General features: G+C 51.8%; 114 protein-coding genes, 1 other RNA gene, 1 pseudogene and 1 riboswitch (2 of these 117 cut by a window edge). Of the genes and pseudogenes, 47 read left to right on the top strand and 69 right to left on the bottom strand.

The genetic code is table 11. The annotated features are described in order from the left end of the window. The 4 genes in view from EKM84_RS00815 to EKM84_RS00800 are tightly spaced (at most 32 nt apart) and all read left to right on the top strand, a layout consistent with a single transcriptional unit that may run on beyond the window. On the top strand, positions 1-1,045 hold the 3' portion of the coding sequence (locus tag EKM84_RS00815) for a CCA tRNA nucleotidyltransferase (protein WP_125762680.1). 149 nt of this gene lie to the left of the window's left edge; 1,045 of the gene's 1,194 nt are visible here — the last part of the coding sequence; the start codon falls outside the window, past its left edge; it ends in the stop codon at positions 1,043-1,045. Between the two features lie 32 nt (positions 1,046-1,077). After that, positions 1,078-2,973, top strand: coding sequence for an ABC-F family ATP-binding cassette domain-containing protein (locus tag EKM84_RS00810; protein ID WP_125762678.1), 1,896 nt, complete (start codon positions 1,078-1,080; stop codon positions 2,971-2,973). A gap of 11 nt (positions 2,974-2,984) precedes the next feature. Beyond that, on the top strand, positions 2,985-3,935 hold the full coding sequence (locus tag EKM84_RS00805) for a thymidylate synthase (protein WP_125762676.1): 951 nt from the start codon (positions 2,985-2,987) through the stop codon (positions 3,933-3,935). Between the two features lie 17 nt (positions 3,936-3,952). Further along, entirely contained in the window at positions 3,953-4,447 is a 495-nt protein-coding gene (locus EKM84_RS00800) for a dihydrofolate reductase (protein ID WP_125762674.1), read from the top strand. 397 nt (positions 4,448-4,844) lie between these two features. Here EKM84_RS00800 and trhA read toward each other — a convergent pair whose 3' ends face one another. Next, on the bottom strand, positions 4,845-5,486 hold the full coding sequence (gene trhA / locus EKM84_RS00795) for a PAQR family membrane homeostasis protein TrhA (protein ID WP_125762661.1): 642 nt from the start codon (positions 5,484-5,486) through the stop codon (positions 4,845-4,847). Between the two features lie 169 nt (positions 5,487-5,655). Here trhA and EKM84_RS00790 point away from each other — a divergent pair, with 169 nt between their 5' ends. From EKM84_RS00790 to EKM84_RS00725, 14 genes are all read left to right on the top strand, one after another. Then, entirely contained in the window at positions 5,656-6,507 is an 852-nt protein-coding gene (locus EKM84_RS00790) for a DegV family protein (protein ID WP_125762659.1), read from the top strand. 67 nt (positions 6,508-6,574) lie between these two features. After that, positions 6,575-7,501, top strand: coding sequence for an SGNH/GDSL hydrolase family protein (locus tag EKM84_RS00785; protein ID WP_125762657.1), 927 nt, complete (start codon positions 6,575-6,577; stop codon positions 7,499-7,501). A gap of 13 nt (positions 7,502-7,514) precedes the next feature. Beyond that, complete coding sequence (locus EKM84_RS00780) at positions 7,515-8,114, top strand: YpmS family protein (RefSeq protein ID WP_125762655.1); 600 nt, start codon at positions 7,515-7,517, stop codon at positions 8,112-8,114. 11 nt (positions 8,115-8,125) lie between these two features. Continuing rightward, positions 8,126-8,347 carry a YozE family protein gene (locus EKM84_RS00775; RefSeq protein WP_125762653.1) on the top strand — a complete coding sequence of 74 codons (222 nt, stop codon included), beginning with the start codon at positions 8,126-8,128 and terminating at the stop codon, positions 8,345-8,347. A gap of 296 nt (positions 8,348-8,643) precedes the next feature. Beyond that, positions 8,644-8,859, top strand: a complete 216-nt coding sequence (locus EKM84_RS14095) for a hypothetical protein (RefSeq protein WP_164511263.1) — start codon at positions 8,644-8,646, stop codon at positions 8,857-8,859. After that, entirely contained in the window at positions 8,843-9,532 is a 690-nt protein-coding gene (locus EKM84_RS00765; protein ID WP_125762651.1) for a GNAT family N-acetyltransferase, read from the top strand. Before EKM84_RS14095 ends, EKM84_RS00765 begins: the two co-directional genes overlap by 17 nt. A gap of 518 nt (positions 9,533-10,050) precedes the next feature. Further along, positions 10,051-10,914 carry a ribosome biogenesis GTPase YlqF gene (ylqF, locus tag EKM84_RS00760; RefSeq protein ID WP_125762649.1) on the top strand — a complete coding sequence of 288 codons (864 nt, stop codon included), beginning with the start codon at positions 10,051-10,053 and terminating at the stop codon, positions 10,912-10,914. Beyond that, positions 10,907-11,692, top strand: coding sequence for a ribonuclease HII (locus EKM84_RS00755; protein ID WP_125762646.1), 786 nt, complete (start codon positions 10,907-10,909; stop codon positions 11,690-11,692). Before ylqF ends, EKM84_RS00755 begins: the two co-directional genes overlap by 8 nt. Before the next feature lie 29 nt (positions 11,693-11,721). After that, positions 11,722-12,615, top strand: coding sequence for a DNA-processing protein DprA (gene dprA, locus EKM84_RS00750; RefSeq protein ID WP_125762644.1), 894 nt, complete (start codon positions 11,722-11,724; stop codon positions 12,613-12,615). A gap of 133 nt (positions 12,616-12,748) precedes the next feature. Further along, positions 12,749-14,860, top strand: coding sequence for a type I DNA topoisomerase (gene topA, locus EKM84_RS00745; protein ID WP_125762642.1), 2,112 nt, complete (start codon positions 12,749-12,751; stop codon positions 14,858-14,860). A 740-nt stretch (positions 14,861-15,600) separates the two neighbouring features. Then, a complete protein-coding gene (gene xerC / locus EKM84_RS00740; RefSeq protein WP_125762640.1) occupies positions 15,601-16,533 on the top strand; it encodes a tyrosine recombinase XerC in 933 nt (310 codons plus the stop codon). Between the two features lie 19 nt (positions 16,534-16,552). Further along, on the top strand, positions 16,553-17,095 hold the full coding sequence (gene hslV, locus EKM84_RS00735) for an HslVU peptidase proteolytic subunit (protein ID WP_125762638.1): 543 nt from the start codon (positions 16,553-16,555) through the stop codon (positions 17,093-17,095). An 18-nt stretch (positions 17,096-17,113) separates the two neighbouring features. After that, positions 17,114-18,526 carry an ATP-dependent protease ATPase subunit HslU gene (gene hslU, locus EKM84_RS00730; protein WP_125762636.1) on the top strand — a complete coding sequence of 471 codons (1,413 nt, stop codon included), beginning with the start codon at positions 17,114-17,116 and terminating at the stop codon, positions 18,524-18,526. A gap of 160 nt (positions 18,527-18,686) precedes the next feature. Continuing rightward, on the top strand, positions 18,687-19,562 hold the full coding sequence (locus EKM84_RS00725; protein WP_125762634.1) for an aldose 1-epimerase family protein: 876 nt from the start codon (positions 18,687-18,689) through the stop codon (positions 19,560-19,562). Between the two features lie 69 nt (positions 19,563-19,631). On the opposite strand, the gene plsY is transcribed toward EKM84_RS00725, so the two are convergent. Next, positions 19,632-20,258 carry a glycerol-3-phosphate 1-O-acyltransferase PlsY gene (gene plsY / locus EKM84_RS00720; protein WP_125762632.1) on the bottom strand — a complete coding sequence of 209 codons (627 nt, stop codon included), beginning with the start codon at positions 20,256-20,258 and terminating at the stop codon, positions 19,632-19,634. Between the two features lie 269 nt (positions 20,259-20,527). Here plsY and parE point away from each other — a divergent pair, with 269 nt between their 5' ends. The 9 genes from parE to xerS all read left to right on the top strand — a co-directional run bounded on the left by parE (position 20,528) and on the right by xerS (position 31,730). Next, positions 20,528-22,501, top strand: a complete 1,974-nt coding sequence (gene parE / locus EKM84_RS00715; RefSeq protein ID WP_125762630.1) for a DNA topoisomerase IV subunit B — start codon at positions 20,528-20,530, stop codon at positions 22,499-22,501. A gap of 26 nt (positions 22,502-22,527) precedes the next feature. Then, complete coding sequence (gene parC, locus EKM84_RS00710; RefSeq protein WP_125762628.1) at positions 22,528-24,975, top strand: DNA topoisomerase IV subunit A; 2,448 nt, start codon at positions 22,528-22,530, stop codon at positions 24,973-24,975. A 139-nt stretch (positions 24,976-25,114) separates the two neighbouring features. Beyond that, complete coding sequence (locus EKM84_RS00705) at positions 25,115-26,074, top strand: LysR family transcriptional regulator (RefSeq protein WP_125762626.1); 960 nt, start codon at positions 25,115-25,117, stop codon at positions 26,072-26,074. A gap of 34 nt (positions 26,075-26,108) precedes the next feature. Then, complete coding sequence (locus EKM84_RS00700) at positions 26,109-27,038, top strand: manganese-dependent inorganic pyrophosphatase (RefSeq protein ID WP_125762624.1); 930 nt, start codon at positions 26,109-26,111, stop codon at positions 27,036-27,038. A 147-nt stretch (positions 27,039-27,185) separates the two neighbouring features. Continuing rightward, positions 27,186-27,761: a matrixin family metalloprotease gene (locus EKM84_RS00695; RefSeq protein ID WP_125762622.1), complete on the top strand. Its 576-nt coding sequence runs from the start codon at positions 27,186-27,188 to the stop codon at positions 27,759-27,761. 180 nt (positions 27,762-27,941) lie between these two features. Beyond that, a complete protein-coding gene (gene msrB, locus EKM84_RS00690; RefSeq protein ID WP_125762620.1) occupies positions 27,942-28,388 on the top strand; it encodes a peptide-methionine (R)-S-oxide reductase MsrB in 447 nt (148 codons plus the stop codon). A 19-nt stretch (positions 28,389-28,407) separates the two neighbouring features. Then, positions 28,408-28,929 carry a peptide-methionine (S)-S-oxide reductase MsrA gene (gene msrA / locus EKM84_RS00685; protein ID WP_125762618.1) on the top strand — a complete coding sequence of 174 codons (522 nt, stop codon included), beginning with the start codon at positions 28,408-28,410 and terminating at the stop codon, positions 28,927-28,929. A 41-nt stretch (positions 28,930-28,970) separates the two neighbouring features. Then, positions 28,971-29,417 (top strand): NUDIX hydrolase, encoded by a 447-nt coding sequence (locus tag EKM84_RS00680; protein WP_125762616.1) that lies wholly within the window; start codon positions 28,971-28,973, stop codon positions 29,415-29,417. A 1,248-nt stretch (positions 29,418-30,665) separates the two neighbouring features. Further along, on the top strand, positions 30,666-31,730 hold the full coding sequence (xerS, locus tag EKM84_RS00675; RefSeq protein ID WP_125762614.1) for a tyrosine recombinase XerS: 1,065 nt from the start codon (positions 30,666-30,668) through the stop codon (positions 31,728-31,730). A gap of 175 nt (positions 31,731-31,905) precedes the next feature. Here xerS and EKM84_RS00670 read toward each other — a convergent pair whose 3' ends face one another. From EKM84_RS00670 to EKM84_RS00645, 6 genes are all read right to left on the bottom strand, one after another. Beyond that, positions 31,906-32,439, bottom strand: a complete 534-nt coding sequence (locus tag EKM84_RS00670; protein WP_125762612.1) for a hypothetical protein — start codon at positions 32,437-32,439, stop codon at positions 31,906-31,908. A gap of 115 nt (positions 32,440-32,554) precedes the next feature. Continuing rightward, positions 32,555-33,514, bottom strand: coding sequence for an alcohol dehydrogenase catalytic domain-containing protein (locus EKM84_RS00665; protein ID WP_125762611.1), 960 nt, complete (start codon positions 33,512-33,514; stop codon positions 32,555-32,557). Positions 33,515-33,574: 60 nt separating this feature from the next. After that, entirely contained in the window at positions 33,575-33,922 is a 348-nt protein-coding gene (locus tag EKM84_RS00660) for an MmcQ/YjbR family DNA-binding protein (RefSeq protein ID WP_125762609.1), read from the bottom strand. 75 nt (positions 33,923-33,997) lie between these two features. Then, positions 33,998-34,843: an alpha/beta hydrolase gene (locus EKM84_RS00655; RefSeq protein ID WP_125762607.1), complete on the bottom strand. Its 846-nt coding sequence runs from the start codon at positions 34,841-34,843 to the stop codon at positions 33,998-34,000. 183 nt (positions 34,844-35,026) lie between these two features. Then, entirely contained in the window at positions 35,027-35,299 is a 273-nt protein-coding gene (locus EKM84_RS00650; RefSeq protein WP_164511261.1) for an AbrB/MazE/SpoVT family DNA-binding domain-containing protein, read from the bottom strand. Between the two features lie 2 nt (positions 35,300-35,301). Further along, positions 35,302-35,919 carry a TetR/AcrR family transcriptional regulator gene (locus EKM84_RS00645; RefSeq protein WP_125762603.1) on the bottom strand — a complete coding sequence of 206 codons (618 nt, stop codon included), beginning with the start codon at positions 35,917-35,919 and terminating at the stop codon, positions 35,302-35,304. Positions 35,920-36,026: 107 nt separating this feature from the next. Here EKM84_RS00645 and EKM84_RS00640 point away from each other — a divergent pair, with 107 nt between their 5' ends. After that, complete coding sequence (locus EKM84_RS00640) at positions 36,027-36,278, top strand: kinase to dihydroxyacetone kinase (protein ID WP_125762601.1); 252 nt, start codon at positions 36,027-36,029, stop codon at positions 36,276-36,278. Between the two features lie 68 nt (positions 36,279-36,346). Here EKM84_RS00640 and EKM84_RS00635 read toward each other — a convergent pair whose 3' ends face one another. The 14 genes from EKM84_RS00635 to EKM84_RS14285 form a co-directional block, all read right to left on the bottom strand. After that, positions 36,347-37,639, bottom strand: a complete 1,293-nt coding sequence (locus EKM84_RS00635; protein ID WP_125762599.1) for a YhgE/Pip domain-containing protein — start codon at positions 37,637-37,639, stop codon at positions 36,347-36,349. A 132-nt stretch (positions 37,640-37,771) separates the two neighbouring features. Then, positions 37,772-38,410, bottom strand: a complete 639-nt coding sequence (locus EKM84_RS00630) for a TetR/AcrR family transcriptional regulator (RefSeq protein WP_125762597.1) — start codon at positions 38,408-38,410, stop codon at positions 37,772-37,774. Positions 38,411-38,548: 138 nt separating this feature from the next. After that, a complete protein-coding gene (locus tag EKM84_RS00625; protein WP_125762595.1) occupies positions 38,549-38,980 on the bottom strand; it encodes an NUDIX hydrolase in 432 nt (143 codons plus the stop codon). Between the two features lie 549 nt (positions 38,981-39,529). Continuing rightward, positions 39,530-39,700, bottom strand: coding sequence for a hypothetical protein (locus tag EKM84_RS14090; protein WP_164511260.1), 171 nt, complete (start codon positions 39,698-39,700; stop codon positions 39,530-39,532). Between the two features lie 180 nt (positions 39,701-39,880). Further along, positions 39,881-41,227 (bottom strand): MFS transporter, encoded by a 1,347-nt coding sequence (locus tag EKM84_RS00620; protein ID WP_125762593.1) that lies wholly within the window; start codon positions 41,225-41,227, stop codon positions 39,881-39,883. Between the two features lie 137 nt (positions 41,228-41,364). Beyond that, a complete protein-coding gene (locus EKM84_RS00615) occupies positions 41,365-41,652 on the bottom strand; it encodes an ArsR/SmtB family transcription factor (protein ID WP_125762591.1) in 288 nt (95 codons plus the stop codon). Between the two features lie 41 nt (positions 41,653-41,693). After that, positions 41,694-42,338, bottom strand: coding sequence for a Vat family streptogramin A O-acetyltransferase (locus EKM84_RS00610; protein WP_125762589.1), 645 nt, complete (start codon positions 42,336-42,338; stop codon positions 41,694-41,696). Between the two features lie 35 nt (positions 42,339-42,373). Then, a complete protein-coding gene (locus EKM84_RS00605; RefSeq protein ID WP_125762587.1) occupies positions 42,374-42,769 on the bottom strand; it encodes a DUF3021 domain-containing protein in 396 nt (131 codons plus the stop codon). Positions 42,770-42,780: 11 nt separating this feature from the next. Beyond that, entirely contained in the window at positions 42,781-43,236 is a 456-nt protein-coding gene (locus EKM84_RS00600) for a LytTR family DNA-binding domain-containing protein (protein WP_125762585.1), read from the bottom strand. Positions 43,237-43,256: 20 nt separating this feature from the next. Then, positions 43,257-44,132 carry an ABC transporter permease gene (locus tag EKM84_RS00595; protein WP_125762583.1) on the bottom strand — a complete coding sequence of 292 codons (876 nt, stop codon included), beginning with the start codon at positions 44,130-44,132 and terminating at the stop codon, positions 43,257-43,259. Between the two features lies 1 nt (position 44,133). Next, positions 44,134-44,994 carry an ABC transporter ATP-binding protein gene (locus tag EKM84_RS00590; RefSeq protein ID WP_125762581.1) on the bottom strand — a complete coding sequence of 287 codons (861 nt, stop codon included), beginning with the start codon at positions 44,992-44,994 and terminating at the stop codon, positions 44,134-44,136. A 272-nt stretch (positions 44,995-45,266) separates the two neighbouring features. Continuing rightward, the gene (locus tag EKM84_RS00585) at positions 45,267-46,487 is read right to left on the bottom strand and encodes an RNA-guided endonuclease InsQ/TnpB family protein (RefSeq protein ID WP_125762579.1); all 1,221 of its coding nucleotides are present in this window, start codon (positions 46,485-46,487) and stop codon (positions 45,267-45,269) included. 222 nt (positions 46,488-46,709) lie between these two features. Further along, positions 46,710-47,408 (bottom strand): hypothetical protein, encoded by a 699-nt coding sequence (locus EKM84_RS00580; RefSeq protein WP_125762577.1) that lies wholly within the window; start codon positions 47,406-47,408, stop codon positions 46,710-46,712. 180 nt (positions 47,409-47,588) lie between these two features. Further along, positions 47,589-47,819: a hypothetical protein gene (locus EKM84_RS14285; protein ID WP_225418105.1), complete on the bottom strand. Its 231-nt coding sequence runs from the start codon at positions 47,817-47,819 to the stop codon at positions 47,589-47,591. A 132-nt stretch (positions 47,820-47,951) separates the two neighbouring features. On the opposite strand from EKM84_RS14285, the gene EKM84_RS00570 reads away from it, so the two are divergent. The 4 genes from EKM84_RS00570 to EKM84_RS14085 all read left to right on the top strand — a co-directional run bounded on the left by EKM84_RS00570 (position 47,952) and on the right by EKM84_RS14085 (position 50,368). Then, positions 47,952-48,770 carry a helix-turn-helix transcriptional regulator gene (locus EKM84_RS00570; protein ID WP_125762575.1) on the top strand — a complete coding sequence of 273 codons (819 nt, stop codon included), beginning with the start codon at positions 47,952-47,954 and terminating at the stop codon, positions 48,768-48,770. Between the two features lie 77 nt (positions 48,771-48,847). Continuing rightward, positions 48,848-49,279, top strand: coding sequence for an SRPBCC family protein (locus EKM84_RS00565; RefSeq protein ID WP_125762573.1), 432 nt, complete (start codon positions 48,848-48,850; stop codon positions 49,277-49,279). Then, a complete protein-coding gene (locus EKM84_RS00560) occupies positions 49,279-50,235 on the top strand; it encodes a zinc-binding dehydrogenase (RefSeq protein WP_125762571.1) in 957 nt (318 codons plus the stop codon). Before EKM84_RS00565 ends, EKM84_RS00560 begins: the two co-directional genes overlap by 1 nt. Next, a complete protein-coding gene (locus EKM84_RS14085; protein ID WP_164511259.1) occupies positions 50,213-50,368 on the top strand; it encodes a hypothetical protein in 156 nt (51 codons plus the stop codon). Before EKM84_RS00560 ends, EKM84_RS14085 begins: the two co-directional genes overlap by 23 nt. Positions 50,369-50,431: 63 nt before the next feature. Here EKM84_RS14085 and EKM84_RS00555 read toward each other — a convergent pair whose 3' ends face one another. Then, on the bottom strand, positions 50,432-50,929 hold the full coding sequence (locus tag EKM84_RS00555; protein ID WP_125762569.1) for a cysteine hydrolase family protein: 498 nt from the start codon (positions 50,927-50,929) through the stop codon (positions 50,432-50,434). Between the two features lie 244 nt (positions 50,930-51,173). Between EKM84_RS00555 and EKM84_RS00550 the strand changes: the two genes are divergently transcribed. Next, positions 51,174-51,452, top strand: coding sequence for a type II toxin-antitoxin system RelB/DinJ family antitoxin (locus EKM84_RS00550; RefSeq protein WP_125762567.1), 279 nt, complete (start codon positions 51,174-51,176; stop codon positions 51,450-51,452). Positions 51,453-51,481: 29 nt separating this feature from the next. Here the strand turns inward: EKM84_RS00550 and EKM84_RS00545 are convergent, their stop codons facing one another. The 3 genes from EKM84_RS00545 to EKM84_RS14385 form a co-directional block, all read right to left on the bottom strand. Next, positions 51,482-52,132: an endonuclease III domain-containing protein gene (locus tag EKM84_RS00545; protein WP_125762565.1), complete on the bottom strand. Its 651-nt coding sequence runs from the start codon at positions 52,130-52,132 to the stop codon at positions 51,482-51,484. 177 nt (positions 52,133-52,309) lie between these two features. Then, positions 52,310-52,672, bottom strand: a complete 363-nt coding sequence (locus EKM84_RS00540; protein WP_125762563.1) for a hypothetical protein — start codon at positions 52,670-52,672, stop codon at positions 52,310-52,312. A gap of 214 nt (positions 52,673-52,886) precedes the next feature. After that, entirely contained in the window at positions 52,887-53,012 is a 126-nt protein-coding gene (locus tag EKM84_RS14385) for a hypothetical protein (protein ID WP_263853617.1), read from the bottom strand. 201 nt (positions 53,013-53,213) lie between these two features. Between EKM84_RS14385 and EKM84_RS00535 the strand changes: the two genes are divergently transcribed. Beyond that, a complete protein-coding gene (locus EKM84_RS00535) occupies positions 53,214-53,921 on the top strand; it encodes a hypothetical protein (protein WP_125762561.1) in 708 nt (235 codons plus the stop codon). A 440-nt stretch (positions 53,922-54,361) separates the two neighbouring features. Here the strand turns inward: EKM84_RS00535 and EKM84_RS00530 are convergent, their stop codons facing one another. From EKM84_RS00530 to EKM84_RS00505, 6 genes are all read right to left on the bottom strand, one after another. Continuing rightward, positions 54,362-55,885: an endonuclease MutS2 gene (locus EKM84_RS00530; RefSeq protein WP_125762559.1), complete on the bottom strand. Its 1,524-nt coding sequence runs from the start codon at positions 55,883-55,885 to the stop codon at positions 54,362-54,364. Between the two features lie 291 nt (positions 55,886-56,176). Then, positions 56,177-56,815 (bottom strand): hypothetical protein, encoded by a 639-nt coding sequence (locus EKM84_RS00525; RefSeq protein WP_164511258.1) that lies wholly within the window; start codon positions 56,813-56,815, stop codon positions 56,177-56,179. Beyond that, positions 56,812-57,621, bottom strand: a complete 810-nt coding sequence (locus EKM84_RS00520; RefSeq protein ID WP_125762555.1) for an ImmA/IrrE family metallo-endopeptidase — start codon at positions 57,619-57,621, stop codon at positions 56,812-56,814. Before EKM84_RS00520 ends, EKM84_RS00525 begins: the two co-directional genes overlap by 4 nt. Continuing rightward, positions 57,611-57,952, bottom strand: a complete 342-nt coding sequence (locus EKM84_RS00515; RefSeq protein ID WP_125762553.1) for a helix-turn-helix domain-containing protein — start codon at positions 57,950-57,952, stop codon at positions 57,611-57,613. Before EKM84_RS00515 ends, EKM84_RS00520 begins: the two co-directional genes overlap by 11 nt. Positions 57,953-58,208: 256 nt before the next feature. Further along, positions 58,209-59,078: a hypothetical protein gene (locus tag EKM84_RS00510; RefSeq protein ID WP_125762550.1), complete on the bottom strand. Its 870-nt coding sequence runs from the start codon at positions 59,076-59,078 to the stop codon at positions 58,209-58,211. 84 nt (positions 59,079-59,162) lie between these two features. Next, the gene (locus EKM84_RS00505) at positions 59,163-59,720 is read right to left on the bottom strand and encodes a TetR/AcrR family transcriptional regulator (RefSeq protein ID WP_125762548.1); all 558 of its coding nucleotides are present in this window, start codon (positions 59,718-59,720) and stop codon (positions 59,163-59,165) included. Between the two features lie 258 nt (positions 59,721-59,978). On the opposite strand from EKM84_RS00505, the gene EKM84_RS00500 reads away from it, so the two are divergent. After that, positions 59,979-61,373 (top strand): YhgE/Pip family protein, encoded by a 1,395-nt coding sequence (locus EKM84_RS00500; RefSeq protein WP_125762546.1) that lies wholly within the window; start codon positions 59,979-59,981, stop codon positions 61,371-61,373. 282 nt (positions 61,374-61,655) lie between these two features. Here the strand turns inward: EKM84_RS00500 and EKM84_RS00495 are convergent, their stop codons facing one another. After that, a complete protein-coding gene (locus tag EKM84_RS00495) occupies positions 61,656-62,909 on the bottom strand; it encodes an RNA-guided endonuclease InsQ/TnpB family protein (RefSeq protein ID WP_125762544.1) in 1,254 nt (417 codons plus the stop codon). 96 nt (positions 62,910-63,005) lie between these two features. Here EKM84_RS00495 and tnpA point away from each other — a divergent pair, with 96 nt between their 5' ends. Further along, on the top strand, positions 63,006-63,425 hold the full coding sequence (gene tnpA / locus EKM84_RS00490) for an IS200/IS605 family transposase (protein WP_125762542.1): 420 nt from the start codon (positions 63,006-63,008) through the stop codon (positions 63,423-63,425). A 150-nt stretch (positions 63,426-63,575) separates the two neighbouring features. After that, entirely contained in the window at positions 63,576-64,088 is a 513-nt protein-coding gene (locus EKM84_RS00485; RefSeq protein WP_125762540.1) for a VanZ family protein, read from the top strand. Positions 64,089-64,168: 80 nt separating this feature from the next. Here EKM84_RS00485 and EKM84_RS00480 read toward each other — a convergent pair whose 3' ends face one another. The 7 genes from EKM84_RS00480 to EKM84_RS00450 form a co-directional block, all read right to left on the bottom strand. Further along, the gene (locus EKM84_RS00480) at positions 64,169-64,609 is read right to left on the bottom strand and encodes a GtrA family protein (RefSeq protein ID WP_125762538.1); all 441 of its coding nucleotides are present in this window, start codon (positions 64,607-64,609) and stop codon (positions 64,169-64,171) included. 285 nt (positions 64,610-64,894) lie between these two features. Further along, positions 64,895-65,419: a folate family ECF transporter S component gene (locus EKM84_RS00475; RefSeq protein WP_225418113.1), complete on the bottom strand. Its 525-nt coding sequence runs from the start codon at positions 65,417-65,419 to the stop codon at positions 64,895-64,897. Positions 65,420-65,461: 42 nt separating this feature from the next. Further along, positions 65,462-65,559: riboswitch (THF riboswitch) on the bottom strand. 50 nt (positions 65,560-65,609) lie between these two features. After that, on the bottom strand, positions 65,610-66,476 hold the full coding sequence (locus EKM84_RS00470; protein WP_125762534.1) for a DegV family protein: 867 nt from the start codon (positions 66,474-66,476) through the stop codon (positions 65,610-65,612). 288 nt (positions 66,477-66,764) lie between these two features. Continuing rightward, positions 66,765-66,995, bottom strand: coding sequence for a type II toxin-antitoxin system Phd/YefM family antitoxin (locus EKM84_RS00465; RefSeq protein ID WP_125762532.1), 231 nt, complete (start codon positions 66,993-66,995; stop codon positions 66,765-66,767). 162 nt (positions 66,996-67,157) lie between these two features. After that, complete coding sequence (locus tag EKM84_RS00460) at positions 67,158-68,411, bottom strand: MFS transporter (protein ID WP_125762530.1); 1,254 nt, start codon at positions 68,409-68,411, stop codon at positions 67,158-67,160. Beyond that, complete coding sequence (locus tag EKM84_RS00455; RefSeq protein WP_125762528.1) at positions 68,395-69,708, bottom strand: alkaline phosphatase family protein; 1,314 nt, start codon at positions 69,706-69,708, stop codon at positions 68,395-68,397. The genes EKM84_RS00460 and EKM84_RS00455 overlap by 17 nt, the downstream gene beginning before the upstream one ends. A gap of 7 nt (positions 69,709-69,715) precedes the next feature. Next, positions 69,716-70,144 (bottom strand): MarR family winged helix-turn-helix transcriptional regulator, encoded by a 429-nt coding sequence (locus EKM84_RS00450; RefSeq protein ID WP_125762526.1) that lies wholly within the window; start codon positions 70,142-70,144, stop codon positions 69,716-69,718. Positions 70,145-70,343: 199 nt separating this feature from the next. On the opposite strand from EKM84_RS00450, the gene EKM84_RS00445 reads away from it, so the two are divergent. Then, entirely contained in the window at positions 70,344-72,050 is a 1,707-nt protein-coding gene (locus EKM84_RS00445) for an NFACT RNA binding domain-containing protein (RefSeq protein ID WP_125762525.1), read from the top strand. 991 nt (positions 72,051-73,041) lie between these two features. Here EKM84_RS00445 and EKM84_RS00440 read toward each other — a convergent pair. The 5 genes from EKM84_RS00440 to lspA all read right to left on the bottom strand — a co-directional run bounded on the left by EKM84_RS00440 (position 73,042) and on the right by lspA (position 78,778). Further along, positions 73,042-75,615, bottom strand: coding sequence for a carbamoyl phosphate synthase preATP-grasp domain-containing protein (locus tag EKM84_RS00440; protein WP_125762523.1), 2,574 nt, complete (start codon positions 75,613-75,615; stop codon positions 73,042-73,044). A gap of 2 nt (positions 75,616-75,617) precedes the next feature. Further along, positions 75,618-76,697, bottom strand: a complete 1,080-nt coding sequence (locus EKM84_RS00435) for a carbamoyl phosphate synthase small subunit (RefSeq protein WP_125762521.1) — start codon at positions 76,695-76,697, stop codon at positions 75,618-75,620. Positions 76,698-76,719: 22 nt separating this feature from the next. Then, positions 76,720-77,253: a bifunctional pyr operon transcriptional regulator/uracil phosphoribosyltransferase PyrR gene (gene pyrR / locus EKM84_RS00430; protein ID WP_125762518.1), complete on the bottom strand. Its 534-nt coding sequence runs from the start codon at positions 77,251-77,253 to the stop codon at positions 76,720-76,722. Positions 77,254-77,390: 137 nt separating this feature from the next. Then, on the bottom strand, positions 77,391-78,314 hold the full coding sequence (locus tag EKM84_RS00425; RefSeq protein ID WP_125762516.1) for an RluA family pseudouridine synthase: 924 nt from the start codon (positions 78,312-78,314) through the stop codon (positions 77,391-77,393). Beyond that, a complete protein-coding gene (lspA, locus tag EKM84_RS00420; RefSeq protein WP_125762514.1) occupies positions 78,314-78,778 on the bottom strand; it encodes a signal peptidase II in 465 nt (154 codons plus the stop codon). The genes EKM84_RS00425 and lspA overlap by 1 nt, the downstream gene beginning before the upstream one ends. Before the next feature lie 610 nt (positions 78,779-79,388). Here lspA and EKM84_RS14280 point away from each other — a divergent pair. Continuing rightward, positions 79,389-79,808, top strand: a pseudogene (locus tag EKM84_RS14280) (transposase); the annotation flags it as partial. Here EKM84_RS14280 and EKM84_RS00410 read toward each other — a convergent pair. The 4 genes from EKM84_RS00410 to EKM84_RS00395 all read right to left on the bottom strand — a co-directional run bounded on the left by EKM84_RS00410 (position 79,694) and on the right by EKM84_RS00395 (position 84,569). After that, positions 79,694-80,047 carry a YrdB family protein gene (locus EKM84_RS00410; protein ID WP_125762512.1) on the bottom strand — a complete coding sequence of 118 codons (354 nt, stop codon included), beginning with the start codon at positions 80,045-80,047 and terminating at the stop codon, positions 79,694-79,696. The pseudogene EKM84_RS14280 and the gene EKM84_RS00410 overlap by 115 nt on opposite strands. Positions 80,048-80,199: 152 nt before the next feature. Next, a complete protein-coding gene (locus tag EKM84_RS00405) occupies positions 80,200-81,774 on the bottom strand; it encodes an ATP-binding cassette domain-containing protein (protein ID WP_125762510.1) in 1,575 nt (524 codons plus the stop codon). Positions 81,775-82,497: 723 nt separating this feature from the next. After that, the gene (locus EKM84_RS00400; RefSeq protein ID WP_125762507.1) at positions 82,498-84,153 is read right to left on the bottom strand and encodes a formate--tetrahydrofolate ligase; all 1,656 of its coding nucleotides are present in this window, start codon (positions 84,151-84,153) and stop codon (positions 82,498-82,500) included. Then, positions 84,153-84,569 carry an EbsA family protein gene (locus tag EKM84_RS00395; RefSeq protein WP_125762506.1) on the bottom strand — a complete coding sequence of 139 codons (417 nt, stop codon included), beginning with the start codon at positions 84,567-84,569 and terminating at the stop codon, positions 84,153-84,155. Before EKM84_RS00395 ends, EKM84_RS00400 begins: the two co-directional genes overlap by 1 nt. Positions 84,570-84,606: 37 nt before the next feature. On the opposite strand from EKM84_RS00395, the gene EKM84_RS00390 reads away from it, so the two are divergent. Continuing rightward, positions 84,607-85,011: a ribonuclease HI family protein gene (locus EKM84_RS00390; protein ID WP_125762504.1), complete on the top strand. Its 405-nt coding sequence runs from the start codon at positions 84,607-84,609 to the stop codon at positions 85,009-85,011. Here the strand turns inward: EKM84_RS00390 and EKM84_RS00385 are convergent. The 4 genes from EKM84_RS00385 to EKM84_RS00370 all read right to left on the bottom strand — a co-directional run bounded on the left by EKM84_RS00385 (position 84,987) and on the right by EKM84_RS00370 (position 89,778). After that, positions 84,987-86,111: an NAD(P)/FAD-dependent oxidoreductase gene (locus EKM84_RS00385; protein ID WP_125762503.1), complete on the bottom strand. Its 1,125-nt coding sequence runs from the start codon at positions 86,109-86,111 to the stop codon at positions 84,987-84,989. The two genes, EKM84_RS00390 and EKM84_RS00385, sit on opposite strands and share 25 nt — an antisense overlap. A 738-nt stretch (positions 86,112-86,849) precedes the next feature. After that, positions 86,850-87,452: a nitroreductase family protein gene (locus tag EKM84_RS00380; protein WP_125762502.1), complete on the bottom strand. Its 603-nt coding sequence runs from the start codon at positions 87,450-87,452 to the stop codon at positions 86,850-86,852. A 108-nt stretch (positions 87,453-87,560) separates the two neighbouring features. Next, positions 87,561-89,063: a carboxypeptidase M32 gene (locus tag EKM84_RS00375; RefSeq protein WP_125762499.1), complete on the bottom strand. Its 1,503-nt coding sequence runs from the start codon at positions 89,061-89,063 to the stop codon at positions 87,561-87,563. Positions 89,064-89,259: 196 nt separating this feature from the next. Then, entirely contained in the window at positions 89,260-89,778 is a 519-nt protein-coding gene (locus tag EKM84_RS00370; protein ID WP_125762497.1) for a TetR/AcrR family transcriptional regulator, read from the bottom strand. Between the two features lie 199 nt (positions 89,779-89,977). Here EKM84_RS00370 and EKM84_RS00365 point away from each other — a divergent pair, with 199 nt between their 5' ends. Beyond that, positions 89,978-90,649 (top strand): CPBP family intramembrane glutamic endopeptidase, encoded by a 672-nt coding sequence (locus tag EKM84_RS00365; RefSeq protein WP_125762495.1) that lies wholly within the window; start codon positions 89,978-89,980, stop codon positions 90,647-90,649. 76 nt (positions 90,650-90,725) lie between these two features. Here EKM84_RS00365 and EKM84_RS00360 read toward each other — a convergent pair whose 3' ends face one another. The 11 genes from EKM84_RS00360 to EKM84_RS00310 form a co-directional block, all read right to left on the bottom strand. Continuing rightward, on the bottom strand, positions 90,726-91,070 hold the full coding sequence (locus EKM84_RS00360) for a hypothetical protein (RefSeq protein WP_125762493.1): 345 nt from the start codon (positions 91,068-91,070) through the stop codon (positions 90,726-90,728). A 234-nt stretch (positions 91,071-91,304) separates the two neighbouring features. Continuing rightward, the gene (locus EKM84_RS00355) at positions 91,305-91,784 is read right to left on the bottom strand and encodes an 8-oxo-dGTP diphosphatase (protein ID WP_225418104.1); all 480 of its coding nucleotides are present in this window, start codon (positions 91,782-91,784) and stop codon (positions 91,305-91,307) included. Continuing rightward, positions 91,781-92,869 carry an acyltransferase family protein gene (locus EKM84_RS00350; protein WP_125762490.1) on the bottom strand — a complete coding sequence of 363 codons (1,089 nt, stop codon included), beginning with the start codon at positions 92,867-92,869 and terminating at the stop codon, positions 91,781-91,783. The genes EKM84_RS00355 and EKM84_RS00350 overlap by 4 nt, the downstream gene beginning before the upstream one ends. A gap of 134 nt (positions 92,870-93,003) precedes the next feature. Continuing rightward, on the bottom strand, positions 93,004-93,198 hold the full coding sequence (locus EKM84_RS00345; RefSeq protein ID WP_125762487.1) for a hypothetical protein: 195 nt from the start codon (positions 93,196-93,198) through the stop codon (positions 93,004-93,006). Between the two features lie 174 nt (positions 93,199-93,372). Continuing rightward, a complete protein-coding gene (locus tag EKM84_RS00340) occupies positions 93,373-94,683 on the bottom strand; it encodes an ammonium transporter (protein ID WP_125762485.1) in 1,311 nt (436 codons plus the stop codon). A gap of 311 nt (positions 94,684-94,994) precedes the next feature. Further along, positions 94,995-95,645, bottom strand: a complete 651-nt coding sequence (locus EKM84_RS00335; RefSeq protein WP_125762483.1) for a hypothetical protein — start codon at positions 95,643-95,645, stop codon at positions 94,995-94,997. A 112-nt stretch (positions 95,646-95,757) separates the two neighbouring features. Next, complete coding sequence (locus tag EKM84_RS00330; protein WP_125762481.1) at positions 95,758-96,150, bottom strand: HIT family protein; 393 nt, start codon at positions 96,148-96,150, stop codon at positions 95,758-95,760. Positions 96,151-96,153: 3 nt separating this feature from the next. Further along, entirely contained in the window at positions 96,154-97,296 is a 1,143-nt protein-coding gene (locus tag EKM84_RS00325; RefSeq protein WP_125762479.1) for a THUMP domain-containing class I SAM-dependent RNA methyltransferase, read from the bottom strand. A gap of 121 nt (positions 97,297-97,417) precedes the next feature. Further along, positions 97,418-97,797, bottom strand: an RNA gene (gene rnpB / locus EKM84_RS00320) — RNase P RNA component class B. 19 nt (positions 97,798-97,816) lie between these two features. After that, on the bottom strand, positions 97,817-98,170 hold the full coding sequence (gene gpsB / locus EKM84_RS00315; protein WP_125762477.1) for a cell division regulator GpsB: 354 nt from the start codon (positions 98,168-98,170) through the stop codon (positions 97,817-97,819). Positions 98,171-98,225: 55 nt separating this feature from the next. Then, positions 98,226-98,795: a DUF1273 domain-containing protein gene (locus EKM84_RS00310; protein WP_125762475.1), complete on the bottom strand. Its 570-nt coding sequence runs from the start codon at positions 98,793-98,795 to the stop codon at positions 98,226-98,228. Positions 98,796-100,142: 1,347 nt separating this feature from the next. On the opposite strand from EKM84_RS00310, the gene recU reads away from it, so the two are divergent. Both recU and EKM84_RS00300 read left to right on the top strand, forming a co-directional pair. After that, the gene (gene recU, locus EKM84_RS00305; protein ID WP_125762473.1) at positions 100,143-100,745 is read left to right on the top strand and encodes a Holliday junction resolvase RecU; all 603 of its coding nucleotides are present in this window, start codon (positions 100,143-100,145) and stop codon (positions 100,743-100,745) included. Positions 100,746-100,790: 45 nt separating this feature from the next. Next, positions 100,791-103,112 (top strand): transglycosylase domain-containing protein, encoded by a 2,322-nt coding sequence (locus EKM84_RS00300; RefSeq protein ID WP_125762471.1) that lies wholly within the window; start codon positions 100,791-100,793, stop codon positions 103,110-103,112. A 152-nt stretch (positions 103,113-103,264) separates the two neighbouring features. Here the strand turns inward: EKM84_RS00300 and EKM84_RS00295 are convergent, their stop codons facing one another. The 4 genes from EKM84_RS00295 to EKM84_RS00280 form a co-directional block, all read right to left on the bottom strand. Then, positions 103,265-103,969 (bottom strand): DnaD domain-containing protein, encoded by a 705-nt coding sequence (locus tag EKM84_RS00295; protein ID WP_125762469.1) that lies wholly within the window; start codon positions 103,967-103,969, stop codon positions 103,265-103,267. A 75-nt stretch (positions 103,970-104,044) separates the two neighbouring features. After that, a complete protein-coding gene (locus EKM84_RS00290) occupies positions 104,045-105,223 on the bottom strand; it encodes a pyridoxal phosphate-dependent aminotransferase (protein ID WP_125762467.1) in 1,179 nt (392 codons plus the stop codon). 24 nt (positions 105,224-105,247) lie between these two features. Then, a complete protein-coding gene (locus EKM84_RS00285; RefSeq protein ID WP_125762465.1) occupies positions 105,248-105,751 on the bottom strand; it encodes a cell wall elongation regulator TseB-like domain-containing protein in 504 nt (167 codons plus the stop codon). A gap of 49 nt (positions 105,752-105,800) precedes the next feature. Then, complete coding sequence (locus tag EKM84_RS00280) at positions 105,801-108,641, bottom strand: helicase C-terminal domain-containing protein (RefSeq protein WP_125762463.1); 2,841 nt, start codon at positions 108,639-108,641, stop codon at positions 105,801-105,803. Between the two features lie 1,040 nt (positions 108,642-109,681). On the opposite strand from EKM84_RS00280, the gene mvk reads away from it, so the two are divergent. The 4 genes from mvk to fni all read left to right on the top strand — a co-directional run bounded on the left by mvk (position 109,682) and on the right by fni (position 113,977). Next, the gene (gene mvk, locus EKM84_RS00275; RefSeq protein ID WP_125762462.1) at positions 109,682-110,629 is read left to right on the top strand and encodes a mevalonate kinase; all 948 of its coding nucleotides are present in this window, start codon (positions 109,682-109,684) and stop codon (positions 110,627-110,629) included. Beyond that, the gene (mvaD, locus tag EKM84_RS00270; RefSeq protein ID WP_125762460.1) at positions 110,626-111,597 is read left to right on the top strand and encodes a diphosphomevalonate decarboxylase; all 972 of its coding nucleotides are present in this window, start codon (positions 110,626-110,628) and stop codon (positions 111,595-111,597) included. The genes mvk and mvaD overlap by 4 nt, the downstream gene beginning before the upstream one ends. Before the next feature lie 255 nt (positions 111,598-111,852). Beyond that, entirely contained in the window at positions 111,853-112,926 is a 1,074-nt protein-coding gene (locus EKM84_RS00265; RefSeq protein ID WP_125762458.1) for a phosphomevalonate kinase, read from the top strand. Positions 112,927-112,939: 13 nt separating this feature from the next. After that, the gene (fni, locus tag EKM84_RS00260) at positions 112,940-113,977 is read left to right on the top strand and encodes a type 2 isopentenyl-diphosphate Delta-isomerase (RefSeq protein WP_125762456.1); all 1,038 of its coding nucleotides are present in this window, start codon (positions 112,940-112,942) and stop codon (positions 113,975-113,977) included. Between the two features lie 124 nt (positions 113,978-114,101). Here fni and EKM84_RS00255 read toward each other — a convergent pair whose 3' ends face one another. Next, positions 114,102-115,343: the 3' portion of an RsmF rRNA methyltransferase first C-terminal domain-containing protein gene (locus EKM84_RS00255; RefSeq protein WP_125762454.1), read on the bottom strand. Its footprint extends 123 nt past the window's final position; 1,242 of the gene's 1,365 nt are visible here — the last part of the coding sequence; its start codon lies beyond the right edge, outside the window; the stop codon is at positions 114,102-114,104.

Below are 115,343 nucleotides of genomic sequence, written 5' to 3'. Positions count from 1 at the left end.
GAGTGCCTATCCCAATGAGATCAAAGGCCTGTTTAAACGGACCGTCGACACCGGAATTGAACACGGCACCGTGATGATTCTGGATCACGGCACTGGCTACGAGACCACAACTTTCCGGTCCGAATCGACCTATACCGATTACCGGCGGCCGGACCAGGTCACCTTTGTGCGGTCACTCGCCGAGGACTTAAAGCGACGGGACTTTACCATTAATGCCTTGGCCATGAAGGAAGACGGGGAAGTCATCGACCTGTTCGACGGCCTGACAGATATGGCTAATCACCAAATTCGGGCGGTGGGCGATCCCCAAGAACGGTTCCACGAAGACGCCTTGCGAATGATGCGGGCGGTCCGGTTTGCCAGTCAATTAGACTTCAGCATCGTTGACGAGACCCTGGCAGCCATCATGGCCCACGCCCAACTGCTGGCCAAAATCGCCGTGGAACGGACCCAGGTCGAGCTGCTGAAGCTCCTGCAAGGCAAGGCGCCACAACGCGGCCTTCAGGACTTTATGACCACCGGTCTGTGGCAACACTGCCCGGACTTTGCGGACCACGGCCCCGCACTGACGGCGTTGGCCACGGAACTGACCCAAGGCGTCTCCAGCGAGGTCGCTGCCTGGACGCTGCTGGCAACTAAATTTGGGCTGGATAGTGCCGCTGTGACGCCATTCTTGAAACATTGGAAGACAGCCAATCAGACCATTACGGCCGTCCAGACCGCTAGCAGAGCTGCGCAAATTCTGGCAACCGGTGACCTGAACGCCTGGCAACTGTACCAATGTGGGGCAGACCTCACGCCAGTTGCCAACGAGGTGGCCGTGATTTTTGGGGCGCCTGACCGAGGAACCGCGCTACAGGGCCAACTAGCAGCCTTACCGATTCAGCACAAGAAAGAATTAGCCATTACGGGGAAAGAACTCATGCAGGCCGGCATTCAACCCGGACCGCAATTGGGGGCCATCCTGGGCGATTTGGAATACCAAGTCGTCACGGGTGTGCTCCCCAACGAAACAGCCGCGCTGGTGGCTCACGTCAACGCCTAACGGTAATTTGAGAATAAGAGAGTGAACAATTTATGCAAACCTTACGCGCAGAAAATCTTCACCGGACTTACGGGGAGAAAACGCTTTTTGACAATTTAAATTTTATTATTAACGAACACGACCGCATCGGCCTGATTGGGGTCAATGGGAGTGGGAAAACCTCGCTGCTGAACACGTTAGCGGGCATTAGCAATGAACAGACCGGCGCCATTGAGACGCCCAAGGACTACACCATCGGCTACCTCACGCAAAAACCCGAGCTGGACGAGAATTTAACGGTGATGGATGCCGTTTTCTCTGGTGATCAAAAGGTCTTCGTCACGATTCGGCGCTACGAGGCGGCATTAGCCGCTTACGGTGCTCATCCGGAAGATGCCAAGGCCCAACAACGGTACCTGGACGCTGAAGCCCAGATGAACGAACAGGATGCCTGGACGGCCGAGAGCGATGTCAAGACCATCCTGACGCAATTGAAGATCACGGACCTGTCACAAGCCATCAAGACGATGTCCGGGGGCCAAATCAAGCGGGTCGGCTTAGCCCAAGTTTTGATTCAGTCGCCCGATTTATTACTGCTGGACGAACCGACCAACCACTTGGACTTTGACTCCATTGCCTGGCTCCAACAATACCTGGCGTCCTACAAGGGTGCCTTACTGGTCGTGACCCATGACCGGTACTTCCTGGACCAAATTGCCAACCAAATTTGGGAACTTGATTTTGGGAAGCTGTATCAATACCCCGGCAACTACCAAGCCTACGTGCAGGAAAAGGCCGAGCGGGTCAGCCAGGAAGCCGAAGCTGATCAGAAACAGCAACAATTGTACAAGAAAGAATTGGCTTGGATGAAGGCGGGGGCTAAGGCCCGTTCCACCAAGCAGCAGGCGCGAATCAACCGCTTTAACGATATTGCCAGCAACGTCGGCACCCGGCAAGTCCAGAACAACGTCGCCATCTCCCTGGGTCAGCAACGACTCGGGAAAAAGGTGATTGAACTCAAGGACGCCAACCTGACCCTGGGCGACCACGTCATCTTAAAGGACTTTGACGACCTGATTCAAGGTGGCGAGCGTATCGGGATCAGTGGGGAAAATGGGGCCGGTAAGTCCAGTCTCTTAAACGTCATTGCCCAACGCCTGCCACTGGATTCTGGTATCGTGTCGATTGGGGAGACCGTGAAAATGGCCTACTACACCCAACAGATCGAACCCATTCCGGATGACAAACGGATGATCAACTACCTGTCCGAAGTCGGCCAAAACGTCACGGACAAGGCCGGCAATTCCGTTAGTGTCACCGAATTACTGGAACAATTCCTGTTCCCACGGTTCATGCACGGGACGCTGATTCGCAAGCTATCCGGTGGGGAAAAACGCCGGTTATACTTGTTGAAACTATTAATGGAACAACCTAACGTCCTCTTACTGGATGAACCCACAAACGACTTAGATATTGGGACGTTGACTGTTTTGGAAGACTATATTTCACAATTTGCCGGTACCGTCATCACCGTTTCCCATGACCGGTACTTCCTGGACAAGGTCGCCGACCGCCTATTGATCTTTACGGGTAACGGCGATATCGAACGGTACTCCGGTCGCTTCAGCAGTTATTTGGCGGATGAACAAGCCCAATACAAACAAGCGGCTAAAACCGAGAAGGCCAAGGCCATGCCAAAAGCCGAACAAAAACCGGCTGAACCCCGCAAAAAGGTCAAACTGACCTACGCGGAACAGAAGGAATGGGAAGGCATCGAAGGCGTCATCGATGGCCTGGAAGATCAGAAGTCTCAGGTCCAAACGGCCATGAACGCCAACGGCGACAACTATGATAAGTTGGCCGATCTTCAGTCACAATTAGACGACTTAGACAAACAGTTGGATGAAAAAATGACGCGTTGGGAATACCTCAGCGAATACGCAGAATAGGAGACGGTCACGTGTTAGAAGACGGGTATTTAGATTTGGCGAAGAAGGTTCTGAACGAGGGCCACGAGAAGACCGACCGAACGGGCACCGGGACCATCAGTCTGTTTGGTTACCAGATGCGGTTCAACCTGCAGGAAGGCTTTCCTTTGTTGACCACGAAAAAGGTCCCCTTTGGATTGATTAAATCCGAACTTTTGTGGTTCTTGCGGGGCGACACGAATATTCGTTTTCTCCTGCAACACCACAACCATATTTGGGACGAATGGGCCTTCCAACGTTATGTGGCCAGTCCCGATTACCACGGCCCGGACATGACCGACTTTGGGCGGCGGTCATTAGTCAACCCAGACTTTAACCAACAGTATCAGGCGGAGAAAAAAGCCTTTTGTGACAAGATTCTCACGGACCAAGCCTTTGGGGACCATTACGGGGACCTAGGCCTGGTCTACGGGAGTCAGTGGCGCGCTTGGCAGGGCCACAACGGCGAAACGATTGACCAGTTGGCCAACGTGATCGATACGCTGCGGACCCATCCGGATTCTCGGCGAATGATCGTGTCTGCCTGGAATCCCGCCGATGTGCCGTCCATGGCCTTACCACCTTGTCACACGCTGTACCAATTTTACGTGAACGATGGCAAGCTGAGCTGTCAGCTCTACCAACGGAGCGGGGATATTTTCCTCGGCGTGCCGTTTAACATTGCCAGCTACGCCTTACTGACCTCGCTGATTGCCAAGGAGGTTGGCCTGGAGGTCGGTGACTTCGTGCACACCCTGGGTGACGCGCACATTTACAAGAACCACATCAACCAGATTGAAACGCAGCTGGCCCGGACGCCGAAAGCCGCACCACAACTGTGGTTGAATCCGGACAAATCCAGTATTTTTGATTATGAAATGAGCGATATTAAGGTAACCGGCTACGACCCAGCGCCCGCTATCAAGGCGCCGGTGGCCGTCTAAACAAGGAGGAGACTGCGATGCTGATCTTTTTATGGGCTGAGAGCCAGGGACGCGTCATCGGGTTTCACGGAAGCCTACCGTGGCACCTGCCAGCCGACATGCACTACTTCAAGACCGTGACGACGGGCAACACCATTGTTGCCGGCGCCAAGACGTTTGCGTCATTTCCGAAAGCACTGCCTAACCGGACCAACGTGGTGGTGAGCCATCGTGACGCTAGTGAGTTTCCTTCCGGCGTGGTTGTGCTCAATTCACTAGACGCGGTGCGAGAATACGCTGCCCAACGACCGATGGAGAAAATTTTCGTGGTCGGCGGGGCGCAGATTTTCGCCGGCTTAGTCGATGACGTCGATTACCTTTACCGGACCGTGATTGATGCCGGATTTGATGGCGACACCTGGATGCCAGCGATTGATTATACGAAATTTCAGTTAATTGACCGGCAGCCAGGGGTTCGTAACGAGAAGAACACGGTCGATTACGCCTTCGAACAGTACCAACGGCGGTCATAAGCCAGTAGTAGATTGGTAAAAGAGTCCGTTCCCGACAGCGGGCTCAAGGTGCTTGGCTATGGGGCCGGCTCCAGACAAAGAACGGTCTTCCGCCTCAACTTTGAGCCTGAGATGCGGTCTCAAAGGTTGTCCCATGGGCTAAGCTGAGTGAGAAGCCTCAGCTAAGACCATCGACACAGCCGAGTACCTTGGCCCGCTTCTGGTCACTAATGTTTGGTTCGCTGGTTTATTTCACCGTTTCAACAGTCACAACTTCATCGATCTAAACTTTATAGTTACGTAATATTTGTAAAAGATAATCTCTTCCACGTTAAGTTAAGACACATCAAAAAGGCGAAGACAGCTATCCTCCATGGATAACATCTTCGCCTTATTTGATAGTCATTATCGCAAAATTCTAAGCATACAACAGGATGGAAAAGTACATCAGTCCCGTCCCCAGCATCACGAATAGGTGCCAGATGACGTGGCCGAATGGGACATTCTTGAAGCTGTAGAGGACGGCGCCCACCGTGAAGGCTACGCCACCGAAGAACAACAGTGCAAAGCCGACGGGGCCCAGGCCCACGTACAGTGGCTTGATGCCCAACAAGCACATCCAGCCCATGACCACGTAAATGATGGTCGATAATTTTTGCATTTTGCCCAACCACAGCGCCTTGTAGATGACCCCACAGACCGCCATGGCCCAGATGATGCCGAACATGGTCCAGCCGAGCGCACCACCGACCACCAAGAGACTAAATGGTGTATAGGTTCCGGCAATCAATAAGTAAATGGCACAATGGTCAAATATTTGAAAAACGTGGCGGCCACGGGTAAAGTACAAACTGTGAAACAGGGTGGACGCGAGGTAGAAGAGCACCAGGATGGCCCCGTAAATGGCAAAGGTCGTGATGCGCATGGCCCCGCCCTTAGCGTGAGCCTGTAGCAGTAACACGACGAGTCCGGCGATGCTCAAGGCGGCCCCGATTCCGTGGGTGACCGCGTTTAAGACCTCATTGACGACTTGGTAGGTGTGGCTCCGTTCTTTTATCAAACAAAATCCTCCTTAGAATTCCGGTGACTTTATTTTTCTCTAAAGCAGCCGGATAGTTCCGAACAACTTACTGAAAATTGTCACTAACTCTGCTATACTATTACCGTATGTTTCATTACGCATATTGTAGCATAAACCAAAATTTCTGGTCAGAAAGAGTGGGATACCCATGGCGAAAATTAAGATTATCACGGATTCATCTGCCGGCCTTACCGAGCAGCAGATTCAAGACTATGACATCACCATTATTCCGTTAACGGTCATGATTGATGACACGATTTACGTTGAACGGGAGACCATCACCAACAAAGAGTTTATTGAAAAAATGAAAACGGCTAAGTCATTACCTAAGACGAGTCAGCCACCACTGGGCAAGTTTGTGGAGACCTTTGACAAGCTGGGCGAAGACGGTAGCAGTGTGATTTGCTTCAGCATGTTAGCCGCCATCAGTGGCACGGTCCACACGGCCGAGCAAGCGGCCAAACTGTCCAAGACGGACGTCACCGTGGTCGACAGTCAGTATACCGATCAAGCCTTGGCCTTCCAAGTGGTCGAAGCTGCTAAGCTTGCCGCAGAAGGTGCCGACAAAGACGCCATTATCAAGCGCGCCGCAGCCGTTCGGGACCACACCAAATTATTCGTGGGGATTGTGACCCTGGAAAACATTTTGAAGGGTGGCCGCTTGAGTCGGGCCGCCGGTATGTTAACTTCCCTGCTTAACATCAAGATTGTCTTGCAGGTAACGGGTGGCGAGCTTAAAATTCGGGCTAAGGGTCGCGGTATGAAGACCATCGACCGTTACTTTGATAAAGTCTACGAACAAATTAAGCAGACACCGGACATCGTGGCCATCGGGATTTCTCACGTGGAAGCCTTCGAATCCATCGATAAGATTCAGGGCCATTTGAAAGAAATTTTGCCGGACAAAGATGTGCTGGTACGGGAAACGGTTCCCATCATTGCGACCCATGGGGGCCCCGGTGCCTTCGCCTTAATGTACTACACCGATCCAACTAAATAACGTCAACTGGAAAGGGGTGGCCGCACGCCACACCCTTTTTTCTTTTAGCTATAGGGGGAACCACGAAATGAAATTTAAGAATCTCAGTAAGATTATTGGGGTGACCTTACTCCTCGTCCTGATCGTGCTAGCGGCGCTGACGTACTGGCATCCCGGTGCGCGAACGACCCACAACACGACTACGGCCCCGCGGAGCACTAAGCGGGCCACCGTGCGCGTCGTCGCTTTGGGGGACTCGCTGACCGAGGGGGTCGGGGACCAGGAGAAGGACGGCGGCTATACCGGTCGACTCAAGGCGATGATCCACGACAAGGACCAGGTCAAGGTCGTCATGCACAACTTTGGCAAGTCCGGCGACCGGAGTGATCAGATTGAAAAACGCCTGGTCAACAGCCAGGAACAACAGACTCAGCTTAAAAAGGCCAACGCCATCGTCATGACGGTCGGTGGCAACGATTTACTCCAAACGCTGACGAAAAATGTGACCATCAACCAGCAGAATAAATTAAACGCTCACCTCGACACGGCCGAGGGCGCCTACCAGCAGAAGTTGAAGCACCTGCTGAGCACCGTGCGACAGTACAACGGCCACGCCCCCATTTTCCTGTACAGCATCTATAATCCCATCTACGTGTACTTTGCGGATATCCAGCAGGTCACGAACGCCGTGAACGACTGGAACAAGGCTACCAAGAAGACGGCCACTAGCTTCGACGACCTCTACATGGTCGATATCAACCATGCGTTGTCCGTGGGGCAGTACAAGTCGATCATCCAGCAGGCCAAACTCAAGCACGACGCGAAAAAATCAAACAACGGGAAAATTTCAACGGCTAGTCTTCAAGAGTTGATTCTGGCCAGCAATGCCAGTGACGAGCTGAACGACTACCTGTCACCGGCCGACCATTTTCACCCGAATGCCAAGGGCTACCGCCTCATGACCCGTTACGCGTTCAAACAAATGCAAGCTCACCAGCAATGGCTGATGAAGTAAGGAGGAACCATCTATGCAACGTCACGCCGCCCCACAAACTTCCCGTAACTGGTGGAAGTGGGGGTTCATCGCCCTGGTCGCCATTCTGTTAGTGACCGCTGTCACCGTGGGAGTCAAGGCCTTTTCATCGACCCAGATCGACTCCACGGCCAAGGTCACCAAGGATACGACCAACATCAACGTTGATTTAAACAAGAAACAAGTGAACGCCTTAGCCGATTACTACGTGAACAAGTCCCTGAAAAATTCGGCCGTTAAATACCGGTTCCAGGTCTCGGATCACGCTATGATTACCGGCTCCACCCAGGTTTTGGGGGCAAACGTGAATTTCGTTTTACTCTTAAAGCCAACCGTGTTATCCTCAGGAGACGTCCAACTGAAGGCGGAGAAGCTGTCGGTCGGGTCCTTACCCGTGCCGATCACCTTCGTCATGAACTACATCGCGAAGAACTACCCACTGCCGAAATGGGTGGCCATGGATACCGGAAATGAAACCATTACCCTGCATCTGACCGCCATCGGCAACGGGAAGAAATTGTCCTTTGCCGCCAAGAAGATCGACCTGTCCGGTGCCGGAAAGTTTGTCTTCCAAGCGCGGATTCCCAAGAACTAAGGAGGGGCCCTATGCCCAAAACGTTTTATCAATTTCTAATGACCCAACGTAATCCAGAGAGCTACGATCCCGTGGCCAGCTTTGCCAACAATGCCTTTCTGGATAGCTCGTTTCCCAAGCAGGAGACGGAATTTGATCCCTTGTCCAAGTATTTAGAAGAAAACGCCCCGTACCTGCCATCCATGACCATTTTTGATGATGCTTGGCAGCTGTACCTGGCGGCATTAGCTTAATCGGTTTGTCAGGAAGCCCGTTGTTGCGGGCTTTTTTGTGACACTTTTTTGCATAAAAAACATCTTATACTAAATATTGTCACAAGCTGATGTCAATAATTCAATTCTAAATTAGTATGGAAGGTCATCATCACTATGGCTTGACTAGCAGCAGAGACCTTTTATTGTAAACTGCTCAAAAGGGGGCCTGTAGCCAGCCCATTCAGCTTGAAAACCACCTATATCTATCGTATACTAACCTAGATACTAGGAGTGATACTCCTGACTTAATTTAAGAGAAGAAGGTGAGTGGTTTTATGAGTAGTTTAATAACGCGAGAAATTATTATGACAGATACTGAACATGACGCCATCACCAACCCAAACACCCCTCAAAATATTGCTGCTGCCGATAAAGCTAAACAAACTTTTTCTAATATCTCAGCTGGTGTAAATTTGAATCTTATTAAACCACGATCAAAAAAATTAAGTTTACGAGCGAGATTAGAGATCTTAAATGGAACTACACGGTAGAAGCTTTGAGATTGACAACTTACAATTGGTTAAGCAAGATGGTATCTCACGAGAGATGTGTGTCAAATTTGATTGTACCCCGGCCAGCGATAATGGTTGTCAGCTAGATCCCGGTACAATTTATAAATTGGGCATGCAGTATGAGCACCTAAACGGTCAATTGTTAGCCGCATATGAGGATAACAGTAATGATGCCGCGACGTATGTCATGTACAATGATACTGATGTTATTGGCTACTATACAATTCAAATGAGTAGTACTAAAGTGGCTAAGGGTTATCGCAAGGAACACAATTTGGTTGGGAATAGTACTAACACAGGATTCTCATGTGTAGATGTTCCCTTTGTGGCGGTGAATCGTAAGTATCAGAATAAGAAATATGGCAGGGTGCTTTTCTTACAACTGCTGCTAAATGTCTATTGGCAATTGGTACCGTTAGTTGGGGCAACTCTAATAACATTAGATGCCTTACATCCAGCAATTGGTTTCTATACGAAGTTTGGATTTATTAAATATTCGCCTACGCAGGAATCGAAAATTTTAACACCATTGGCCTTAGATACAAAACAATTGGCTAAGCAACTAAACATTAATTCAGATTCTGAATCCGAGGATGATGCTAAGTTACGTAAAATGTTGGAAGACTCATTATTATTCGATATCGAGGGATAGTAAAAGTAACTTTATCAAAGTTAAAGTGTGGATAAAAAAGACACGTCAAATGGATGTGTCTTTTAGTTTACTATTGGCACCGCTTTGCTTGGTCCGCGAATTAAATGATGTTAAAAAATTAATTTTGAAGTACCCCCCTCGAATTGGAGCAAATCCAATTCGAGGGCTTTTTAGGTAGGACCGATTAATTAGTTAGACACATCCCCAAGAATTATCGTGAACATATCCCCAGTCCCACACTCTGCCTACAAATTTCCTTATCTAAAAAATGGGTCATTTCATTATTTTATTTATCGTAAGTCACTTCCTTATCTAAAATTGAGCAGAAAAATGGTAAGATGGGGTAGCTGGTCAAAATTGGCATTCTTTTAGTGACAGATAATTCACCACGTTCTTTGCTAATAAATAATTAGTCATAGTGCTCACTAGTCAAGCATTGCCGTATGTTTTAAAGCACTTAACTCGATAATTTAATCATTAAAATCAACTACGCTTCACTAACAAAAGGAGAAAATACAATGACAGTAATACAATGGTTCCCCGGCCATATGGCGAAGGCCATTCGGCAAATGGAAGAAAATATTCACCTGGTCGACATCGTTTTCGAACTGGTCGACGCCCGGATTCCCGCCGCATCCCGGAACCCTGAAGTTGTCCGGATTGCCAAGGACAAGCCACACCTGATCATCATGACCAAAAAAGACCTGGCTGACCCCCAACAAACCGCGGCCTGGTTAAATTACTACCGTGCCCAGAAACAACCGGCCATCGCCATCGATTCCCGGGCCAACGTGACCCCTAAACAGATCACCAAGATTGCCGCCAGTATCTTGGCCGACAAGCTCGCTGCCGAAAAGGAAAAGGGCCTGAAGGAACGGCCAATGCGGGCTATGACCGTTGGGGTGCCTAACGTGGGGAAGTCCACGCTGCTCAACCACTTGGTGCAACGCAAGGCCGCCCAAGTTGGCGATACCCCCGGCGTCACCAAGGGCCAACAGTGGTTGCGTTCCAGCAAGCACCTGGAATTGCTCGACACCCCGGGGATTCTGTGGCCTAAATTTAAGGACCAGGAGACCGCCCAGAAGTTAGCATTGACCGGCGCCATCAAGGACAAGCTCTACGCCAGTGATGACGTGGCGCTCTTTGCCTTGAACTTCTTCCGTCAATACCACGAAAAGGCCTTACTTGACCGTTACCACTTGGCCGCCAGTGACCTGGAACTTAGCGATGTGGATTTACTGCTCAAGATTACGCAAAAAATTGGTATGCGCGACGACTACGACCGGGCCAGTGAACGGCTGATCCTCGACGCCCGTCGGAAAAAGATCGGCGGCTTCACGCTTGACCGCGCTCCACAAGCTGGTGACACTAACAATGACTAAGCAACCCAGTCTGGCCAGCCTCAAGGCCGAGCTGGCTGATGTGACGACACCCGACGACACCCGCTTAGCGTCATTAGCGGCCGATTCGCGGAAAGGGGCCCAGTTACTCCTGAAACAGATTCAACGCCGGCTAGCGAAGGCTGAGGCCGCAGAACAGGCCTTTCAACACCGCTTACACTACGAGCGGCCGTTCTGGGAACGGGGTGAACTGGTCGCCGGTATCGATGAGGTCGGTCGGGGGCCTTTAGCCGGACCAGTCGTCACCAGCGCCGTCATCTTGCCCCAGGACTTTGATATTCCGCTGGTCAACGATTCCAAACAACTGACCCCCAAGGAACGCGAGCGCCTGTACCCCCTGATTTTGGCGCAGGCTGAAGCCGTTAGTATTGGTGTCGGCAGTCCCCAATTGATTGACCAAATCAACATTTATCAGGCCACGCGGGTCGCCATGCAACGGGCCGTGCTCGGCCTCGGCCGGGTACCCCAACAGCTAATCGTGGACGCCATGCAGATTCCAGTGGCCGTTCCGCAGACACGACTGATCAAGGGGGACGCCAAGAGTGCCAGTGTGGCCGCGGCCAGTATCGTGGCCAAGGTCTACCGGGACCATTTGATGGCGACCTACGATGATTTGTACCCGGGCTACGGGTTTGCCAAAAATGCCGGCTATGGCACGGCGGAACACTTGGCTGGCTTGGATGAACGCGGGGTCACCCCGATTCATCGAAAAACTTTTTCGCCCGTACAAAAAATAATTGCGAACCAATCACGGAGTTAACCCTAAAGGGGAAAAGGAGGTTGCTAACCATGCAACTGACACTTCGTGATTTTTTCATGCGCTTACCATTGATTTCGGGCATCGGCCTCAAAACGACAACGACCTGCTGGCGGTGGGTCGAGGCCCAGCCGGAACTGACGACCATGACCGCCGCCACCGTGACCCAACTTTGCCGTGAAATGGCGATACCGGCGGCCAAGGCCGAGCAGCTCCAGCGCCAACTCTTTTCACCGGCGATTGCTGCGCAGGTGACCACCAATCTGACCCATACTGGCTGTTTGACGATTGTGGACGCCGCGTACCCGGACCAACTCCGTGAGACCTTTGCACCACCGGTCGCGCTCTACTTTTTGGGCGACGTGCGTCTACTGCAAGCCCCACAACTGGCGGTCGTCGGCTCACGGCATCCCAGTCCGTACGCCTTAGCGGCCATGCGATTGTTACTGCCCAACGTGGTCCAACACCACATCTGCCTCGTGTCGGGGTTGGCGCAGGGCGTGGACACGTTGGCTCATCAAGCCGCCTTGGCGTACCGGGGCCACACCATTGCCGTGATTGGCACCGGGCTCGATCACTGTTACCCGGCGACCAACCGGGCCTTGATGACGGAGTTGATTCGCAGTCAACTGATTTTCTCCGAGTACCCGTGGGGGACCCCCGGAGCCCGACACCATTTTCCAGAACGTAACCGAATTATTGCCGGGCTGACGCGTAGCACATTGGTGGTCGAGGCGGCCCATCATTCAGGGAGTCTGATCACCGCCAATATCGCCCTGCAAGAAAATCGTAATGTTTTGGCAATTCCGGGGGCACTTGACAACCCAAACTCGGTTGGTACCAACGAGTTGATCCTCGCCGGCGCCAAACCAATCTTGAAACCTGAACATATAATAGAAGAAGTTTTAGTTGACAACCTGCCCTAAGTTGAAATAAGATGTGTGGGATTATAGTGAAAAATTTAGCGAACTTTTTGTTCGTCGTAAAAACAAGTCGATAGGAACCGGCAAGCCCGCTAGCTAGGGCCCGGTTGCCTATCAAACGAGGGAGTAATGTGCTTTGCCGACTACATCAAAAGCAAAATCAACGACAAAAAAGCGGCGCAAACCGCAAAAAAAATTAGTCATCGTTGAATCACCTGCGAAGGCTAAGACCATTGAGAAGTATTTAGGCCGGACGTTTAAGGTCATGCCTAGTCTAGGACACGTGCGCGATCTACCGAAAAGTTCGATGGGGGTCGATACTGAAAATAACTACGATCCGCACTACATTTCCATTCGTGGTAAGGGTGACGTCATCAAGGGCTTACGCGCCGAGGCCAAGAAGGCCAAAGCCGTTTACCTTGCATCTGACCCTGACCGTGAAGGGGAATCCATTGCCTGGCATTTAGCCCACGTCCTGAACTTAGACGTGACCGATAAGAACCGGGTCACCTTTAACGAAATCACCAAGGACGCCGTTAAAGAGGCGTTCAAGACACCACGGACCATCGACATGAACCTGGTCGACGCCCAACAAGCTCGCCGGATCTTGGACCGGTTGGTGGGGTATTCCATCTCGCCACTGCTCTGGAAAAAGGTCAAGAAGGGCCTGAGTGCCGGTCGGGTGCAATCCATTGCGCTGTCCCTGATTATCGAACGGGAAAAGGAAATCAAAGCCTTCATCCCCGAAGAGTACTGGACCATCGACGCCGACTTCAAGAAGGCGCGCCACACGTTTGGCGCCAGCTTCTATGGCCTGAACGGCAAGAAGGCTAGCTTGAAGGACAACACCGCCGTGCAAGAAGTCTTAGGCAAGCTCGACAAAACGGGTAAATTTGACATCACCAACGTGGTTCGGAAGGAACGGAAACGCTCACCCCAACCACCATTTACCACCAGCTCCATGCAACAGGATGCCAACCGGAAACTGAATTTCAGAACCCGGAAGACCATGATGGCCGCCCAACAGCTGTACGAAGGAATCAACCTGGGTAAGGAAGGGACGCAGGGGCTCATTACCTATATGCGGACCGACTCCACGCGGATTTCCAGTATTGCTAAGCACGAGGCCTCAACCTTTATTCACGAAAAATACGGGGCCGAATACGCCGCCACCAAGCCCATCAAGGGTAAGCTGCCTGAAGGGGCCCAAGACGCCCATGAAGCCATCCGGCCAACCTCTGTGTTCCGGACGCCAGCTAGCCTGAAGGAACGCCTCAACAAGGACCAATTCCGGCTGTACCAATTGATCTGGAACCGCTTCGTGGCCAGTCAAATGACCAACGCCCTCATGGATACCATGGCCGTGACGCTCGAACAAAACGGCGTGACGTTCCGTTCCAATGGGTCCAAGATGAAGTTCGAAGGGTTCTTAAAGATTTACAAGGATAACAAGGAAAAGGATAACCTCCTGCCCGAGCTCAGCATTGGTGACCAAGTCAACTTGGCCAAGACGGATCCAGCCCAACACTTTACCCAGCCGCCTGCACGTTATTCCGAAGCCAACCTGATCAAGGCGCTGGAAGAAAACGGTGTGGGTCGGCCATCGACCTATGCGCCAACGTTGGACACGATTCAACGCCGGTACTACGTCAAATTGGTCGGTCGGCGGTTTGAACCCACTGAACTGGGTGAAATCGTTGATGGCATCATCAATGAATACTTCCCAGACGTGGTCAACGTCGACTTTACCGCCAATTTGGAACACGAATTGGATGGGATCGAAGAGGGTCAACAGGACTGGGTCAAGGTCATTGATACCTTCTACAAGCCATTCTCGACCGAGGTGGCCCACGCGGAAGACGCCATCGAAAAGATTCAGATCCGTGACGAACCCGCGGGCTTTGACTGTGACATCTGTGGCGCCCCAATGGTCATCAAGATGGGCCGCTACGGCAAATTCTACGCTTGCTCGCGCTTCCCAGATTGCCGCAACACCAAGCCAATCGTTAAGGAAATCGGCGTGACCTGTCCCGTTTGTCATAAGGGTGAGGTTATCGAGCGCAAGTCCAAGAAGAACCGGATTTTCTACGGTTGTTCGCGCTACCCCGACTGTGACTTTGTCTCATGGGACAAGCCAGTCGGCCGCGATTGCCCGAAGGATGGTCACTACTTGGTTGCCAAGAAGATTCGTGGCGGCGTGCAAATCGTCTGCCCCAACGGCGACTACGAAGAAGCCCCACAAAAATAAATTTGCTTGGTCACTACCGCCTGTAGATGCTAAACATTCCGCCTGTGGGGCCCACCCGAAGCCAAAGAGCGGTCTTCGGGTTCGGCTTAGAGCCCGAAAATGCATCGGTCTCTAAGTCCGGCCGTGGCGTAAGACCGGAAAACCGCCGGCCTAACGCCACCTTCACAGGTCTACATGTTTAGCCTCTTCCGGCTATCGTGACGGCTAAATTGATTTTGTGTGACTCATCGTAAGTGTTTAAACTTTAAACTAAAATACAGGCTTGTTAGATACCGCCACCATAGTTGTGGAGGTATCTAGCAAGCCTGTTTGCGTTAAACCAATTTATATTTGAACATCAGCAGCACCGTATTGGATACGCCGAAAGCATTCAACTAAAACCACAATCTGTGGTCTGAACCAGTGTTAGCCGCAGGGAGGGTGAAAATGAGCTCAGCCGTGGGAGTTACCTTAGCGGGTTCCCCGCTTAGGTAACTGCTATCTTTGAGACGTGGTCTTCGGCTCAAAGTAAGCCTGGAGACCGCTTCTCAGGCTCCAGGCGGCGCCCACAGCGTTCCGGCTCAGTTTTCACCCTCCCGGAGGCGAGTGGCCTGGTTCACCCCACAGCAGGTGGAATTCCTGAAATCCGGCGGCGGTCAAACACTCAACCAAACTAGTCTGCACCGAAAAGCCTGATGAGTTAGTTGTGTTTTTTCGGTGCGTTTGCTAGCATTGAGAACAGGTAGCAGGGAGGTGTTCACGTGGACCAGGCCATCACAGCGTTCTTAACGTATTTACAGGGTGAGCGGCAATACTCACCGGAAACGGTCAAAGCTTACCGCGAAGACCTTGAGGAGTTCACCCAATTTCTCGCAGACAACGGGGGGACCAAGGCGTGGACGGCAATTGACCAGCTAGACGTCGAGGTTTATCTGAGTGATCTGTACGACCGGCACTATGCCCGGACGACGATTGCCCGGAAGCTCTCCACGTTGCGGTCACTGTACAACTTCTTGATGAGTAACGGGCAGGCCAAGGATGATCCCTTTGCCTACGTCCAGCTCAAGCACCACCAGAATCATTTACCCCGGTTCTTCTACGAACGGGAAATGACCGCGTTGTTTGCGGCCGCGGGAGCCAATCCGAACGAACAGCTGGCGACTCGTGATTCGGCGTTGCTAGAAGTCCTGTACGGGACCGGCATCCGGGTCAGCGAGTGTGTGAACCTAACTCTTCCAGATATTGATTTTGACAACCGGATCATGTTGATTCATGGGAAGGGCAACAAGGAACGCTACGTCCCGTTTGGCCACTACGCCAGTGACGCCCTGCAGCAGTATTTTACCGCCGCGCGGACGCCCATCATGGCGCAGCACCAGGAGACGCACGCGTTTGTCTTTATCAATCACCGGGGCCAGCAGTTGACTACTGCCGGGGTGACGTACCTGCTGAACCAGATTATCAAACGCAGTACGTTGACCACGGAGATTCATCCCCACATGTTGCGGCACACGTTTGCCACACACCTGTTAAATCGAGGGGCCGACTTGCGGTCGGTTCAAGAATTATTGGGCCATAGCAGTCTCTCGACCACCCAAATCTATACCCACGTGACCCGCGAGCATCTACAACGCGATTATCGCCAGTTTTTCCCGCGAGCCACCGAAGATAAATCTAAAGAAACCAAGCCATGATAAGGAGATCGATTAAACTATGCCAGTAAAATTTGAAGCCACGACCATCTGTGCCGTTCGGCATAATGGCCACAACGCCATGGCCGGTGACGGGCAAGTCACCATGGGCGAAAAAGTTATCATGAAGGGGACCGCCCACAAGATTCGCCGGATCTACAACAACCAAGTCGTCGTTGGGTTCGCCGGTAGTGTGGCGGACGCCTTCAATTTGGAAGAAAAGTTCGAAGCCCAACTGACCGAATACAGCGGGAACCTCCAACGGGCAGCCGTTGAACTCGCTAAGCAATGGCGTTCCGACCAGGCTTTACAAAAACTGGAAGCCTTACTGATCGTCATGGATAAGGACGAAATGTTATTAGTTTCCGGTTCCGGTGAAGTCATCGCGCCTGATGACGACATCCTAGCCATCGGTTCAGGTGGCAACTTTGCCTTAGCCGCAGCCACGGCCTTACACCACCACAACCAGGAAATGAGCGCCAAGGAAATCGCCGAAAGTGCCATCCACATTGCTGGGGGCATCGATATCTTTACCAACGATCACGTTATTTCAGAAGAACTTTAATTGAACGGAGGAACCAAAGTGGACGCCATTAATAAAACGCCTAAAGAAGTTGTCGGCCTATTAGATCAATACGTTATCGGTCAGGACGACGCCAAGAAAGCCATTGCGATTGCCTTGCGTAACCGTTACCGGCGCATGCAGTTAGATGCTGCCATGCAAGAAGAAATTTCACCTAAGAACATGTTGATGATTGGACCGACCGGGGTCGGGAAAACTGAAATTGCCCGCCGGTTAGCTAAAATCGTCCACGCTCCCTTTACCAAGGTCGAAGCCAGCAAGTTTACGGAAGTCGGCTATGTCGGGCGTGACGTGGAATCCATGGTCCGCGACCTGGTTGAAGTGTCCGTGACGATGGAAAAGCAAGACCAATTTAAGAACGTGCGTAGCGATGCCATTCAGGCCGCCAATAAGCGCCTGGTCAAGCTGTTAGCCCCCGCTAAGAAAAAAGAAAATAAAAATAACAACGACTTCGCTAACATGATGAACATGTTTAGCCAAATGCAAAACGGCCAAACGCCAACGGCACCTAGCGACACGGAAGAGGTCACCGACGACGTGCGCAACGAACGGCTCTCCATTGCTGATCAACTGAACAAGGGCCTGTTAGAAGACCATATGGTTGAAATCGAAATGGACGATCCGCAGCAAGCTAGCGCGACCGACAACAACATGATGGGCCAAATGGGTATCGACCTGAGCGACACCTTGGGCTCAATCATGCCTAAGAAGCGCATCAAGCGGACGGTCACCGTCGCCGAAGCACGGGAGATCTTGGTCGCCGAAGAATCCGAGAAATTGGTCAACAACGCTGACATCAACCACGATGCCATCAAGCGGGCCGAAAACACCGGGATCATCTTCCTCGATGAAATTGATAAGATTGCCAAGGGCAGTAGCCAAAACAGCGGCGACGTTTCCCGTGAAGGGGTCCAACGCGATATCTTACCAATCGTCGAAGGGACCCAGGTCAAGACCAAGTACGGTACGATTGACACCGACCACATTCTCTTCATCGCGGCCGGCGCCTTCGCGGAATCCAAGCCCAGCGATTTGATTGCTGAACTGCAAGGTCGTTTCCCAATCCGGGTCGAATTAAACGACCTGAGTAAGGCCGACTTTGTGCGGATCCTGACTGAACCGAATAACGCGTTGATCAAGCAATACATCGCCTTGATTGGGACCGACAACGTCAAGGTCACGTTCACCATGGAAGCCATCGAACGCATCGCTGAACTGGCCTTCGAGCTGAACCACGAGAACCAAAACATTGGTGCTCGGCGGTTACAGACCGTTCTGGAAAAGCTCCTGGAAGACCTGCTCTACGAGGGACCAGACATGGGCTCAGGCGATGTGACCATCACCGAGAACTACGTCAACGATAAGATTGGGGACATCGTGCAAAACAAGGACCTGTCCCGTTACATTCTCTAATCAAGCAAAGGCTCAGACGGTTGTCTGGGTCTTTTTGTGTTCACCAAGACTGATGGATCAGGGCGAAAGCGTTTCCCAAAAAGTGAAAATTGGACTAGACAACTAGGCCAATTTGGTCCATGATTAAAGGAAAGACAAGTTAGTTGGAGGTTGTGTGACAATGCTTACACTAAAAAATGATTTCTTAACAGTTAAAATCAACCCGTTCGGGGCCGAACTGACCAGCGTGCAGGACAACGAGAGTCACCTGGAGTACATGTGGCAGGCGGATAAGACCTACTGGGGTCGTCACGCGCCCATCTTATTCCCCATCGTTGGGCGCCTGCAGGACAATCAGTACCGGCTTGACGGCAAGACCTATCACATGACGCAGCACGGCTTTGCCCGCGACCGCGAGTTCACCGTGGTCGAACAGGCTGAGGACCACGTGGTTTTGCGGCTGACGGCCGACGACCAGACCAAGGAACTGTTTCCTTCAGACTTTAGCCTGACCGTGCAGTACACGCTGGTGGCGCACCAGTTAAGCTTTGCGGCGACCGTGGATAATCCCGCCGATACACCATTAACGTTCTCCCTGGGAGCGCATCCCGGCTTTAACGTGCCGCTAGGCGACCCTACGGCCGATTTCACGGACTACCAGGTCACGGTCTCACCCAAGCAGGTGTACCAACGGGTGCCATTGGTTGGGCCTTACAGCGATACCCAGCACAGCGTTCCCATGGATTTGACGAAACCCATGGCGTTGGATCACGACCTCTTCGACCATGACGCCAAGGTCTTAACGCTTAACAACCAAGAGACGACGCTGATGTTAAGCAGTCACGTCAACGACCACGGGGTTGCCTTGACCTTAGCCGCGCCTTACGTGGGCATCTGGTCGCCGTACCCTAAGCAGGCCCCATTCGTCTGCTTCGAGCCTTGGTGGGGCTTAGCCGACGACGTACAAGCCACCGGTGATTTAGAGACCAAGGTCGCCATTCACCACCTGGCTGCTCACGCCAGTTTCCAAGCAGCTTATCAGATTACTTACTTTTAAACGAAAAGACGGGCTCCCAACGACGATTGTCGGTGAGAGCCCGTTAACTATTTCTAAATAAGTGCTAAATTACTTGTCGGCTTGCCGCTTATGATACCCGTGACCAAAGGGAACCAGGGATTCCGTCCCGGCCTTGATGCGCTTGATATTCGTCCGGTGCCGGTAAAACACAAAAATCGTTAAGACCAGGGCAATCCCCGTCAGATACCAATCCTGAATCGCTAACGAGATCAGCGTGATCAGGCTAAAGGCAATCATGCTGGCCAAGCTGACCATGCTGGTCCAGTAGATCAGACTGACCCACAAGCCCGCCGCAATCACGAACATGATGGGGTTATACGCCAGTAACATCCCCGCTGAGGTCGCGACGGCCTTGCCACCCTTGAAACGGTCGAAGATAGAAACCGTGTGCCCCAGCACGGCAAATAACCCAAATAGCAAAGGCGTGGCCGTGCCCAAGAAGGTCGTGACGTGGAACAGGGTGGGGAGTAGCGTGGCCACTGAGCCCTTCGCAATGTCTAACACCATGACCGCGGTGCCGGCGTACGGCCCGAGGACCCGGTACGTGTTGGTCGTGCCAATGTTTCCGGAACCCGACTGCCGAATATCCGTCTGGAAAAAGGCCTTGCCGACCCAGACCCCGTTGGGAATGGCCCCCAGCAGGTAGGCCACGATGAGTAAACCAATTAATTTCACAAGTTATTCCTCCGCTCTTTCTTGCAACGGGAGCCGCCATAGCTGGGACTCGCCGCAGATAAGCTGGACTATATTTTAGCATGTTTTCACGAGAACGCCAATTATCTCGAGAAGTCTAGCCAGATTTTGGCTTCCTGTGGTATGATTATGAAGTTACTGGATACCTACCCGTGGGCGTTTGACCAGTTTATTTGAACATACGTTCGTATTAGAGTAAAATGTAGGTATGCCATTTTTTAGACAAAAGTAAAAGTAAAGGGGATTTACGCATGGCGAAAGCAAAAGCAAAATATGACGATTCCTCCATCCAAGTGTTGGAGGGGTTGGAAGCTGTTCGTAAACGTCCTGGTATGTATATCGGGTCAACCGACGGCCGTGGCTTACACCACTTGGTCTACGAAATCGTGGATAACGCCGTCGATGAAGCGTTGGCTGGTTACGGTAAGGAAATTAACGTGACGATTCACCAGGATAACAGCATTACCGTCGTCGATCACGGCCGGGGTATGCCCGTGGGTATGCACGCGTCCGGGATTCCAACACCAGAAGTTATTCTGACCGTCCTACATGCCGGGGGTAAATTCGGCCAAGGCGGTTACAAGACGTCCGGTGGGCTGCATGGGGTCGGGGCATCCGTTGTGAACGCCCTCTCCAGTGCGCTCACGGTTACCATTGTCCGTGATGGTGTGCGTTACCAAGAAAAATTTGCTAAGGGGGGCCATCCACAAGGAACCCTGAAGAAGCTGGGAAACACGCGGGCTCACAACGGGACCACGATTGATTTCAAACCAGATAAAGAGATTTTCACCACGACCGTTTATAACTTCGGGACCCTGTCCGAACGGCTCCGGGAATCCGCGTTCCTGCTCAAGGGCGTCAAGATTACCCTGACCGACGAACGGGAAGGCCAAGAACGGGCCGAAGAATACCATTTTGAAGACGGTATCAAAGAGTTTGTTGGTTACCTTAACGAAGACAAGGACACCCTGGGCGACGTCATGTACTTTGACGGCAAGAAGGATGGCATTGAAGTCGAGGTTGCTGCGCAATACAACGATGGCTACACGGAAAACCTGTTGTCATTCGTCAATAACGTCCGGACTAAGGATGGGGGAACCCACGAAGCCGGTATGCGCAGTGGCTGGACCAAGGCCTTTAACGAATACGCCCGCAAGACCGGCCTCTTAAAGGACCGCGACAAGAATCTGGAAGGGACCGACGTTCGTGAAGGACTCTCCGCCGTGATTTCCTTACGGGTGCCCGAAAACCTGTTACAATTCGAAGGCCAAACGAAGGAAAAGCTGGGGACACCGGAAGCCCGGACCATCGTGGACAGCGTCATCAGTGAGCAGCTGGGCTACTACCTGATGGAAAACGGAGACTTTGGGAAGATGTTGATCAAGAAGTCAACCCAGGCCCGCTCCGCCAGAGAGGCTGCTCGGAAGGCTCGTGACGAGAGCCGTAATGGCAAGCGTCACAAGAAGCACGAACGCCTGTTATCTGGAAAGTTAACCCCCGCACAATCCAAGAACGCCGCTAAGAACGAGCTGTTCCTGGTCGAAGGGGATTCCGCCGGTGGATCCGCTAAGCAGGGCCGTAACCGAAAGTTCCAAGCCATTCTGCCTTTACGGGGGAAGGTCTTAAACACGGAAAAGGCCAAGCTGCCAGACATCATGAAGAACGAAGAAATCAGTACCATGATCTACACCATTGGTGCCGGGGTCGGGACTGAATTTAACATCGAAGACGCCAACTACGACAAGATCATTATCATGACCGATGCCGATGATGATGGGGCGCATATCCAGATTCTATTGTTGACGTTCTTCTACAAGTACATGCGGCCCATGATTGATGCTGGCCGGGTCTACATTGCCCTGCCACCGTTGTACCAGATTAAGACGACCGGTAAGAAGCCGACCATCGATTACGCCTGGACCAACGATGAACTGAATGGCAAGACTAAGAAGATTGCCAACCACGGCTACCACCTCCAGCGGTTCAAAGGGTTAGGGGAAATGGACGCGGAACAACTGTGGGCCACGACCATGGATCCTGACAACCGGACGCTGATTCGCGTCCAGATCGATGATGCCGCGTTGGCTGAACGCCGGGTCACCACGCTAATGGGAGACAAGGTCGAACCCCGCCGGAAGTGGATCGAAAGCAATGTCCAATTTACGTTGGAAGAAGACGACACTAGCCTATTGGAAAACGATAAAGCTTCCAAGTCTGACGACTAGCGAACCGGCGAAAGGAGTAAACATCTGTGAGTGAAGGACAAAAAATTCAAGAACTAACCTTGGAAGAAGTTATGGGCGACCGCTTTGGTCGTTACTCCAAGTCAATCATTCAGGAACGGGCGTTACCCGATATTCGTGACGGGTTAAAGCCGGTTCAACGCCGCATCCTATTCTCCATGAATAAGGACGGCAACACCTACGAAAAGGGCTTCCGGAAGTCCGCGAAGTCTGTGGGGAACGTCATGGGTAATTTTCACCCCCATGGTGACAGTTCTATTTACGAAGCACTGACCCGGATGAGCCAGGACTGGAAGGTCCGCGAACCCCTGGTTGAAATGCACGGGAACAATGGGTCCATGGACGGAGACCCGGCCGCTGCCATGCGGTATACCGAAGCCCGGTTAAGCAAATTAGCCGGTGAAATGTTGCGGGATATCGATAAAGACACGGTCGACATGGTGTTGAACTTTGATGATACCGAGTACGAACCAACCGTGTTGCCTGCCCGAATTCCTAATTTGTTAGTCAACGGTTCCACCGGGATTTCTGCCGGTTATGCCACGGAGATTCCGCCGCACAACTTGGGTGAGGTCGTGGATGCGCTAATCTACCTCCTCAGCCACCCCAAGGCCACGCTGGAAGAGCTGATGACCTTCGTCCAAGGACCCGATTTCCCCACTGGGGGGATCATTCAAGGGAAAGATGGTATCGTTAAGGCTTACGAAACGGGACGCGGTCGCGTTGTGGTTCGTTCCAAGACGGCCATTGAGCCCCTGCGTGGGAACAAGAACCAGATCACGGTCACCGAGATTCCTTACGAAGTCAACAAGGCCCAATTGGTCAAGAAGATTGATGAAATTCGCTTGAACAAGAAGGTAGAAGGCTTAGCGGAAGTCCGGGACGAAACCGACCGGGACGGCCTGCGGATTGCCATCGAGCTCAAGCGTGACGCCGATGCCCAAGGGGTCCTGAACTACCTGTTCAAGAACACTGAGTTACAAATCACCTATAACTTTAATATGGTGGCCATCAACCACATGCGTCCAGAGCACGTGGGCCTCAAGACCATCCTGACGGCGTACCTGGAGCACCAACGCGACGTCATCACGCGGCGGACCCAGTACAATCTGACTAAGGCCCAGGACCGGCAGCACATCGTAATTGGGCTGATCAAGGCCTTGTCGATCTTAGACCAAGTGATCAAGACGATTCGGGCCAGCAAAGACCGGCGTGACGCGCGCGACAACTTAGTTTCGGCCTATGATTTCTCTGAAAAGCAAGCCGACGCTATCGTGGCCTTACAGTTGTATCGGTTAACCAATACCGACGTGACCCAGTTAGAGGCTGAATCGGCCAAGCTGAGCGCGGCCATTGAAGAGTATCACCAGATTTTGGCAGAACCCAAGACGTTAAACGCCGTGCTCCGCAAAGAGCTCAAGGCCATTGCCAAGGAATATCGGAACCCCCGGCGGACTGAGATTCAAGACCAAATCGAGGACTTGAAGATCAAGACCACGGTCACGGTTGCCGACGAAGAAGTTGTGGTACTGGTCAGCCATGACGGCTACTTAAAGCGGTCTGGTGTCCGGTCATACACGGCCTCTGACCCTGCCGATAACGGGCTGAAGGACGAGGATTACCCCATCTTCTTGGAAAAGCTCAGCACGTTGAATCACCTGATGATGTTTACCAGCAAGGGGAACCTCATCTACCGGCCCGTCCACGAAATCAGTGACGTGAAGTGGAAGGAGACCGGGGAACACATTTCGCAAACGATTGGGCTCGCTCCCGACGAAGAAATTGTGGCTACCTTTGCCTTCAAGACCTTGAAGGAACCCGGTCGCTTCCTGATTGCCACCAGCGATGGTTACATCAAGCAAACGGCCTTCACCGACCTGACACCTGGTCGGACCTACAAGAGTCGGGCTGCCACCTATGAGAAGCTCAAGACGCCTGATTCACGGGTCGTGGCGGTCAAGTACCTCACGGAATCCATCGAACAAGGCATCATGCTGGTTTCCAAGAACGGTTACGCCTTGCGCTACGCCATTGATGAAGTTTCTGTCAACGGAGCCCGCACGACCGGGGTCCGATCCATGGACTTGCGTGATGACGACGAGGTCGTTAACCTGGCCCTGGTCACCGACAGTGATACCATTGCCATGGTCACGACTCGAGGGGCCTTTAAGCGCTTAGCCATGAAGGAAATCTCCGTGACGAGTCGGGCGCGCCGCGGTGTCATTGTCTTACGCGAATTAAAACGCGATCCGCACTACATCGTCGACTTCATGACGATTCCGAGTGGCAACCCAGCCCTGGAAATCATCACGAGTCGCGAGCGAACCCACGACGTCATGCCTACGGATCATCCGCTGAGTGGCCGTTACTCCAACGGGTCATTCGTGGTTGACACGGACGTTGAGGGCCAACCGGTTCGGTTACGGGTTAAACCAACCGAGTTAGTTCTTGATTAGAATTCAAGGATAGTCGGGGATTTGCGAGGAGAAATCGTTGCGCTTTTTCTGGAAACGGCCTATTATATAGATTAATAGTAACCATTAGGTTGACCTGGTACGATTGTGGTGCGAGGCCGATCATAAGGAGAAAAAACGGATGAAGACGAAACAAGAAAGTATCTTTTCTTCTAAAACCTTAACGTATTTCTTACAGTTGGCGGAAACCATGAATTACACGCAGGCCGCCCAGATTTTGGGAATCACGCAACCCGCTCTGACCCAGCAGATCAAGAAGCTGGAACGCACGGTGGGCGCGCCCTTATTCTATTCGGTCGGCAAAAAATTGCGGTTGTCTGACGCGGGTTACACCATGTTAGACGCCACCCACAAGATTTATGGGATCTTAAACACCGCCACGGACGAGATTCAACAGTCCACGAGTGCGACTCAGGGGGAAATCAACATTGGCTTGTTGGCTTCCATGGAAGACGCTGTCTTTGAAGACTTCGCGATTTTATCGTATCAGAACAATCCCGACCTCAAGATTTCCTTTCACATGTTAACCCGGAAGGAAATTTGGGAACGCCTTGAAAACAATAAGATTGACCTGGCCATCATGTACCTGCCAGATGATTCGATCAAGAACTGGAAGCCTTACGAATCCAAGAAAATTATCTCGGATGACTTACTGTTCATTCACCATGATGAACAGCTGGCTAAGAAGCGGCGCATCAAGTTTAAAGACACGACCGCTGACGTTTGGGCGATGTATCCGGACGGGTACTACCTGAATCAAGCGCTGCATGAGGCCTACAAGAACCAGCTGGCTGATTTTCCCAAGAGCGTCGCGAACTTCACGACGCCCACCCAGCTCTTGCATTTCTCCATGCAGACGCAAGCGTCGACGGCCTTGCCAAATTCCTTTATGATTGGCCAAGAAGAGCTGCCCAACACTTGGACGGCGCACTTCGACCCCAACATTCGCTTCGACTTAGCCTTTGTCTTCCGCAAGGGTAAGGCAGAAATTCCGCGGATCAGCCATTTCTTGGCACAGTTCGACCGGTACTTGCATACGGACGACTACATTTCGCGGCTTAAACAACTTCGGAACCAATAAATTTAAAACTAATTTGCTAAAGGAGTTTTATCTCATGAGTAAAGCATTAATTTTCGGTCACCAAAATCCAGATACGGATGCCATCGTTGCAGCCAAGGCCTATGCCTACTTCCAAAGTCAAAAGGGCTTGGATGTTGAAGCCGTTGCCTTAGGCGAACCCAACATGGAAACCAACTTCGTCTTAAACCACTTCGACGAACCCGCTCCTCGCGTGGTTAAGACGGTGGCTAACGAAGTCGACCAAGTCATGTTAGTCGACCACAACGAAGCCCAACAAAGTGTTGCTGACCTGGACAAGGTGACGGTTAGCCACGTCATCGATCACCACCGGATCGCCAACTTTGAAACGAGCCTGCCACTGTACTACCGCGCAGAACCCGTTGGTTGCACGAGCACGATCTTGACCGAAATGTTTGACGAAGAAAAGATTGAGATTCCTGCTAAGTTAGCTGGTTTGATGCTTTCTGCCATCATCTCTGACACCTTGTTATTACAATCCCCAACCACGACTGACAAGGACCGCGAAGCCGTTCGTGCCTTGGCTGAAATCGCTGATGTCGACGTGCAAAGCTACGGTATCGAGATGTTAAAGGCTGGGACTAACCTGGCTGCCAAGAGCGACAAGGAACTGATCGACGGCGACGCTAAGTCCTTCGACATGGCTGGCAAGAGCGTTCGGATCGGCCAAATCAACACGGTCGACTTGAACGAGGTCTTGGACCGTCAAGCCGGTTTGGAAAAGGAAATGCAAGCTGAGATGGCCGCTGATGGCTACGACTTGTTCATTACCTTGGCCACTAACGTCTTGAACAGCGACTCCGAACTCATCGTTGCCGGTGAACCTAAGAGCGTTGTCGAAAAGGCCTTCAACACCAAGCTGGACAACAACCGGGCAAGTTTGCCAGGCGTTGTTTCCCGGAAGAAGCAAGTGGTGCCACCATTGACCGCTGCTTTCGAGGCTTAATTAGCTAAATTTACATTTAAGAAACGCCCAACCACGATTTTTTCAGCGTGATTGGGCGTTTTTAGTCGTCTTTTTTGACCGAGCCAGGCTATAATACGGGTCGATGGTAGCCGCCAGGCATCCTCCTTTAAGAGAGAGGGACTTGGTATGTTGAGAAGTTGGTACCGAGGAGTTCTAACCATCGTAACGACGGTTTTGTTGTTTATTACGCAGATTGGGGGCAGCATTGCCTTAGCGGCTGGCGTGACCCCGTTTGGTCCGGAACGGTTTGCGGAAAATCGAGCGACTTACGTGATCACCACGAAGTCCAACTACTACCGCAAGATTTGGGAATCAGCCATTTCTGCTTGGAATCACACGGGCGCCTTTCATTTCAAGGCGGGCACTAAGGGAAATGCCCAAATTGATCTGACGACTGCTTCGGCTGCCCAAGCCAAGACCTTAGGCGAGGACGTCGGACTGACCGAATACACGGCCAACCGCGACTACTTGCGCAAGGTTTCCGCGACGTTGAACCCCATGCTCCTCACGGCTTACGGCTATTCACGTTCCGATGACCTGCACGTGGCGGAACACGAACTTGGCCATACCATGGGACTCGCACACAACCCATCCAAGAAGAGCGTGATGTACTATCGGAACCGGGCTGTTGGCATTCAGAAGGTTGATATTGAGGGCGTTGAATTACGTTACAAGACCCCGGCCGGACAATCCGCAGAATAGGGCAAAACTTGATGATAAACGGTTCACAGTGGAGTGGTCAGTCCGTCAGAGATGGCGACTGGCCACTTTTTAGGTTCACTATTAAAAAACGATTAGACAAATTACTTGCGTTTAACGGTAAAAGTTTTAGACTGATAGTAGAGCAAATAAGTTGCACACAATTGATTGGAGGAATTCAGTATGGCAGAAGAAAAAGAGAGTCAAGCTGATTTAAAGCAACGCTTAACCGCTGAAGAGTATGCGGTGACCCAACACGCGGCCACTGAGGCAGCGTTCACCGGTAAGTATGATGCCTTTTACGAACCAGGCATCTACGTGGACGTGGTAAGTGGTCAACCACTGTTTAGCTCAACGGATAAGTACGACGCAGGCTGTGGGTGGCCATCCTTCACCAAACCCATCGACGCCAGTCACGTGACTGAAAACACGGACCATTCATTTGGTATGTCGCGCCAAGAGGTTCGGAGCACGGACGCGGGTTCACACCTGGGCCATGTCTTTACCGACGGGCCACAGGACCAGGGTGGTTTACGCTACTGCATCAATTCCGCTGCCCTGAAGTTTATTCCGGCCGACCAGCTGGAAGCTAAGGGCTATCACAACTTTGCCCAACTTTTTGACAACTAACTAAACGGGAGGTCTGCACATGGCACAAACAGAAACTGCAATTTTTGCGGGTGGCTGCTTCTGGTGTATGGTTCAGCCATTTGATACCCAACCAGGGATTCAGTCGGTCGTTTCCGGATTTACCGGCGGCCACACGGTCAATCCCACGTATGCTGAGGTCGCCAGTCATACGACCGGTCACACCGAAGCCGTGAAGATTACCTTTGATCCGGCCGTGATCAGTTACGCGGACCTGGTTGAAATCTATTGGCGCCAAACGGACCCAACTGATGCCAGCGGCCAGTTCCAGGACCGGGGCGACAGTTACCGTCCGGTGATTTTTGTCGATGGCCCGGCTCAACGCCAAGCGGCTGAGGCCTCTAAAGCGGCCTTAGCTAGTAGCGGGCGGTTTGATGAGCCCATCGTCACGCAGATTGAAGACGTCCAGCCATTCTATCCGGCTGAGGAGGAACACCAAGACTTCTACCGGAAGAACCCATTCCGTTACCAGATTGAAGAAATGGGCGGCCGCCAGGACTTTATTCAAAATAAATGGCGGTAAAACGCTTTTTGGTAAATACAAACAAAGGTTGGTGAAGGCATGTGGGTTATGTACTAGATTTACGCCAACAAGTCGGCGCCGAACCGCTGATTGTGGTTGGTGCCGCAGCGGTCGTCCAACGGCAGCAAGCGCTTTTGTTAGTCAAACGAACGGACAATCACGCTTGGGGGTTGCCAGCTGGATCCAAGGAATTAAATGAAAGCACGCTGACCACGGCCAAACGTGAATTACATGAAGAAACCGGTCTGGTGGCGCAGTCAGCAAATTTGTTGACGGTCGTGAGCGGCGTTGGCATGCAGTATCAATATCCCAACGGTGACCAGATAGATTCGGTCACGGTCGTGTATGAGCTGACAGCAACTGGTGAACCCAGCGGCGACGATGACGAAACCAGTGCCGCCAAGTTTTTTAACTGGGAAGCATTGCCAGCAAACTTAACACCAATCACGCAACGAATTTTAACAGAATTAGCAGTAGAGAAACGTTAACTAAAAAATCAGCCGGTGAAAAGTCCTTAGACAATTTGCCGGCTGATTTTTATTTTGGCTCTAGGGCGGTATTTTTCGATTGAACCACTGCTTTCGATAATATATATTATGTAAAGTAGAATAGTTTTTCGATTTAGACGTGAAGACTGGCCATGCCCTTTCTTTGGCATGCGTTGTTATTTTTTTAGCAACGCTACATGTGGACTTGCTGTGACTAATTTGAAAAACATGCTGGCCCAGTTGAACAGCAACTCACTGACAATGTGCGCGTGACTACCGATCATGATGCTTGGCAGATTGCTTGCGTCACTGGCTAACGAAACTAACTTGCAAACTTACCGACCGTAATTCAGCTGTCCACATCTAAATCAGTTTAATTCGATTTAGTGTTGCCGTTACAACTGCATGCTGCCAGCAAACCTATTTCGCTGGCTAAGACCAGTCAAACCTGTCAAATTACAAGCGGATTCTCCGTTAATTTCATGGTCAGGTCTCCGTCTAAAGTCTGAACGTGTGCTTAGAATCAACGTCCAAAATCACGTGATGACAGTCGATTCTAGTAGCACTTGGTTCTGTATAATTTCTGTCGGTTCTTAAGCTAAAGTACCAGGCAAATACGGACTACCAAACAATTATCAGAAGATACTTGCTGCCCAGCTCGATGATGGCAGTCGCTGAGTTTAATCAGCTAGAGATGATCTAATGAATACATGTTGGCATTGCTGATGGTACTCATTGCTAACGTATGCCTCAACGACTAGTTAGCTGGCGTTTGTTCCTGGATAAACGCAGTTCCAGTTGGTGTTCAAATGTTGTTTTCTCTTAGGTGTGCAACGTATTATGGGCCTAAGAAGCTGTTGCTACAGTGTTTTAGGCTTATGATGATTGCTGATTCCATACGACATGTGATTCCAATATGCTTACCTAAATGCCTGACAAATGCTGTTGCACCAGCGTTTCTAACGGCCATTTGTAAGCCTTGAACGTACCATATGTAATCATGCACCTCAACATAAAATATAGTCCCAATACCGCCCAAAAAGGTCTATATAACAGACATCACAGGCATTTGGAACCGAAAACGCTAACTAGCTCCTCGGGTCATGCCGGTGCCATTCAAGCAACTACTTTCATTAAAACAAATATTTTAAAGATAGTAGTAACCAAAAATAAGGCGGGGGACTTGCTAATTTGGTCATTCACCAGTATCATATAAAATATGAGAACATATGTTTGGAGGTCACTTCTATGGAGAAGCAACATTATTTAAAATTAATTAGCGAAGAACTGGCCACTGCGCCCTGGTACGTCCAGGAATACTACCAGGCCAAGGCGACCGTGCCCCTGTCCCCAGCCACCCTCTATCAATATCTAACCGAGTATCGGCGCTTCTTCAACTGGCTGATCAGTGAAGGCTTGACGCCGGCCAGCCGCCCCGCTGACATTGATATTCAGGTGCTGGCGACTTTAAAGAAAGAAACCGTTGAGCTGTACAAGTCTGCCCTGCTGAACCAAACCAAGCTCACAGGCGCCCCCGGCAGTCGCACCCATCCCACCATCAATCGCTCGTTAAACGCCCTCTCGTCGCTCTTCAAGTACCTGACGGAAGACACCGAGGACGAGCATGGTGAAGCCTACTTCGACCGTAACGTGATGCATAAGATTGCCCTGGTGCGAACCAGTGAGACCTACGCGACTCGAGCAGCCAACTTGAAAACCAAGCTCATGCTGGGCAACACGGATCATGATTACCTAGCCTTTATCGACGAAAAATATGAGGGCCTGTTGTCACCGGCTAAGAAACGGTATTTTCACCGGGATAAACAGCGGGACCTGGCCATCAACGCCCTCCTACTGGGTAGTGGCTTACGCGTTTCAGAGGCTGCCAACGCCGACCTGCGCCACCTGAACCTGAAGACGGGCACGATTGGGGTGGTTCGTAAGGGTGGCCAGCGGGATACCGTCCCAATTGCGCCATGGACGTTGCCCTATATCCAAGACTACGTTGACCACCGCACGGCGATTTATCACGCTACCAGCAGTGATCGCGCCCTATTTCTCAGTAGCTATCGTGGTCAGGCCTCGCGCATGCAGGCCAACTCCATGGAAAAAATGGTGGCCAAGTATTCCTCTGCATTTAAGGTGCGTATCACGCCGCATAAGCTCCGGCACACGTTAGCCTCAAAACTCTACCTCGCCACCAAGAATGAGCAGCTCGTGGCCACCCAGTTGGGACAGAACTCAACTAGTGCGACCGGACTGTACACCCATATCATTGACGAGGAACAGCGACATGGGTTGGAGAAAATGTGACCTAGGTTTAACACAAGTAAGCGAATCGTTTCGAGTTCCTTTAACAGCACGAGCCAATAAAACTATGACACATCCATAATGCCCAAAATCCAATGACAAAAAATGACTAACTCTGACAGTTTTCTCAGGTGTTAGTCATTTTTATTGTTCAGTATTTTTTAGCAATATTATTGGCTTATTCCCGACGGCGCTTTCTTCTGTCACGGTCATGATGCCGCTCAGCTTGAAGTTCAGCATTGGCGCGCATTTCCGTTGGATATTTCCGGCTAGCTAACCACCAGACACATCCGCGTTGCACCAACAGGGTGACACCCAAATAGAGCAATAACGTGACCGAGCTACCAGTCCATAACCGATCAACACCCAAGTGGCCGGCAATCCCGACGACCCACCAGACCAACGTTACCCAATTCCCCTGACGTATTACCAGCCCATTATTATCCACCCAGAAACGATAGGACCAGGCCCGTAATAAGGCAAAAATAATCGCACTAGCCAAGCTCAATCCGCCAAAGACAACTGCCTGTGAAGGACTTATCTGTAAATGCTGTTTATTGAAGGCATCTCCAATTGATGCGGCGCCCAATAGCGTGACCAGTACGAAAAATGCCATTTTAAAACGAACTACCTTGGGGGCAAGCTGCCGTTTGATCACGACGAAAAGTAGCCACGCACCCAACACCAAATTGGTTAAATCTAGATTTTGCATCTCAAACTCCCTTAAGCTATTTATTTAAGTGATTAAAACTATCTTTGTAGTATACACCTTAAACCTAAAAAATGGTCAACCTCAATATGAGTTGACCATTTTTACTTATCTTTATCTACGGCAACACGACGACCTTACCAAGCCCATCACTAGTCGCCAGATACTCATGAGCGGCTCGCGTTTCAGCTAGCGTAAAGACGTGCTCCGGGGTCACATCAACTCGGTGCTCAGCGATGAAGTCGAATAAGGTTTGGATACGTGCGGCATCCACGTGACCCGAATAGAATCCCGTCAGATACCGATTGTTGGGGATGTCCATGATGGGATCAAAGCCATCGAGTGTCCAGACACCACCGAGCTCCCCCGTTGCGCTGACAATGCCCCATTCGGCCGTGTGCTGCAGGGAATCTCGCACGGCTGAGGGCCCCATCAAATCCACAATCTTGTCGAATTCACCCGCCTCTGCCGGTAAGACATTGGCGTCGGGCGTGTGCAGGACCGTATCAATCCCGAGCTGCTTCAAAGCACCATCCTTACGCGTCGAGCGAGAGGTTCCCGTGACTGTCAGATTCAAGCCGGACGCTTTCATTAATTTCAGCACCGCGACGCCCACGCCACTAGTGGCGGCACGAATCAACACGCGGTCACCTGCCTGCAAGCGTAAGCTCTGATAGATGCCAAACGCCGTATAGAAGGTCTCGGGCACCGCCGCCAGTTGGGCCCAGTCCAGCTTAGTCGCAATCGGATAAACCTGACTGTTAGGCAGCAGAACATATTCGGCATAGCTACCATCAAAGTCCCGACCCATTTCGCCCATTAAGGAAACAACGGTTTGACCAATTTGAAATTGATCCGGTGCGCTGGTTTCATCCACCGTACCAACAACTTCAATTCCTAATATGCGAGGAAACTGCACAGAAGGCGACTTACCCTCTCGCGTAAAAATTTCTGAATGATTGATGCCAAATCCCCGAACCTTAACCCGGGTCCAACCCGGTCGAACCGTGGGGGTTGGCACCTCCGTGTATGTCAAAACTTCTGGCCCACCTGGCCGATTAACGACTACCGCATGCATGATGTGATCTTCCCTTCATTTTGCAAAAACTAAACTGATTCGTATTCATCATACCATTAATTAATCGGTCAGTTGGAAACTTGCCTCAACCAGTTTCCGTAAAACCTCTTTGGACGGCACCTGACTGATATCCAGGGTAATCCAGTTTTGCTTCGTGAAATGCTGTCCCGGCAGGATATAAGGCATCGTGTTAACCAGCTCATCAATCCTGGCAGGGTGACATTTTAAATCCAGGTACAGGGTTTCGTTTTTCTCGTAGGCCAACCCAAATATTTTCTTACTGTCCGCGTGCCATAACGCGTCGAAGACAATTCGATTGCGGCGTCCCGGGGCGTTAAACGGCTCATCAACACTAACTTTTTTGCCCGCGCTGCTGAATGCAATGAGGGCTTCTTTTGTCATTTCCATAGGTATGACTCTCCTTTGCTAACACAAATAATACTGGCAGTTGGTTCTCAACGGAATCAAGCGTAACAGAATAACCTATTTACTTCCCAGTAAAAATTTAATCAACACCCGATCCACCTGCACATTGTCATGTAGTTTACTATGCTGGGCATTGGGTCCAACAATTTTACGCTCCTGATAAGACTTGGCACGGTCGGCGACCAGATACCGCAAGGATTGGGACGACGCATTGCTGACGGAACCATCCGAGTGCGAGCCGTCATCCTTGTCGCCGTAAATATTAAGCACCGCCGTTTGCCGCGGGTAAGTCTGCCGGAGTGGTAACAGGGCACGATACTCGGGCTGCATGCTAGTTGGCTTGCCGTTGGGTTGAAGCTTCATCCGGTTAGGCTCATCGTTCATACCCAGAATCCCGTTAAAATGACCGGCAATGTCGACTTGCTTCTGTAGCTTGGGCATTTTGGCTGAATTGCCCAGCAAGCCATACATAATAGCCATATTCCCCATTGAATGACCAACCACGTTAAACCTTTTAAAGTGATACTTCTGCTGGAGTGTCGTGACGGTCGCCTTGGCCCATTGCCCCCACTGACGCGGATTCGAATTGCGGCTATCCTTGAAATCCACCTCTACGATTGGGTGGTAATCGCCCTCACGAAACTGGCCCGCAAAGGAAACCCTTCCCTGTTTTGAAACCGTTGCCCGCATAATCGTCTTCGTCAGGCCGGCATTCACCAGCGAATGGGCCATCTGCTCTTCAGCACGATAACTGCTGCCCCAACCATGGAAAAACAGCGTGGGCTCATATTTACTAGCATTCGGTAAATTTGATGCAGTTGACTGACTACTGGTCGTGCCACAAGCCGCCAGACCTAAAACAAGTAGTCCGACTACCAGAAATAGTAACAATCTTCTTTTCATATCACATTTTCTCCCCGTTTGTAGCGACAAAATTTCGGTCACTTGATTTATCGGACCAAGTATAAACCTTGATGTGGACTCTAAGGCAAGACTTATTTAAAAGGATCAGGTTCTGATTCAAGGCAAGCTGAATCAAAACCTGATCCCTTTAGCGAACAACCGCGTTGCCTTCCCAATGAGCTGTTATTCTTCGTGCATCCATTTATCAAAATTTGGCGATTTTACAGGGTCATAGCGACCATCCTGCTCAACCGTCACTTGTTCAACTGGAATATCAGCGATAAATTTTTTCCAATCAGAATTGGACGGCAGTTTTTCAAGGATCAGTCGTCCATCATCGCTCAACGTCATTTCCAGCTGGTCACCGGTTGAAAGATGCATTCTTTTTCTAAAGTCCAACGGAATAACCACGCGCCCCCTGCTGGAAACTTTGAGTGTCTTGTTGTCTCTTATCATAGTCATAACCATCCTTCACTATTATTAAAAATAGTTCTTCCCCGTTCGGTTAGATAGGGATAGATAGCACTGATGCTTAGAGCCGCCGTATCACTTGTTGGGTTAAACTCACGCTTAGGCGAATACCTTAGTTCACACGCATAATCCACTGTCAGCAACGCTAATACCAGGCAATCATACTGTTGGGATGAAATATCTTTACGAAAAACCCCAAGCTTGACCAGCTTAGCAAAACATTGTTGATAGGCCTGATATAATCGTTTGCGAAAAGCCTGAACTGATTTTCTAAGCGTTGGGTTATCGCTAATGATGGCATCGAAATCCGTAAAAAAGAAGCTATTGTGTGCCTTTAACTCTGCAGATTTATTAAAAATCATAATTAGTTCATTCAGTGCCGCCTCACCCGTCTCAGAAGAATCATCCGCAAAATTAACAAAGTCTAACTCGATTTTTTTTTGGATGGCAACCAGCAAGTCTTCTTTATGATGAAAATGGTAGGTTAGGTTGCCAATCGTCGTTCCGGCTGCGTCGGCAATATCACGCAAAGAAATTGCCGCATAGCCACTCTTATTAAAAAGCGCGATTGCTGTTTCGACGATTCGTTCCTTAGTTTTACTCATCCATCGTTCACCCCATTTGTCCCAAGTATAGCATATCCGAAGATACTTGACGCCATTTACAGTACGGTGTACTGTAAAAGACGTAACAACCACAGGAGATGCAAAATATGACTGAATATAAGTACGATACGCAATGTTTAATCGAGGGCCAAGATTTAGATGAAGACAAAATCAACGCCTATTTTCAACAAAATTTCGACGGGGATTCTCTCATTGCTGTTGGGGATGAAACGTTGATCAAGATTCATTTTCACACGAACAAGCCCTGGGAAGTGCTTGAATACTGTGCTTCTTTAGGTGAAATGTTTGACGTTGTTGTAGAAGACATGGACCGTCAGTCGCGCGGCTTGAAGGGCTAGGCGGAATATTTACATGATAATAAAAAGACCAGAATCTTCGAGATTCTGGTCTTTTTTAATCAAAGCCTTTACATCACCGCCGGATCCGTTCGGTGCCAGTAAAAGTATGCCAACGTCCCTAAGCTAAAGACCACTGCGATTCCAGCCAAAATCCAGCTAATCCCCGCAATCGAGCCGCCAAGCGAAATTGTATGCCGCAATCCAGCCATCGCGACGGTCATTGGCAAGTATGGATGAACGGCCCGGTAGAACGGATTGGTCAGCTCAATCGGATAAGTGCCGCCCGAAGCCCCAATCTGAAAGAGCATGAACAGAAGCATCAGCCAGGCCCCCGTTAGACCAAACCACAGCCGAAAACAGGTCACCAGACTGAAGAATGCCAACACAATCAGCAAGCTCAATAGGTACGTTTTGCCCGGTTCCAGCGGTCGTAAGCCAATGATGTAATGCACACCCAGCCACATGGCGGATGCCGCTAACACCACGAACCCCCAGAGAAAACCCATTTTATCCAGCCAAGCCAGCGCAAAATTGCGGTATTCCCCGTGACGCTTGCGAGCATCGTAAATAATGTTGAGCGTAATGCAACCCACAAACAGCGAAATCGCCATAAAGTACGGAGCCATTCCCGTTCCGTTGTTGGCGACGGCCACTACATCATGCTGCGTCAACTTTACGGGCATCGCCAACTGCTTCAACTGATCCGCCCGCCGAACCTCGCTGAGTTGTTCACCACCCTGCGTCAAACCGGCTACAATTTTCTGCGTTGCCGCGGCAACCTTGGCCGCTGGTAAACCGACTGTGCTGGCACGCTGTAACTGACCTAACTGCTTGGCCGTCAACGTTAATTGTTTGCCCACCGTAAGCGCCGCGTTCTGACTCGCTCGTAGTTCGGCTTGAACCGCTGCTTGGTTAAGCGTCGTCTGCAGTTTCTGCATCACGGTCGCGCCCATCTTTGAAGCCACCGTGCTCTGACCCGCATTGGTGTCATAGGTCACCTTTAGCTGCTTCGGTGTCGTTGCTAAATGACTCAGAGTTTGCGATGCGTTGGCCGGAATCTTCAAGACCAGAAATAGCCGACCGTCCTTTAATTCCCGTTGAGCCTTCGCCGCAGTCATCCGGTGAAACTGGAGCGACTTGTCTTTGACCAGCTTTCGTGACACCGTCCGCCCCCAAGCCAGCGTGCGCGTGGACCGATCCTGATCGACCACTGCCATTGGCAAGTGGTGAAGCTCCCCGTACGGATTCCAAACGGACGCCAGAAACAGGCTGGCATAGAATAATGGAATGACCAAAATTCCTAATAAGATTCGCCAAACCGCTGGATGATGCTTCAGATAGGACCATTCATGAAATTTCATGTTCTCTCCCCCTTGCTTTATCGAATGAACGAATCATTCATTCGATTGCCACCCAGTCTAAACACTCCCACCCAAAATACAATTTTCGGCGGTTATTTCACGTGTCTTCGACCAGTCAGCTAATTAAGGGGCTCACTGATAGCTACGCCGCAACATTTCCCGGACAACAATCAACATTTGCTCATCATCGTTGCGCGCCATCTCCGTTTCAAAGCTATCGTAGCGCTTGTGGGCGCACCACCAGAACACGAGATCGACCACGATGACACCGTTACGTTGGGGGTCATTCAATCCAGGTTGATGTTGCTGCAGAAAATCCCCAACATGCTGATAAATCTCCTGCCGCTGCTGACGATATAACGCAGTCAGAGCAGGATTCACGCTCGGATTATGCTCAAGAATCAAGAAGTAACGCCCGTATCGTTTAAACGCCGTAAATAAGGCCGTTAATAGCTGGTCAAAGCTAGTCGTCTGCTGGCCAGCCAGTTGGTGATTCCAGTCAGCATATGCGGCTTCCGTCCGCCGCACCAGCTCCCGCGGATCAACCGGCTGTAAGGGAAACGTTTGTGGGCGGTCCACGGTCGTCGGTAGCGTTGTCAGGAAGACGTAGTCCAGCAGGGCCTCCTTGCCGCTAAACAGGCGATACAGGGTACCCACGGCCATCTGCGCCCGTTGCGCAATCATTTGCATCTGTGTCTCATGGTAGCCAGGCTGAATGAACAGTTCACTCGCCGCCGCGTAAATGCGTTGCAATTTTTCTTCATCAGTCATCGGTGAATCACTCCTCTCCGCCTCCATTAAAGCCTAAATCCCCGCCAAGTGCTGACATGTTCACGCTTCTGAGTCGGTTAACTTACAAACTCCTGACAGTGACAAAAAAATAAGCTCAAGGACTGTTTCCCCTTGAACTTATTTTTTAAGTACCTGGCTGACTGCAGTGACCACATAGGGGATGAGCCGGTGATTTTCCGCCAGCTGGTCCAGTGAGTTCAGGTACTGAAGTCGATCATGTTCAGCGAGGTTTAAACGGATATTTTGTCCGTCCCCAAGATCAACTTCATCCGCCAAGTAAATTAGCCTGGTGAACAAGGTCGCCTTAGCCGCATCGGCGTTTGAGGTTTCCAGAACAATTCGCTGAATCGTGACCCGCAGGCCAATTTCTTCCGCACATTCCCTTACCGCCGCTGCCTGCGGAAATTCACCGTCGCTGGTTAAGCCACCCGGCAGGTCCCACCAACCGGGAAAAACATTTGCCTTTCCCCGTTCAATCCGCGTTCGTCGAAGCACCACGATGCCCTTGTTAGTGGGGACAATAACGTGGGCAATTAACCGATTCAACATTTGAGCCTCCAATCGTCTGAGCTACTGCTAATATACGTCGACTGGCCAGTAAATGATAAACATACGACTGTCTTGAGAATATCCAGTTACAAACACCCTATCAACCAAAAAGCCCAGATGGAAAATTACCATCTGGACTTCAAAATCTATTAAAGTCTTCGCTTAATCAACACTATGGGGGAAAATACGATTAAAACAAAGCAGTAAAATTGACGAATCAACCACGCCCCCCATCCAGTACTAGGCATGGTAGTCCTGATGGGCAAATAAGAAACACGGGTATGCGCAACGCGCCAGTTAGACCCCCGGTCATAGTTAGCCAAATCGCTATTGTGAAACCTCATAGCGATATTCGCTTGATTTCGCCCCAAATGTTTAAGCCACGTTGGGCTTTGACGGGCAATGAATGGATAGGCGATTAACCATGACAAAACGAAATAAATGGTAAAAATACTGTGATCAAGAATAATCGTTGTTCCAACCGTCCGTGAAACTAAAATTAGATAAAGGCCTACTGGAAACAAACTCTGTAAATAAATTTTTAAGATTCTACCCACCTTGATGCAGACCATCACCAAAATCGCCATCATCCGGAAAGCTCCCTTCAGGTAACCAGTAAGCTGATTGGCGAACCTGTGAATTAACCACAGCTTTGGTAATCACCGGGCCAGCAATTCCCAGTGTTGCCAATGTCAAAATTAAGATCACTAACTTCTTCATACAAATCACCTCTCTTCGAATAAATTTGAACTGATGGTACGACCTAGACCTATTACGCACAACAACAAAACTACTTATTAGTCATAATTTGTAAAATCAACAAAACAATCGGGCGAATAATCTGTACACAAAGTCCACAACAGAAAATTAATTGCTGCCTCGAACCCTCTGTCCAAAATTTCAAACACGCTCATTCAGCCGTGCGGACCAGACCATGCCCAACAGTGAAATCACGGCCGCCCCAATCATCGTTGTCTGAAAGCCGCTAACAAATCCCAACTGGTGAAACTGATAGAAAATCATCACTGAAATTGTTGTCCCCAACGCCCCGCCCAACAATCGAAAGACGTTATAGATACCAGAGGCCTTGCCAATCATGACGTTAGGCACCGCCCCCAGCACCGCTTTCTGTAATGCCGGTCCCGCCATCGATAATCCAACGCCAGCCAGCATTAGTGGCAAGATTAACCAAGCATAAGTTTGATGGACGAACGCTGCCAACAATAAGTAACCCAACCCTTGGAACAGTAAGCCCAGCGTTGCGACTCCCCGCTCGCCAAAGCGGTCGACAGCTCTTCCCGCGAATGGTGCCACTAAGACCAACGTTCCCGTCCACGGCAGTAATTCCAGCCCAGCCGTTAACGCCGTCGCCCGTGGCTCGGCCTGCAGATACTGCGGCAGGAAGAAAACTACCCCGTACATTGACCCGTAGAGACACGCCGTTGCGAGATTGCCACCCGTAAAGGCCGCCTCACGGAAGAGAAACAGTGGCAGCATGGGCAACGCTTCCCGAGTTTGCCGGACAAGGAACCAGCCCGCCGCTCCAACACTGAGTCCCCCAATACCCAAGATGAGATTTAGGTTGCCGCCAGTGGTCGCTGCGGACAGGGCCCAAATGATTCCCGTCATGGCCATAATGATCAACGCATTATCAAGGAGACTAATCGGTTCCCGTTGCCCCTGACTCTCTGGCAAATAGTGCCGCGACAATAGGATACCCAAGAGGCCAACGGGCACGTTGATCCAGAAAATCCATTGCCAAGTCAGTTGGGCCACGATGAATCCGCCCAAAGACGGGCCGACAATCAAGGCCAAGCCACCGATTCCACTCCAAATTCCTAGCGCACGGCCCCGTTGGCTAGCGGGCATGGCATTGGTCAGAATAGCCATCGACATAGGCGTCATGACCGAGGCCCCCAGTCCCTCAACGACCCGCGCCAGAATGAACCAGCTAATATTGGTCGCCAACGCACAGAATACCGAGCCAATGGTGAAAACCAAGATTCCCCATAAATAGATGCGGCGCCGGCCCCAGCGCTCCCCCAAGGCGACGCCGAGCAATAGAATCGCCGCAATGGTAATATTGTAGGCATTTAACGCCCACTGTAGCGTCCCCACGGAAATCTGAAAGTCCGTGCGAATGGCCGTCGATGCCGTCGTCACAATCATGGCATCCATCATTGCCATGAAAAATCCTAACGAGGTTAACCCCAAAATCCATTTCAATCGATACGTTTCCCCTGTCATTGCCCCATCTCCTAAGGTTGCTTAATAGTTCAAAAACCTTTGAACTATGTAACCATAGCATGCCCTTTCTCGGCTGACAAGCACCAAAATCAAACAGAGCCGCTCCCGGGGGAACGACTCTGCAATGGTCTAATGCGCTATAGGTTTTGCCAGAAATGGGTCAAGTAGTGGTCAAACGTCGAGCGGTCTAGCTGGACATATTTTTCCCGGCCGACCTTGTTTACCGTGATTAATCCCGCTTCCTGGAGAATCTTGAAATGATAGGACCCAGAAGTCTTACTGATGTGCATGGCGCGGCCAACCTCACCACAAGCCACCTCGTGGTCCAATTGATTGAGATATTGAATGATGGCCAGCCGAATTGGATCGGCCAGGGCTTTAAAAATTTGGACAGCTGCGTCACTTTTTTGCGCTTGATTTACCATATCACTCATCCTAGACTTAATTTTCAAATGACACCATTTCCCTACGAGTCGGCCAATGCGGCAACCTGTTCAACAGTCGGTTCCGTTTTCATTAATGTCGGAATATTGGCCGTAATCCAGGTAATATCACGGTCCCACCAGGCCAACTTTTCTAATGCCCGGCTGACCTCTGGACTAAATCGGGGGCGAATCACCTGAATCGGATTGCCACCGACAATGGTGTAGGGCGCCACGTCCTTGGTCACCACGCTATTGGCGCCAATGATTGCGCCGTCCCCAATCGTCACGCCCGGTAAAACCGTGACGTTCTGACCGAACCAGACGTCGTTACCCACGACCGTGTCCCCTTTTAGAGGTAAATCGGTCAAGGCCGGCGTAAATTTTTGCCAGTCACCGCCCAAAATATTAAAGGGATACGTTGAGAATCCTTGCATCTGATGATTGGCGCCGTTCATCACAAACTCAATTCCGCTGGCGATGGCACAGAACTTACCAATAATCAAGTTGTCACCTAAAAATTCGTAATGATGCGTCACGTGGGCCTCGAAATCAGTCGGGGCCACCGGGTCATCGTAGTAGGTGTAATCACCGACCTGAATATTCGGCCGGTGAATCACATTTTTGACAAAGACGACCTCTTTGATGGCCGGATTGGGATAGACGGCGGTTGCGGATGGAATTGTCATGGCTTTACTCCTTTTTGACATAAGTTAGATGTCTTTTACGATTTATGCTTGGCGCGTTGCTTCAACGCCTGATTGATCTGACTGACACGGAAGCGCTGGTCCAGCATCACGATGGCCCAAATGGCGACGTAGATCAGGACAAACTCAATCCAGAAGGAAACGCCAATGGACCAGTTATTATAGAGCATTAACCCTAAGATCAGTGCGGCCGTCCCGACAAAATGAATCCCAAGCGACAGCGGCCAGGACATCTCTTCATGATCACTGTCAAAGATCATGCTGAGAATGCCAATTGCTCCACTCGCCAAGAACAGGCTGACCACATTTTTCGGGGAGACGTTGGTGGGTGCCACGTGAAACGCAATCAGCACGAGATAGGCCACGGCGCCATAACCCACACCTCTGATGACATACTTGAGTATTTTAGTCATAGCTTCCCCTCCTACAAGCCCAGTTGGCTCATTAAGTCCTTAACGTACTTGCGGCTCACAGCGGTCTTTAACTGATTGGTTAAGAGTGCCGTCATATTACCAGAGAAACTATCCTCCAAGGACTGCAGGTGGTCCAGATTTAAGACACCATGCTTGGACACCTGGATAAAATTGGGGCTAGCCAAGCGTTGGACTAGGTGCCGCAACGTTTCGTGCGTGGTAATCGTGCTAGTGGTGGTGTACAGCATCAGCGTCTCGTGCTGGACATCGACGAGAATAATTGTGGCCGCCTTGACCATCACCAACCGATCCGGCGTTTTCACGGGAATGATTCCCGCATGTGCCACCTGGTAGTTCCCCAGATAGGTCATAATTGCCGCCGTCTCGGGACTCTCAGCGGCCGCTTCCACCACCACTAAGGGATCAGCCGAATCAATCGTCTCATTCTGTTCAAATTTATACCGCACGCTGATCCCCCCATTTTAGATTACCGTTCGCGCAGGTACTGGCGTCGGTGCTGAATCTGCAACCATTTCAGCCCAAATACCAGCGCCACGGTACCGCTAAAGATTAATCCCATTATGAGGTAAGTTTCCTGTTGGGTCAACAAGGTCGACCAGGTTAGTCGGACACCCATCAATCGTTCAAAGGTGTGGCGGGTTGCTAAATGGCCAGCAAAGGCCGTTTTCAGCTTGTCGTCCATCAGAAATTGCCGGTAGAGCGCCGCCACGTAGCTGCCGGGGATGAATTTGACCATACTCTGTGCGAAACTAGGCAAGGCCCCAATGGGGATGTACGTGCCCACCAGAAACCCGGCCGCGGTCCCGATGATTGTCCCCAGCTTGCCTAAACTGTCCACCGTGTGAATGCCTTGGACAATGGCCGCATTCACCACCACCGCCAACAAAGAGCTCGTGACCATGAGTCCCAGCGTGTTCAGAATGGCCGTGCCCGACAGTGTTAAGCCATCCGTCAGATAAAAGCCACCCCACATGATGCCAAACATCGCCAGCTGTGTCAGCGTGCCAATCACCGCGGCACTGATCAGGTAGCTGGTAAATAGGCGCAGCGGACCGGCATCGGTCAACGTCAAGTCGTCCGCAATGTGTTTTTCCTTATCCGTGACCATCAACGCCAGACTAGTGAGGGTCGTCGTGATGCTGGTAATCGCCAATGTACCCCCAATCAACCACGTGTCGAGCAATAACTTGGCATCCGGCATTTGGTGCCAACTTGCTAACATATTTTTCTTCAGAAAGACCAGGTATAGCACAAACGAGATGAGGGCCCCCAAGAGTGAGAAGAAAACCCCGCTGTGATCCCGAAAGTATAGTAGTAAATTGCGTTTGATCATGGCTAGCATGTTACCGCATCTCCTTTCCCGTTAAGGCCAAGAAGGCATCATCCATGGTGCCCGGCCGGAATTCAAAGTTACTGATCAATGACCGATTGGCCGTTAAAATGTCGAGCGCCGCCTGCATCGTTGGTAAGCTAAAAGTTAGCTGATTGGCAGTGCGCCGGATTGGCTGCCGAGCCACCCGAGCTGCCAGTTGCACCACGTCCGGAGAGGTCAGCGTCAATCGGTCCGCCGCGTAGCGAGTCTTGATATCAGCCGCCGTACCCTGAGCCAGGATTCGGCCATGATCAATCACGATGACGTTGTCCGCCGAGTCGGCCTCATCCAGGTAGTGTGTGGTCAGGATGACGGTCAGCTGTTTCTCCCGCTGCAACCGTTGGACCAGCGTCCAGATGGCCAGCCGCGTCTGAATATCCAGACCGGTCGTGGGCTCATCCAAGAATAAAATGTCTGGATTGTTGATTAGAGCCCGGGCGATATCGACGCGCCGTCGTTGCCCACCGGATAAGGTGCCGTAGCGTTGGGCCATAAACGCGGTGAGTCCCAGTTGTTGGCTCAAAACGGTGACCCGGTCGGCGGGGACGTGCCGGTACTGGCCGGCGCGAACCTGTAAATTTTCTCGGACCGTTAAGATGTCATCCAGCACGCTGCCCTGAAAGACCACGCCCAGCTTGGGGTCATGGTCGTAAATTACCCGGCCAGCCGTTGGTTGTAGCAGACCAATCAGCATGTTCATGGTCGTCGACTTGCCCGCCCCATTTGGCCCCAGCAATGCGGTGAAACTCCCCTTTTCAATCTGCAGGTCGACTGCATTGACAGCGACGTGCTCCCCAAAGGTCTTGGTTAAGTGTTGCGCTTCTAATAGCATCTGCCTCATCTCCTATGCCAGGAGAATACACCGTAAGCGCGCGTGGCGTCTCGGTGATTGGGTTAAGTGGTGATTTTTACTGGGTAAGTGGTTGAAATGGTGCGGTAAAAATGACTGATTATTGATGCCAAAGTCAATTGCCCCTGAATAAATTCAGAGGCTTGTCGCTCACGTGTCTGGCGACGCAGTAGTCCAACATGCCCGGTTAGGCACTCCTACTCGTAGTGGCAACATCATCGGGTAATTGACGGCTACCCGTTTAACTGCCAGGTTTACCCAGCAGTTGTTAGCTTCTTAATTTTTGGGTGCTTGACACCACTCAACCAATCCCGTCCAAGCATCTCAATATTCATGGCTCCTAATCGATCGTCATTACAACGATACTGACATTGAGAGCACCAATACTCATGAGTTTCGTGATGACGATTGGTCTTCTCAACTAGGCCACACTTGGGACATCTCTGCGAAGTGAATGCTGGACTCACTTTCACAACGGTGCTTTGAATAGCCTGAGCCTTGTACGTCAAGAACGATTCTAGCTGAAAAAAGGCCCATGAACGATGGCTATTACGCAAGGACTTAGGCAGATCATCGATGTTGAATGTCACGTTGGTTAAGTCTTCCAAAACAAAGAGTGTATGCGATCCATATCGTGAAACGAGTGTCTTAGCTAACCGATGATTCACATCGGTCATCCAGCAGTTCTCTCGTTGAGCCAGTCGCTTCAGCTTCTTCTTGGCAGATTTGGTACCCTTACTTTGTAATTGTCGACGGATCTCTAAGAACTTCTTCCGCTTAAGTAAGATTTTTTGCCCATCAAAGAATAGTGTTTTCCCTTCACTATCAAAGGCAGTTGCTAGAAAACGCAGGCCACGGTCGACACCTACAATTTGCGGGTTTTCCTTGGAATTGAAATCACTAGTTTCCTTTGTGATACCAATATGCAAAAACCACTTACCCTGGGTGTGGACCAGCTTAGCGGTACCCAGTTTCCAATCCTCGGTGAAGTATTTCTCGAATCCTTTCTCAGTGAATCCCAACTTAGTCCGTTTACCTAGAGTGGTTATCGAGATTTGTTGCATCTTGTCTACAAAAGAGTAATTACTCTGACGTACCAAGTCTGCTTGTGGCCGACGAAACTGGATGGGTTGTACTAACCAGTTCAGGTCTCTAGGAACTTGAACCCACTTCTTTTCCTCGTTCTGGTAACGGTAAGGATGTTGCTTCATTTGTTCCTGAACAGTCTTGTAGCGAGCCACAACTGTCCGAAAAACGGATTGGACCATCTGACTATTGAGCGGTGATTCTTGTCTAAATATTTTGTACAGTTGGTGATTGATTTTTAACCAGCTTAGTTGAAACTCATGATCAAAAATCCATTGACTGACAATATTAGCTAATCGTTGATACTCTTGACTCATTGCTAGAAATTTATCTGCTTGATTCGTGTCTGGATAGAGTCTCAGCTTAATCGTTCGCCCTAATTTAACCAACGGATACCTCCCCTGTAGATTGGATTAAGTATACCATATTTAGCTCTCTAGGGGAACGTATGTTTTGAGAAAAGTTATTAAGTTCTGGCATTCATCCCGCGATTAAAATCGCCGGTTTTCTGCTTAGTCCTTAATAAACAAAAAAGCACCGCCACCTCTCGGATGACCGATGCTTTACGTCCCTTACTTCAGTGACCATTCACGCCTTAACTAATTCCCCAACTAGTCAGCGTTCTTGAATTGCCCACTGGTTAAGGCGCTCTTCAAGACCCAGCCTTGACCCTTAACGTAGCTAAACGTTTGGGTCTTCTTTGCTGAATTCTTTAATTTCAATTGCTTCGTAACTTTGTAAGTCGTGCCGGCCTTTAGGTGACCCTTGACCGTCAACTTAGCGGTTGGCCGGTCGGCGGCAATGGCTGCCTTGTAAACGACTGGCTTGGCATCCTTGGTATGCATCGTCTTGGCTTGTTTGAAGAAGCTGGATGACACGATGGTGTAGCTCACAGACTTTGCCTTCACACTGTCAGCAGCCTTAAACTTTCCGGCCGTTAACTTGCTGGCAACAACCCAGCCCTGACCCTTAACGTAGCTATAGGTCTGGTTTTTCTTGGCGGTTAATTTCAGAGTAGCTTGCTTCGTAACTTTGTAAGTGGTGCCTGACTTCAGCTTCCCCTTAGCCGTCAACGTCATAGTTGGCCGATCAGCGGCGATGCTGGCCTTGTAAACGACCGGTTTGGCATCCTTGGTGTGCACCGTCTTGGCCTGCTTGAAGAAGTTAGATGAAGCGATGGTATAGGTCTTACTTTGCTTAGCCGTTGCCGCAGTAGCGACAGCCGTCGTGCTCTTAGCAGAAGCTGGTACAGCCAATGCCAACGGCGCAACCATGCCTAAAACAGTCATCAATACTAAAGATTTTTTCATGTAATCCCACTCCTCTTCCAAAGATTAAAGCTAGTATAGGCATGTTACAGAAATGTGTCAATGGTATTTCGACTGTAATATATTAAGATGTTATAAAGGTACAATCTTTTAGGGGAGTGACCACTTGCTCACTAAGACAACTTCGAATTTATGCTCAAATTTTTGGCAAGCACAAACCATTTACCATGGTAATTCATGGCCAGTTGGTTTTCCCCAATCCATTTCTTGGTCTCGCTCACCATCATCGTCCCAGTTAGCAAATAGATCATGCATGCGCATCTGTTGGGCTGTAGACGTTACAACCGTTGTTCCCAACCTGCCGTTTTTTTCGAAAAAATTAGTGCTTGGCCGAAAAGTCTTAATCATCCGTGCTTCTCGTCGCGCGCTCAAATGAACGTAAACTTTTAACATGTGAACTTTCTCCCCTTAACGACAATTTTACACAGTATACCCCTATTTTGAAACAAATAATACGAATCCCTGGTATTCACCCGCACAACCAGGTAAATTGGACCTAATCACTCATCCAGGGGGGGAATTGCCATGTCACTCGGAAGCACACTCAAGCAAGTTCGTCAGCACCAGCACCGCTCACAAAAGACCATTGCGGCTGGCATTTGCGCCCAGTCCATGTTGTCAGCCATCGAAAATGACCGGTACACGCCCAATGCTAAGCTCTTGCTGGCGCTCTGCCACCGTCTAGATATTTCACTCGATGAAATCAGTCTGGCGACCGACTTTGCCATTAGCGGGGATGATCAGTTGAACGCCCACATGCAGCGGCTCTGTAATCAGCATCGCTACCAGGAACTGGCCAACTTTTTAACGGCTCCCAGTACCCAAGACGCCGTGACCACCGCCCAACAGACACAGGCTTATTACTACTATCTGGGCGTGGCCCAACTGCACGTCGCCCCGACACGCACTGCCGCCGAGCAGAATCTCCAGTTTGCCACGACCATGACCGAGGAACGGACGCCCACCACACTGACCCGCTTGGCTTTGGCTTCGCTAGCCACCGTGCACGCCAAGCAACAGCTACCAGAAAGTGCAGCGCAGTTAATCACGCAGGCGCTCGCTAACCTCGACCAAGGTCCCTACGAAGAAAATAACAATATCCTCTTCTACCTGGCCGCTCTGACCGCCTACTTTTTGCAGGATGCCACGGTTGCCACCGAGCGGCTCCTAGCAGGAATCACCTACATCACCGACCATGACTCGCACTACATGCTGGCCAACAGTTACCGCCTGCTGGCAGAACTTGCCGAGCAGGCGGGTCACGCCAACGATGCCGAAGCCGCCCGGCAGAAACAACAATTTTTATCGGACCTGTTTCACGAAAAGGTGCCCGAAAAATTTTAGACTATCAGTATTCTGATTTTTAACTGGCGGATAAAACGTTTAAAGTAAGGCCATCCAATCAAAGGAGGCCTTTTTCAATGTCAGAAAACTTATTTCAAAACGTCATCAGTACCCATGCTCGGCCCGACCGTCTACGCACAATTCTCGTCCACCCGGAAAACTTACCCCTGTGGGATGAGGAGATCACCCAAGTCGTTCCCACGACCACGGGTAACTTTCAGCTCACCCGTCGACTGCCCGCTCTCAATGAACATGAAGACCTAGCCGTCACGACAACTGCCGACCAAATTGTCTATCACAGTCAGGGCGGCCGATTGGCCTATGACCTCGTCTTCAGCCTAGCCACAGAAGCGACGCACACCATCCTCACCGAGGAACTCCGCGTCACCAGCACCGGTGGCCTGCCACTACCCTTGCGCTTGTTGGCACCCATTGCCCAACAGGCCTTTGCTCAGAAACTGCATCATCTAACTGCTCTCGCCGAATCCTCTCGGGAGGTGCTCAGTTAATGCAAGCTATCGTGCAAGACTCCTACAACGGCATCGACGCGTTGACCTTCGTGACGATGCCTACGCCAAAATTGCTGAATCCGCTCGCTGTCAGAGTCGAGACCCACTACACCCCGGTCATGCCCTACGACGTACTCACCGAAACCGGTCAATTGAAGCAACGACGACCGGCCAAACTGCCCATCGTGGTGGGCTACGGCTTCGGCGGGATTGTCCGTGAGGTTGGTCAGTTACGAAACGCCCGCTTACGTAACCAACCCGTGATTGGCATCCAACTGACGGGAAGTCACCAGGAACAACTGCTCTCAACGTTACCGCCACTTCTGCTTCCGGTCCCTCAGGGCGTATCCCTGGCCGCTGCCACGACCGTGATTGGCGGTGCCGACGCCGCTTACTTCGCCTTGAAAAAGTCCCAGTTGACCGCGGGTGAAACGGTGCTCATCACCGGCGCCACCGGGAGTGTCGGCACCTACCTGGTCCAGTTGGCCCGGTTGGCAGGCTGTCACGTCATTGCCGTGGGACATTCCAGCCGTCACTCGTTACTAATTGATTTGGGTGCCGAACAAGTACTGGACTACGACCGACCACTAGAAGAACAACTGACAACGACTAATGTCGACCAACTCATTGATTTAGCCGGCAATGCGTCCTTACTAGCTCATTTAAGCGCTCGACTGGGACCGGTAAATATCTTGTCACTTGCGTTACCGGATTATCAGCCAGCTTTTCCGGAACAATCATTTACCTTCGCCAGTGGCGCCATCATGCCCGGCGACTACCGGTGGTTACTCGACCAGCTAGCCACGGGAACCCTCACCGCCGTGATTCAAGAACGGCTGCCGTTTACCGCCGTCAAGACCGCCCAGCATCGTCTGATGACGGCGCACTCGGCTGGTCGCATTCTCTTAACCTATCAACAGGAGGCTAATAACTATGTTCATGAACCTAACGATTGATTGGCCCCACCTATTGCCGCAACTCTTAACGCTCTGGCTGATTGGCTGGGGCATTCGGGCCCTCCTGATTGGCTGTATTCTTGGGGGGCTTACTGTGGCTCTTCAAGCGCTCTCACTAAAAATTTCTGCATAAAAAGACGCCTCGACTGATAAAATTCAGCTCAAGGCGCCTTTGAAATGACATTAAATTATGTGATTACGCTTCTCGCATCGTGACAAAGCGCTTATCCCAAATGCCCTCAAAGAAGGCAATGGTTTGTTCAGCCGTCATGAATGGGTTGTCCACGGTCGTTGTTAACCCCCGCGTCATTTCCAAGTCATACCCGATACCATGAGCCACCTTAACCGTGGTGTCGACACAGTACTCCGTTTGGGCCCCACAAATTTCCAAGGATTCTGCGGCAAATCCGGTTAGAACGCGCCGTAAGTTGGTGTGGTAAAAGGCATTGGCGTGCGTCTTGCTTACAACGGGATCCGTGTCCCGGTAAGCCAACTCGGGAATGAATTCCCAATCGTGTGTACCCTTGACCAGGTCTGCGTCCGTGTGTTGGACGAAGACGATGGGCTTTTTCGTTTGCCGGTACGCCGCAATTCGTGCGTTAACACCCGCGATAACTTGGGGCAAGTTCACAGCGGTTTCGTCGCCGTAACAAACACCATTTTGAAGATCTATGACTAATAAGACATCTGCCATGTTGATGGCCTCCTTCAGGGATCTTTTGCTCACTGTCTATCATAGCGTATTCGACCCCGCAAGTCTCTAAAAATTTATACAGGCAACAGAAATATTATTCATAACAATTAAATCAACAAATTGCCCACAGCCTAGACCATCAATCCCAAGATGCCAATGAATTTCTAAAGAGGTGATTATTCTAAGCTATCTCCATACACTAACATCTTGCACCGTGTACGATGATGATTGGAGGTGTTTTTCTATGCACACTAAGGCAAATGATCAGATTAACTTTCGAATCAGCCCGGTTATTAAGTTAAGGGCGCAAAATGTCCTTGCTAAAAATGGTCTAACAATCAGCGAATATACGCGAATGGTTCTTACTCATATCGCAGAACATGGCCTATCCACGCAGTTTGCCCAGCCCACTGATGAAGTCATTGAATCCATTCTAGAAATGGCAGATGTTATCAGTGGCAACAAGCACCCAGAGAATATAGTTACGAGTCGCCAGGCACTTAATCGGATGTTAAACGGGTAGCCCTAATTTCAGGATGGGGCTTACTAACTTTAGACCTCAGCCTCATTTTCCTCATTCAACTTATCACAGTCAATAATCAACTGGCAAACTTCCTTGTCCGGTGTCAGCTTCATGGAATATTTCCGGCCAAACTCAATCATGGTGTGGTGGGCGCGGTGTAACTCTTCTGGTTGGAGCACGCTCACAATTTTATTTTCGACCTGTAGGGGGGATGCCGACTGGTCCACAAAATGCAGCCGCTTGGAGATGGCCGAAACGTGGGTATCCACCGCAAAGGTTGGCTGGTCAAAGACGTCGCTCAAGACCACGTTGGCCGTCTTCCGCCCCGCCCCTGGCAAGGCCATGATCCCCTTTCGGTCGGTTGGCACCACGTCGTTAAGCTCTTCGTGCACGATGCGCGCCGTCTTGATGATGTTGCGCGCCTTGTTGTGAAAGAGCCCGACACTCTTGATGATCAGCTCAACGTCGGTCACGTTGGCTGCCATTAAATCTTTGGGTTCGGGATACTTGGCAAACAGCGTGGGGGTGACCTTATTCACCGACACATCGGTCGCCTGCGCACTCAGAATCACTGAGACTAAATATTGAAAGGGTGTCCGCGAGTCCAGGGATGGCCCAACTGGTCCCATTTCTTCTTCCATTTGGTGAATGGCCCACACAATCTGTTTGTCCGTTAACATACGACTCCCTCGATTTCTTCAACGTATTTGGTGTTTACTTGCTGACTTAAGTTTACCGCAAAACGAAGGCCTAGCCGACTAATTCGATGGAAAACTAGCGGTGCGCTAATGCGCATAAAAATTGACCTCGAAAATCGTTAAATTTCCAAGGCCAATTCTTTTTTTCGATGCAGTCACTCACTGAATAATTTCGACCTGCAAAAATTTGATTTTACCATCTTGATCAAACTCATAGTTATCAAATCCGTGATAGGCAAACAGCTCACCACTACGCTTACGGCCCGCGACGACCCATTCCGCCTTATAAACACTATCATCCATCACAACATGACAAAGATGATGTAGTTCTCGATTGTCTTGAAAGAAATGCGTAAAGAAACTCGTGACTTTTGCTGGCGTGTTGGCGACAAATCCATTGGCTCCCTTAACAACAGCAACTGAAGAGAATAAGTCAATGATGTCTTTTAATGCCTGCTCATTACTAGAAGCCAAGTCGGACAATTCAAAGTAACGTTCGATAATTCCAGTTTTCTGATCCATATAGGCACCCTCCCTCTACTGATTGCCTAGTCTAGGCGGAATCAACGAGAAGTAAAGACATTCAGACGTGCCAGTTACTTTTGTGAATTTACCAGTGCCATGCTGAGAATAATTGGTAATAGCGACGTTCAGTTTTTCAAGTCACCGTCCTCGTAGACTAATTTCCACAGTAAAAGACGGCAACCACAACCGGTTACCGCCTTTTACTGTGGATTTACTTAGCTTCCTTAGCGGCAAGTCGCTGCCGGGTGTCGGCCAAGATAGCTGGGGACAAGCCCAACCGCTCGGCCAGCCAGACGGCCTTCGTTAAAATGAACGATGGGAAAAAGTTGTTATTCACTTCAATTATGATCCACGCAAAAATTCACTCAGTTAGAGAAATGTTCACAAAAAAATCACAAAAAGTTCAATTAATTAGCAAAAACCATTGAATTATCAAGATCTTAAGTCTATAATTTAGATTCGTTCCGGGGGAAAAACAATTTTAGTATTAATTTAGTGCGCACGAAATAATATATATTGTTATTCAGAGGACAAATACATGCAACACGGGGATAAAATTTATTATGAACACTTTAATCAAAGGAACATCTATTGCATTATATCCACTGTACTTTTAAGTATGGTTGGGGTAACTGCAATTGGAAGTGTAACTCAGGCCCATGCAAGTAGCGTAACAACATCCACTAGTACTACCGCTCCAACTGCTTCAACTGACTCAGGGAATCTTAACGACCTAATCAATCAATTATGGCCAGATCGGACAAGTGATACGAATTCAGATAACAATGCTCAAGGCGATGGTCAAATTGATGTTAGTCAATTGACACCTGAACAGACTCAAAAAATGCAACAAATGATTGCGGACCACACTATTGTTAAGCATAACGGAAATGATACTGACATTACAATTATGGACTCATCTATTGCTGGAGCCTATGACGCTGCACTTAATAATCGGGCATTTTCCGAAAATCGCAGTTATAGTGGTAAAATTCATGTTAACTTCCATGGCGCAATTAAACATGGGAATATGGATATTTACATTGGAAAAACAGTGTTAACAGCAATGCATGCTGGATGGGGAGCAGCCGATTTAGTGAAAATCATTGTGGAAGCTGCCGGTGAAAATTATGTCGGTGCTGTAAAGAGCATGGTTGGTGCTATTTCTCAAACAGTCAAAGCTGGGAATACTAAGACTGGCATTCACTTCGTTGTGCGTCACTGGACTAGCATCCACAAAAAATAATATAGATTCTTGGAAAGGAGTACAATTCAATGAATAAGCTATTTAATCGTTATGTTAGAGGCCAAGCTAAGACAAATAAGTTGTTTAAAAATTACTCCAAATTTTTTAGAGTTTTGTTTGTGTTGTCTGGACCCGTTATAACACTTCAAATTGTTTTATTCTTTCTCCCAGAATCTCTTATATTTGATGTTCTATGTACCAGTTATTTGATACTAACCTTTGTGACATTTCTCGTAGAAACTGTTATTCATAGTCTTAAATATCTCAAAAATAATAAATGATTCTGAGCTATTTGGAATAAGTTTCTAAGCAATAAAATTGGCTGGCATATTCTCGGTATTTTACCGAGAGCATGCCAGCCAATTTTGTTTTAATATGATGGTAATTGTAATAATTCAAATGTTCTACCATTGTTTTCGCAAACTCTTTTTAGCGTAAATTTACTTAGCTTCCTTAGTTGCGAGTCGTTGCCGGGTATCGGCCAAGATGGCTGGGGACAAACCCAACCGCTCGGCTAGCCACACGGCCTCACTAGCCCCCACCTGGTTAAGCAACAGGTGATACGTGGGCTCCAGCGTTTTTGGATCAAAGGCCATGGTGGCCGTCATAAACGTCGGGCAGTCCACCGCGTACTCCTTGATGGCACTGAAGTGGGTCGTCGCAATAATCGTTGCCTTTTTCTGGCGAAGATACTCAATGATAGAAATACTCAGGGCAGACCCCTCTTCCGGATCGGTCCCACTCCCAATTTCATCGAGCAAGACTAAGGCATTGTCCTGAATGTGATCGGTCATGTCGACCAGCGTCGTCATCTCGGCGGCAAAGGTACTGAGCTGCGCCGTGATGCTTTGGTTATCACCAATATCGACCCAGAACTGGCTGAAGACGGGCATCTGCGTCCCGGCGTCAACCGGCAATTCTAAGCCAAACTGAATCATTAAGGCAAATAACGCAATCGTCTTCAAAACGACCGTCTTGCCCCCGGAGTTGGCACCGGTGATCATCAGACCCTGTTGCGGCGTCAATTCAATATCGAGGGGCACCGCATGTTTTAACAAAGGATGGCGACCGGCGACAATCTTCACGTGCTGATCCGTATTGAGCGCGGGCAACTGACTGCCGGTTTCCAAACCGTACTGGCCCCGCGCCATGATTTGATCAAACCGACTGAGGAGCGTTTGGTTCTCGGTCAGGGCGTCCCAGTTATCCAAGACATCTCCCGTTAAGGTCACCAGTAATTGATACACCTCGGCGCTCTCGTCCGCAATCACCCCCGCGAGGACGGCACCCTTCTTCGCCACCGTTGCCGGTTCAAAGAAGACCGTTGAGCCGGTCGAGGATTGGTCAATGATTTGGCCCTTAAACTTATTCTTCTCGCCAGCCTTCAACTGGACACAAACCCGGTCATTCCGAGTGATCAGGCGTTTGCTTTGGACGGAATGGGGATGCTTCTGGACAAACTGCGTCAGTGCCGTCTGCACCTGTTGCCGTTGCTTAACGATTTTTTGGCGAATCTCAGCTAACTCCGGCGTGGCATCATCCGCCACCTGGCCATGCACAATGACGTGTTCCAAGCGTTGTTGGAGCCCGGTGAGCTGCGTCGAGGATGCCAATAGTTCCGTTAACTGGGTGGCCTGTTGCTGGTTAGCCTGCAGGGTCGTTTTTAAGCGCCGTAGGTTAATCAAAAAGTGATTGACGAGGTCCAACTGTGGCGCGTTTAACATCAGCCCTTGATCCAGCTTCGTCTGTAGCGCATCCATCTGGTCCAAGTCAAAGTAGGTAAAGACCACGTTATTGGCCAATAACTGGTGGGCTTCCGCCGTCAGCGCCAGTTCTTTGCGGACGCTAGCGATGTCGGTCTGATTGGTTGCGGTTTGAATGGCCGTGGCCGCCCGCGTACTGTGGGTAAAGGACGCCACCTTTGCTAAAATTTGATCTAATTGGGTAATTTCTTTTAAATTCATTTTCTCTCCTTGCAGCGAACAGCATGGCAGAACGCTTCATAGGTTCCTTGAATTGTTGGTCGTGCTGCTGGCTAATCTGTGTATGCGTTCTTGCCGGACATGTCACGGCAGACTACCACACTCATTAGCGTCACTCCTCATTTTTCCGTAGACTTTAACCGTAACATACGGGATGGCTTTGAGCAAACTCAGGGTCTTCACGAAAAGGTGCCCATCCTCTCAATTATCTCTGAGAAGATGGACACCTTTCACTATAAGTTTCCCATTGCACCGATTTTCCGAAAGGCCGTCTTAACTTTTCTCGAAAGCCATGTACGCTCTAAAACGGGTGTCTAATGCTGCCAGCTTGTGTGCACGAACAGTTGCATCTTCAAACAAGGTTTTGTAGAAGTGTCGGGCCTTGGTTTTCGCAATACCCGCCTCGACCACACAGTAAAAACAAAAGTCTTCAGCCGAGTCTTGGGCAATCAGATGTTGCGCCCCATCCACATCAATGTAAGAATATTGCTCTTGTCTAACAACCGTTTGAATATCCGCGTCATCGCTACAAATAAGCTGAGCGTCCTCGAGTAAGCAAACGGCTAACGTGGCAATTTCACCAATATCAGCGGTATTCTTCGCCCGTTTTCCTTGAGCCGCACGCTTTAAGTTCATTTGGCGAAAAGCATTTTTAATTTCAGCCACATAACTGGCGTAAATAACCTTTTCGTTTGCGGTTAGCTTGCTGGTGTCAAAGATCTGCCAATTACGCTGCCGTATTTCACGTTCCACAATTGCTCGACCTTGTAATAACTCTGCTAGCACATCCATGTGGATCCAGACGTTGCCGTACAGTAACTCAATCCATTCAAAAACATTTTCCTTGTGGTACTGCATAGCAAAGATCAACATATTCGTGTCGAGAAAGACACGTGCTTCTCGTCTATTCACACATTGCCCTCACTGAGTCGGTCAACTTGTTCTTGCCGTCTATTCAAAAGGTCAACCGCCAACTGAGGTTCAGTATGTGCCGCTAAGCTCGCAGCTTCCGTCAAGGTGATTTGCTGTTTCGCCACTAACTGGTTAATGAGTTCAGCCATTCCAGCAAATTTTTTAAAATGGACAGCCTGATCTAAGGAACTGGGTGGAAAATTTGAGTGGCAGACGTAATCACGCCAGTCACTTTCCGACAATTTCACTAAGCTTTTACTTAAGAGGAGTCCTAACTCTTTCAACCGCCGAGTGACCGCCACATAAGGCATTGATGAAATGTTTGCGATACGCACAATAGCGGCTTGAGCAACTTGTTTATCCGTTGATGGTTGTAACCCCACATATTTTGACCAGGTTGCCAGCATGGCTTCCTTAGGCATCATCACTGCAGCAGCAAAATGATCCGCTGCACGTTCCATATCAAATAAGGGTAATTGGACCTGTGCCATAATTTTTTTGTTCTCAGGACCAAAGAGTTCTGCTTTCAGGGCCAAGTGCCATAGTTCATGAGCCGCACTATAATACCGTGCACGTAGTGGCTGCCAAGTATTTAAGACAACAAAATTTTGTTGACGAAACGAAATTGCCGCACCAGAGTATTCTGAATCGTCAACGTCCTGATAAATTACCTGGGCTCTAGCTGATAGGACACTTTCAATATCGGCACCCATGAAGATATCTAGACCAAAGTTCTCCGTAAGAAACGCATTGGCCGCAATCTCGGCAATGTTTTCAGAAAACACGGTCCTAACATCATCTGCCATTAGCACTCTCCTCTAATTCCACGTAACGTTCAATGTCCCAAAGTAACTGATCAAAAGCTTGCTTCGAACCTTCATTTGACAACGATCCGCGCAACTGAAAGCTAGGTACCTGCAAGGTTTGTTCTGCCTGGCTCATGGTCAGCTCCTCCAAAGGAACATTAATGACGCTCGCAATGTTAATGAGTTGTTTCGTCTGTAGCTTGCGCTTACCACTAAAAATTTGACTCATTAATCCTGGGGTAACGGCAATTTGCTCGGCCAACCACTTCTGTGACCGGTTATTAGCCTTTAGCCAGCCTTGAACATTATTAATCACGACAGCGTTATTCATTTGACTTCCTCCGTAAATGTCTTCTAACAGTTAGATTCATTTTATCAGATTTGTAAATATTAACAAGAAAAGAACCTTTTTTGTTAATATTAAATTTAAATTTCGCTCGTACTAATTGATTATTAACAAATAAGGTGGCCATCCTCTCAACAATTTCTGAGAAGATGGCCACTTTTGTTTGGTATTTAACCACCGGCGTTTCAAATGGCGGTGGTTCCTATCACGTTAATATTCAGGCTTAAGATCTTTAGCCCCACTAATCCACTTGTTGCCCAATCGCAAACGCGTAGAACTTTTCTGCATTCGGACCATTATCGATAGAAGGTTTTCCCTTAACATTCTCCTCGACGTTTAGCCCAATCTCATAGTGCTTAAGTTTTCCCAGTTTGGCAGCCGTGTAGCCGTAATCGTTGGCCAAGATCTGCTTGACCTTTTTGACCCGCTTCGTCGTGCTGACGGCGTTACTCGTTGCCAGATATTCGGTCACTTTAGTGAAATAGGTCACGTGCTGATACTTATTCGGCTTCAGCACGCTCTTCTTAACCATTGGCAGGGCCGGATCCTCGTTACCCAGTTTCTGCCCAAATTCATACGCCGCGATATTGGTTAAGTCATAGGTTAATTTCATATTGGGCAATAATTTGGCTATTGCCCGGGTGATGCCCTGAATTGGCGAAAGCTTGAGGTAGTCTTGGTAGTCCCGATTGTTCGTGAACCACCCCATTGGGACGTAGCGACTCTTCAGCCGGTCCAGCGCCAACCCCTGCGTCACATACCCCCGCCAAACGTAGCCGGCCGTCGCCTTCGGATGGGCCTTGGTTCCACCCGCAACGAGGTAATAGTAAACGGCTTTCGTTTGACCGTGCTTTAAGACCACGGTTGAGGCCCGAGAGAAGGTCGTATTCGGCCTATCCGCCAAGTAGCCGTGCCGTTTCGTGTGTTTCTTATTCCACATGGCAACTTTCTTGTTGGGATATTTTGCCCGATAAGTTGGTCGCTGAGTCGGCCACTTTTCTGAGACCACCGTGTACTTCTGCGAAGCCTGCGCCGTCTGAGCCGAAGCTAGCCCCAGTGTCACGCCGACAGTTAACCCCAGGACAATCCCGACTGCTTGTCGTAATTTCATGTGTTCCACCCCTTTGGCACCATCATATCATAGATCACTGTTTTTAAGCGCTTACACAACAAGATGGTGATCACCCTCGTAGACTCACTCGGTGACCCCCAACAACTGTTGTGGCGACAGACTTCTGGTCTGCTTGAAAAGTGTGTAAGCCTGCTCCGACGATGGCACGGGCTCCTGCCCTAACCAATTACCCACAAAATCAAGAATGCCTTGCGCCACCAATTCGCGCGCGATAGCTGGTGAAATGGGCGAGGCCGTGGCTAGACCAATGACGGTCAAAATCAGCGTCTTGACCCGCCCACGCAACTGCGAAGCCGGGCTATTTAACAGAACCACGGCCAACTGCCGCTGACGGTACAGGTAGGTAAACAGCTTCCCAAAAGCATCCGTCGTGGTTGCCCCCGTCCCTGGCTTGGGGTACCGCTGGAAGATTTCTTGGACCTGCGCCACCAGGTCATTTTCCAAATGAGTTAACAAGTCGTACTTGTCTAAGTAGTGGAGGTAGAAAGTCCCCCGATTAATGTGCGCCGTCTGACTCAACTGCTGAACGGTCAGCCGATCAAACCCAACTGTCGTCACCAACTGGATAAAGGCCCGCTGAATTTTGACCTCCGTGACCAATCTTTTCGCATCCGTTTCCATGATGCACCTCCCTGAACAGATTGTTTAGTCGGCTCCCATTAAAAAACTTTTGAACGTCACAGTCAATCAACATCACCGGCCACAGTGTCGCTGGTTAAGTCAGCTGATTTGATAAGGTTTCGCAAAGAAACGACAGTCACCCGCTGGTCTGAGCAACTCAACAATTGGTACCAAGATGTTGATTGTCTGAACATTTTCGTGCTGTTATGCTAGCCCCGTTCAATCAACAAGCTGTTAATTTGAAAGGAGCGGTTGCTCATGCTCAAAGCCGAATGGACCTACCTACGCCAACACAAAATGATGTTGGTCGTCTTGTTAATGATTGCGTTGATTCCCGCAATTTACTGTTACTTTTACCTCTCCTCTATGTGGAACACGTACGGCCACTCAGCTGATATCCCGGTTGCCGTGGTCAATCACGACCAGTCCGTTACCGATCAGGGACACCGCGTCGCTATTGGCCGGCAGCTGACCCGTAACTTGGACAAGTCCACAGCGTTAGACTTTCACCACCTGAGCGCTACCACGGCGCACCACCGGCTCAAGGCGGGCAAACTTTACCTGGTCATCACGATTCCTGCCAACTTTTCCCACAACTCGACGACGCTTCTGACCGACGCGCCCCAGCAACTCCAGCTACACTATGACCTGAACTCAGGCACCAACTTCATCGTCTCAAAAATGACGACCGGCGCGGCCAATGCCATCACGGCGACCGTCAGCCGTAACGTCACGGAACTAGAGACTCAGGTGTTGTTGCAGGCACTCCATGGTGCCGCTGCCGGAATGACGCGGGCAGCAGCCGGGAGTCAGCAGCTCACTAGCGGCACCGAGCGCCTGCAAGCAGGCAACCGTTCCCTGCAAGTCGCCACACAAACGGTCAAGCAACCCGCCCTGATTGCTGGCTTAACCGCCACGCAACAAGGCCTGACGCAACTTCACACCGGCAGTCAATCGCTAGGAACCAGCTTGGCTGTTGGAGGTCAACGGCTGGCGACCCTGGCAACCCGGTCCGCTAACGCTCGGGTCCTCGCTCAACCCGTAATTGCTCACAGCCATGATGTAGCGAGTGTACCCAACAACGGCACTGGTATGGCGCCATTTGCGATTGCCATCGGGCTCTACGTCGGTGGCATTGCCCTCGGTACCATGTACGACGGCCGCCGAACCTACCGTCGGCCACGTAACGCCCTCACCTGGTGGGCCAGCAAAGCCGTCATCATCGGTACGGTCGCCCTGGGGCAAAGTGGTCTGCTCTACGCGACCCTGCGCCAGGCCAACACCTTAACCGTCCAGTCCCGCCTGATGCTCTTCAGCGCCATTCTCATCGGGTCGCTGCTCTTTCTATCCCTCATTTTCTGCTTACGACTCCTACTAGGCGGCTTCGGAACCTGGCTGATTTCCATCGTCCTGGTCCTGCAGCTGGCCAGTTCCGGTGGTCTTTACCCGCTCCCCTTAGTGAGTCCGCTGGCCCAAGCCCTCAATCCCTGGTTACCGATGACCTACCTGATTCAGGTGCTACGGGCGGCCATTTCCACCAACCTCGCCTTGCCTGGGGCTTGGTGGACGATGCTGCTGATGATCATCGGGTTAAACGGCCTGATTATTGCCCGGTTCCAGTTGGATTTGAAACGAAACGTACTCGCTGATTGAATTCTAAAACGACTACCCCCACCGGTAGCCGTTTTTTAGTCCCCAGCGCTAACCACAAATTCCCGAAAGAATGTGATGTTTCTTTGACCAAGTCCTTACGATTTTCCTAAAGGACCCAAGAAACCGTCAACCACGCCCGTTTAAAAACGGACGCTTGTGAGAACCACACCCCATGGCATGGCGACCACAATTTGCTTAGATACAGCGCTAGCCTACGAATAGGACTTATCCGCTAATTACCAAAGCCTTTTAGGTCCGCAGGTTGCCAGACGGACTTTTCTCTTACAGAGTTGCTAAACCTTTGGCTAAAATATTTTTAGCCGCGTTATGATCACGAACATGAAACGTCCCACAGCTAGGACACGTCCACTCGCGGTCAGCTAACGTCAACTTATTCTTGCCGACCATGACATGTCCGCAATGGCTACAAGTTTGCGTTGTATTTCGAGGATTGATTGTCAAATATTTTCGGCCGTAAAGGTCAGCTTTGTAAGCCAACATGTCCAATAGTGTTCGCCAACCAACGTCCGATATGCTCATTGCCAAAGCGTGATTTCGCAACATATTTTTACTCCGAAGTTCTTCAGCTACAACTAAATCGTGGTTTTTGATCAAGGCCGTAGAGACGTGGTGTAAAAAGTTCTTACGTTGATTGGCAACTTTAAGCTGTAATCTAGCCACTAGTAGACGTTGTTTTTGATAATTCTTCGATTCCGATAACCGTCGTTGGCTCTTTTTAGCTCGTCTGGCTCGCCGTGACAGTTTCCGTTGAGCTTTAGCCAGCTTTCCTTTAATCATTCGGTAATAACACGGATTATCAATCACCTGTCCATTGGAGTCCGTCAAAAAATTATCGAGATTCAAATCGATGCCGACTCTAGTTCCGATTGCGGGTTGCTTAGCAATGAAGGGGTGTCCTGACCCAATCTGCATGGACACAAAGTAATGACCTACAGCGTCCATTGAGACTGTTGTCGTCCCAATTCTAATGTCATTAGCTCGTTCTAAGATTTTTAATGGAAGTCCCTTGAATCGGAGACGTCCCAGCTTGGGTAATTGTAGGTGACGATTGTCAGTTAGTCTAACGCTACCATTCTTCATAGTTGGGGTTGTCACCTTGGCACTGTAAAGGCATGATGTTTGGTAAGTTTGCGTATAGCCGCGTTTATGAAACTTAGGGGTTCCCGACTGATGAACCTGGTGGAATAGCTTCCAGGCAGTCTTATAATTCTTGATAGCGTTGGCTTTCATCAGGCTATCAAAGTCCGGATGATTGAGCCAGCCGTGGATATTGGAGATAGCAGTTGACGGCTTTTTCAGTCGTTCAGTCAAATCAGCAATCCGCTTCAAAACAAGCGTGATTGGTGTTTTAACTTTCTTCAGCCAGAATAGATCATTGCTCATCCCGTTCATTTCGTTATAAATGAAGCGACTAGCATCACTGTTACGTTTGATCAGCCGTTTCTGTTCGGTTGAAGGAAAGACCCGGACCTTAACCCCATAATGATAAGGTAATTGTGCCATTGTTGTCGTCATAAGCTGCCACCTCCTTTTGCTTGATAGTAAGCATATCATATGAGTATACTGTATCCATAGTAAGTTGTCTTATAATAATATTTATGGAGGTAACATATGAGTAAAAGTAACGTCGGAGCAATCCACGAACGAGGCTATGTTTACAATTTTCATTTTCACCTGGTCTGGGTCACCAAATACCGGCACGAAGCATTTACAACACCCAAGCTGGTCGCTGAAATGACCGACATTCTAACGAAGATAGCCCGGCTAAACGAAGTGACCATTGAGCGGATGGAGGTAATGCCAGACTATATTCATTTACTACTAAGCTTTAAGCCTAAGTATGCACCAACCAATATTGTCAAAGCCTTCAAGGGCGGTTCGGCTCGTTTATTCTTTGAGCTACATCCAGAGATAAAGGCTCAAAAGTTCTGGGGTGGACATCTTTGGTCCCCTAGTTATTTCATGAGTACCCTTGGTGATATGAGCAAGACAACCGTGGAAAACTACATTGCTAATCAGCAAAAGCCATAGTGGCATTCATCCCTTGTTTGAAAGCAAGGGAATTCTGCCTAATTTTTATTAAAACTCCGGTTGAAAGTCCCCGTAACCGCGAATTCTGTTGTAGTCTAGGAACATGTTAACGGACACGACAGACACACAAAAATTCACGGAGGTGGTTCGATGCGTTGGGAACCCTTATTACTCATTATCTTAATGGCTGGACTAAGCGGCCTGCTCATCGTCGCAACCGGTGGTAAACATCGCTGGTTCGCCCTCTTAGTGCTAAGCTACTTAACGGGTTTAGCCGCCATTCTTTTCACCCCGATTTCATTTGATGGCACTGGCATCTACATCATGCCGATTGGCATCGGGCGGGTCAATCTGACCAACCTAGACGTCTTCAACCTCGGCTTCTTGGAAAATATCATCTTAACGATTCCACTGGGTCTCCTGTTGAAATGGGCGCTCCCCAAGCTGTCTCTCTTCGGCGTCGGCTTCTGCGGGCTCTTCGTTGGCAGCAGTGTCGAGACCATCCAATACGTGCTCTCCCATCACTGGCTGATCAACCGGAGTAGCGACATCAACGACGTCCTGGCCAATGCGCTAGGCATCGTCATCGGTAGCCTGGCCGTCGCCGCCTTTTACCGGCTCACGGCTAGCCACCGGCAACGCTCGGAACGGATTGCGGCTTAACTCTTTTAAAATGTGCACACAAATAAGGCACCGCTGTTATCCACGAGAGATAACAGCGGTGCCTTATTTAGCGAGTGTCCCTAATCCTGTTCGTTTACCGAAGAGGCCTTATTTTTCTTAAACACGAACCATTTACTAAAGAAGTAATTCGCCAACACAACCACCACTTGGTCGACCAACTTCGTCAGCATTTCATTTTGCTGCAGCAATGACACCCCTAGCCACATGATGGCCATGTCCATGATCAACGTCGCCCCTCTGGCTAAGAAAAACGAGACGACCTCGTTGACCAAGGCCTTGAACGTCGTGAAGTGGGAATGGAAGACCCACACCCGATTGGTCAGGTAGGCAAATAACACGGATAGGAACCAGGCCCAGACGTTACCGACCTGGTAGTTCCAGCCCCACAGGGTCGCTGTGACGTAGAAAACGACCAAATTGACCAGTGTCGTCAGGCCCCCGAAAATCAGGTACGCCAAGATATCCTGATATTTAGTATAGAGTTGTAATAGTCGTTTCACGTTGTTCGTCCTCCCTGAATTCTGCTCATCTTATCTTCTCCCGTTATAGTCGAAATCGGTTACCGGCGCAAGCACCCACCCCGATTTCATAGAAAAAGTTAAGGGTTGGGCCGGTGACCTGATTTTTTCGTTAGTGACGGGAGCTGTTTGCTAGTTGGTTTATGTAATGTTGTGGGAATGGTGGTCAGGTTTGTTGCTATAAGTTAAAGTAATTAGTTTATTACTCACACCATCACGACATTTAAAAACACCGTCCTGGCTTTAACCAAAACGGTGCTCAGATCACTATCGATTTAAACGTTCCTGAATCGTTTGAATCACGCGACTCTGCAACAACAGGTAAACTAATACAATTTGAATTGGTGTCACGATCAGTTGCTTAACCAGCCGAATCGGCAGTAAGCCCCAGAATGGCGTGTGGTACATGATGGTTACCCACAAGGTGTTCAACAAGGCGTTGACCAACAAGGAGATAATCACCGAGGCCAGAATCACCCGGGTCCATGTCACCGGCTTCTGGTAGAGAAAGACCGCGTAGATCAGCGACCCTAGGATTGCTGACACGGTGAAGCCGATAAAGAACGGCCCACCCGTCATTAGGGTTCCTACCACGTCGACGACAGCTGCCGTCATCATCCCCCACCAGGGACCAAACCATTTGGCCAACAACGCCACGATCAGAAAGGTAAAACTGACCTTGATAAAACTGTTGCCGACCGAGAACCGACTAATGACTAATTGTAAAGCCATCAGTAGTCCCATCGTTACCAAACTCAAAGTGTCCAGCTTTGGCAGCTGGGTTTTTGCCATCGTCTTCAATTCAGACATCTCCTAAGGGAGTTGCCACATTGCTGCGGTCAATGCGGAAATAAGATCGCGGGACACATTCCCTTCGTCCGGTGTTCACATTGCGTTCCACCAGCACTTGACGCCTTACTTCCTACTCCGTAAATTTAATTACAGGAGATAGCATACCATATTCATTGCCGACTTGCACGACTTATGCGCGATCAAAATCCTTGATCCAGGCTAAGGCCAAGGCTTTCTCCCCTAAGTGCGCGCCAATCACGGGACCGAAGTATGATTGTTCGACCGGAATTTCCGGATACTGCGTGGCAATCTTATTGGCCCAGGTCTGCCCGCCCTCGGGATCGTTGGCATTGATCACCAAGGCCCGTAATGGGTAATCGACCTGCGCTTGGGCCTCAACGAAGAGGTCTTCGACCCGAGCCAACGCCTTCTTACGGGACCGCACCTTTTCAAAGGCCACGATTTCGTGAGTCTCATCGTCAAATGTCAGTAATGGCTTGATCCGCAAGACGCTGCCAATGAAACCGGATGCGTTAGACAGTCGCCCGCCTCGCACCAAGTTCTGCAGGTCATCGACGACGAAGTATTCGCCAATCGTGGACCGCAAGTCGTCTAAGCGCGCGATGATGGCTTCGGGGGTACTTCCCTCAGCGGCCATCCGAGAGGCCTCAATGGCCAAATAACCCATCAATTTGACGGTGATCTGGGAGTCGTACGGAATCACCCGGATATTTTCAATCGTGGGGGCAATATTTTTCAATTGGTTCACAAAGCCAGAAATGGTGCTGGCCAGATGAATACTGATGACGGCGTCGTAGCCCTCATCGGCTAATTGGTTATATAAATTGATCATTTCGCCCAGCGGCGGTTGTGACGTGCTGGGGAATGATTTGGAATTGCGTAATTTCTCGTAGAATTCACTGGTGGAGATATCAACATCTTCATCGTAGGAGCGACCATCCATGATCACCGGAATCGGGACAACGTGAATGTGATACCGCTCAACTTCTTCTGCGGACAAATAGCTGGTACTATCGGTGACCACAGCAATCTTCATCTTTACACCTACTTTATCTTTTCATTCGTTTACCTAGAATAACATTTTTCCGGAACGATGGAAACCAACGATTCTAAAAAGCCCCATCAACGGGCATTCTTAAAATTCCCTTAACCGCCTGTTCGTCACGGACGATACCATTTAAAAAGGCCGGTGCATCCCCACAGAAATGAGAGGCAGCCGTCCTTTTTGACCCGTATGATATTTTGCTTGATATAGGGCTATTCCAAAAAACCTTAATGCCATGAGCTTTCTAACTTTATTTATCGTTATCGTGTGTCCGGCAAGCTAATTCTGACCACGCTTTGCCTGTTCTAACGAGGTCTGTAACCATTCACGATTCGCTGGATCATCTAAAATGTACCGGTTCTCGATCATATTGTTATATTCTTCCTCTGATATGAGCACAGCATTTTGCTGATTCTTACGTGTGATGGTAATCGGTTCAAAGACACCTGTGGCTTTAGCCATATATTTCTTCAGGTCCTTACGAAAATCCGTGTACGTGGTAGTTTGCATGCCTATTACTCCTTCCATGCATTCGACACTGTCCATGTAATTTATCACAATTGTCCCATAACAAGTAGCGATTACTACCAGATACACAAAAATTTTACTGATATGACCAATACCCTAAGAATCATACTCAAAAACGTACAGCTGACTGACCCAGAAATTCATTTATTTTGAAGTTTCAGTCGCTGATTTCGGAATCGCCCAGAAAATAACGAGTCCCAGGATAAACAGAATCGACAACGAGGCCGCCCCGATGCGCGACTGCCCGGTCCACTGCGTCACGACCCCCACTAAGATGGGCCCCAACACTGCAGAGAACTTGCCTAAAATGTTGTAGAAGCCAAAGAACTCACTCGAGCGTTCCTTGGGGACTAGTCGACCAAAGTACGAGCGGGAAAGCGCCTGAATGCCCCCTTGACTGGTCCCCACCAGCACGGCCAACAACCAGAAGCTGCCGACCGTCTTCAAGTTGAGGGCGGCCACACAGATCAACAGGTACATCACAATGGCAATCAGGATGCCCAAGCGCGTACTGGTCTTCTCCGCTAACCACTCATAGAGAATCGAGAACGGAAAGGCCACCAGCTGGACTACCAGAAGCACCACAATCAAGGTGGTACTGGTAATCCCAATGTCTAAGCCAATCGAGGTCGCCATGGTAAAGATGGTATCGACCCCATCGATGTAGCAGAAATAGGCCACCAGAAACCAGGCCAAGTATTTGTGCTGGCAAATGTGACTGAGCGTGACCCATACGCGCTGCCAACTCTGCTTGAGTGGCGCCTGGGTCACGGCCAGGGCGTGGCGTTGGTGGACGTTACGTTGAATCGGGATAAAGAAGACGACCCACCAGACGGCGGCCAGGACAAAGCCCCACCGGGCCACGGCCGTGCTCGACAACTGACCAAAACCGTGGGTGAGTTGCAGGATCATAAATAGAATAAAGGCGATGACACCACCCAGATAGCCAAAGCCATAGCCGACACTGGAGATGCGGTCCATTTGCTGGTCGTCACTCACGTCCGTCAGAAAACTATCGTAGAACAGGTTCCCCCCGGAATAACCCAGGACGGACAGAATATAGACGACTAGGAGCCATTGCCACTGAGTTGCCGGCAAGAGTGCTAGGCCCACCGTCATCAGCATCCCCAGCGAGGCAAACCCCGTCAGTAAGCGCTTCTTAAATCCCTGGTAATCCGCTAGGGCGCCCAGAAATGGGGCTAAAATGGCGACGAGCAAGGTTCCCAAGCTATTGGCATACCCCCAGTAGGCCGTGGCGTTGGCCGCCGTAACCCCACTGGCCTCCGCGATGCCCTTGAAGTAGATGGGTAAGACGGCGGTCGTGACGATAATGCCGTAACCGGAGTTGGCCCAATCGTAGAAGATCCAGCTCCATTGTTCCTTATTTAGCCGACGCATCGGGCACCCCCTTGAAGGCGGCCGTCAGTGCGTGACCGGGTAAGGGTTCGGGAAACTGGAGCCCCAACAGCTTGGCAAACGTGGGCGCCTCGTCGATCAATCGCGCTTGATCGATCGTCTGGTTTTCCTTAATAGCCGGCCCGTTCAAGACCAGCGTGGTGAAATAATCCGGCTTATCGGGATCGTACCCGTGCACGCCATGATACCGGTCGGGTTGCCCCAGACTAGCCGGGTCCACGGCTTCGACCACGGCGGGCCGGTTGGTCTCATCGGTAAAGTAATACCCGGCCTGCGCCTCGACCATGAAGCGACAATGCGGGTCGGCCCCGCGTTCGGTCGCTCTTTGCCCATCGATCACGGCCGTGACCCCCGGGGTTGCTGCTAAGAGGTCTCGTAAAGTCTTCGTGTCCGCAAAATTACGGGTATACACATAGGTACTCCCATCACAGGACTTTGCCAAAACGTGCCAATCATTCTTGACGGTCCCGTTTGCGGTCGGCGTTAACCAGCCCCGCTGGGCAAAGGCCTGATTCAGGTGGATCATGTGGTCAACGTTGATTTGGTAATAGTCCCCCAGAATGGCAAAGTTCGTTTCGGCAAAGGTTCCCGCCGCAATCGTCGCGTCGATCAGCTGCCCGACCCGCTTATCCAGCCGTTTTAACGCCGCCATGGCCTCAGTCGAGCGCACGCCGTAGCGGTGCCGCATGCTGTCCATGTCGACCAGGTGAATCAGCGTTAACCACGGTTGCTTGTGGGTCAACGTGTCCACCGCACAGGCCGTGATGAAGTCGTCGAGTTCGGGCTGCTGAATGCCCCGGCGTAAATGCCCGTACTTCCGATTCATTCGCAACAAAAAGGCCGGACTGCTAGCCTTGAGTGAGACCAGCACCTGATTGGTCCAGATGCGGTTGGGAAAGATCTCCGCTAAGTTATAGGTAATCTTACTCCCGGCCGTCACGGGCCATAGGAAGGCCGCCGTCTGCTTATGCTGTTGGCGCACCAGATCATACAGCGTCGGCACCTTGACGTCGCGCTGGTACCAATACCAATCCGGTGACTGGCGTTGCGGCTGTAATTTGGTATTGTTAACGATGCCATGGACCCGCGGGTATTGGCCCGTGATAATGGTCGTGTGCGAGGGATACGTCAGCGTGGGGTAAATGCCCCGCACCTGGCGGACCCGGGTCCCGGTGACGACCAGTCGGCGTAAATTGGGCAACTCCTCTAAATGCTCATCCAAATCGCGACTGCCCAGCGCGTCCAAAGAAATAACCACTAATCTCTGTTGAATAATCACTCACTCCTTAGTTCTCGACCGTTCGGCGACGATCCATACTTTTATCTAACCGGTTCAATAAAATCTGTAATAAATTGCGTTCGTCCGTAGACCAGTGTTCGAAGACTTGGTCGGATAAGGCCTCAAAGGCCGTGTTGATCTCTTCGGCGGTATCCTCGCCCTGTTGCGTTATTGTATATACCAACTGACGTTTATCCCGACCAATGGCCTTCTTGGTCACCATTTCCTTAGCCACCAGCCCCTTGAGCTGGCGACTCAGAGTCGAGGTATCCAGCTTGGTTTGTTGCGCCAAGATTTCTTGGGTGTTCTCCCCGCCACCAATGTGGTCGAGCAACTGCCATTCGGAAACGGTCAGGTGATGTTGCTTGGTCATCCGTTGCAGCAACGTTTGTTGCACCTTGTTGATTGCCATCAACGCGGCTAGACTTGATTTCATAAGACCCTCACTCCTTTTGATTGTATTGTACAACGATTTGGTTGGTGACCACAAGGCCCAGTTAGGGGAAAATTTACCACCTCCCGAACAATTCCGAACAATCTTCTTTGCACTTCGGCGGCGAGGCCGTTATACTTTAACTTGTGCCGTTTTTTCGAATTCAAAAATAAATTTATTTAATAGAAAGGTGTGTGCCGCAATGTCTTTTGATGGTTCATTCACCCACGCCATGGTCCACGAGTTGAGCCAGACGCTCACGACCGGTCGCGTCAGTAAAATCAATCAGCCCTACGCCAACGAAATTGTCCTGACGATTCGGGCCAACAGCCACAACTATCCCATCCTTTTGTCGGCCAACCCGACCTACGCGCGGATTCAAGTGACGCAGATTCCTTACGTCAACCCGCCCGTCCCCACCAACTTTACCATGATTCTCCGGAAGTACCTGCAGGGCGCCATCCTTAAGGACGTGAGCCAAGTCGCTAACGACCGGGTCGTCCACCTGCACTTCACCTCCCGTAACGAATTGGGAGACCAGCAGGAACTGCTCTTAATCATTGAAATCATGGCCCGTCACAGTAACGTCATCCTCGTCGACGGCGCCTCCATGAAAATTTTAGATGCCATTAAGCACGTCGGTTCCGACCAAAACCGTTACCGGCTCCTACTTCCGGGGGCACAGTACATCATGCCGCCAAAGCAGGACTTAGATGATCCGTTTGCCGGCGTCCGTGATGACCTGGACCAAACGATTCGGGATTACCCGAACCAGGAAGTCCTCGCCCAAACGCTCCAACACCAATATCAGGGGCTGGGCAAGGATACCGCAGCGGCTCTGGCGGCGACGCTTCACGAGACCGGCGATCACGCCGAACAATTCCAACAGTTCTTTGCTGGCTTCGATCACCCGCAACCCACTTTGGAAATCTCACCGAAGAACAAGACCAGCTTCACGGCCTTTCCATACCCCACGGCGGGTACCCAACAGTCTGCGGCCACGCTTAGCGAACTACTCGACACCTACTACCAGGACAAGGCCGAACGTGATCGGGTTCAGCAACAAGGCAGTGTCCTGATTCGCGTCGTCCGCAACGAGTTGAAGAAGAACCGCACCAAGCTCAAGAAGCTTCAACGGACTCTGGCCGAGACCGAGAACGCCGACGAGTACCGGATCAAGGGAGAAATCCTCACGACCTACCTGAACCAGGTCACCCGTGGCGAAACCGAGGTCACCCTGCCGAACTTCTACGACGAGAACCGGGACCTAAAGATTCAGTTGTCAAACCAGTTGTCCCCTAACCAAAACGCCCAGAAGTACTTCAAACGGTACCAAAAGGCCAAGAACGCGGTCATCTACGTCAACGAGCAATTGAAGATTACCCAGACCGACGTGGACTACTTTAACAATATCATGGCCCAGATCGAGCTGGCCGCCCCCAAGGACCTGATCGACATTCGCTTGGAGCTCCAACAAGGCGGTTATCTCAGAGACCACGATCACCAAAAGAAGAGCAAGAAGCAAAAACGGCAAAAGGTCAGCAAGCCAGACCGCTTCACGGCGAGCGACGGCACCAAGATCTCCGTCGGGAAGAACAACTTGCAAAACGACCAACTCAGCCTCCACACGGCCAAACGCACCGATATTTGGTTACATGTAAAGGACATGCCGGGCTCTCACGTGATCATCCACGCGGAACACCCGAGTGACGAGACCATTATGGAGGCCGCTAACCTGGCTGCCTACTTCTCTAAGGGCCGCGAGTCCAGCAACGTGCCAGTAGACTACCTGCCCGTTAAACGGCTGCACAAGCCAAATGGGGCAAAACCAGGGTACGTCATCTTCACGGGTCAGCGGACGGTCTACGTCACGCCCCAAAGCGACCTCGTAGAAAAACTGGCTGATTAACCGATTACCTGGATGTCACCAGCGCCTTACCGGGTGGTCAAAATACCTCGGAACGCTGTGGGCGGACACCCGAAGCCAAAGAACGGTCTTCGGGCTCGCTTTGAACCGCCCAACCCGCGTTTCAAAGACGCCAATGCTCTAAGTAGCTACCGCTACTTAGAGCATTCCCACGGCTGAAGGTATTTTGCCCACCCGGACGGCTGACCTACAGGTAGCCCGTTAGTCTGCCTGTAGGTATTCTACTCACGACTGCCACTAGTCAATTGTCAGTAACAACTAGTGCATCGCACAAGCTCAAATGTCATTCAGCAACTAATTGGTAATAACAACTAGTTTAAAATGCAAAAAGGCGTCACACCAAATCACCGGTGTGACGCCTTTTTGCTATATACATTATTTACCAATCTAAAATTCAGTAAATTCTAAGATCTCACCGACCAAATCATCCACTGAACCCAGTCGACCGGCGGGTTAAACCCGTGTCAGCCGCAGGGCTGGTGAAAATGGGCCGGTCGGGGGAGTGACCAGAGGCGCGCCAAGGTGCCCGGCTGTGTCGGTGAACTAGGCTGGAGGTTCTGTTCCAGCCTAGTTCACGGGACAACCTTTGAGACCACACCTCAGGCTCAAAGTTGAGGTGGAAGCCCGCCCTTCGGCTGGAACCGACCCCACAGCAGGGCTCCTTGAGCACGCCGGCGGGAACGGACGTCACAACTCTTGGAGTATCCCCCTGCCGACCAAAATCATCCACCGAACCCAGTCGACCGGCGGGTTAAACTCGTGTCAGCCGCAGGGCTGGTGAAAATGGGCTCAGCCGTGGGAGTTACCTTAGCGGGTTCCCCGCTTAGGTAACTGCTATCTTTGAGACTCGGGTTATGAGGCTCAAAGTAAGTCTGGAGACCGCCCTTCGGCTCCAGACGGGCGCCCACAGCGTCACGGCCCAGTTTTCACCAGCCCGGAGGCGAATCAAAACGCAAGTTTAACCAGCCAATGGTCAGATGGTGCGGTTGATGATTTGGTCGAGCTCGGAGGTGTCGCTGAGGTTGGTCAGCGTCAGCGCCTCGCTAGACCCAAACGCAATCGTCGCCCCCACCTCCTGATCCGTGGTCCCCGGCCGGTTCAACACGTGTAACTGCCGGAACGGAAAGGCCGCGTTCATCAAGGCGACCCGGGTGCTGTTCAGATCAATGCTGATTTTGGCCAGCTCCCCTTCGTCCAGCGTACCAATGTGTTGCCGCGTCAGCATGCGGACCCAGTTGACCCCGGTGACCTTACTGAGAAAGGCCATCTCGGTCAACCGCGTCGGCCGCACGCCAACGACGACTAGCTGTTGTGAATCATCGCTCTTGGGGGCAAAGAGGACTTGGATCATCCCCGTGACCTGCCGCGCGCTCACGGCCTCCTTGGCCTGCTCGACCAGGTTGACCCGTTTGGCCTTGGGCAGTTCTGCTGGCATCCGAAAGGCCGTGACCTGGGCCAAGGACTTGTTGATGCCGGGGGCAATCATGTCCATGACGCCGACCGCAATCTTCTGTTGCTTATGCACAAACAAGCTGACGCCAATCGTCGCCATTTCTGGAGCGGGTTCGCCCGTTTCCTGGTCGGGGGGGAGGACGTGCAGGTTGATTGGCAATTTACCCAACTCACGGGTCAGGTAGTGCCGGTTCCCCGGGACGATGACGATGTCGGGATGCTCGACCTGAATCACGTTGAGCACATCCCCCAGTTGAATCGGATCGACGTACTGTTTCTCGGTAAATTCCGGTGCCACGCCCACGGCATTCGGGTTGGTATTCATCAAAATGGTATGGTACCCAGCGCGCTTCAGTTGCTTGAGCATTTCCGTCGTGAAGTATTCCGCCGCGGAGTTAGGGCCTAACTGATTCCCGCCCCGACCCAAGACCAGCGCGGTCCGGTCACCCAAGGGCTGGCTTTCGTTTTCGTACTCGAAGGTACTGTAGTAGCCACTAAGATTCTCGGGAAATTCCCCGGCGGTCGGTTCGATCATCTTGTAGGTCGGCGTGATCTTGGCCTGCGCCGACAGATGGCGAATCGTGGCCGTATCCGTTTGCCAGATACGGGCGATCATCCCGTCACCGAACCCGTAATACCGAGCCCGTTGGAGGGTCGCCACGTCTAAGGGATTGTCTTGAATTTCTTTTTCAATCGTTAACAAATGGCGAAGCTTGACGAAATAGTAGTTATCAATTTTTGTTAATTCGCTCAACTCTTCGGGGGCATATCCCCGCCGTAAGGCTTCAATTAACACCAGAATTCGGTTCGCCAACGGATGAATCAGTTGCCGAATCATTTCCCCATCGGTCAGATTGCTGACGGAGGGTAAGACGTCTCGTGGCGAGAACTGCGAGCTCCGCACGGCCTTTAACATGGCTTCTTCGACCGAGCGACCCACGCCGACGGTCGAGCCCACGGCCTTCATGACGGTGTTCAGATGCTGGTCGGCGTCGGGCACCTCTTGAAAGGGCCAAATGGGGATCCGCACGCTCACGTGGTCGATGGTCGGCTCCATGATGACGGTCTGCTTGACGTACTGGCTTGGCAACTTGATGTCGACGAGCTTTTGGCCCAGGAGTAAGGCGCCGTTGACCAGGGCAATCGGATAACCGGTCGTCCGGGCAGCCAGGGCCACGCCCCGCGAGAAGTACGGTGCAATCTTAGTCACGTAGAAGTGTTGGTTGGCCGGGTTCAGGGCAAAGTGGAGGTGTAAGACCCCCACGATTCCCAGCTCGGTCGCAATCCGAAACGTGGCGTCCCGCAAGTCTTGATACTCACGGTCGTTGAGCGTTTGTGGTGGTGTTACCAGAATGGAATCGCCGGAGTGAATCCCAATCGTATCGACGTTTTCCAAGCCGGCGACCAGGACCTCGGTATCGGCGACGTCTCTGACGGCCACCATTTCGATTTCCTTGTACCCAATCACACTACGCTCCAGGGTACACTGGTCAAAGCGCGACTGCTGAAAACCCTGGGTCAACGCGTTAAACATGTCATCCACGTTGTCGCAGACGGTCCGGTTGGTGTCCAGTCTGGGTGCTACCGGCTTCACAATCAGGGGGAACCCGATTTTCTCGACCAGACCTCGCGCCTCATCGAGGGTGCCCACGACTTGGGCCTCAATCACGGGCTCGTGAATCTCCTTGAGCGTGGCGTTCAGGTCGGCCGGATTGTTGATCTGCTGCAAGGTCGTGGTGGGCATCCCCAGCAGGCGCACGTTAAAGTTGGCCAGGTCGCCATTTTCAACGAGTTCCTGGGCAATCCGAATGCCCAATAGGCCGCCCAGCGTCGGCAAAATCGCATCGGGCTGGTCCTTTTCAATGATGTGGCGGACATTAGCGGTCGTGACCGCCTGCACGTACATGTTGGTCGGCTGAATCTCCTCCAGCGCCACGGAGAACGGGTTGTTGTCAATGACTAGCGTCCGGACCCCGTGCTTTTTAAAGCTGGTAATGATTTGGACCGTGGCACTATCGAGTTCCGTTTCGTGACCGATCTCGGTTGGCCCGCCGCCGATGATCAAAACTTTTTGAATGTTATCCAAGTTTGGCAAGCTTATCCCTCCCGGCGTGCTGTCATGGCTTCCATAAATTCATCAAATAAATCGCGACTCTCGTGAGGACCGGGGGCACCATCCGCAAAGAATTGCACCGAAAAAGCCGGAAAGTCCCGGTGGCGTAACCCTTGGACGGTCCCGTTGATCAGGTCCACGTAGGTGGTGATCAGGCGGTCGCGGTCGATTGATTTGGCAATCACCGCGTACCCCTGACCCTGGGTCGCATAAATAATATCGTTGGTAATGATTCGACGAATGGGATGACTACTACCGTGATATTCAACCGGTAGCATGGTCAGTTCCGCCCCGTTGGCTAGGGCAAAGAGCTCGTGGCCCAGGCCAATCGCAAAGAGGGGAATCTCCGCTTGAACCTCGCGAATCATATCGAGAACCCCTTCGCCGAGGTCTAACGGTGAGCCGGGGCCGGTGGAGAGTAAGACCCCGTCCGGATCCAGGTTTAAGACGTCCTGAGCGCTGGCCGTCCACGGTAGGACCGTGACGTTACACCGGCGCTCGGACAATTGCCGCAAGATGCCGTGCTTTAACCCGAAGTCGATGACGACCACATTTTTCCCCGTATCCGGGTTCGGATAAGGCTTGGGTGTGGCCACCTGGTCGACTTGCCGGTTCGTCAGCACCGTGGCGTTCAGCTGGTCAAAGGCATGGGCATCGGCCACATCCACGATACTGCCCTTCATCGGCCCATCTTCTTGGCGGAGCTTCCGGATCAGGTGGCGCGTATCAATGCCACTGATGCCGGGAATGTTGTGCTGCTGGAGAAATTCGTCAAGGGACAGCCGGGATAACCGGTTGGTCGAGATATTGGTGACGTCTCGGACCACCATCCCCTTGGCTGTGGGCAAAATCGACTCGTAGCTATCGTGGTTGATGCCCACGTTACCAATGGCTGGCTGGGCAAAGATAATAATTTGGTTGTGGTAGATTTGATCGGTAATCGTTTCCTGATAGCCTAATAGATTTAAGTTGGAGATAACCTCTCCGCTCGTCGTGGCACCGGCACCGAAGCCTTCGCCGGCATAGGCCGAGCCGTCTTCTAAAATCAAATAGCGTTTTGCCATGTAAAATCGACCCCCTTGCCCCTTATGCCTGTTGAATCTCCACGGCGTCACGGTCGTCAATTTCACTGACGGAGACCTTGATCCGTTCGCGCTGGGAGCTCGGAATATTCTTGCCAACGAAGTCCGCTCGAATCGGGAGTTCCCGGTGGCCCCGGTCGACTAAAACGGCCAGATTGATGCTCTTGGGCCGCCCCAAGTCCATGACGGCACTCATGGCTGCTCGAATGGTGCGACCGGTGTACAACACGTCATCCACCAGGATCACCTTTTTACCAGCGACTGAGAAATCCATGTTGGTCGCCGTGACTTCGGGTTCGCTCTGAGCATCGTGTTCGATGTCGTCACGGTACGGCGTGACATCCAGATCACCCACGGGAACCGTGACGTTTTCTAGTTGTTGTAAGCGACTAGCAATCCGTCGCGCGAGGTAGACGCCCCGCGTTTTAATGCCTAAAATGACGAGATCATCGACCCCTTTATTGCGTTCGATAATTTCGTAAGTAATTCGGGTCAGGGCCCGTTGCATTGCCATTGCGTCCACAACTACCTTTGCCATCTGTATTTCCTCCTTAAAAGTTTCACGGCGTTAGCGTAAGTGCAGGAAACGGGCGCATTTCTTCGGCAAAATGGTGAAGAAACCCGCCCGCCTGATTCGGCAAACCCGTTTATCTGATTAGTGCTAGCTTAAAAAAACTAAATTGCTTTGTCAACCGGCAATCCCGCCTGCTGGCGCAAGTGGCGCACGGCCTTGGCGAAGTTTTCGGGAACCGGCGCGGTGAAGTCTAACTGTTCACCGGTCGTCGGCTGCTTGAAGCCCAATTCACGGGCGTGTAGAAACTGGCCGGCACCCTTTAGCGTGTGCTTAGGCCCATACAGCGGATCACCCGCGACGGGATGGTTGATGTAGGCCATGTGGACCCGAATCTGGTGCGTCCGGCCGGTTTCCAAGCGACACGCCACTAAGGAATAATTCCCGTAGCGCTCCAGCACCCGGAAATGAGTCACGGCAGGCCGCCCGTCAGCGACGATGGCCTGCTTCTTGCGGTCCTTAGGTGACCGACCCAAAGGCGCGTTGATGGTCCCGTCTTCTTCCTTGAAGTTGCCGTGCACGATGGCCACGTACTCCCGCAGGTTGGTCTTGGCCTGTAACTGGGCCGACAAGCTCTGATGGGCGTGATTGTTCTTGGCCACCATCAACAGGCCCGAGGTGTCCTTGTCGATGCGGTGCACGATGCCGGGCCGCAGGGTGCCGTTAATGCTCGACAGCGGGCTGTGGTACAGCAGCGCGTTAACCAGTGTGTGGTCCGGGTGCCCGGGTGCGGGATGGACGACCATCCCCTGGGGCTTGTTGACCACGATAACATCGTCATCTTCGTAAACAATGTCTAGGGGAATATTTTCGGGGGTCAAATCCAAGGGAACGGGGTCTGGCAGTGCAATGTGCACCGTCGCGCCAACCTTGGGCTTGACCTTAGGCTTGACTGGCTGCCCGTCGACCGTGATTTGGCCGGCTTCGATGGCATTTTTCGCCTGTGAACGAGAAATCGTGGCCACGTTATCCGCCACTAATTTATCCAGCCGGTCTGAAGTCGTTACTTGAAAGTCTGTTTCTTGCATCACTGTGCCTCCCGTCGATCAGCTAGGAAGACGCCAATCGCGATTAAGATGACGCCGACCGTCAAACAGCTGTCGGCGAAGTTAAAGATTGGAAAATTAATAAAATCGAGTTGGAACATGTCGACCACGTAGCCTTGCAGCAGGCGATCAATAAAGTTGCCAATCGTGCCCGCCATCATCAGGGTCAGGCCGAGTTCCTCTACCCAGTGTTCTTTCTGATTGCGGTACTGCCAGAAAAAGTAGCCCATGATGCCTAACGCCACAATGGCGATGACCGTAAAGAACCACATTTGGCCCTGTAAAATACTCCAGGCGGCCCCGTCGTTACGCAGGTGCGTGAGCGACAGGAAGCCGGGGATGAGTGGGTGCTCGCCACCAAGGGCGATGTTGACCACTACCGCGTGCTTGATCCACTGGTCAATGACCACCAGTAGCACGATTAAGATTGTATCTGCAATCAGCATAAAATCCGGAACACCTTTCCTATAAGTCGTTACCGAAAAGTATACCAGAAAATGGCCCCCCGCGCCCTTCTCCACACTAGAAAATTCCTACTTTGTCTGAATCCTTCCGCCGCCGACCAGCGGGGAGACTACCTGTGGGGACCAGGCGAAGCCAAAGAGCGGTCTTCACCTTCGCCTCAAAGCCCCGAAACCCGCGGGTCTTTCAGGTCGCCCCGGGCTGTAAGACCGGAAGTCCACCGGTCAAGCATCCCCGACACAGGTAGTCTCCCCACTGGTCTCTGGCTCCAGGATTCAAACAAAGTTGGCCTGTTTCCCTACCTCAGACTCTGATGACTTCACTAACGCTCAGGTTTCCGGCCAATCAAATCCCCCGGCTGGGCCCATTTCGACCACCCGCACGGCTGACGTTGACGCGCTGGTTTCAAGGAGCACGGTCATTTTCTGATTACGTTTAGTTTATTTACCTAAAGGTTGAAAGTTAAATTGTACAGTAAAGGCCCGGCATGCCGGGCCTTTACTGTACAAAAATAGACATGGATTACTCCATGCTTGTATATTTGAGTCGTCTAAAAAAATATACAAGGAGAATCTATGCCCATGTCTAATATGCATCATTCAAATGTATGCTCGTCGCTGGCAGATTGAAGGCTATTTCAAAGTTGCGAAACAATATCTTCAATTCGATAAAACCCAGATTCAAAGCTACGACGGACTTTGCGGCCACATGGCACTGGTCCTAATAGGCTATGATATTTTGGCCTTAGCGCAACGAGAGAATCAGGATGATCGACCCTTACCAGAAATTGCATTCACTAATGCTTTGCATCGGTCGTTGAAAGCCCTAACTGGTATAGCTAAAAAGCTTGATATGAGTGAATCGATATTGAACCCAATTCTCGATAAACATTTTCCATTTCATAAACTACTGCCATATATTCCATCTCCAATGTGTGCCATTATTGCATTCAGACCAACTACAACTCCATATACAGTCCCTACACGAACTGACACTTTAGTTATTATCATATAACTACAGAGACCAAAAATGATAATCTCAATCGTTACTCTCAAACGTAGGTCCACTCTGTTTGGTGATAAAGGAGCCATACAAATAGACCAAATCACATAAATTACAATTGGTACTAAAATCCCCATCAGTAAGTTAAGTGGTAACTTATATTTTGTAAAACCTACAAAAGCTAATGTTATTAGAGTTATCATTTCTATTAAAAATCTTAACAGCGCATTAATTTGAAAAAGAATATGCATTCAGCTCAACTCCTTCAAAAATTCAAGATTTGTTTTCTACCATTCTCGAATCCGCTTGATTCATGCATTTTTTTGGCGACCGCAATCGATTCATTTCTTGTTCGCCTTCATTTCTTATTGCTTATTTTTTTCGTATCCTGTTTTGTTTCAACTCACGCTTGCATCGTCAACTGACCATCCCGCAACTGGTACACGTGGTCGAACAGCGGACGGACTTCTGGTGGGATGTGGTGGTCGACCTCGATGATGGTCTTGGGCAAGCGCAGGATCGTTTGGTGAATGGCGATTGAGGTTTGCTCATCCAGTGACGCCGTGCCTTCATCGATGAAGATCAGCTCGCGGTCAAATAAAATGGCGCGGGCAATCTCTAACCGCTTCACCTGCCCGCCCGACAAGTTCTGCCCCTCATCCCCAATTTGGTAGTCCAAGCCATCGCGGTCGACCAAGTCCATGAGGCCGGCCTCCTGACAGGCGTGGGTGACCGCTTCGTCCGTGAAGTCCAACCCCAGTGTCAAATTGAAGCGCAGCGTGTCGTTAAACACGATTGGTGACTGATTGACCGTGCTCATCCCCGCGTACTGCTTGACGGGCTCACCGTTGATGGCGACCTGCCCGCTGCTCGGCGCCAAGGCCCCATCAATCAACCGCAGCAGCGTCGTCTTGCCACTACCGGATTCGCCTTGAATCAGAATTTTTTCGCCCCGGGCAACGGCAAGGTTGATGTCGTGCAGGATTGATGTCTCCTGCCGGTTAAATCCGAGCTGTGTCAGGGTTAATTTTTCAAAACCAGCCGTGACCGCCGCCGGCTCATTGACCGGTTGGACCGCGTCCTTGATGCGCTGGCGAATCTTCCCGGTGCTGTTCAGCGTGTTAAAGCTGTTCACGACCTGCCCGGCACTGTTGATGATCCAGTTGGACGAGTACTGAATCGCGACGAACTGGGACAAGCTGATGCGGCCCTGAATCGTGGCGTAGATTCCAATCCCGATGGGAATCAGCGTACATACGTAGAAAATGGCTTCCACCACCGCGTTGGACAGGGCAATTTCGTTTTTCATGGCGGCGTTGGCGTGCTCCACATTTTGAATGGCCGCCGTTGTTTTCGGCTCGATGCCCGGCAATGCTCGGTATTGGCGTAACGCTAAGGCCCCCTTCAACACGTCCTTCAGTGTGCCCGACCACTGGCTGTTTCGCTGTGACCAGGCCTCGCTGCGCACATTGATCCGGTTCCGAAATAAACGCGGAATCGCCGAGGGAAAAATCATAAAAGCCATGAAGACCAGCGTCAGTTCAACGTTGTTGGCCAGCGAATAGGCCAGGGTCACGACGCAGGTCACCAGCACACTGATCAACGCGAACAGCTGGCGAATGTAGTTGTCTTCGAGTAATTTCAAATCGTTCATGAAGAAGGACAGGTTCGTCGCCACAAAATCCTTGGAGTCCACGGTTCGCCGCTGTAGCAGCCCCCGCAGCAGTTGCGTCTTCAACCGCCGATTGACCGTGACCACATTTTTATTGATCACGACCGTATTCAGGTACGTGGCCAGGCTGAACCCAAAGTAGCCCAAAATAATGACAATCACAAACGGCACGATCCAACTCACATGCTTAGTCTCAATGATTCGGAAGATAAACGCATACATCGCAGCATTAAACGGCGTCGACAGCCCCGCCAGCACCGCGGTAAAAACCGCCAATCCCACTAATTTCTTATTCGCAAACTTCATTGGCCCACCCCTTTAAGCAGTATCCTAATTTTAATGATTCTCTCATATTATAATCATTCTATCATTTTTTTCGCTAGCAGCTACCCTTTTCGTTAATTATGCCAATCTCCCATCCAAAGGACAGCAAAAAGCGCTAGTTCCCAATCATTTAGAAAGGTAACTAACGCTTCTTTGATTATTAATTGCGCGAAATCACACACGCAATGTTTATTTTAATTTAAAACTGGATTCAACCACTGACAATTTAACAACTAGTGTCAGCTCGACTAGTTTGATTGGGCAAACCATCCGGTCACATTGAAATCAGGCAAGAGCCATGGCAAAAATACTGCGTTGTGCCGGGCTAAATCCGTGTTAGCCGTAGGGCTGGGAAAACTGGGCTAGTCGTGGGAGTGACCAGAGGCGGATCAAAGTGACCAGCTGTAGCTCACAGCAGCCCGTAGATTTGCTATCGACGCCAGCACACGCAATCCAATCCTAGAATACTCCAAGAAGGGTCATGGCGTTGTGCTGGGTTAAATCTGTGTTAGCCGCAGGGCTGGTGAAAATGGGCTCAGCCGCGGGATTCACTGAGGGAAACCCTCAGTGAATGGTGACTTTGAGACGCGTTCTTGGCGGCTCAAAGCAAGTCCCGAGACCGCTCTTCGGCTCGGGGCGTCCTCCCCACAGCGTTCCGGCCCATTTTCACCAGCCCGGAGGCGCTAACAACGACAGATTTACCCCTTAGAACAACCCAGTGATCTTGCCGTTAGCGTCGATATCCATGTCCAGTGCGGCCGGGTGCTTCGGCAACCCTGGCATCGTCAATACGTTTCCCGTCAAGGCGACCACAAACCCAGCCCCCAACCGTGGCGCAAACTCGCGCACGTGAATCGTGAAGTCCGTTGGGGCCCCCAGTTGGTGGGCGTCGTCCGTCAGGGAGTATTGGGTCTTGGCCATGCAGACGGGCAACTTGTCCCAGCCGTGCTTGGCAAAGGTCTTCAACTGGCGGGCAGCCTTAGCCGACAACTCGACCTTGGCCCCACCGTAAATTTTCTGGGTGATGGCTGTCATTTGGGTCATCAGGTCCGCGCCAGCGGGTGCCAGGCGGGCGAAGTGCTTAGGCTGTTGCGTGGCCGTGACGACCTTTTCGGCCAAATCAGTGGCACCGGCACCCCCATCGGCCCAAACGGTCGTGGTGGCGACGGGAACGCCCCAGGCGGTCACGTCAGCCGTCAGGGCCGCAATTTCGGCGTCCGTATCGCTGGTGAAACGGTTGATGGCCACGACGACCGGCACACCGTACTGTTGCATGCTGGTGATGTGGCGCTTTAAGTTGGCGCTACCCTGTTGCAGGGCGGCGAGGTTTTCCGTTTCCAAATCGGCGCGCTTGACCCCACCGTTATACTTGAGGGCCCGCACTGTGGCGACAATCACCACGGCGTCTGGCGTTTGACCGAGCACGGGGGTCTTGATATCCATGAACTTTTCCCCACCGAGGTCGGCCCCAAAACCGGCTTCCGTCACGGCAAAATCCCCGAGTTGCAGGGCCGTCTGGGTCGCGAGCACTGAGTTACAGCCGTGGGCGATGTTGGCAAATGGTCCACCGTGAATGATGGCTGGGTTGTGCGCCAACGTTTGGACCAGGTTGGGCTTGATGGCGTCCTTCAACAGGAGCGTGATGGCCCCACCGACCTTCAAGTCGCCGACCGTAACCGGTTCCTTGTCGTAGGTGTAGCCAATCAGGATGCGGTTGACCCGGTGCTTAAGGTCCGTCAGGTCTTCGCTCAGGCACAACACGGCCATTAATTCACTGGCCACGGTGATGTCAAAGCCATCTTGCCGCGGCACACCGGATGTCCGGCCACCCAGGCCAATGACGGTCTGGCGCAGCTCACGGTCGTTGATGTCCAAGACCCGTTTCCACACGATTTGGCGGGGGTCCAGGTTCAGCTCATTGCCCTGTTGGATGTGGTTATCAATCAGGGCGGCCAGGGTGTCGTGCGCCTCGGTCAGCGCGTGCATGTCCCCGGTGAAATGCAAGTTGATGTCTTCCATTGGCACCACTTGGGCGTAGCCACCCCCGGTCGCGCCACCCTTCATCCCCATGACGGGGCCCATCGAGGGTTCCCGCAAGGCTAAAACGGTTTGGTGACCCAATAGGTTCAGGGCATCCCCCAAGCCAACGACCACGGTCGACTTCCCTTCACCGGCCGGCGTGGGGTTGATCGAGGTGACCAGCACCAATTTGCCTGGGGTATGGTTGCCCGTCAGTGGGAGGTTGATCTTGGCCTTGGTATGGCCGTAGGGTTCAATCTGGTCGGTGGTCAAACCGACCTTGCCCGCCACCTGTTCAATGGGTTCTAACTGTGTTTTTTGTGAAATTTCAATATCGCTCACTAATTTTCCTCCTTCACGCCGTTGGCAACCATCGCGTCCCGCAAGAGGCTTGCGAGTTCGATCGCCGAGTTCCGTGGTAATAAGAATTGATAAATCTTGCCCTGCGCCACAATCCCCAACCGGTACCGGGACTGTTGGACGCTGCGGACTTGCTTCAACGGGATGACCAGGTGGCGGTGATTCAAGACGGTGCTGACCGTCAGGACGCCATTGGCCATGGTAATATTTCTAAAATGGATCTCTAACCAGCACAAGAACGCAAAGGCCACGAAGAACCCCAGCGTATACCAGTTAAAATGGGTGACCTCGAGCCAGAAGATGGCCCCCATCAACAGGACGATGAGCGTCCAGCTCCAGTTGATAATGCTGCTGAGGGGATTCGGTTGATACAAAAATCGTCGTTCCTGGGTTATCATTGGTTTAAACACCTCACGAAAGAATTGGAGTGATTCCATGTTTTCTCTATATACGGACGCCGCGACACAACCCCAGTCGGGTCTGAGTGCCGGGGGCATCTTAATCATTCACGACCATCATCAGACCCAACTGAGTGCGCCCCTGACGGCCACGACCAACCACACCGCCGAGTTTGAAATTGCCCGGTTAGGTTTTGAAAAATTGGCCACGCTAGCGACCGACCCGGCGCACACGACCGTCCTGTTCTATACCGACAGTCAAATCGTCAACGATAGTGTCGCCAAGCATTACGCCAAACACTACCAACAGTTGGTCGACGACCTGTTGGCCGCACAGGCCCCGTTTCAGCTGGTGCTCACGCAATGGGTTCCCGAGAAGCAGAACCGTGGCGCGCACACCCTAGCCAATCAGGCGCTTCATTCCGCCGAAGACGTTAAATAAGTCGTCAGTGGCAACTCGTATTCGCTCCAGTCTGGCATACCGCCGTACAGCGCGGAACCCGCTAACAATCGTCCGACTTGCGGTCCGGTCGTTAAGCCGGAAGACCCCAGTCCAGAGGCCACGAGGAATTTCTCCTGGTCCGGAATCGGTCCAAAGAATGGCGCGAAGTCAGCCGTGTAGGCCCGTGTCCCCACGCGAACACCCGTGATGTTGTCCGCGGTCACGTCAGCCATCAGCCGTTGGGCACTGGCCAGGAGATCGGCGGTGACGGCCGGATCGGCGGCCAAATTAAACTTGCCGTCGTCCTCGTGAGTCGCCCCAACAATCAGCTTACCGTGGCCAAACGGCACGAAATCACGTTCACCCTCGGGCATGACAACGGGCATATTTTCGTTCAACGGATAATCCTTGACGGCCAGCTCAATCAGCTGGCCTTTTTGTGGTCGCACGGCGGCGGTGATGCCTAGGGGTGCCACAAGTTCTTTGAGCCAAGCACCGGCCGCGATGATGACGCGGTCAAACTGCCGCGCGCCCAATGACGTCAGGACTTGGCCCTGGGCATCGAGACTGACGCGTTCGCGCCGAATCGTCAGGTTCTTCTGCGTCGCCTTAGCCAACAAGCCGCTGACCAACGCCGCACCGTCGACCCGGGCCCCGCCGGTGATGAAGACCCCGGGCTGGGCCCGCGACAACAGTGGCACCTTGGCCTGAACCTCGGCGGCATTTAACGTCGTCACGGTTCCCATGGTAGCGGCGTCCTGCCGGCGTTCCTGGGCTAAATCAAACAGCGTTTCCAGGTCCGTGGGCACTTCGCGGGTCACGATGGTCCCGGTCTGTTGATAGACATCGGTCCCCAGTTGCGCGTCATGCATCAGTTCGGGGAATAAATCTGCCCCGGCCTTGGCCAACCGGTACCAGCGTTGGTTCCGGCGTTTAGACAGCCACGGCGAAATGATGCCTGCGGCGGCCGTGGTCGCCTGTCCGGTCCCGTCATCAAACAACGTGACCTTGGTCTGCTCGCTTCCGGGCAAGGTGCTTAAATAATACGCAGCGGTCGCACCCACGATACCGCCGCCAATAATGGCAATGCGTTTTTCCATAACGATACTGACCCCCTAATTAGTGTTAGAAAGCACAAGTTAACGCCCCAACGTTAACTTAACTGGTCTGACCGTTCCCGGCGGCGAGTTCAGGAAGCCCTGCTGTGGGGAACGCTTCCGGCCTGAGAAACGGTCTTCCAGCTCGCCTTGAAGCCTGGAAAGTTCCCAGTCTCCAAGGTCGTCCCATGGCCTAGGCTGAGTGAGAGACCTCAGCCAACGCCATCGACACAGCTGGTCATCCTGACTCGCCTCTGGTCACTGACATCGACCAACTAAGTTAACGTGGCCTTACTGCCTGGTAAATCCGCTCAGATAGGCCGAACAAGTTTGAGACCTGCGTCGGTCAAGGTCAAATCAGAGAGTCCGTGTGTGTGACCAGAGGTGGGCCAAGGTCCCCCGCTGTGTCGATGGTCTTAGCTGAGCGGTTTTTCTCAGCTTAGAGCATGGGACGGTCTTGGAACCGGGCGGTTTTCTGCCCGGTTTCAAGCCGAGGCGGAAGACCGCCCCTCAGGCTGGAGCCGGCCCCACAGCAGGGGTCCTTGAGCCCACCGGCGGGAACAACTGCCACGGGCTCTCTGATTTTCACGTTGGCAAAGACCTGGTTGGGGCGCGTGATAGCACGCTTTCATTTTAGCATAACTCCTCCCCTGAAAGCGGCCGCAAAGTTCCCCGTAACCGCAAAAGAACCCCGAACGCGCGCCATGGCGTGGTCCGGGGTTCTCTTTTATTTTGGTTAAATTACTTGAAGACCATGAAGCGGTCGTCGTCATTCATGTAATCCTTAGGGTCAGCGGGACTTTCGATAGAACCGAAGTCCAGTTGGGCCCGCAAACGCCAGCTAGCTGGGACGTTGAAGGCTGCGCGCACTTCGTCATCGATCAGGGGGTTGTAGTGTTGTAAGTTGGCACCCAAGCCGTTTTCAGCCAATGACGTCCAGACGGAGAATTGGGCGTTCCCCTGTGATTGTTCGGACCAGTCCTGGAAGTTGTCCGCGTAGAGTGGGAAGTTGTCTTCGAACTCCTTGACCGTCTTGGTTTCGGTAAAGAAGAGTACCGTCCCGAAGGCTGCCTTGAAGCTGTTGATCTTAGCGGTCGTCTTGGCGAAGGCTTCTTCGTTAGGCACCTCTTGCTTCAGGCGGTCAATCACGATGTCCCACAACTTTTCGTGAGAGGCGCCGTATAAAATGATGGCGCGCGTCGTTTGGTTGTTGAAAGATGACGGACCGTTCTTGATGTTGTCTTCAATCAAGGCCGTCAATTCGTCAGGCGTTTGCTTAACGTTACGACCTAAGGCATAGATGCTGCGGCGTTGCTTGGCTAGTTCAGTAAATTTCGTTTCCATATTGATAAGTGACCTCACTTTTTTAAGTTAGTTCCCCGTTTATGGGCAAGTAGTTTCCTGTTAAAACTTAAGTCCAAGTGTATCACTTACTTTTAGAAAGTAAAGCCATTAGTCCTGAACCTGATACGCCGTCTTAAACGTCTGGGTCATCCAGTCCAGCCAGTATTGTGGATTGAGCGGCTCCCCGGTCACCCGTTGAACCAGTTCTTGTGGCGTCACGCTAGCACCCAAACGGAAAATATTTTCTCGCCGCCACTCGGTGATCGGAGCGTAGTCGCCGCTGGCTAAGATGTCCGCCACCGGCAACGTCTGGCTCATCTTGTGGTAGAACTGGGCCGCGTAAATTTGCCCCAACAGATACGTTGGGAAGTAGCCGAAGTCCCCACCCGGCCAGTGGATGTCCTGTAAAATGCCTTCGGTGTCGTTGGCCGGGGTGATGCCCAGGTATTCCTGATACTTCTGGCGCCACAGGGCCGGCAATTCCGCCACCGTGGTTTCGCCATTGAACAAGGCCTTCTCCAATTCGTAGCGCACGATAATGTGTAACGGATACGTCAGGGGATCGGCCTCGGTCCGGATCAGCGTTGGCTTAGTGGCCATGAATCCCTGGTAGAACGTGGGCTCATCGATGTCCGTAAAGATATCGCCGGTGGCCGCCTGGAAACGCCCGTACGCCCCTTGCCAGAACGCCGGGTTGCGGCCGATGAAAATTTCGTTGAAGAGCGACTGCGACTCGTGCAGGCCCATCGATGGCGCGTTAGACAGTGGCGTGTAGTCAAAGTCCGGGTCAAAGTTTTGCATGTACAGGCCGTGCCCCGCCTCGTGGATCCCACCTAGCAGCGACATTTGAAAATCATGCACGCCATAGCGGTTGGTGATCCGAGCATCGTTGCGGTTCAGTGGGACCGTAAACGGATGAATGCTGCGGGACAGGTCCCCCTTGTTGAAATCGTACCCCAGTCGCTCGACCGTGGCGCGGACCACCCGTTCCTGAACGTCTTCGGGCACGGCACGACTCATGAAGTCCACCCGCGGTTCGGTTCCGGTCGCAATGACCGCGCGAATGTGCTTGATACCTGCCTTCAACGTCTCCATGATGGGATCCAACTGCGCGACCGTCATCCCCGGCTCGTACTGGTCGAGCAACACGTCGTAGGGCGTGGCCTGCCCATTTTGCCAGTAAGGAATGAACTGCTTTTGGTAGGCGACAATTTTTTCAATATACGGCTGGAGAACCGTAAAGTCCTGGGCCTCACGCGCCGTCTCCCACACCTGTTGGGCATCCGAAACCGTTCGCTGGTAGGCTGCGTAATCATCCGCCGGAATATCATGGTTCAAGTCGTACTCCCGCTTGACCAGCCGTAAGACCTGTTGGCCCTTGGCATCGAGTGCTTCGGGATGTGCCGTGAAGTAGGCGATAAATGCGCCCATCTCGGGTCCCGTGGTCAACGCCATTTCTTTGGCGCCGATGTAGGCCGTCAACTCGCCCCGAAAACTCGCCCCATCCTTGGGTAGGTACGTGCGCGCGTCCCAGCCCATGAGGGACAAATTCATGTCTAATAAACTAATCTGCTTCACCAAAGCCAGGAAATCCGCTTCCGTTTTTGCCATGGCAACCGCCTCCAAATCTTGAGATGATTTTAGTGTAGCATGGTCCTTTCTAAAAAGCCCGTAAATTTTCTCATTATATTTTAATTGACGAATTCAGTTAAAATGCTGATTTGACGTGAATACTGTTGCTTTGTGATTTGTTCACTTATTCTTGCATTTTATTGTGAATACTTTAACTAGATGATTCAGCGCGTTTTTATAGTAGTCGTTCAATCACAGCAACGACCCAGTCTACCGTGGCCTGGTCCTGTGGGTACTGTGTCAGGACCCCAATCAAGAAGGTCCAAACGGCCTGCCCCGCTTCAGGAGCAACTGCCGTCTGGCCTTGTTGGGCTGCGTATAGGGTCACCACGGTCGTCAAGCTGATTGGCACTGGTAGTGGTGCCGTCAAGACAAAGGCCACGGCTTGGGGATGCTGATCCGCATAGGCTAGAAGATTCCGGACCATGTGTTGGAGCATGGTTGTGGCATCGGCCGAGTCCAACACGTTTTCACGTAAAGTGGCCGTTAGTTCCGCCGTGATGTCTGCTCGTAAGGCTGCTAATAAACTCGCCTTATCTGGGAAATGGCGGTAAACTGCCGCCGGTGTCACGGCCAAAAAACGGGCGATTTGGCGCAAAGAAAGTTGTTCGGCACCAGCTGTTTCGAGTTGCTGACGGGCTTGCTGCTGAATTGCTGCTGCTAAATTCTCACGGTGGTAGGGTAATTTTGTCATCAGGGTCAATTCCTTTCACGGTAACGTTTGTGTCCTTATGTTAACATTGATTACTTTATATGTAAACAGTGATTACATTTGTCGTTAATAGTGCTTACTTCTATTTTTAACCAATCCTTACACATTTTTACGCCCCTTCTCACGGCTACTTGTCTTACAATAAAGTTAATGCGTCTATTCAAAGAAAAGAGTGTCGTCTATGTCTGAACCCGTCTCCAATCGTCGTCTTATTTTGCAATTCATCAGTTGCTGGTTCATCTGGCTCGCCGTTCAGGTCGGTCTCAACAGTCCCATCGAAAAACACCTGACCGGCTGGCCCCAAGAATTGGCGCTCGATGCCATTAAATTAGCCGTCTGGTTAGGGCTGGCCTGGTGGTTCATCCATCAAGCTGACCGCAACCATCAACGTCTCACCCTGAGCAATGCCAAACAGTGGCAACCAGCATGGCGATTTGCCGCCGGCTATGTCGTCTGGGGCATTATCATTGTTTACCTGCTGGGTGAATTTTGGTTGGCCCATCACGGTCTGAACGTTAATCACACTTTCATCCCCCAATTCTGGGGTCGCTATTTCCTGGTCGTCGGCGTCAGTGAAGAGTTCCTGTTCCGGGGCTACTTCCTAAATGCCCTGTTACAGAAATTCTCGCTCACCACTGCCAACGTGATTCAGGCACTGGCCTTTGCCAGCATGCACATCCCCCGTTACCTGACGACGGTCCCCGCCATGAGCCCGATGCTGTGGATCAGCAATCTGGTCTCCGTCTTCCTGTTGGGCCTACTCTTCGGGTGGTTGTACGCCCGCAGTCATTCCTTGTGGCCCGGCATCGCCACCCACATGACCTGGGATATTTTGGTCACCCTCTTTGGGTAAAGTGGGACTCAATTGCATTAAAAATCAAAAGCGTCCGGGAATTTTTCATCCCAGACGCTTTTTTCGTGTAACCAGGCTAGGCCCGGACACGTTGTTTCAAGAACCCTAATAAAACACTTAAAAATGCAAACGGTAAAGCAAAGCTAAACAGAGCCGTGAGTAAGACCGGAGCCACCGTCAACGTTAAGACAACATCGGCGACGCCAACAATAACGCTCACGCCTAGTAACAGCCGCCACCAGCCACGACCAATGCGTGGTTGGTACGTCAGCCCGTACACCAGTAACGTGAGGGCCGTCGTCAACAACAGTGCCCGATCAATCATTGGAATTGCCAGCAGGCCGGTCATCCCTAGGGCCACGACACTCAGCCCGATAAAGAAGTAACCGTACCAGCGTTGCGTTTGAACAGTTGATTTCACGATTATCGCTCCCTTTATCACAATCTTTACACCTTTAGTTTACCCGTTTTTGTAACCGCTTACAATAGATAAACATTGCTTGCCTGCTAAAAATATCAGGATGGTGCTCGTGTAGCCGCCTTGCCGATTGTCTAGCTGACTGGTGATTGCTCTAGTCGTTGAGCCAACGAAAAAAATCGCCAACGTCTCTCGACATCAACGACTCTGCGTCTAGCGATTCTAAGCGACTAGCTTTTACGACTCATCCCGAAGATCATCGACTAACGGCCCATTCCAGGCATCGCTAACCACCGCCGGAACCTCGCGATTGAAGACCCGCAACAATGCCGCCATACTCTCGGCACTCTTTGCCGGGGTCATTTCGCTGAGTGGCAACCAGCCGACCCAGCCCTCATCGCTAGCCTTTAACTCGCCGGTAAATGTATCCCCGCGGTACAGCAAGCCCAGCTTCCGTTTTTGCCGAGACGTGTCGAACCACTCACACGTCCCACAGAAGTCAACCGTCGACAACTGCAAGCCGGTTTCCTCGAACACTTCCCTGACAGCCGCCTGAGCACAGGTCTCGCCGACTTCCACGTGGCCACCGGGAAAACTGTGTCCCGCCTTCCAGGGCACGTTCACTTTATCTTCCACCAAAACGCGTTTCGTCTGGGGGTCCGTCACCATGATCATCGTGACCAGTTCAACCGGTTGGGTCCTATCACGTGTTGTCATTTTGCCACCGTTCCTTTCGTCCATTGCCAAATCCTATGTATGCCGTACGCCGTCGCAAACGACCAGACCCAAGTCAGCAGGTAACTCACTAGGATGCCACCCACGGGATGGACCGCCGTTAACGCCTGACCGCCAAAGCGCCAAATCAGTGCTAACCAAAAGACATTGGCCAAGTATGCGCGGTACGCGTAGGTCGCTAGCCAGTGAATCACCACTAACCCCCGGGCCCGTTGTCGTTGTTGCCACGCGGCCAGACTTGCCAGCAAGCCAATCACACACAGGCCATAGAAGACCGTCGCCGGTGCGTAGTAGCTGCTGCGGGCCAACGCGATTGGCCGACCCGTGGCCAGTAGGTCGTGAACTTGCCAGACCAGCGTCGCCAGTGCGCCAACCAGTAACGGTACCCACGTCCACCGCCACTGCCGAATGTGTGACCAAGCCAGCCAGAGTAGCATGCCCAAGACCGCATAGAGGGCAAAGCCCCAGAAGACCCGGTCGAGCCAATACCAGCGACCGACCCGTGCGGCGGGCGTGATCAGCTGGTGATAGCTGACCACCCAGCCAAGCATCCAGGCGCCACTCAAACCCGCGGTCCACCAGAAACGGCGCCGCGTCGTGATCTGTCGCCGAATCGCCCACCACAGGGGCATCAGTAGAATGATCTGCAGCATCATGGTATTGTACCACAAGTGTGGTGCGGCATTTCCGTTGATCAGCTGCCAGCCAAATTGACCCAGCGACGTATATGAGTGGTGCTGCTGCAGTTGCGGTTGCAGGAGCAAGTAGGCCAGCGACCACCAGACCGTCGGCACCCCTAACGCCGACCACTGTTGCCGCAGATACTGGCCATAGGTCGGTTGCGTCACGTCCGTCGTTCGAATCGTGGTGAAGAGAATGCCACAGATGAAGGCCGGGGCCGTAAATTTTACGGCCAGATAGACCCCGGCAAGCTCCACCTGAATCGATCGACCGGCCGGGGTGGTTATCGCCCAGCTCAAGACCGTCTGCAGCATGACCGCCGTGCAGGCAAATGCCTTGAGGTAATCGCCGGCATCCGCCACCGACGTTGTTTGTTGTTCTGTCACTTTTCGCTCATCGCCTTTACCTCTTCATTTTAGCAAGCCGAGGCGGGCCCTGTAAAGACGCAAAACACACGTAGTTCGGCGCAACAAAAAAGACGGCTCACTGGCCGTCTTTATTTTTTCGATTCTCTTCAGATTTAAGCTTCGCGATTGTTTTTCTTTGTCAGCTTGGTCATCAAATCTTCGATCCCGTAGCACGCCAGTCCTAAACCAGCGAACGCTACCGGAAAACCGAAGGCCCACATTGGTGACTTCATGAGTAGGAGCACCAGGCTCAACCCACAAACGGCTAACACAACTAAGGCAATCAGTGCCCATTGATCTTTATTCATTATAATCCCCCCAAGAGTGTTCAAACACGTGTCCCCTAAACACACCCTTAGTTTAGCAAGTTCGGGGGTAAACAGCAATCATCTAGGACAACCTTAAGAAAGTCACTAACTTTACTCAGTGGCCTGTGTTACGGAAAACGTTAAATCCGCCACCGGAAGCGCTCAACCACCAACTCATTTTTGCAAGTGTTGGAGCTGCCCCTTGAACTCGGGCGCGTACAGTTCCTGATCCGCCCGATAATCCGTGAGCTTTTCACTGAGTCCGACCGTGTAGTCGACCTGCTCGCCATGTTCCCCCTGATCCAGGCCCAGGGCCTCTTCGGCCGCATCGACCCGCATGGGGGTCAACCGCCGCAAGAGTAAGATCAAGCCGCTGCCCATCACGGCAACCAGCGCAATCGTCAGGCCCGTTGCCAGAAGTTGAATCCCCAGCAAGTGCCAGCCGCCACCGTAAATCAACCCATTTTGGGTGACCGCCGGGTTAACGGCCTTGCTGGCAAAGACCCCCGTTAGGATACTGCCGACGATGCCGCTCACCCCGTGACACCCGAAGGCATCTAGGGCATCGTCGACTCCCAGCTTGGGTTTTACAATTGCAATGAAGCCGTAGCTGGCCAGGGTCGCCAAGGTGCCAATCGCCACGGATCCCATCACGGTCACGTAACCGGCCGCTGGCGTGATGGCGACGAGTCCGCAGAGCGTGCCGGTACAGACGCCGACCAACGTGGGTTTGCCACTCGTCCAGATATCCAGAAACATCCAGACCACCATCGCCGTAGCCGTGGCCACCGTGCTGGTAATCGCCGCTTGAACGGCCACACCATTGACGGCTAAGGCACTGCCGGCGTTGAAGCCATACCACCCGACCCACAAGATGGCCGTCCCCAGCAGGACCCACGGTAAGTTATAGTGTTGCCCGGGATGATCCTTGGCCAACCGCGGTCCCAACCAGGCCGACAGTACCAACGCCGTCACCCCGGCATTGATGTGCACCACGGTCCCACCGGCGAAATCCAAGACCCCCAATTTGGCCAGCCACCCCGCTGGACTCCAGACCAGGTGCACCATCGGGTAGTAAATGCAGACGGACCACGCCAGCAGAAATAGCAAAAGAAATTTAAACCGAATCCGGCCGACCACGGCCCCCACAAATAAAGCCGGGGTAATAATGGCAAACATCATTTGAAACAGCGAATACACGCCAACCGGAATATGACTGGCGGTCAGGCTAGCCAAGTTAACACCATTCATGAAGGCATGGCGTAAGTTGCCCACGACGCCGAGCACATTGCCTGAAAAGGACAGCGAGTAGCCGACGAACACCCACAGCAAAATGGCCACGCCAGTCATAATAAAGACCGACAACATCGTATTGACCACGTTTTTCTCGGAGACCAGGCCCCCGTAGAAAAATGCCAATCCAGGAGTCATAAACAAGACTAAAATACTGGCAATCAACACGAATGCTGTATTTGCAAGATTCATTAGCGGCGCCCTCTTTACGTTTGATGTAAGAAATCCTAACACTGATTTTGATGAAAGTCACGAGTGAATTTTCAAAAATAACGGGTTGGCTGGGACGTTTAACGAACTAATTCCACTAGTACCAGTTGTTTTCATAAACTTATTAAGATTTGGAAACGAGTGACATTTTCTGACATCATCGGCATTTTTCCTACCAAATTGACACTGACAACAAGAAAAAAAGCCCAAGTCCTAGCAAACCGGCATCACACCCGCTTACCAGGACTCAGACTATGAGTCGCTGGGCGACATCCCACCTAATCGGACATCGTTTATTTTAGATTCAGTTTTTGCCGACCGTCATAAATGCCATTAACGACCTTATCAGCCTTGGGGCCTTCGTAAGCCAGCGTCGCAAAGGATAGCTCGATTTTACCAACCTTAGTGACCTTTTTTCTGGAATACAGCAGCATCTCAAATTGACTCTTCTGATGGGGCTTCAAATACGACGATGCTGAATTGGGCCCGGCCGTGATTCCTTGCTTAGGGGTCACGTTAACTAACATGTGTTTGCTCTTACTATTCTTGGCCGAAAAGATAAAGTTGCTGGTCATGGTGTTCTCGAACCCCACGAGATTATAATTGGAGATTCCGCCCATCACGTTTCTGCCGAACCGGTAAAAGCCATCGTCACTATTATTGTAGGCGGTTCCCGTGACCTTTGCCCAGGTCGCGTACTTCGCCTTTTTATTGGCAACCTGATACACATACAAATTATTCAATCTGATCTTATACGCTGAATTTTTGAAGGTGAACGTTTTCTTGAGTGGGTAGGTTTTCTTACTCGAGTAGGCCTTATGCGTCTTCTGGGCACCATAATTCTGGTACAAATTAAAAACTTTTTGCTTTGCCTGGGCCTGCGTGGCCATGCCTAATGTCCCCATTGCCACAATCCCTGCCAGTAGTAAACTCCGCCATTTCATCATAAAACCCCTTTTCCGTTAAGCTCAGTATACAGGGTTAGCCGTTACTTTACAAAATAATCCAACAAAAAACGAATCCAGACTGTGAAGTCCAAATTCGTTTCGTCAATTTCTATTTTCGTTTCAACCGACTCAAGCCCTGAACGGCCCGCGGAATCATCTTGCGGATGCCGCCCCGCGGATCCTTAACGTCCCCTTCGTACCGGGGAATCAGGTGAATGTGGGCGTGCATAACCGTTTGACCGGCGGCCGGCGCCACGTTGATGCCGATGTTATACCCGGCCGGCTGAAATTTTTCATCCAGCAAGGCCTTAGCCGCAAAGGTCAACGCATCCATCGCCGCGCGCGTTTCGGCTGGCACATCAAAGTATGTTGCGTAGTGTTGCTTGGGTACAATCAACAGGTGGCCGCGGCGCACGGGATGATTGTCCCAAAACGCCTTGGCCAAGTCATTTTCTAAGACGATACTGCTTTTCTGGCAAAAGACACAATCCGTCTTAATCATGGCTTAACCCTGGTGCCGCGGCTTACGCTTGCCCCAGAACTGGAAGTAGTCGGTCCGCAAAGCCCCGTTATACAGCTTCCGCGTCTTCGTGGCCTTTTGACCATAGAAATGTTCAAATTCCAGATCAGCCGTTAAAATGTACTTCGACCAATCCGTTAATGGCTTGAATACTTGCCCCATTTGTTTGTAAAGTTCACGAACGGAAGCCTGATCACTCAGCCGTTCCCCGTATGGTGGGTTGGCCACGATGACCCCATCTTCCATGTCCGTCTTAAAGTCCTGGACGGCTAATTGGCTAAACGTGATGTCTTGTGACAAGCCCGCCTCTTGGGCGTTACGCTTGGCAATGGCCACCATGTTCTCATCAATATCGGTCCCAAAGATCTGCAGTGGCGTATCGTAGTCGGCCTTGGCATCGGCTTCGTCACGCAACTTATCACTCAGCTCTTGGGGCACCCAATCCCAGGTCTCACAGGTGAAGTCCCGGTTAAACCCTGGGGCCAGGTTACGGCCAATCATAGCTGCTTCAATAGGAATGGTCCCAGACCCACACACGGGATCCCAGAATGGCATATTTTTGTGCCAGCTGGTCAAGGCAATCAAAGCAGCGGCCATGTTTTCCTTCAATGGCGCGCTACCCTTGCCGACCCGGTAGCCTCGCTTGAACAGACTTGAACCGGTGGTGTCCAGCGTCAACATGACGTGGTCCTTATCGATCATGACTTCCAAGGGGTAAGTGGCACCGGTTTCAGGCATCCGAGTCCGCCGGTGATAGACAGCCGCCAATTTCGTGGCAACGGCCTTTTTCACGATGGCTTGGGCGTCGGGCACACTGTGGAGCTGAGACTTCTTGGAACGGCCTTCGACAGGGAAAGCGGCGTCCATGGGGAGTAGTTCGTCCCAGGCCACGGCCTTAGTAGCTTCAAACAGTTCGTCAAAGGTCACGGCGTCAAATTCAGCCACGATGATCCGAACCCGGTCTGCGGTCCGCAACCACAGGTTCGCCCGCAGTACGTCTTCAATCGTCCCGTCAAACCGGACCCGGCCATTTTCAACCTGGGTATCGTACCCGAGGTCTCGTAACTCACGACCGGCAATGGCTTCGATCCCACTGGCAGTGGCCGCGTATAAATGAAATTTCTTCATAACGTCCTCCTTACTTCACTTTACTGAGTTGCTAATTTTACGCTGTTCTTGGGCATTTAACCCGATTATAACCATAAAAAAAGGCGGGAGCAAGCTCCCACCCACCTGACATGGTGCAAATCCCTGTAAGCCATGTTTTGTACCACCCAACCGTTTCAGGCAAACGATTGACTGGCAGTAATCATCTATCTCGAGAGTTTCCTCTCCCCCCACATTTCGTTCATTTCCATATGTGAAGCGCCCCTACCAAAAGTTTGGGTTGCCCGCTCGAGGGGTTTACCGCGTTCCACCGCCTAAGTTTCCTTAGACGTATCGTCACTGTGGCACTTTTCAGGGATACTAGGGCATAGCCGAAGCCGTAGCCGTGTTTTCCCGCCGTTACGTTATTGCTAACGTCCCCCGGCTTATTTTTTCACCGAGCACGAACACTACAGACATCTCAGTCTGTGCGAGCATGGACTTTCCTCAGCCGACATAAGCCGACCGCGATTACTCAGGATTTACACCAGTCTTTATAATTCTACAAACGATGTGACTCGTTTGGATCATTATCTAATTGTGAACCGAAAACGTGCCGTTCCAAATTGGAGAGCCGCTTCAAAATGTCCATGTTAGTGACACTTGAAGTGGATTGGCTGGTTGTCGTTGCTGCCGGCTGACTTGCCCCCACTTGCACTTGGCGCGTGAGTTCGTCGACCTTAGCCAACAACCGTTCGTTTTCTTCTTGAAGCCGTTGATTCTCCTTCACAAAAGTATCGTAGTCCTTGATCACGTTATCCAAGAAACTGTCGACATCGTCGGGATCATACCCGCGCATCTTTTGACGAAATTGCTTTTGCAAAATCTCTTTAGGAGTAAAATTAACGTTTTCCATTGATCATTACACCTCGTTATCCTAATCAAACCGGCGATATCTATAATACCAGTTTTTACTCAAATTGGGAACCATTATTTTTATTTTCTTGATATTCGTTGGCACTTTCTTGTAACCAATCCATATCTATCAGCGTTAGGGGGTAAGCATGTTGCTCTTGAAACCGCGTCACAGCGCGATAATCATACTTAGGTTTCCCTTCAACCTCTAAATCATAAACCATTGCGGCCTCATCTGTATGGGATAACATAAATTCTTGATAGTTTCTTAACTGTTGGGGCCCATGATAGGGTTGTTCACTAACTGACTGGTGAAAATCGACCTGACTCGCCAGCTGCGCGTACAGTCCACGGTTATTTTCATTCCAGTTGCTACCAAACTCAGCGAATGGCGTCATCATGGCAATTTTTAATTCCGGGTAGTCCGGCTTCAACGCCAGCCCCACCTCAATCGACCACTGCTCAACGCCCAGCTGACCACCCGTGATCAACCAGTCAGTCCCATTTTCAATCTTACCGATCAGCATTTTTTTCAATGCGTCCTTGATGACCAGGAGCTTCGGGTCTTGATTGCCAAAAACACCCAGTTCATAACTGCGGTAGCCCGTCAACCATAACCGACTCATCTCGCGGCCTCCTTTACCGGTACCTTACCAGTGTAGCGAAAAAATCCGGCCGACGCAATGAAAAATACAGATAGTTGGTAAAACAAGTTTTTGGTAGTGCCTCCGGGCTGGTGAAAACCGGGCCGTGACGCTGTGGGCGCGCGTCCGAAGCCTGAGGTGCGGTCTTCGGACTTACTTTGAGCCTCATAACCCGAGTCTCAAAGATAGCAGTTGTCTAAGCGGGAAACCCGCTAAGGCAACTCCCACGGCTGAGCCCATTTTCACCAGCTCTGCGGCTTACACTTGTTTGGCCCGCAACTGTCTTTTTTTTTACGGTCGCCTATTTTAATTGCGTTATCCAAATTTTTCGATTCATCAATTTTAACCATTAGGTACCGATTCAATTCACGTCACCTTAGACCAAAATAACATTTTGTCCTTCGTTCACACTCATCTATTTTCATTTTAACCTATTCGACGCACTACTCCCTCTCACTAACGACAAATTAACTTCATCATTCAACTTTGTCTCTACAATTCAAATAATCTTCAACTTCTGATACAAATTAAATCTCACCTTACATTAACTCGGCGTTCTAAAATGGAAAAAGTTTTGTCACCCTCGCCGACCATTGAGTCACGTTTAATCCGTAACTAACTTTTTTCTTGCCACGATTTATCAATGCTAATGCTACACGACTTATCTCTATAGAAGAACGTCTTGATTCGTAGATACCCATCAACTGAGTTAAAACTACTCAGTAAACCAATGCTCTTCATCAGAGCCAACATGCACCTCAAAGAAAAATGATACCTGTACTCACCACAAATAGTATTTCCACAATCCCTAACCCAACCAAATTCCACCTAAATCAGTCCACCCCACAATCATTCACTTAAGTTCCGTTTAAGTTCGGTCGTTTTGACCATTTATAGACCAGTTAGAGTTTTTATTTCTGGGTCAGCTTGGTATAATATCAATAACTGGGCCACAATCCCATTCGACCAGTTGCTTAAAAATATCACGCATGCCTTCACGCGTTGGCTAACCTATTATGTAATAGCAAACCACAAAACACAGGCTTAGTCGTTACCAACCCACGCAGCTGACGGCCAACACTATGTCAGCCGCAGGGCTGGGGAAAATGAGCTCAGCCGTGGGAGTTACCTTAGCGGGTTTCCCGCTTAGGTAACTGCTATCTTTGAGACGTGATTTTCGGCTCAAAGTAAGTCTGGAGACCGCCTTTTGGCTCCAGGCGGCGCCCACAGCGTCACGGCTCATTTTCACCGGCCCGGAGGCACTGCAAAGAACCAATTTAAAAGTCAACTGCGAATGGGTGGTTGCAAGGCAAGGAGGGTGAGGAGTCAATGACTATTCGGTATCCCAATGGGAATGCCTACCAGGCACCAGCAGCAAAGACGGGGCCCAAGTTCCCCAGCACCTACACCAACTACGGTAAGCGGGGTATGACGCTGGAAGAGGAACTTAACGAAAGCAATACCTACTATGAAACAACCGGGGTTGCCGTCGTTCATAAGAAGCCCACGCCCATCAAAATCGTCAAGGTCGATTACCCCAAGCGGAGCGCGGCCGTCATCAAAGAAGCCTACTTCAGTACGGCCTCCACGACCGACTACAACGGGGTCTACCAGGGCCACTACCTGGACTTTGACGCCAAGGAAACGCGGAATCAATCGTCGTTTCCGTTGAAAAACTTTCATCAACATCAGATCGATCACATGCGGGCTTGTACCGCTCAAGGCGGCATCTGTTTTGCCATTATTAAATTTGTCACCCGCCATGAAGTTTACTTGTACCGTGGGACCGACCTGTATGATTTCTGGGACGCACAGTTAAAGGGCGGCCGTAAATCCATCCCCTACGCAGAAATTGCGGCGAACGGGATCCAGATTACCGCCGAGCTCCAACTGCCCATTCCCTATCTCAAAGCCGTGGATCAGCTTCTCTAATCGTTTCACCCAAGCTGAACACGTTTAAACACAAAGGAGATTACCATGTCTAGTAACAATACCCCTCGACAGACGCGTATGAGTCGTAACGCCGAGCGTAAGCCAAGCGGTCCTAAAAAGCCGCACACTGGCTGGCGGACCTTCCGCCGAATTCTCTTCGTCATCGTCGCCATTGGCGTATTTGCCATTCTGGCCGGCGCTGGCCTGTTCTTCTTCTATGCGCAGAGCGCGCCCAAGATTTCCGAGGGTGCTCTGTCCAGTGATACCTCGACGCGAGTCTACGACGCCAACGGCACCGTGATTTCGCGGCTAGGCGCGCAGAACCGGAATTACGTGAAGACCAAGAACATCCCCGACACCTTGAAAAATGCCGTCGTTTCTACCGAAGATCGGCGTTTCTACAAGAACAACGGGGTTGACCCCATCCGGATCATCGGGGCCGCCTTCGCCAACGTCAGCGGCTCTTCCCTGGGGATGCAGGGGGGCAGTACCTTGACGCAACAACTGGTCAAGCTGTCCGTCTTCTCCACCGCCGCCTCCGACCGAACGCTGAAACGTAAGGCCCAGGAAGCCTGGTTAGCCCTCAAGGTCGACCACGACTACTCCAAGGACCAAATTTTGGAATACTACATCAACAAGGTTTATATGGGCAACGGAGTCTACGGCATGCAGACGGCCGCCCAGTACTACTACGGCAAGACGCTAAAAGGCTTGGACCTCGCCCAATTGGCTCTCTTGGCCGGTATGCCGCAGTCACCAACCAATTACGACCCTACCACATACCCGGCCTTAGCCAAGAAACGGCGGGACCTGGTGCTGGAGGCCATGGCCAAGAACAACGCCATCACCGCTGCCCAGGCGCAACAGGCCGAAGCCACGAGCATTACCACGGGTTTGGTCAAGTCACACAAGTCGACCAGTACCAGTGCCAAGACGACCAAGGTCATCGACGCCTACCTCAAGCAGGTTTACGCCGAACTGAAGTCTAAGGGCTACAACACCACGACCGGCGGGTTGAAAGTTTACACCAACCTGGACATGGGCGCCCAAAAGCAACTGTACAACATCGTCAACGGGACGGCCTACGTGGCCTTCCCTTCCGATAAGTTCCAAGTGGGCTCGACGATTGTCAACCCGAACAACGGGAAGGTCGTCGCCATGATTGGTGGCCGGAAGACTGGCAACGTCACGTTTGGCCTGAACCGAGCCGTCCAAAAGGATCGGTCGAGCGCCTCGACGGCTAAGCCACTGATGGACTACGGTCCCGCCATCGAACACCTCTACTACCCAACCTACGAACCCGTAAAGGATACCGCCTTTACCTACCCAGGCACGACGCGGAACCTTTACGACTGGGACCGCAAGTACCAAGGGACCATTACCATGCGTAAGGCCTTGGTTGAATCACGGAACATCCCCGCTGTCCGGACGCTGCAAAACGTTGGTATCAAGCGCGCCACCTCTTTCCTGAGTGGCTTAGGGATGGACTTTGATAAGACGCTGACCCTGCAAAATGGGATTGGCCTGTACATCTCCTCCGAACAAGAAGCCGCGGCCTACGCTGCCTTCGCGAACGGTGGGAACTACTACAAGCCATACCTAGTCTCCAAGGTCGTCACGCAGGATGGGAAGGCCCACAAGTATTCCGCCACGCCTAAGCGGGCCATGTCGGCCGCGACGGCGTTCATGTTGACGGATATGATGAAGGGCGTCATGACCAATGAAAATGGGTCCGGGCGTTCAGCGGCCATTCCCGGGCTGTATCAGGCCGGGAAGACCGGGACCGACTCCTACCCTGACGATTACGCGGACAGGGTCCCTGACGGCGCAACCATGGACTCCTGGTTCACCGGTTACACCAGGAATTACGCCATCTCCGTTTGGACCGGATACGACAAGCAATTCCAGACCGGCCATTACGTGAGTGCAACGCAGACTACGATTGCCCAAGAGATTTACAAGTATGAAATGTCCTACCTGGCCAGCAAGTCGACCAACACCGACTGGACGGCGCCAAGCACCGTGACCGAAACGACCCAAAATGGGAGTAAAGAATACTACATTACGGGTCACGCTGGTACGGTCGCCGACACCACGGCTACCAGCCAATACGGCTCAACCAACACGACGAGCTCATCGGCTTACAGCAACAACAGTCGGGTCACGACCAACAATAATACCACGCAGGCCAGTTCTTCCACGACGGAATCCAGTACCAGTAAGGAATCCTCGAGCACGGAACAGACGCCTGGTGGCGATGGCAACGATGACGGGGACGACACGGGAACCACGTCGACCGAATCCTCTTCGGCAACGACCACCCAGAAGAGTCCCGCAACGACCAAGACCACTGATGATGACAAATAACGTCAGGTAACACAAAGCGCCCCACCGATTTTTTCGGTGAGGCGCTTTTTTAAGCCAATTTATTTAGCGGCGCAACAACAGGTCGGCCGTGACGGGCACGCTGGCGCACTTGCACCATTTAGTTAATTAGGTTCACCAACACGTCTTTAAACCTAATTATCCGTCAGCTTAAAGATTGGCACATCGGGGATCCCCCCGTCCGGCTGCCCATTGGTCGTTGGTTTGGCCGTGCGTCGCGGTTCTTGCCGTTCCTTTTCGCGTTGGACCTGGGCGGCCGTCTTCAGGTTCTTGCGTTCCCAGCTCAACAGGATGCGGTCCATGTATTTCAGACTGTACGCCTGACTCAAAACGGCTTCCTTCAAGGCGAGCTGAATCAGCTCTGGGCGGTAATGGTCTTGGTCCAACCACTGGGTAATGCTTTCCATTTCCAGGGGTGATAATGGCCGGCCAAATTCCGTTTCAATCTGGTTAAACACGGCGGAGCGGTCATTACTAACGGCGGCCTTGGCCGCCTGCTGGGTGGTCTGAGCCGCTAATTGACTCAGTTTTTCCGTTAACAAGCGAAAGTCGTAGGCGTCCTGCTTCTGGCCATCGGCGCCGGTCACGGTCGTAATCGTCATCAATTTGTGACTGATCATTTCATGTAACAATTGGTAGACCTTTTGCTTATCCCAACCTAAATGGGCCGCCATCTCATCGGCGTCCGGCAGCTTGGTGCCCTGGTCCATGTAACGCCGCAACTGGAGGAAGACCAGGAGCTGGTCCGTGGTCATCCCCACCTCGCGAAAGTGATCGAGCAGGTAGTTGGCCACACTGGTCTGGCCCGCCTGCACGTAACGTTGGATAAATTCATCCATGTCGAAGCCTCCTGAAATTTAGAATCAAAACGACCGAACCCGGTAGTTGCGGTTCGATCGTCAGTTTAAGTCAAATTAATTCGTCATAAAGTCTTTAAGTCGTTCCATCGCCGTTTCTAACGACTGGAGGTCCGTGGCGTAGCTTAGGCGAACGTGACTCGGCAGGCCAAACGCCTTCCCGGTCACCAAGGCCACGTGCGCCTGGTCCAGAATAGCGGCAACCAGCTCATCGGTCGAGGCCAAGCCCTTCAGCTGAACGGCCCCACTCACGTCGGGAAACAAGTAAAAGGCCCCCTGTGGCTTGTGGTCTAGTTTAAATCCCGGAATGGCCGTCAGCAACGGATAAATCGTGTCTAACCGTTCCTGGAAGGCGGCGCGCATCTCGGCAACCGGCGCTTGGTCCCCGGTTAAGGCGGCCAGTGCGGCGGCTTGGCTCACGGCAGCGGCGTTTCCCGTCATGTGAGACAACACGGTCTTCAACGCGTCGATAATCCAGGTTGGCCCAACGGCATAGCCAATCCGCCAACCGGTCATGGCGTAGGTCTTGGAGACCCCGTTGATCAGCACGGTGTGGTCGGCCACGGCCGCACCCAGCGTCAGCATGGACGGTGACGGGTTCGGCCCCGCATAGATCAAATCGCCGTAAATTTCATCGGCCACAATGACCAGGTCGTGGGCCACCGCCCAGTCGCCGATGGCCTGCAGCTCAGCCTTGGTGTAGACCAGGCCACTGGGGTTTTGTGGTGAATTTAACACGATGGCCTTGGTGGCTGGTGTCACGGCGGCTTCTAGCTGTGCCGGGGTGACCTTCAGACTGGCCGTCGGGGCCACCTCAATCGGATGGCCACCGGCCAATTTGACTTGTTCGCTGTAACTGACCCAATAAGGCGCTGGCAGCAAGACATCGTCACCGGGATTCAAGAGGACTTGAAAGAGCGCGTACAGCGCCATCTTGGCCCCCGTCGTGATGACGACTTGGTCGGCCGTCACCGTGACGTGTTGGGTCGCTAACAAATGGTCGGCCACCGCTTGACGCAGGGGCAAGACCCCCGCCGTTGCCGTGTAGCCGTCCACCTGATTGGTTCGAATGGCCGTGATGGTCGCGTCCTTGATGGCCCGGGGCGTCGGGAAGTCCGGCTGACCCACACTTAAATTGATCACATCGACCCCGGCATCGCGAAGCTCTTGGGCCCGCTGCCCGGTCTTCAAAGTTGCGGACGGTTGAACCGCCTGCGCTCGTTTTGCTAATTGCATCCACGCACACTCCTCACCACAAACCTAAATATTTGAAATCTGCTGGAGCACCTTCCCATTGGAATACTGGAAGGTGATGTAGCACAATTTACCACTCTGATTTAAATAACTGACCTGCCAAGCAGGCTTGCCGTTAAAGACACACATCGCCGCGGACAAGACCTTCTTGGGATTCTTGTTCCAGACCTGCTGAAGCACCGTGTTCCGTGAAAGACCGGCACTCTTCTTAAGCACCGTCACGTCCTTGCCCGTTTTCGGCACAATGGCGTAGACGTCCTGGTTGGCCTTGTTTTTCCCGGCAACCGTGTAGTACGTGGTGTCCAGGTTCGTCCAGTAAAACTGGCTGGTACTGGTCAAATGACCGGATTTTTTAGCGACAGATTCCGCGTAAGCCTGGTTCTGACTCAGCGGCTTGGTGGCCTTGTTCACCATGTAAGCCCCCGTAATCAGAATAACCAGAATCACGAGCAGAATGCTCAGCAATACCCAATGATGGGGTCGCTGGCGTCGTTGATACTGTTGTCTCATCAATTTTCCATCGGTCTCCCTTGTCTAATTTCAATCTTTCTCAATTATATCAAACTTCGGGTGGCGTCACGGGATTGTCCGGTTTATTTTCGAAAAAATTAACTAAACCTTGCGCAATGGCGCTGGCATCCCCCGTCGTCTGCGGCAGTTCGGCCGGTAACGCCCGTAAAATACTTTGCCCGTAATGTTTCTCGAGCAGCCGTTGATCCAAAATGACCACGGCCCCGCGGTCATGCGGCGTCCGAATCAGCCGGCCGATTCCTTGGCGCAGCTTCAACGTCGCCGCTGGCAAAGCGGCACTGTAAAATGGGTTCTTCCCCGCCGCTTCGAGCCGCGCGTAGTTAGCCTTGACAAAGACCCGGTCGGGCGAGTCAAATGGTAACCGCGTCACAATCAGTAGTTCCAGTTGTTCCGCCGGCAAGTCGATGCCCTCCCAGAAGCTAGCCGCCCCCAGGAGAATGGCGCCGTGACTGGTGGCGAACCGTTTAACAATCCGTTCACGACTGCCGCTGATGCCCTGCGCAAAGATTTCGCGCTTGGCAAATTCCGGTTGCGCACACAGTTGTTGGTAGACCTGTTCAATCACGCTGAGCGAGTTGAACAACACTAACGTCTGCTTATCCACTGCCCCCGCCAGCTGGCTAATCGCCGCCGTCAGGTAGGTCACGTAATCGGCCGGGGCAATCCGACTCAGGTTCGGGCCGGCATCGCTGATAAAGAGTTCCGCCTGGTTCGCGTAGTCAAAGCTGGAGCGCATCCGGTGCGTCACCGTTTGCTCGCGGTCCAGGTCGAATTGGTCAAGCACGTACTGCGATCGGCCGGAGGAGAACAACGTCCCCCCGGTCAGGAGCACTGGCTGGAAGCCGGCGTACAAGTGATTGCGCAGGAAGCCTTCCGTGGCTAACAGACCACTCGCCAGTTGGAAACTGTTCCGGTCACCCACGTGGTTGATGGTCAGCCAAAAGAGACTGGCCGGAGCCTGCTCGACCACCTGACGCAGAATCATTAATAGCCGACTCATTTGGTCATCAAATAGGTGAATCCGGGTGTCGACCTGCTCAAACAGGTAGCGCTCGGAGGCCGCGAACCGCTCGCTCTGTTGGTCGAAGCGGTGGCGCAGGTCGTTTAAGGCCGCCAACAGGTCATCGGTGGCCGTGGTCGCGGTGGCCATGGCCGATCCCTTAGCCAGCTCATCGGCCAGGTCCGTTGCCGGAATCAGTTCTTCAATAATTTGATTGTGATTGTTGGGGCGTTTAGCCGCCAAAAACCGCAAGAACAGATGGTTGACTAACGCATTCAACGCTGTTTCTAGGGTCTCGCTGGCGGCCAAAATACCGTTCAGCGTGCCCACGGCCCCAGCATCTCCGGCAAATAAATCCAGGAGGCTCGGACCGGTCTCACGACTAATATCGCGGTCGATATGGTGTAGTTCGTTAATCAATTGGGCAAACTTCACCTGGGTTCGCCGCTGTTTCAGCGTGCTGTCCGGCAGGTGTTGGGCCTCGTCGACCACCAAGTATGGCCGGTGCAGGCGTTCACCCAGGTCCAACGCATGCTCACTCAAGTAAGCGTGATTGACGATGACAAACTGGGCCTGTTCCATGCGTTGGTCCCGGCGCCGCAAGAAATCATCCGCGTAAAATGGGTTGTCCGCGGTGACCGACCCCTCGTGAATAATTTCTTGGAAGTATGGCGCCCGGTACGTGGCCAGGTGTAATTCGTCTAGATCCCCGGTCGTGGTCATGGTCAACCACACCAGCAGGCGTAGCTTCAAGAGCTGCGTTTGCTTGGACACCTCGGCCACCTTTAACGTGGTCGCGAAGCGCTGGAGGTCCAGGTAGTGGCGACTCCCCTTGACCAACACGGCGTTCACGGGGAACGGCACGATGGACTTCAGGAGCGGCAGCGTTTGGTCTAACAACTGCTCTTGTAACAGCGTCGTGGCCGTGCTGATGACCACGGGCCGGCCCGTTTGCCCTAAATAGGCCATGGGCAGCATGTAGCCGAGACTCTTCCCGATACCGGTCGGCGCCTCAACGATCATCTGCTTAACGGGGTGCCGGTCACCCTCGGCGTAGTTGTTGTAAATGTAATTCATCATCTTGGCTTGTTCCGGCCGCCATTCCAGGTTGTCCGGCATCAGCTTTTGTTTTTGCTTCTTCGTCTTCGGATACTTGCTAGGTTCGGCCAGTGTGGTTGGGGTCTCACTCCCCGGTTTACGCAGGGCCAAGCCATTTTTCACGTAGAGGTAATCCGGCAACTTGCGGGGCTGTTGTTCATTCAGTCCCCGCGCCACGTCAAAAAGAGCCGCCGTTTGTAGCGGTAGTTCCGGATGCAGATCAATCATGCGTTGCAGTGTCACCTGCGGCAGTGCCCGTAACCGGCGGAATAGGAAAATAAAGAGTTCTGCCGTCGCACTGGCATCGCTGTCCGCGGAGTGTGGATTGTCGTGTTCAATGTTAAACAAGCCACTCAGGTCGCGTAACCGAAAACTAGCGGCCGTGGGCAAGAGAATTTGACTCAGGGACACCGTGTCCAACGCTTCAATCGTCAGCTCTGGATAACCGACGCGACTGAATTCCGCGTTAATAAAGGGTAAATCAAAATTGACGTTGTGGGCCACGAAGACCGTGTTCGTCAACAGACTGTAGAGGGTCCCGGCCACGTCGTCAAACAGCGGCGCGTGTCGAACCCGGCGATTCGTGATTCCCGTCAAGCGGGTAATGGCTTGGGGAATCTCTCTGAGTGGATTCACGTCCGTCTCAAAGTGATTAATAATTTGATTATGCTGGACGAAGACGCACCCAATCTGGATAATGCGGTCGCCATCTGTCACACTGGTTCCGGTCGTCTCAATATCGACTACCGCGTAAACCGTGTCTTTATCCATATATGCTCACCAATTTCTGCACAATTTGCGATAATAACTGGCACTATGATACACCACTTACGCCGCCAGCGCCACGACTGACTGCGCCATTGGCTAAATTTTCGTGAAATGTTTACTTTGATGGTTCTGGCGCCTCCGGGATAGAGAAAATGAAAAGCAACTAGTTGTTGACAGGCCGTTCCCGCCGGTGGGCTCAAGGTGCCCTGCTGTGGGGTCGGTTCCAGCCTGAGAAACGGGCTTCCACCTCGACTTTGAGCCTGAAATTCACAGTCTCAAAGGTCGCCCCATGCTCTAAGCTGAGAAAAACCGCTCAGCTAAGACCATCGACACAGCTGGTCACCTTGGCCCACCTCTGGTCACTCTACATAGATCATTCATTTTCTCCATCCCTACGGCGAACATCCTCGGTAACCATTACGCAAATTGTAGTCACTGGCTACTGTCAGTCTATACGGTTTCTATTTTCTAACTGGACAAAATGTCTGGGATGTACTCGACATGGCAGACAAAAGTTTCAAGCCCCATGCTCTAAGCTGAGAAAAACCACTCAGCTAAGACCATCGACACAGCTGGTCACCTTGGCCCACCTCTGGTCACTCTACATGGATTGTTCATTTTCTCCATCCCTGCGGCTCACATCCTCGGTGACCATTACGTAAATTTTAGTCACTGGCTGCTGTCAGTCTATCAGGTTTCTATTCCCTAGCTGGACAAAACGTTTGGGTTGTATGCAACGTGGCTGGTAAGACGAGGCCGATGATCCAATAAAAAACAACTCAGTAACTAACTGTCTTCCAGACTGTCGAAGCCCTGCTCACCGCGTTCCACCCCATTTTCCATTCCAGAGAACACCAATAACGATTAATGCCTAGTTCCGTGGTCCAGTACTAAGCAACTGGATTAGCAGGCAAACTTTCTATAGAAAGGGTTAATTTTTCGTCGATTTCCGGATTTTGACTGCCAAAGCTAGCGCAACGCCAATCAGTAGAGTATGATATTTTTTGGTAAGTAAATTCGATGCAGAAAGTGAGCGAGATAACTTGGGTAGAACGGCAATCGGTAAAAGTAATGCCAAAATTATTCTCATTGGGGACCATAGCGTGGTGTACGGCCAGCCGGCCATTGCGTTACCCCTGCCCTCAGTCACGACTCAGGTGGTCATGCGTAACGCCGACAACGGCCAGACCATTGCCAGTCGCTACTTTGACGGGCCCATCGCTCAAATGGGACAAAACTTAGCGGGCGTGGCGGCGCTGATCACGACGTTGCTCGACCGATTCGGCGGCCAAACGACCCCGTTTACCATGACCATCACCAGTGACCTCCCCGCCGAACGCGGGATGGGCTCCTCTGCTGCCGTGGCTGTGGCCATCACGCGCGCTATGTACCACTTCTTCCAGCGGCCCCTCAACCGCGAGCTGTTGCTGAGCACGGTCGACATCGCTGAAAAAATTACGCACGGGAATCCGAGCGGCATTGACGCCGCCACCGTTAGCTCCGACGTGCCCATCTGGTTCGTCCCCCGCCAAGAAACGTTACAGATTCCCTTTACCCTGCGCGGCTACCTGGTCATCGCCGACAGCGGCATCAAGGGCCAAACGGGTCAGGCCGTGGCCGCTGTTGCCCGGCGGAAGATGGCTTTCCCCCAGGAGACCACGCAACAGATTCAACGCCTCGGCGAGCTCAGCCACCAGGCCCGCACTGCCCTAGCCACCCCCGATTTGATGCATCTCGGTCAGATCATGACGGATGCCCAACGACAATTAAAGGGGCTCGGAGTCAGTTCCCCTGAGCTAGACAATTTGACCCAGGTGGCTTGCCAAAACGGCGCCTTAGGGGCAAAATTGACCGGTGGCGGAATGGGCGGCTGCTTGATTGCCCTCTGCCCCGATTTAGCCACGACCCACCAAGTTGAAGATCACCTACGAGCTGCCGGCGCCACGGAAACGTGGACGGAGGCTTTTAACCTTGAGGAGGAACACCAATGACAGCGGTCACCGCAAGAGCGCACACCAACATCGCCCTGGTCAAATACTGGGGCAAGGCCGACACTAAGCTGATGTTGCCACAGACCAGCAGCCTGTCGCTAACACTGGACCAATTCTACACAGATACGACGGTCGAGTTTGTGAGCGACCTCACCGCTGACGAAGTGGTGTTAAATGGCCAGCTGCTAGCCCCCACGGCCAGTCAGAAGGTCCGCCACGTGTTGGACCTGGTTCGCCAGCAGAGTGGTGTAACCCAGTTTGCCCGGGTCAGCTCGACCAACCACGTGCCGACCGCGGCCGGTTTAGCTAGCTCCGCCTCCGCCTTTGCGGCCTTGGCCGGCGCAGCCAGTCGGGCAGCCGGCCTCACGCTATCCCGCACAGACCTGTCTCGACTGGCTCGCCGTGGCTCTGGTTCAGCAACCCGATCCATCTTTGGCGGCTTCGTGGAGTGGCAAGCCGGCACCGACGACGCGACCTCGTTAGCCGTGCCGTTTCAGGAAGATGTCGACTGGCCGATTGCCATGGTCGCCCTGGTTCTGGACCCCCGTCACAAGAAGGTCAGCTCCACGCAGGGCATGCAAAGTAGCGTGACCACGTCGCCTTACTACCCGGCCTGGAAAACGGTGGTGGCCGATGACTTAGCGGCCATCAAGCCCGCCATCTTGGCCCAGGACTTCGCCACGACTGGTGAGATTCTGGAGGCCAACGCCATGCGGATGCACGCCCTGACGCTGAGTGCCAACCCACCGTTCAGCTACTTTAACGGTGAAAGCCTGGCCGCCATGCAAACGGTCCGTGACCTGCGTGCCAGCGGCGTATCCTGTTACTACACACTGGACGCTGGCCCCAACGTGAAGGTCTTCTGCCAAGAGGCCGACCTGCCTGCCGTCACGACACGCTTGGCCGCCCAATTTGGTGCCGACCAGGTCATCGTGGCCCATCCCGGCCCCGGCATTGCTTTTCTTTAAAGTCATTTAGACAGAACTGACTGCTAGTCTTTTGTTCAAATCAGCCATCAGCTAAATGCATACTTAATTAATACTGAAATTTAATCATAGTACCCAGAACATGTTGCACTACTTTCCACCACACAAACGAATGAATTGTGATTTAAGTCAATGTTAGCCGCAGGCCCATTTTCACCAGCCCGGAGGCACTGACCTATTCCACACTAAAAAACTTGATTCACCTAAAAGATTTGTCACAGAAGGGACCTGATTTTTTTGATTTCCGCGCAAGCACCCGGAAAACTTTATATCGCTGGCGAGTACGCTGTGGTCGAACCTGGTTACCCAGCAATTATTGTTGCCCTCAACCAGTTCGTCACCGTCACCATTACCCCCAGCCAGGACTACGGGCGGATCGCGTCCAAACAGTACCAGGAAAACTCGTTGTACTGGCAGCGTCAAGGCAGCGAACTCGTTTTTGACAACCGCGATAACCCCTTTCACTACATCCTCTCGGCCATTCGGTTGACTGAGCAGTATGCCCAGGCTCTGGGCAAGCCACTGGCGATGTATCACTTGAACGTCAACAGCGACCTCGACAGCGCCGACGGCAAGAAGTACGGCCTCGGTTCCTCCGCGGCCGTCACCGTCGCCACCGTCAAGGCCCTCTGCCAATTTTACGATATCCAGATGAGCAAGGACCGCCTCTTCAAACTGGCCGCCATTGCCCATTTAGACGTGCAAGGCAACGGCTCTTTGGGTGACATTGCGGCTTCCGTTTACGGCGGCTGGATTGCTTACCAGGCCTTTGACCGTGACTGGTTAGCCTCCGCGCGCCGGGAACTCACCTTGGAACAATTGCTCGACACCGACTGGCCCGGGTTACAAATTGAACTCCTGACGCCGCCGGAATCGCTACGACTAATGATTGGTTGGACGGGGACCCCCGCCTCGACCTCCCATTTGGTCGACAAGATTGCCCTGTTCAAGGCGACCCGCCGCAAGGACTACCACGCCTTTCTTCGTGAAAGTCGCGAATGCCTGCAACGAATGATTCAAGGGTTCCACGACCAAGACCTCGATGCCATTCAACACGAAATCGCCGTTAACCGCGATTTGCTAAACCGATTGGCCTGCCTGAGTCACGTCACAATCGAAACCACCCTGCTGAAGACCATGTGTGATATCGCCGTGCATATCGGCGGTGCCGCCAAGTCTTCCGGTGCCGGTGGCGGTGACTGCGGCATCGTCATTATCAATGCGGCCAAGGACCTCGCCCGGTTACTCAAAGAGTGGGAAACGCGCGGCATCGAGCCACTGAAGTTGAACGTCCACCACGTTATCGAATAAGGAGCGCACACTTATGGACCTCACCCGTCACGCCCACCGCAAGGACGAGCACCTGTCGTTGGCGGAAAAATTTTATCAACCCGTTGCGGCTAGTCAATTCGACCAGCTGCGATTCGTGCACCAGAGCCTGCCAGAGATGGCCAAGACCGACGTGGACTTACAAACGCAGTTGGGCCCGCTGACGTTGCCGGTGCCCCTCATGATCGAGGCCATGACCGGTGGCAGTCCCCGCACGGGTCAAGTCAACGCTCAACTCGGACGGATTGCTGCGGCCACGGGAATGCCAGTCGCTAGTGGCTCGCAGAGCATCGCACTCCAGGATGCCAGCACGGCCGACACCTTCACCCCATTGCGTGAGAACAATCCGGACGGCCTGGTCTTCGCCAACATTGGTGCGGGTCACACGGTCGCCCAGGCGCAAGCCGCCGTGGACATGCTGGCCGCTAATGCCTTGGAAATTCACGTCAACACGGCCCAAGAAATCGTCATGCCCGAGGGCGACCGGGCCTTCCACTGGTTGGACAGCATTGGTGAGACCGCAGCGGCGCTCGACGTGCCCGTCATCGTCAAGGAAGTCGGCTTTGGCATGGCTCATGAGACGCTCGACCAGTTAGCCGGCGTCGGCGTCCGGTTGGTCGACCTGGGTGGCCGTGGCGGCACCAATTTCGTGCAAATCGAAAACTTCCGCCGTCCCGCCAAGGAACTCAGCTACCTGGATGGTTGGGGTCAAAGCACCGTTGAGTCCCTACTGGAAGCGCGGCAGGTTCCCCAACTCCAAACGATTGCCACGGGTGGCATCCGGCAACCGCTAGACGCGGCCAAGGCCCTCGCATTGGGGGCCCGGGTCGTGGGCAGTGCGGGTCAGATTCTCCACAGTCTGATTAAAACGGATGAGGAAACGACCACCCAGCTGTTACTGGGCTGGCAAGATGGTCTCAGAGACATTTTGACCTTACTTGGGTGCCACAATTTGGCGGCACTCCGGCAACAACAGCTCCTGCTGAGTCCTGAACTAATGAGCTATTGTCAGCAGCGACACCTCACGAACTAGCACTTATTCTCTAAATAGCACAACTTAAAGACATTGATTTAACGCTAATTGTATAGTCCAATTAAAAAAGGGCGTTTGGGAATTTTCCCCAAACGCCTTTTTGCTAGTCAAATTCGACTGGTTTTCACATTTCGTTATCGTAAACGGTGAACCGCAACCCCTTGGGGAAGAAATTTTTGACGGTCGTGCCCACGACCTTACCGAAGCCGACCGGCTGGCTGGCGCACGTTAACAGGTACCAGCCCTTCTGAGGGGCCGTTGCCAGCGTGAACGTCTCGCCATGGACCCAGGCGCGCCACTGTTCGGCCGTAATGGCTAAGGTTTGCGTCACGTGTTGCGGGTCGCTGGCCAAAGCCAGGGCATAGGCCGGTTCGAAACGGTTCTTCTTGAACGTCCCCAAGTGTAACCCAGGCCGAAAGACGTGGCACTTCTTCAGGTTAGGCAGGCCTGCTGGCACGGCAAATAGTTGGTCCTTGACCGTGACCAGGTCGTTAAAGTCATTGCGACCCAACACTTGTTGCGCAAAGTCTTGCCAGAGCTTCCGTTGGTCGCCCGTCAATGGTGTGCCCAACTTGGCTGCCCCGTACAATGATGCAGCCTCACCGGCATCCCGTTCCAATTTAGCCACGAAATGCCCTTCGCCCTTCATCAGATGGGGGAACAGGCGCGCAGCCTTCTTGAGCTCAGGATTGCCGTCGGCCCACTCCGGTCGCGCATCCACAACGCCGCCGACCTTGTTGATCGGTGCCAAATGAAAGTCCGGGTAGTTTTCCAAGACCCAGGCCATCATCTGCTCGTCTTCCTCGGGGGCAAACGTGCAGGTGGAGTAGATCAACTGACCACCGGGCTTGACCATTTTCAAGGCTTCCGTCATGATCTCCCGTTGCCGGGTCGCACATTCCTGCACGTAATCCAACGACCAGTAAGACATGGCGTCGGGGTCCTTACGGAACATGCCTTCACCAGAACACGGTGCATCTACCAGGACCTTGTCGAAGTAATCGGGGAATACGGGGCTCAGCCGGTCCGGTGATTCATTTAAAATAATAGCGGACCGCACGCCAAATCGTTCCACATTTTCGGCCAAAACTTTTACCCGTTTCCGATTGATTTCGTTGGTCACCAGCAGGCCCGTGCCTTGGAGATAGCTGGCCAGATGGGTCGTCTTCCCGCCCGGGGCCGCACACAGGTCCAAGACCTTATCGCCCGGTTGGGGAGCCGCCGTAGCACCGACAAACATGGCACTGGGTTCCTGACTGTAGACCGCACCACTCTGGTGCATCAATGTCCGGCCGCCAACGGTGCCGAAATGGCCTAAGGGTTCATAGGGGACCGTCTCCGGTGCCGTTAGTTCGGCTGGGAGGTC

The sequence above is a fragment of the Levilactobacillus mulengensis genome (genome assembly GCF_003946045.1).
Taxonomy (GTDB): domain Bacteria; phylum Bacillota; class Bacilli; order Lactobacillales; family Lactobacillaceae; genus Levilactobacillus; species Levilactobacillus mulengensis.
The sequence above is the reverse complement of the archived record's forward strand: the minus strand, read 5'-3'. Positions and strand labels throughout refer to the sequence as shown.

What these genes read in the sequence shown, in the direction of transcription:
- EKM84_RS00810 (WP_125762678.1), top strand. Translation starts at nt 1,078, where the DNA reads ATGCAAACCTTACGCGCAGAAAATCTTCACCGGACTTACGGGGAGAAA.
- EKM84_RS00800 (WP_125762674.1), top strand. Translation starts at nt 3,953, where the DNA reads ATGCTGATCTTTTTATGGGCTGAGAGCCAGGGACGCGTCATCGGGTTT.
- EKM84_RS00790 (WP_125762659.1), top strand. Translation starts at nt 5,656, where the DNA reads ATGGCGAAAATTAAGATTATCACGGATTCATCTGCCGGCCTTACCGAG.
- EKM84_RS00785 (WP_125762657.1), top strand. Translation starts at nt 6,575, where the DNA reads ATGAAATTTAAGAATCTCAGTAAGATTATTGGGGTGACCTTACTCCTC.
- EKM84_RS00780 (WP_125762655.1), top strand. Translation starts at nt 7,515, where the DNA reads ATGCAACGTCACGCCGCCCCACAAACTTCCCGTAACTGGTGGAAGTGG.
- EKM84_RS00775 (WP_125762653.1), top strand. Translation starts at nt 8,126, where the DNA reads ATGCCCAAAACGTTTTATCAATTTCTAATGACCCAACGTAATCCAGAG.
- EKM84_RS14095 (WP_164511263.1), top strand. Translation starts at nt 8,644, where the DNA reads ATGAGTAGTTTAATAACGCGAGAAATTATTATGACAGATACTGAACAT.
- EKM84_RS00765 (WP_125762651.1), top strand. Translation starts at nt 8,843, where the DNA reads ATGGAACTACACGGTAGAAGCTTTGAGATTGACAACTTACAATTGGTT.
- ylqF (WP_125762649.1), top strand. Translation starts at nt 10,051, where the DNA reads ATGACAGTAATACAATGGTTCCCCGGCCATATGGCGAAGGCCATTCGG.
- EKM84_RS00755 (WP_125762646.1), top strand. Translation starts at nt 10,907, where the DNA reads ATGACTAAGCAACCCAGTCTGGCCAGCCTCAAGGCCGAGCTGGCTGAT.
- dprA (WP_125762644.1), top strand. Translation starts at nt 11,722, where the DNA reads ATGCAACTGACACTTCGTGATTTTTTCATGCGCTTACCATTGATTTCG.
- hslV (WP_125762638.1), top strand. Translation starts at nt 16,553, where the DNA reads ATGCCAGTAAAATTTGAAGCCACGACCATCTGTGCCGTTCGGCATAAT.
- EKM84_RS00725 (WP_125762634.1), top strand. Translation starts at nt 18,687, where the DNA reads ATGCTTACACTAAAAAATGATTTCTTAACAGTTAAAATCAACCCGTTC.
- parE (WP_125762630.1), top strand. Translation starts at nt 20,528, where the DNA reads ATGGCGAAAGCAAAAGCAAAATATGACGATTCCTCCATCCAAGTGTTG.
- EKM84_RS00705 (WP_125762626.1), top strand. Translation starts at nt 25,115, where the DNA reads ATGAAGACGAAACAAGAAAGTATCTTTTCTTCTAAAACCTTAACGTAT.
- EKM84_RS00700 (WP_125762624.1), top strand. Translation starts at nt 26,109, where the DNA reads ATGAGTAAAGCATTAATTTTCGGTCACCAAAATCCAGATACGGATGCC.
- EKM84_RS00695 (WP_125762622.1), top strand. Translation starts at nt 27,186, where the DNA reads ATGTTGAGAAGTTGGTACCGAGGAGTTCTAACCATCGTAACGACGGTT.
- msrB (WP_125762620.1), top strand. Translation starts at nt 27,942, where the DNA reads ATGGCAGAAGAAAAAGAGAGTCAAGCTGATTTAAAGCAACGCTTAACC.
- msrA (WP_125762618.1), top strand. Translation starts at nt 28,408, where the DNA reads ATGGCACAAACAGAAACTGCAATTTTTGCGGGTGGCTGCTTCTGGTGT.
- xerS (WP_125762614.1), top strand. Translation starts at nt 30,666, where the DNA reads ATGGAGAAGCAACATTATTTAAAATTAATTAGCGAAGAACTGGCCACT.
- EKM84_RS00670 (WP_125762612.1), bottom strand. Translation starts at nt 32,439, where the DNA reads ATGCAAAATCTAGATTTAACCAATTTGGTGTTGGGTGCGTGGCTACTT.
- EKM84_RS00665 (WP_125762611.1), bottom strand. Translation starts at nt 33,514, where the DNA reads ATGCATGCGGTAGTCGTTAATCGGCCAGGTGGGCCAGAAGTTTTGACA.
- EKM84_RS00660 (WP_125762609.1), bottom strand. Translation starts at nt 33,922, where the DNA reads ATGGAAATGACAAAAGAAGCCCTCATTGCATTCAGCAGCGCGGGCAAA.
- EKM84_RS00655 (WP_125762607.1), bottom strand. Translation starts at nt 34,843, where the DNA reads ATGAAAAGAAGATTGTTACTATTTCTGGTAGTCGGACTACTTGTTTTA.
- EKM84_RS00650 (WP_164511261.1), bottom strand. Translation starts at nt 35,299, where the DNA reads ATGATAAGAGACAACAAGACACTCAAAGTTTCCAGCAGGGGGCGCGTG.
- EKM84_RS00645 (WP_125762603.1), bottom strand. Translation starts at nt 35,919, where the DNA reads ATGAGTAAAACTAAGGAACGAATCGTCGAAACAGCAATCGCGCTTTTT.
- EKM84_RS00640 (WP_125762601.1), top strand. Translation starts at nt 36,027, where the DNA reads ATGACTGAATATAAGTACGATACGCAATGTTTAATCGAGGGCCAAGAT.
- EKM84_RS00635 (WP_125762599.1), bottom strand. Translation starts at nt 37,639, where the DNA reads ATGAAATTTCATGAATGGTCCTATCTGAAGCATCATCCAGCGGTTTGG.
- EKM84_RS00630 (WP_125762597.1), bottom strand. Translation starts at nt 38,410, where the DNA reads ATGACTGATGAAGAAAAATTGCAACGCATTTACGCGGCGGCGAGTGAA.
- EKM84_RS00625 (WP_125762595.1), bottom strand. Translation starts at nt 38,980, where the DNA reads ATGTTGAATCGGTTAATTGCCCACGTTATTGTCCCCACTAACAAGGGC.
- EKM84_RS14090 (WP_164511260.1), bottom strand. Translation starts at nt 39,700, where the DNA reads ATGAAGAAGTTAGTGATCTTAATTTTGACATTGGCAACACTGGGAATT.
- EKM84_RS00620 (WP_125762593.1), bottom strand. Translation starts at nt 41,227, where the DNA reads ATGACAGGGGAAACGTATCGATTGAAATGGATTTTGGGGTTAACCTCG.
- EKM84_RS00615 (WP_125762591.1), bottom strand. Translation starts at nt 41,652, where the DNA reads ATGGTAAATCAAGCGCAAAAAAGTGACGCAGCTGTCCAAATTTTTAAA.
- EKM84_RS00610 (WP_125762589.1), bottom strand. Translation starts at nt 42,338, where the DNA reads ATGACAATTCCATCCGCAACCGCCGTCTATCCCAATCCGGCCATCAAA.
- EKM84_RS00605 (WP_125762587.1), bottom strand. Translation starts at nt 42,769, where the DNA reads ATGACTAAAATACTCAAGTATGTCATCAGAGGTGTGGGTTATGGCGCC.
- EKM84_RS00595 (WP_125762583.1), bottom strand. Translation starts at nt 44,132, where the DNA reads ATGCTAGCCATGATCAAACGCAATTTACTACTATACTTTCGGGATCAC.
- EKM84_RS00590 (WP_125762581.1), bottom strand. Translation starts at nt 44,994, where the DNA reads ATGCTATTAGAAGCGCAACACTTAACCAAGACCTTTGGGGAGCACGTC.
- EKM84_RS00580 (WP_125762577.1), bottom strand. Translation starts at nt 47,408, where the DNA reads ATGAAAAAATCTTTAGTATTGATGACTGTTTTAGGCATGGTTGCGCCG.
- EKM84_RS14285 (WP_225418105.1), bottom strand. Translation starts at nt 47,819, where the DNA reads ATGTTAAAAGTTTACGTTCATTTGAGCGCGCGACGAGAAGCACGGATG.
- EKM84_RS00570 (WP_125762575.1), top strand. Translation starts at nt 47,952, where the DNA reads ATGTCACTCGGAAGCACACTCAAGCAAGTTCGTCAGCACCAGCACCGC.
- EKM84_RS00565 (WP_125762573.1), top strand. Translation starts at nt 48,848, where the DNA reads ATGTCAGAAAACTTATTTCAAAACGTCATCAGTACCCATGCTCGGCCC.
- EKM84_RS00560 (WP_125762571.1), top strand. Translation starts at nt 49,279, where the DNA reads ATGCAAGCTATCGTGCAAGACTCCTACAACGGCATCGACGCGTTGACC.
- EKM84_RS14085 (WP_164511259.1), top strand. Translation starts at nt 50,213, where the DNA reads ATGTTCATGAACCTAACGATTGATTGGCCCCACCTATTGCCGCAACTC.
- EKM84_RS00555 (WP_125762569.1), bottom strand. Translation starts at nt 50,929, where the DNA reads ATGGCAGATGTCTTATTAGTCATAGATCTTCAAAATGGTGTTTGTTAC.
- EKM84_RS00550 (WP_125762567.1), top strand. Translation starts at nt 51,174, where the DNA reads ATGCACACTAAGGCAAATGATCAGATTAACTTTCGAATCAGCCCGGTT.
- EKM84_RS00545 (WP_125762565.1), bottom strand. Translation starts at nt 52,132, where the DNA reads ATGTTAACGGACAAACAGATTGTGTGGGCCATTCACCAAATGGAAGAA.
- EKM84_RS00540 (WP_125762563.1), bottom strand. Translation starts at nt 52,672, where the DNA reads ATGGATCAGAAAACTGGAATTATCGAACGTTACTTTGAATTGTCCGAC.
- EKM84_RS00535 (WP_125762561.1), top strand. Translation starts at nt 53,214, where the DNA reads ATGCAACACGGGGATAAAATTTATTATGAACACTTTAATCAAAGGAAC.
- EKM84_RS00530 (WP_125762559.1), bottom strand. Translation starts at nt 55,885, where the DNA reads ATGAATTTAAAAGAAATTACCCAATTAGATCAAATTTTAGCAAAGGTG.
- EKM84_RS00520 (WP_125762555.1), bottom strand. Translation starts at nt 57,621, where the DNA reads ATGGCAGATGATGTTAGGACCGTGTTTTCTGAAAACATTGCCGAGATT.
- EKM84_RS00515 (WP_125762553.1), bottom strand. Translation starts at nt 57,952, where the DNA reads ATGAATAACGCTGTCGTGATTAATAATGTTCAAGGCTGGCTAAAGGCT.
- EKM84_RS00510 (WP_125762550.1), bottom strand. Translation starts at nt 59,078, where the DNA reads ATGAAATTACGACAAGCAGTCGGGATTGTCCTGGGGTTAACTGTCGGC.
- EKM84_RS00505 (WP_125762548.1), bottom strand. Translation starts at nt 59,720, where the DNA reads ATGGAAACGGATGCGAAAAGATTGGTCACGGAGGTCAAAATTCAGCGG.
- EKM84_RS00500 (WP_125762546.1), top strand. Translation starts at nt 59,979, where the DNA reads ATGCTCAAAGCCGAATGGACCTACCTACGCCAACACAAAATGATGTTG.
- EKM84_RS00495 (WP_125762544.1), bottom strand. Translation starts at nt 62,909, where the DNA reads ATGACGACAACAATGGCACAATTACCTTATCATTATGGGGTTAAGGTC.
- tnpA (WP_125762542.1), top strand. Translation starts at nt 63,006, where the DNA reads ATGAGTAAAAGTAACGTCGGAGCAATCCACGAACGAGGCTATGTTTAC.
- EKM84_RS00485 (WP_125762540.1), top strand. Translation starts at nt 63,576, where the DNA reads ATGCGTTGGGAACCCTTATTACTCATTATCTTAATGGCTGGACTAAGC.
- EKM84_RS00475 (WP_225418113.1), bottom strand. Translation starts at nt 65,419, where the DNA reads ATGGCAAAAACCCAGCTGCCAAAGCTGGACACTTTGAGTTTGGTAACG.
- EKM84_RS00470 (WP_125762534.1), bottom strand. Translation starts at nt 66,476, where the DNA reads ATGAAGATTGCTGTGGTCACCGATAGTACCAGCTATTTGTCCGCAGAA.
- EKM84_RS00465 (WP_125762532.1), bottom strand. Translation starts at nt 66,995, where the DNA reads ATGCAAACTACCACGTACACGGATTTTCGTAAGGACCTGAAGAAATAT.
- EKM84_RS00460 (WP_125762530.1), bottom strand. Translation starts at nt 68,411, where the DNA reads ATGCGTCGGCTAAATAAGGAACAATGGAGCTGGATCTTCTACGATTGG.
- EKM84_RS00450 (WP_125762526.1), bottom strand. Translation starts at nt 70,144, where the DNA reads ATGAAATCAAGTCTAGCCGCGTTGATGGCAATCAACAAGGTGCAACAA.
- EKM84_RS00445 (WP_125762525.1), top strand. Translation starts at nt 70,344, where the DNA reads ATGTCTTTTGATGGTTCATTCACCCACGCCATGGTCCACGAGTTGAGC.
- EKM84_RS00435 (WP_125762521.1), bottom strand. Translation starts at nt 76,697, where the DNA reads ATGGCAAAACGCTATTTGATTTTAGAAGACGGCTCGGCCTATGCCGGC.
- pyrR (WP_125762518.1), bottom strand. Translation starts at nt 77,253, where the DNA reads ATGGCAAAGGTAGTTGTGGACGCAATGGCAATGCAACGGGCCCTGACC.
- EKM84_RS00425 (WP_125762516.1), bottom strand. Translation starts at nt 78,314, where the DNA reads ATGCAAGAAACAGACTTTCAAGTAACGACTTCAGACCGGCTGGATAAA.
- lspA (WP_125762514.1), bottom strand. Translation starts at nt 78,778, where the DNA reads ATGCTGATTGCAGATACAATCTTAATCGTGCTACTGGTGGTCATTGAC.
- EKM84_RS00410 (WP_125762512.1), bottom strand. Translation starts at nt 80,047, where the DNA reads ATGCATATTCTTTTTCAAATTAATGCGCTGTTAAGATTTTTAATAGAA.
- EKM84_RS00405 (WP_125762510.1), bottom strand. Translation starts at nt 81,774, where the DNA reads ATGAAGTTTGCGAATAAGAAATTAGTGGGATTGGCGGTTTTTACCGCG.
- EKM84_RS00395 (WP_125762506.1), bottom strand. Translation starts at nt 84,569, where the DNA reads ATGATAACCCAGGAACGACGATTTTTGTATCAACCGAATCCCCTCAGC.
- EKM84_RS00390 (WP_125762504.1), top strand. Translation starts at nt 84,607, where the DNA reads ATGTTTTCTCTATATACGGACGCCGCGACACAACCCCAGTCGGGTCTG.
- EKM84_RS00385 (WP_125762503.1), bottom strand. Translation starts at nt 86,111, where the DNA reads ATGGAAAAACGCATTGCCATTATTGGCGGCGGTATCGTGGGTGCGACC.
- EKM84_RS00380 (WP_125762502.1), bottom strand. Translation starts at nt 87,452, where the DNA reads ATGGAAACGAAATTTACTGAACTAGCCAAGCAACGCCGCAGCATCTAT.
- EKM84_RS00375 (WP_125762499.1), bottom strand. Translation starts at nt 89,063, where the DNA reads ATGGCAAAAACGGAAGCGGATTTCCTGGCTTTGGTGAAGCAGATTAGT.
- EKM84_RS00370 (WP_125762497.1), bottom strand. Translation starts at nt 89,778, where the DNA reads ATGACAAAATTACCCTACCACCGTGAGAATTTAGCAGCAGCAATTCAG.
- EKM84_RS00365 (WP_125762495.1), top strand. Translation starts at nt 89,978, where the DNA reads ATGTCTGAACCCGTCTCCAATCGTCGTCTTATTTTGCAATTCATCAGT.
- EKM84_RS00355 (WP_225418104.1), bottom strand. Translation starts at nt 91,784, where the DNA reads ATGACAACACGTGATAGGACCCAACCGGTTGAACTGGTCACGATGATC.
- EKM84_RS00345 (WP_125762487.1), bottom strand. Translation starts at nt 93,198, where the DNA reads ATGAATAAAGATCAATGGGCACTGATTGCCTTAGTTGTGTTAGCCGTT.
- EKM84_RS00340 (WP_125762485.1), bottom strand. Translation starts at nt 94,683, where the DNA reads ATGAATCTTGCAAATACAGCATTCGTGTTGATTGCCAGTATTTTAGTC.
- EKM84_RS00335 (WP_125762483.1), bottom strand. Translation starts at nt 95,645, where the DNA reads ATGAAATGGCGGAGTTTACTACTGGCAGGGATTGTGGCAATGGGGACA.
- EKM84_RS00330 (WP_125762481.1), bottom strand. Translation starts at nt 96,150, where the DNA reads ATGATTAAGACGGATTGTGTCTTTTGCCAGAAAAGCAGTATCGTCTTA.
- EKM84_RS00325 (WP_125762479.1), bottom strand. Translation starts at nt 97,296, where the DNA reads ATGAAGAAATTTCATTTATACGCGGCCACTGCCAGTGGGATCGAAGCC.
- gpsB (WP_125762477.1), bottom strand. Translation starts at nt 98,170, where the DNA reads ATGGAAAACGTTAATTTTACTCCTAAAGAGATTTTGCAAAAGCAATTT.
- EKM84_RS00310 (WP_125762475.1), bottom strand. Translation starts at nt 98,795, where the DNA reads ATGAGTCGGTTATGGTTGACGGGCTACCGCAGTTATGAACTGGGTGTT.
- recU (WP_125762473.1), top strand. Translation starts at nt 100,143, where the DNA reads ATGACTATTCGGTATCCCAATGGGAATGCCTACCAGGCACCAGCAGCA.
- EKM84_RS00300 (WP_125762471.1), top strand. Translation starts at nt 100,791, where the DNA reads ATGTCTAGTAACAATACCCCTCGACAGACGCGTATGAGTCGTAACGCC.
- EKM84_RS00295 (WP_125762469.1), bottom strand. Translation starts at nt 103,969, where the DNA reads ATGGATGAATTTATCCAACGTTACGTGCAGGCGGGCCAGACCAGTGTG.
- EKM84_RS00290 (WP_125762467.1), bottom strand. Translation starts at nt 105,223, where the DNA reads ATGCAATTAGCAAAACGAGCGCAGGCGGTTCAACCGTCCGCAACTTTG.
- EKM84_RS00285 (WP_125762465.1), bottom strand. Translation starts at nt 105,751, where the DNA reads ATGAGACAACAGTATCAACGACGCCAGCGACCCCATCATTGGGTATTG.
- EKM84_RS00280 (WP_125762463.1), bottom strand. Translation starts at nt 108,641, where the DNA reads ATGGATAAAGACACGGTTTACGCGGTAGTCGATATTGAGACGACCGGA.
- mvaD (WP_125762460.1), top strand. Translation starts at nt 110,626, where the DNA reads ATGACAGCGGTCACCGCAAGAGCGCACACCAACATCGCCCTGGTCAAA.
- fni (WP_125762456.1), top strand. Translation starts at nt 112,940, where the DNA reads ATGGACCTCACCCGTCACGCCCACCGCAAGGACGAGCACCTGTCGTTG.